The organism is Agreia sp. Leaf210, from assembly GCF_001421485.1.
In the GTDB taxonomy this organism is placed as follows: Bacteria; Actinomycetota; Actinomycetes; order Actinomycetales; family Microbacteriaceae; genus Agreia.
Map to the genome: position 1 here is coordinate 1 of NZ_LMKK01000002.1, position 113,787 is coordinate 113,787.

108 protein-coding genes, 3 tRNA genes and 2 pseudogenes (1 of these 113 only partly in view) are annotated in these 113,787 nt (G+C 65.9%); 45 read left to right on the forward strand and 68 right to left on the reverse strand.

Annotated elements, in window-relative coordinates; all coding sequences use genetic code 11:
- Window positions 1–427: 427 nt before the first annotated feature.
- Window positions 428–3,022, reverse strand: a complete 2,595-nt coding sequence (locus ASE64_RS05980) for a DEAD/DEAH box helicase (RefSeq protein ID WP_082465958.1) — start codon at window positions 3,020–3,022, stop codon at window positions 428–430.
- Window positions 3,023–3,114: 92 nt separating this feature from the next.
- Between ASE64_RS05980 and ASE64_RS05985 the strand changes: the two genes are divergently transcribed.
- Genes ASE64_RS05985 through ASE64_RS06000 form a run of 4 tightly spaced genes read left to right on the forward strand, consistent with a single transcriptional unit; the run spans window position 3,115 to window position 9,633 of the window.
- On the forward strand, window positions 3,115–3,753 hold the full coding sequence (locus ASE64_RS05985; RefSeq protein WP_055777580.1) for a hypothetical protein: 639 nt from the start codon (window positions 3,115–3,117) through the stop codon (window positions 3,751–3,753).
- On the forward strand, window positions 3,750–5,294 hold the full coding sequence (locus ASE64_RS05990) for a DNA polymerase Y family protein (RefSeq protein WP_055777583.1): 1,545 nt from the start codon (window positions 3,750–3,752) through the stop codon (window positions 5,292–5,294). The genes ASE64_RS05985 and ASE64_RS05990 overlap by 4 nt, the downstream gene beginning before the upstream one ends.
- A gap of 12 nt (window positions 5,295–5,306) precedes the next feature.
- The gene (locus ASE64_RS05995) at window positions 5,307–8,714 is read left to right on the forward strand and encodes an error-prone DNA polymerase (RefSeq protein ID WP_055777585.1); all 3,408 of its coding nucleotides are present in this window, start codon (window positions 5,307–5,309) and stop codon (window positions 8,712–8,714) included.
- Between the two features lie 58 nt (window positions 8,715–8,772).
- A complete protein-coding gene (locus ASE64_RS06000) occupies window positions 8,773–9,633 on the forward strand; it encodes an Fpg/Nei family DNA glycosylase (protein WP_055777589.1) in 861 nt (286 codons plus the stop codon).
- A 7-nt stretch (window positions 9,634–9,640) separates the two neighbouring features.
- On the opposite strand, the gene ASE64_RS06005 is transcribed toward ASE64_RS06000, so the two are convergent.
- The 3 genes from ASE64_RS06005 to ASE64_RS06015 all read right to left on the reverse strand — a co-directional run bounded on the left by ASE64_RS06005 (window position 9,641) and on the right by ASE64_RS06015 (window position 13,862).
- A complete protein-coding gene (locus ASE64_RS06005; protein WP_055777593.1) occupies window positions 9,641–10,399 on the reverse strand; it encodes an SGNH/GDSL hydrolase family protein in 759 nt (252 codons plus the stop codon).
- A gap of 90 nt (window positions 10,400–10,489) precedes the next feature.
- The gene (locus ASE64_RS06010; RefSeq protein WP_055777596.1) at window positions 10,490–12,484 is read right to left on the reverse strand and encodes a vWA domain-containing protein; all 1,995 of its coding nucleotides are present in this window, start codon (window positions 12,482–12,484) and stop codon (window positions 10,490–10,492) included.
- The gene (locus ASE64_RS06015; RefSeq protein WP_055777599.1) at window positions 12,477–13,862 is read right to left on the reverse strand and encodes a hypothetical protein; all 1,386 of its coding nucleotides are present in this window, start codon (window positions 13,860–13,862) and stop codon (window positions 12,477–12,479) included. The genes ASE64_RS06010 and ASE64_RS06015 overlap by 8 nt, the downstream gene beginning before the upstream one ends.
- A gap of 122 nt (window positions 13,863–13,984) precedes the next feature.
- On the opposite strand from ASE64_RS06015, the gene ASE64_RS06020 reads away from it, so the two are divergent.
- Window positions 13,985–15,160 (forward strand): baeRF2 domain-containing protein, encoded by a 1,176-nt coding sequence (locus tag ASE64_RS06020; protein ID WP_055777602.1) that lies wholly within the window; start codon window positions 13,985–13,987, stop codon window positions 15,158–15,160.
- 19 nt (window positions 15,161–15,179) lie between these two features.
- On the forward strand, window positions 15,180–15,410 hold the full coding sequence (locus ASE64_RS06025) for a hypothetical protein (protein WP_055777604.1): 231 nt from the start codon (window positions 15,180–15,182) through the stop codon (window positions 15,408–15,410).
- Between the two features lie 76 nt (window positions 15,411–15,486).
- Here ASE64_RS06025 and ASE64_RS06030 read toward each other — a convergent pair.
- From ASE64_RS06030 to galU, 4 genes are all read right to left on the reverse strand, one after another.
- Window positions 15,487–15,562: transfer RNA gene (locus tag ASE64_RS06030), tRNA-Ala, on the reverse strand.
- Between the two features lie 58 nt (window positions 15,563–15,620).
- Window positions 15,621–16,514 (reverse strand): hypothetical protein, encoded by an 894-nt coding sequence (locus tag ASE64_RS06035; RefSeq protein WP_055777606.1) that lies wholly within the window; start codon window positions 16,512–16,514, stop codon window positions 15,621–15,623.
- Window positions 16,515–16,595: 81 nt separating this feature from the next.
- Entirely contained in the window at window positions 16,596–17,249 is a 654-nt protein-coding gene (locus ASE64_RS06040; protein WP_055777611.1) for a GNAT family N-acetyltransferase, read from the reverse strand.
- A 47-nt stretch (window positions 17,250–17,296) separates the two neighbouring features.
- Window positions 17,297–18,187 carry a UTP--glucose-1-phosphate uridylyltransferase GalU gene (gene galU / locus ASE64_RS06045; protein WP_055777612.1) on the reverse strand — a complete coding sequence of 297 codons (891 nt, stop codon included), beginning with the start codon at window positions 18,185–18,187 and terminating at the stop codon, window positions 17,297–17,299.
- Window positions 18,188–18,272: 85 nt separating this feature from the next.
- Here galU and ASE64_RS06050 point away from each other — a divergent pair, with 85 nt between their 5' ends.
- Genes ASE64_RS06050 through mscL form a run of 3 tightly spaced genes read left to right on the forward strand, consistent with a single transcriptional unit; the run spans window position 18,273 to window position 19,697 of the window.
- A complete protein-coding gene (locus ASE64_RS06050; RefSeq protein ID WP_055777613.1) occupies window positions 18,273–18,851 on the forward strand; it encodes a 5-formyltetrahydrofolate cyclo-ligase in 579 nt (192 codons plus the stop codon).
- 47 nt (window positions 18,852–18,898) lie between these two features.
- Entirely contained in the window at window positions 18,899–19,240 is a 342-nt protein-coding gene (locus ASE64_RS06055; protein ID WP_055777616.1) for an FmdB family zinc ribbon protein, read from the forward strand.
- A 19-nt stretch (window positions 19,241–19,259) separates the two neighbouring features.
- Window positions 19,260–19,697, forward strand: a complete 438-nt coding sequence (gene mscL / locus ASE64_RS06060; protein WP_055777617.1) for a large conductance mechanosensitive channel protein MscL — start codon at window positions 19,260–19,262, stop codon at window positions 19,695–19,697.
- Window positions 19,698–19,719: 22 nt separating this feature from the next.
- On the opposite strand, the gene ASE64_RS06065 is transcribed toward mscL, so the two are convergent.
- Both ASE64_RS06065 and ASE64_RS06070 read right to left on the reverse strand, forming a co-directional pair.
- A complete protein-coding gene (locus ASE64_RS06065; RefSeq protein ID WP_055777620.1) occupies window positions 19,720–19,959 on the reverse strand; it encodes a hypothetical protein in 240 nt (79 codons plus the stop codon).
- Window positions 19,960–19,968: 9 nt separating this feature from the next.
- The gene (locus tag ASE64_RS06070) at window positions 19,969–23,757 is read right to left on the reverse strand and encodes an AAA family ATPase (RefSeq protein ID WP_235480520.1); all 3,789 of its coding nucleotides are present in this window, start codon (window positions 23,755–23,757) and stop codon (window positions 19,969–19,971) included.
- Window positions 23,758–23,887: 130 nt separating this feature from the next.
- Here ASE64_RS06070 and ASE64_RS06075 point away from each other — a divergent pair, with 130 nt between their 5' ends.
- Window positions 23,888–24,970 carry an LLM class flavin-dependent oxidoreductase gene (locus tag ASE64_RS06075; protein ID WP_200920146.1) on the forward strand — a complete coding sequence of 361 codons (1,083 nt, stop codon included), beginning with the start codon at window positions 23,888–23,890 and terminating at the stop codon, window positions 24,968–24,970.
- A gap of 28 nt (window positions 24,971–24,998) precedes the next feature.
- Here the strand turns inward: ASE64_RS06075 and ASE64_RS06080 are convergent, their stop codons facing one another.
- The 6 genes from ASE64_RS06080 to ASE64_RS06105 all read right to left on the reverse strand — a co-directional run bounded on the left by ASE64_RS06080 (window position 24,999) and on the right by ASE64_RS06105 (window position 29,230).
- Window positions 24,999–25,703 (reverse strand): glycosyltransferase, encoded by a 705-nt coding sequence (locus ASE64_RS06080; protein ID WP_055777623.1) that lies wholly within the window; start codon window positions 25,701–25,703, stop codon window positions 24,999–25,001.
- Window positions 25,700–27,073 (reverse strand): bifunctional PIG-L family deacetylase/class I SAM-dependent methyltransferase, encoded by a 1,374-nt coding sequence (locus tag ASE64_RS06085; protein WP_055777626.1) that lies wholly within the window; start codon window positions 27,071–27,073, stop codon window positions 25,700–25,702. Before ASE64_RS06085 ends, ASE64_RS06080 begins: the two co-directional genes overlap by 4 nt.
- Window positions 27,070–28,071 (reverse strand): acyl-CoA dehydrogenase family protein, encoded by a 1,002-nt coding sequence (locus tag ASE64_RS06090; RefSeq protein WP_055777631.1) that lies wholly within the window; start codon window positions 28,069–28,071, stop codon window positions 27,070–27,072. The genes ASE64_RS06085 and ASE64_RS06090 overlap by 4 nt, the downstream gene beginning before the upstream one ends.
- A gap of 111 nt (window positions 28,072–28,182) precedes the next feature.
- Window positions 28,183–28,356, reverse strand: a complete 174-nt coding sequence (locus ASE64_RS06095; RefSeq protein WP_082466104.1) for a CsbD family protein — start codon at window positions 28,354–28,356, stop codon at window positions 28,183–28,185.
- A gap of 123 nt (window positions 28,357–28,479) precedes the next feature.
- On the reverse strand, window positions 28,480–28,701 hold the full coding sequence (locus tag ASE64_RS06100; protein ID WP_055777636.1) for a hypothetical protein: 222 nt from the start codon (window positions 28,699–28,701) through the stop codon (window positions 28,480–28,482).
- A gap of 82 nt (window positions 28,702–28,783) precedes the next feature.
- A complete protein-coding gene (locus ASE64_RS06105) occupies window positions 28,784–29,230 on the reverse strand; it encodes a hypothetical protein (protein ID WP_055777639.1) in 447 nt (148 codons plus the stop codon).
- A 73-nt stretch (window positions 29,231–29,303) separates the two neighbouring features.
- On the opposite strand from ASE64_RS06105, the gene ASE64_RS06110 reads away from it, so the two are divergent.
- Complete coding sequence (locus ASE64_RS06110; protein ID WP_055777642.1) at window positions 29,304–30,089, forward strand: DUF817 domain-containing protein; 786 nt, start codon at window positions 29,304–29,306, stop codon at window positions 30,087–30,089.
- Here the strand turns inward: ASE64_RS06110 and ASE64_RS06115 are convergent, their stop codons facing one another.
- From ASE64_RS06115 to ASE64_RS06125, 3 genes are read right to left on the reverse strand one after another with little or no spacing between them, the layout of a single operon-like run.
- Entirely contained in the window at window positions 30,090–30,890 is an 801-nt protein-coding gene (locus ASE64_RS06115) for an amino acid ABC transporter ATP-binding protein (protein ID WP_055777646.1), read from the reverse strand. It abuts the gene before it with no gap.
- Complete coding sequence (locus tag ASE64_RS06120) at window positions 30,877–31,545, reverse strand: amino acid ABC transporter permease (protein WP_055777649.1); 669 nt, start codon at window positions 31,543–31,545, stop codon at window positions 30,877–30,879. The genes ASE64_RS06115 and ASE64_RS06120 overlap by 14 nt, the downstream gene beginning before the upstream one ends.
- A gap of 53 nt (window positions 31,546–31,598) precedes the next feature.
- The gene (locus ASE64_RS06125; RefSeq protein WP_055777652.1) at window positions 31,599–32,429 is read right to left on the reverse strand and encodes an amino acid ABC transporter substrate-binding protein; all 831 of its coding nucleotides are present in this window, start codon (window positions 32,427–32,429) and stop codon (window positions 31,599–31,601) included.
- A 211-nt stretch (window positions 32,430–32,640) separates the two neighbouring features.
- Here ASE64_RS06125 and cofG point away from each other — a divergent pair, with 211 nt between their 5' ends.
- Window positions 32,641–35,100 (forward strand): 7,8-didemethyl-8-hydroxy-5-deazariboflavin synthase CofG, encoded by a 2,460-nt coding sequence (cofG, locus tag ASE64_RS06130; protein ID WP_082465959.1) that lies wholly within the window; start codon window positions 32,641–32,643, stop codon window positions 35,098–35,100.
- Window positions 35,097–37,109 (forward strand): flavin-containing monooxygenase, encoded by a 2,013-nt coding sequence (locus ASE64_RS06135; RefSeq protein ID WP_235480521.1) that lies wholly within the window; start codon window positions 35,097–35,099, stop codon window positions 37,107–37,109. Before cofG ends, ASE64_RS06135 begins: the two co-directional genes overlap by 4 nt.
- On the opposite strand, the gene ASE64_RS06140 is transcribed toward ASE64_RS06135, so the two are convergent.
- A complete protein-coding gene (locus ASE64_RS06140; protein WP_055777655.1) occupies window positions 37,106–37,735 on the reverse strand; it encodes a DUF6630 family protein in 630 nt (209 codons plus the stop codon). The two genes, ASE64_RS06135 and ASE64_RS06140, sit on opposite strands and share 4 nt — an antisense overlap.
- 94 nt (window positions 37,736–37,829) lie before the next feature.
- On the opposite strand from ASE64_RS06140, the gene ASE64_RS06145 reads away from it, so the two are divergent.
- A complete protein-coding gene (locus tag ASE64_RS06145) occupies window positions 37,830–38,606 on the forward strand; it encodes an AraC family transcriptional regulator (protein ID WP_055777657.1) in 777 nt (258 codons plus the stop codon).
- Between the two features lie 143 nt (window positions 38,607–38,749).
- On the opposite strand, the gene ASE64_RS17845 is transcribed toward ASE64_RS06145, so the two are convergent.
- On the reverse strand, window positions 38,750–38,878 hold the full coding sequence (locus ASE64_RS17845) for a hypothetical protein (protein ID WP_268750566.1): 129 nt from the start codon (window positions 38,876–38,878) through the stop codon (window positions 38,750–38,752).
- On the opposite strand from ASE64_RS17845, the gene ASE64_RS06150 reads away from it, so the two are divergent.
- From ASE64_RS06150 to ASE64_RS06165, 4 genes are read left to right on the forward strand one after another with little or no spacing between them, the layout of a single operon-like run.
- Window positions 38,877–39,899 carry an iron-siderophore ABC transporter substrate-binding protein gene (locus ASE64_RS06150; RefSeq protein ID WP_055777660.1) on the forward strand — a complete coding sequence of 341 codons (1,023 nt, stop codon included), beginning with the start codon at window positions 38,877–38,879 and terminating at the stop codon, window positions 39,897–39,899. The genes ASE64_RS17845 and ASE64_RS06150 overlap by 2 nt on opposite strands.
- Complete coding sequence (locus ASE64_RS06155; RefSeq protein WP_055777663.1) at window positions 39,896–40,939, forward strand: FecCD family ABC transporter permease; 1,044 nt, start codon at window positions 39,896–39,898, stop codon at window positions 40,937–40,939. The genes ASE64_RS06150 and ASE64_RS06155 overlap by 4 nt, the downstream gene beginning before the upstream one ends.
- Window positions 40,940–40,947: 8 nt before the next feature.
- Window positions 40,948–42,030, forward strand: a complete 1,083-nt coding sequence (locus ASE64_RS06160; RefSeq protein ID WP_055779674.1) for a FecCD family ABC transporter permease — start codon at window positions 40,948–40,950, stop codon at window positions 42,028–42,030.
- Window positions 42,027–42,842 carry an ABC transporter ATP-binding protein gene (locus ASE64_RS06165; protein WP_055777667.1) on the forward strand — a complete coding sequence of 272 codons (816 nt, stop codon included), beginning with the start codon at window positions 42,027–42,029 and terminating at the stop codon, window positions 42,840–42,842. The genes ASE64_RS06160 and ASE64_RS06165 overlap by 4 nt, the downstream gene beginning before the upstream one ends.
- 83 nt (window positions 42,843–42,925) lie before the next feature.
- Here ASE64_RS06165 and ASE64_RS06170 read toward each other — a convergent pair whose 3' ends face one another.
- The 10 genes from ASE64_RS06170 to ASE64_RS06215 all read right to left on the reverse strand — a co-directional run bounded on the left by ASE64_RS06170 (window position 42,926) and on the right by ASE64_RS06215 (window position 53,086).
- Window positions 42,926–43,216 (reverse strand): DUF4190 domain-containing protein, encoded by a 291-nt coding sequence (locus ASE64_RS06170; protein ID WP_162234548.1) that lies wholly within the window; start codon window positions 43,214–43,216, stop codon window positions 42,926–42,928.
- Window positions 43,217–43,281: 65 nt separating this feature from the next.
- Window positions 43,282–44,346 carry an acyltransferase family protein gene (locus tag ASE64_RS06175; protein ID WP_055777673.1) on the reverse strand — a complete coding sequence of 355 codons (1,065 nt, stop codon included), beginning with the start codon at window positions 44,344–44,346 and terminating at the stop codon, window positions 43,282–43,284.
- Between the two features lie 7 nt (window positions 44,347–44,353).
- Window positions 44,354–45,640, reverse strand: coding sequence for a glycosyltransferase (locus ASE64_RS06180; RefSeq protein WP_055777676.1), 1,287 nt, complete (start codon window positions 45,638–45,640; stop codon window positions 44,354–44,356).
- Window positions 45,637–47,874 carry a glycoside hydrolase domain-containing protein gene (locus ASE64_RS06185; protein WP_156351676.1) on the reverse strand — a complete coding sequence of 746 codons (2,238 nt, stop codon included), beginning with the start codon at window positions 47,872–47,874 and terminating at the stop codon, window positions 45,637–45,639. The genes ASE64_RS06180 and ASE64_RS06185 overlap by 4 nt, the downstream gene beginning before the upstream one ends.
- 135 nt (window positions 47,875–48,009) lie before the next feature.
- Window positions 48,010–48,876 (reverse strand): MurR/RpiR family transcriptional regulator, encoded by an 867-nt coding sequence (locus ASE64_RS06190; RefSeq protein WP_055777679.1) that lies wholly within the window; start codon window positions 48,874–48,876, stop codon window positions 48,010–48,012.
- Complete coding sequence (gene phnE, locus ASE64_RS06195) at window positions 48,860–49,669, reverse strand: phosphonate ABC transporter, permease protein PhnE (protein WP_055777682.1); 810 nt, start codon at window positions 49,667–49,669, stop codon at window positions 48,860–48,862. Before phnE (ASE64_RS06195) ends, ASE64_RS06190 begins: the two co-directional genes overlap by 17 nt.
- A complete protein-coding gene (phnE, locus tag ASE64_RS06200) occupies window positions 49,666–50,511 on the reverse strand; it encodes a phosphonate ABC transporter, permease protein PhnE (RefSeq protein ID WP_055777685.1) in 846 nt (281 codons plus the stop codon). Before phnE (ASE64_RS06200) ends, phnE (ASE64_RS06195) begins: the two co-directional genes overlap by 4 nt.
- Window positions 50,508–51,263 carry a phosphonate ABC transporter ATP-binding protein gene (phnC, locus tag ASE64_RS06205; RefSeq protein WP_055779681.1) on the reverse strand — a complete coding sequence of 252 codons (756 nt, stop codon included), beginning with the start codon at window positions 51,261–51,263 and terminating at the stop codon, window positions 50,508–50,510. The genes phnE (ASE64_RS06200) and phnC overlap by 4 nt, the downstream gene beginning before the upstream one ends.
- A gap of 64 nt (window positions 51,264–51,327) precedes the next feature.
- Window positions 51,328–52,314: a phosphate/phosphite/phosphonate ABC transporter substrate-binding protein gene (phnD, locus tag ASE64_RS06210; protein ID WP_055777688.1), complete on the reverse strand. Its 987-nt coding sequence runs from the start codon at window positions 52,312–52,314 to the stop codon at window positions 51,328–51,330.
- Window positions 52,315–52,318: 4 nt separating this feature from the next.
- On the reverse strand, window positions 52,319–53,086 hold the full coding sequence (locus ASE64_RS06215) for an HAD family hydrolase (protein WP_055777691.1): 768 nt from the start codon (window positions 53,084–53,086) through the stop codon (window positions 52,319–52,321).
- Between the two features lie 62 nt (window positions 53,087–53,148).
- Here ASE64_RS06215 and ASE64_RS06220 point away from each other — a divergent pair, with 62 nt between their 5' ends.
- The 3 genes from ASE64_RS06220 to ASE64_RS17765 all read left to right on the forward strand — a co-directional run bounded on the left by ASE64_RS06220 (window position 53,149) and on the right by ASE64_RS17765 (window position 55,015).
- Complete coding sequence (locus ASE64_RS06220; protein WP_055777694.1) at window positions 53,149–53,901, forward strand: hypothetical protein; 753 nt, start codon at window positions 53,149–53,151, stop codon at window positions 53,899–53,901.
- A gap of 60 nt (window positions 53,902–53,961) precedes the next feature.
- Window positions 53,962–54,396 carry an iron chaperone gene (locus tag ASE64_RS06225; RefSeq protein WP_055777697.1) on the forward strand — a complete coding sequence of 145 codons (435 nt, stop codon included), beginning with the start codon at window positions 53,962–53,964 and terminating at the stop codon, window positions 54,394–54,396.
- 343 nt (window positions 54,397–54,739) lie between these two features.
- Window positions 54,740–55,015 carry a carboxymuconolactone decarboxylase family protein gene (locus ASE64_RS17765; RefSeq protein ID WP_235480523.1) on the forward strand — a complete coding sequence of 92 codons (276 nt, stop codon included), beginning with the start codon at window positions 54,740–54,742 and terminating at the stop codon, window positions 55,013–55,015.
- Window positions 55,016–55,394: 379 nt separating this feature from the next.
- Here the strand turns inward: ASE64_RS17765 and ASE64_RS17350 are convergent, their stop codons facing one another.
- The 9 genes from ASE64_RS17350 to ASE64_RS06260 all read right to left on the reverse strand — a co-directional run bounded on the left by ASE64_RS17350 (window position 55,395) and on the right by ASE64_RS06260 (window position 65,358).
- A complete protein-coding gene (locus tag ASE64_RS17350) occupies window positions 55,395–56,381 on the reverse strand; it encodes a hypothetical protein (RefSeq protein ID WP_156351677.1) in 987 nt (328 codons plus the stop codon).
- Window positions 56,375–58,273, reverse strand: a complete 1,899-nt coding sequence (locus ASE64_RS17355; protein ID WP_156351678.1) for an ORC-CDC6 family AAA ATPase — start codon at window positions 58,271–58,273, stop codon at window positions 56,375–56,377. The genes ASE64_RS17350 and ASE64_RS17355 overlap by 7 nt, the downstream gene beginning before the upstream one ends.
- A complete protein-coding gene (locus tag ASE64_RS17105; RefSeq protein WP_082465961.1) occupies window positions 58,273–59,478 on the reverse strand; it encodes a metallophosphoesterase family protein in 1,206 nt (401 codons plus the stop codon). Before ASE64_RS17105 ends, ASE64_RS17355 begins: the two co-directional genes overlap by 1 nt.
- Window positions 59,475–60,317: a Dam family site-specific DNA-(adenine-N6)-methyltransferase gene (locus ASE64_RS17930; protein WP_156351679.1), complete on the reverse strand. Its 843-nt coding sequence runs from the start codon at window positions 60,315–60,317 to the stop codon at window positions 59,475–59,477. Before ASE64_RS17930 ends, ASE64_RS17105 begins: the two co-directional genes overlap by 4 nt.
- 173 nt (window positions 60,318–60,490) lie before the next feature.
- A tRNA-Arg gene (locus tag ASE64_RS06240) sits at window positions 60,491–60,562 on the reverse strand.
- A 205-nt stretch (window positions 60,563–60,767) separates the two neighbouring features.
- Window positions 60,768–61,265 (reverse strand): HNH endonuclease, encoded by a 498-nt coding sequence (locus tag ASE64_RS06245; protein ID WP_055777703.1) that lies wholly within the window; start codon window positions 61,263–61,265, stop codon window positions 60,768–60,770.
- Between the two features lie 349 nt (window positions 61,266–61,614).
- Window positions 61,615–62,496, reverse strand: a complete 882-nt coding sequence (locus ASE64_RS06250; protein WP_055777707.1) for a C40 family peptidase — start codon at window positions 62,494–62,496, stop codon at window positions 61,615–61,617.
- A 236-nt stretch (window positions 62,497–62,732) separates the two neighbouring features.
- Entirely contained in the window at window positions 62,733–64,433 is a 1,701-nt protein-coding gene (locus ASE64_RS06255) for a hypothetical protein (RefSeq protein ID WP_055777710.1), read from the reverse strand.
- Between the two features lie 232 nt (window positions 64,434–64,665).
- Window positions 64,666–65,358 carry a metal-dependent transcriptional regulator gene (locus ASE64_RS06260; RefSeq protein WP_055777714.1) on the reverse strand — a complete coding sequence of 231 codons (693 nt, stop codon included), beginning with the start codon at window positions 65,356–65,358 and terminating at the stop codon, window positions 64,666–64,668.
- A gap of 88 nt (window positions 65,359–65,446) precedes the next feature.
- Here ASE64_RS06260 and serC point away from each other — a divergent pair, with 88 nt between their 5' ends.
- Entirely contained in the window at window positions 65,447–66,559 is a 1,113-nt protein-coding gene (gene serC, locus ASE64_RS06265; RefSeq protein WP_055777718.1) for a phosphoserine transaminase, read from the forward strand.
- Window positions 66,560–66,660: 101 nt separating this feature from the next.
- Here the strand turns inward: serC and ASE64_RS06270 are convergent, their stop codons facing one another.
- A complete protein-coding gene (locus ASE64_RS06270; RefSeq protein ID WP_055777721.1) occupies window positions 66,661–67,380 on the reverse strand; it encodes a DUF3027 domain-containing protein in 720 nt (239 codons plus the stop codon).
- Between the two features lie 6 nt (window positions 67,381–67,386).
- Window positions 67,387–67,767 carry a cold-shock protein gene (locus tag ASE64_RS06275; protein WP_055777724.1) on the reverse strand — a complete coding sequence of 127 codons (381 nt, stop codon included), beginning with the start codon at window positions 67,765–67,767 and terminating at the stop codon, window positions 67,387–67,389.
- A gap of 93 nt (window positions 67,768–67,860) precedes the next feature.
- Between ASE64_RS06275 and ASE64_RS06280 the strand changes: the two genes are divergently transcribed.
- Genes ASE64_RS06280 through ASE64_RS06290 form a run of 3 tightly spaced genes read left to right on the forward strand, consistent with a single transcriptional unit; the run spans window position 67,861 to window position 71,623 of the window.
- The gene (locus ASE64_RS06280) at window positions 67,861–68,130 is read left to right on the forward strand and encodes a hypothetical protein (protein ID WP_055777727.1); all 270 of its coding nucleotides are present in this window, start codon (window positions 67,861–67,863) and stop codon (window positions 68,128–68,130) included.
- Window positions 68,127–69,911, forward strand: coding sequence for a helicase-associated domain-containing protein (locus ASE64_RS06285; protein ID WP_055777730.1), 1,785 nt, complete (start codon window positions 68,127–68,129; stop codon window positions 69,909–69,911). The genes ASE64_RS06280 and ASE64_RS06285 overlap by 4 nt, the downstream gene beginning before the upstream one ends.
- 59 nt (window positions 69,912–69,970) lie before the next feature.
- Entirely contained in the window at window positions 69,971–71,623 is a 1,653-nt protein-coding gene (locus tag ASE64_RS06290; RefSeq protein ID WP_055777733.1) for a DNA repair helicase XPB, read from the forward strand.
- A gap of 10 nt (window positions 71,624–71,633) precedes the next feature.
- Here the strand turns inward: ASE64_RS06290 and ASE64_RS06295 are convergent, their stop codons facing one another.
- On the reverse strand, window positions 71,634–72,173 hold the full coding sequence (locus tag ASE64_RS06295) for a GNAT family N-acetyltransferase (protein WP_055777736.1): 540 nt from the start codon (window positions 72,171–72,173) through the stop codon (window positions 71,634–71,636).
- A 119-nt stretch (window positions 72,174–72,292) separates the two neighbouring features.
- Here ASE64_RS06295 and ASE64_RS06300 point away from each other — a divergent pair, with 119 nt between their 5' ends.
- From ASE64_RS06300 to ASE64_RS06310, 3 genes are all read left to right on the forward strand, one after another.
- The gene (locus ASE64_RS06300; protein WP_055777739.1) at window positions 72,293–72,982 is read left to right on the forward strand and encodes a response regulator transcription factor; all 690 of its coding nucleotides are present in this window, start codon (window positions 72,293–72,295) and stop codon (window positions 72,980–72,982) included.
- A 40-nt stretch (window positions 72,983–73,022) separates the two neighbouring features.
- A complete protein-coding gene (locus ASE64_RS06305; RefSeq protein ID WP_055777742.1) occupies window positions 73,023–74,768 on the forward strand; it encodes a sensor histidine kinase in 1,746 nt (581 codons plus the stop codon).
- Window positions 74,769–74,852: 84 nt separating this feature from the next.
- The gene (locus tag ASE64_RS06310; protein WP_055777745.1) at window positions 74,853–75,143 is read left to right on the forward strand and encodes a WXG100 family type VII secretion target; all 291 of its coding nucleotides are present in this window, start codon (window positions 74,853–74,855) and stop codon (window positions 75,141–75,143) included.
- 129 nt (window positions 75,144–75,272) lie between these two features.
- Here the strand turns inward: ASE64_RS06310 and groL are convergent, their stop codons facing one another.
- The 5 genes from groL to ASE64_RS06335 form a co-directional block, all read right to left on the reverse strand.
- Window positions 75,273–76,892: a chaperonin GroEL gene (gene groL, locus ASE64_RS06315; protein ID WP_055777748.1), complete on the reverse strand. Its 1,620-nt coding sequence runs from the start codon at window positions 76,890–76,892 to the stop codon at window positions 75,273–75,275.
- Window positions 76,893–77,077: 185 nt separating this feature from the next.
- Window positions 77,078–77,281 (reverse strand): cold-shock protein, encoded by a 204-nt coding sequence (locus ASE64_RS06320; RefSeq protein ID WP_044440195.1) that lies wholly within the window; start codon window positions 77,279–77,281, stop codon window positions 77,078–77,080.
- A gap of 186 nt (window positions 77,282–77,467) precedes the next feature.
- The gene (locus ASE64_RS06325) at window positions 77,468–78,103 is read right to left on the reverse strand and encodes a LytR C-terminal domain-containing protein (RefSeq protein ID WP_055777751.1); all 636 of its coding nucleotides are present in this window, start codon (window positions 78,101–78,103) and stop codon (window positions 77,468–77,470) included.
- A gap of 16 nt (window positions 78,104–78,119) precedes the next feature.
- Window positions 78,120–78,422, reverse strand: coding sequence for a DUF3263 domain-containing protein (locus ASE64_RS06330; RefSeq protein WP_055777754.1), 303 nt, complete (start codon window positions 78,420–78,422; stop codon window positions 78,120–78,122).
- Window positions 78,423–78,523: 101 nt separating this feature from the next.
- Entirely contained in the window at window positions 78,524–78,994 is a 471-nt protein-coding gene (locus ASE64_RS06335; RefSeq protein WP_235480524.1) for a GNAT family N-acetyltransferase, read from the reverse strand.
- 83 nt (window positions 78,995–79,077) lie between these two features.
- Between ASE64_RS06335 and msrB the strand changes: the two genes are divergently transcribed.
- The 3 genes from msrB (at window position 79,078) to ASE64_RS06350 (ending at window position 81,387) form a co-directional block, all read left to right on the forward strand.
- The gene (gene msrB, locus ASE64_RS06340) at window positions 79,078–79,479 is read left to right on the forward strand and encodes a peptide-methionine (R)-S-oxide reductase MsrB (RefSeq protein WP_055777757.1); all 402 of its coding nucleotides are present in this window, start codon (window positions 79,078–79,080) and stop codon (window positions 79,477–79,479) included.
- Between the two features lie 4 nt (window positions 79,480–79,483).
- Window positions 79,484–80,032 carry a nitroreductase family protein gene (locus ASE64_RS06345; protein WP_055777760.1) on the forward strand — a complete coding sequence of 183 codons (549 nt, stop codon included), beginning with the start codon at window positions 79,484–79,486 and terminating at the stop codon, window positions 80,030–80,032.
- 149 nt (window positions 80,033–80,181) lie between these two features.
- A complete protein-coding gene (locus ASE64_RS06350) occupies window positions 80,182–81,387 on the forward strand; it encodes an MFS transporter (protein ID WP_055779688.1) in 1,206 nt (401 codons plus the stop codon).
- 297 nt (window positions 81,388–81,684) lie between these two features.
- Here ASE64_RS06350 and ASE64_RS06355 read toward each other — a convergent pair.
- Together ASE64_RS06355 and ASE64_RS06360 are read right to left on the reverse strand one after the other, a co-directional pair.
- Window positions 81,685–81,760: transfer RNA gene (locus ASE64_RS06355), tRNA-Thr, on the reverse strand.
- A 59-nt stretch (window positions 81,761–81,819) separates the two neighbouring features.
- A complete protein-coding gene (locus ASE64_RS06360; RefSeq protein ID WP_055777764.1) occupies window positions 81,820–82,737 on the reverse strand; it encodes a DsbA family protein in 918 nt (305 codons plus the stop codon).
- Window positions 82,738–82,970: 233 nt separating this feature from the next.
- Between ASE64_RS06360 and ASE64_RS06365 the strand changes: the two genes are divergently transcribed.
- Window positions 82,971–84,074 carry an ABC transporter ATP-binding protein gene (locus ASE64_RS06365; RefSeq protein ID WP_055777767.1) on the forward strand — a complete coding sequence of 368 codons (1,104 nt, stop codon included), beginning with the start codon at window positions 82,971–82,973 and terminating at the stop codon, window positions 84,072–84,074.
- Window positions 84,075–84,238: 164 nt separating this feature from the next.
- Complete coding sequence (locus ASE64_RS06370) at window positions 84,239–85,546, forward strand: DUF4032 domain-containing protein (RefSeq protein ID WP_055777770.1); 1,308 nt, start codon at window positions 84,239–84,241, stop codon at window positions 85,544–85,546.
- An 84-nt stretch (window positions 85,547–85,630) separates the two neighbouring features.
- On the opposite strand, the gene rlmB is transcribed toward ASE64_RS06370, so the two are convergent.
- The 4 genes from rlmB to ASE64_RS06390 are packed head-to-tail and all read right to left on the reverse strand — an operon-like array spanning window position 85,631 to window position 89,819.
- Window positions 85,631–86,662, reverse strand: coding sequence for a 23S rRNA (guanosine(2251)-2'-O)-methyltransferase RlmB (gene rlmB / locus ASE64_RS06375; RefSeq protein WP_055777773.1), 1,032 nt, complete (start codon window positions 86,660–86,662; stop codon window positions 85,631–85,633).
- Complete coding sequence (gene cysS, locus ASE64_RS06380; RefSeq protein ID WP_055777776.1) at window positions 86,655–88,073, reverse strand: cysteine--tRNA ligase; 1,419 nt, start codon at window positions 88,071–88,073, stop codon at window positions 86,655–86,657. Before cysS ends, rlmB begins: the two co-directional genes overlap by 8 nt.
- A 30-nt stretch (window positions 88,074–88,103) precedes the next feature.
- Window positions 88,104–89,330 carry a 2-C-methyl-D-erythritol 4-phosphate cytidylyltransferase gene (gene ispD / locus ASE64_RS06385; RefSeq protein WP_055779690.1) on the reverse strand — a complete coding sequence of 409 codons (1,227 nt, stop codon included), beginning with the start codon at window positions 89,328–89,330 and terminating at the stop codon, window positions 88,104–88,106.
- A 6-nt stretch (window positions 89,331–89,336) separates the two neighbouring features.
- Window positions 89,337–89,819 carry a CarD family transcriptional regulator gene (locus ASE64_RS06390; RefSeq protein WP_055777778.1) on the reverse strand — a complete coding sequence of 161 codons (483 nt, stop codon included), beginning with the start codon at window positions 89,817–89,819 and terminating at the stop codon, window positions 89,337–89,339.
- Between the two features lie 185 nt (window positions 89,820–90,004).
- Between ASE64_RS06390 and ASE64_RS06395 the strand changes: the two genes are divergently transcribed.
- Entirely contained in the window at window positions 90,005–90,571 is a 567-nt protein-coding gene (locus ASE64_RS06395; RefSeq protein WP_156351681.1) for a hypothetical protein, read from the forward strand.
- A gap of 37 nt (window positions 90,572–90,608) precedes the next feature.
- On the opposite strand, the gene ASE64_RS06400 is transcribed toward ASE64_RS06395, so the two are convergent.
- On the reverse strand, window positions 90,609–91,289 hold the full coding sequence (locus ASE64_RS06400) for a response regulator transcription factor (RefSeq protein ID WP_055777785.1): 681 nt from the start codon (window positions 91,287–91,289) through the stop codon (window positions 90,609–90,611).
- Window positions 91,286–92,440 carry a sensor histidine kinase gene (locus ASE64_RS06405; protein ID WP_055777788.1) on the reverse strand — a complete coding sequence of 385 codons (1,155 nt, stop codon included), beginning with the start codon at window positions 92,438–92,440 and terminating at the stop codon, window positions 91,286–91,288. The genes ASE64_RS06400 and ASE64_RS06405 overlap by 4 nt, the downstream gene beginning before the upstream one ends.
- Before the next feature lie 208 nt (window positions 92,441–92,648).
- Here ASE64_RS06405 and phoU point away from each other — a divergent pair, with 208 nt between their 5' ends.
- Window positions 92,649–93,302, forward strand: coding sequence for a phosphate signaling complex protein PhoU (phoU, locus tag ASE64_RS06410; RefSeq protein ID WP_055777791.1), 654 nt, complete (start codon window positions 92,649–92,651; stop codon window positions 93,300–93,302).
- Window positions 93,303–93,424: 122 nt separating this feature from the next.
- A complete protein-coding gene (locus tag ASE64_RS06415; RefSeq protein ID WP_055777794.1) occupies window positions 93,425–94,132 on the forward strand; it encodes a hypothetical protein in 708 nt (235 codons plus the stop codon).
- A gap of 16 nt (window positions 94,133–94,148) precedes the next feature.
- On the opposite strand, the gene ASE64_RS06420 is transcribed toward ASE64_RS06415, so the two are convergent.
- The gene (locus ASE64_RS06420) at window positions 94,149–94,898 is read right to left on the reverse strand and encodes a phosphoglyceromutase (RefSeq protein ID WP_055777798.1); all 750 of its coding nucleotides are present in this window, start codon (window positions 94,896–94,898) and stop codon (window positions 94,149–94,151) included.
- Window positions 94,899–94,949: 51 nt separating this feature from the next.
- On the opposite strand from ASE64_RS06420, the gene ASE64_RS06425 reads away from it, so the two are divergent.
- Window positions 94,950–95,759, forward strand: coding sequence for a class I SAM-dependent methyltransferase (locus ASE64_RS06425; RefSeq protein ID WP_055777802.1), 810 nt, complete (start codon window positions 94,950–94,952; stop codon window positions 95,757–95,759).
- A 9-nt stretch (window positions 95,760–95,768) separates the two neighbouring features.
- On the opposite strand, the gene ASE64_RS06430 is transcribed toward ASE64_RS06425, so the two are convergent.
- The 4 genes from ASE64_RS06430 to ASE64_RS06445 form a co-directional block, all read right to left on the reverse strand.
- Window positions 95,769–96,911, reverse strand: a complete 1,143-nt coding sequence (locus ASE64_RS06430) for an FUSC family protein (RefSeq protein ID WP_235480525.1) — start codon at window positions 96,909–96,911, stop codon at window positions 95,769–95,771.
- 6 nt (window positions 96,912–96,917) lie between these two features.
- A complete protein-coding gene (gene ygfZ / locus ASE64_RS06435; protein WP_055777806.1) occupies window positions 96,918–98,072 on the reverse strand; it encodes a CAF17-like 4Fe-4S cluster assembly/insertion protein YgfZ in 1,155 nt (384 codons plus the stop codon).
- 5 nt (window positions 98,073–98,077) lie between these two features.
- Window positions 98,078–98,683, reverse strand: coding sequence for an FABP family protein (locus ASE64_RS06440; protein WP_055777810.1), 606 nt, complete (start codon window positions 98,681–98,683; stop codon window positions 98,078–98,080).
- 161 nt (window positions 98,684–98,844) lie between these two features.
- Complete coding sequence (locus tag ASE64_RS06445; protein ID WP_156351682.1) at window positions 98,845–99,111, reverse strand: hypothetical protein; 267 nt, start codon at window positions 99,109–99,111, stop codon at window positions 98,845–98,847.
- Between the two features lie 51 nt (window positions 99,112–99,162).
- On the opposite strand from ASE64_RS06445, the gene ASE64_RS06450 reads away from it, so the two are divergent.
- The 4 genes and pseudogenes from ASE64_RS06450 to ASE64_RS06465 form a co-directional block, all read left to right on the forward strand.
- Window positions 99,163–99,855, forward strand: coding sequence for a response regulator transcription factor (locus tag ASE64_RS06450; RefSeq protein WP_055777818.1), 693 nt, complete (start codon window positions 99,163–99,165; stop codon window positions 99,853–99,855).
- Entirely contained in the window at window positions 99,824–100,717 is an 894-nt protein-coding gene (gene mshD, locus ASE64_RS06455) for a mycothiol synthase (protein WP_055777821.1), read from the forward strand. Before ASE64_RS06450 ends, mshD begins: the two co-directional genes overlap by 32 nt.
- Window positions 100,718–100,729: 12 nt before the next feature.
- Window positions 100,730–102,910, forward strand: coding sequence for an RNA degradosome polyphosphate kinase (locus ASE64_RS06460; RefSeq protein WP_055777823.1), 2,181 nt, complete (start codon window positions 100,730–100,732; stop codon window positions 102,908–102,910).
- Window positions 102,911–102,932: 22 nt separating this feature from the next.
- Window positions 102,933–103,577: pseudogene (locus ASE64_RS06465) on the forward strand (NUDIX hydrolase); the annotation flags it as partial.
- 206 nt (window positions 103,578–103,783) lie between these two features.
- On the opposite strand, the pseudogene ASE64_RS17935 reads toward ASE64_RS06465, so the two are convergent.
- Window positions 103,784–103,861, reverse strand: a pseudogene (locus tag ASE64_RS17935) (hypothetical protein); the annotation flags it as partial.
- A gap of 188 nt (window positions 103,862–104,049) precedes the next feature.
- Between ASE64_RS17935 and ASE64_RS06470 the strand changes: the two are divergent.
- From ASE64_RS06470 to pstB, 4 genes are all read left to right on the forward strand, one after another.
- The gene (locus ASE64_RS06470) at window positions 104,050–105,165 is read left to right on the forward strand and encodes a phosphate ABC transporter substrate-binding protein PstS (RefSeq protein WP_055777829.1); all 1,116 of its coding nucleotides are present in this window, start codon (window positions 104,050–104,052) and stop codon (window positions 105,163–105,165) included.
- 233 nt (window positions 105,166–105,398) lie between these two features.
- Entirely contained in the window at window positions 105,399–106,385 is a 987-nt protein-coding gene (pstC, locus tag ASE64_RS06475; RefSeq protein WP_442853828.1) for a phosphate ABC transporter permease subunit PstC, read from the forward strand.
- A complete protein-coding gene (pstA, locus tag ASE64_RS06480) occupies window positions 106,382–107,482 on the forward strand; it encodes a phosphate ABC transporter permease PstA (protein WP_055777832.1) in 1,101 nt (366 codons plus the stop codon). Before pstC ends, pstA begins: the two co-directional genes overlap by 4 nt.
- 54 nt (window positions 107,483–107,536) lie before the next feature.
- Window positions 107,537–108,316, forward strand: coding sequence for a phosphate ABC transporter ATP-binding protein PstB (gene pstB / locus ASE64_RS06485; protein ID WP_055777836.1), 780 nt, complete (start codon window positions 107,537–107,539; stop codon window positions 108,314–108,316).
- Between the two features lie 72 nt (window positions 108,317–108,388).
- Here the strand turns inward: pstB and ASE64_RS06490 are convergent, their stop codons facing one another.
- From ASE64_RS06490 to ASE64_RS06515, 6 genes are all read right to left on the reverse strand, one after another.
- Window positions 108,389–109,219 carry an anti-sigma factor domain-containing protein gene (locus tag ASE64_RS06490; protein ID WP_055777838.1) on the reverse strand — a complete coding sequence of 277 codons (831 nt, stop codon included), beginning with the start codon at window positions 109,217–109,219 and terminating at the stop codon, window positions 108,389–108,391.
- Complete coding sequence (locus ASE64_RS06495; RefSeq protein ID WP_055777840.1) at window positions 109,219–109,815, reverse strand: sigma-70 family RNA polymerase sigma factor; 597 nt, start codon at window positions 109,813–109,815, stop codon at window positions 109,219–109,221. Before ASE64_RS06495 ends, ASE64_RS06490 begins: the two co-directional genes overlap by 1 nt.
- Window positions 109,816–109,899: 84 nt before the next feature.
- On the reverse strand, window positions 109,900–110,721 hold the full coding sequence (locus tag ASE64_RS06500) for a glycosyltransferase family 2 protein (RefSeq protein WP_055777842.1): 822 nt from the start codon (window positions 110,719–110,721) through the stop codon (window positions 109,900–109,902).
- Window positions 110,718–111,743 (reverse strand): glycosyltransferase, encoded by a 1,026-nt coding sequence (locus ASE64_RS06505; protein WP_055777845.1) that lies wholly within the window; start codon window positions 111,741–111,743, stop codon window positions 110,718–110,720. The genes ASE64_RS06500 and ASE64_RS06505 overlap by 4 nt, the downstream gene beginning before the upstream one ends.
- A complete protein-coding gene (locus tag ASE64_RS06510) occupies window positions 111,740–112,816 on the reverse strand; it encodes a glycosyltransferase (RefSeq protein WP_055777848.1) in 1,077 nt (358 codons plus the stop codon). The genes ASE64_RS06505 and ASE64_RS06510 overlap by 4 nt, the downstream gene beginning before the upstream one ends.
- Window positions 112,813–113,787, reverse strand: partial view of a glycosyltransferase family 1 protein gene (locus tag ASE64_RS06515; protein ID WP_235480526.1) — the 3' portion only. Its footprint extends 246 nt past the window's final position; only the last 975 of its 1,221 coding nucleotides appear in the window; the start codon falls outside the window, past its right edge; the stop codon is at window positions 112,813–112,815. Before ASE64_RS06515 ends, ASE64_RS06510 begins: the two co-directional genes overlap by 4 nt.

Here is a 113,787-nt window from a genome sequence, read left to right on the forward strand (position 1 = left end):
TAGTGCACGCTGTTGAGTTCTCAAAGATCGGACGCACCCGAACATCCACCACACCAACCGGCGCAGCCTCAACTCGGGGCAACTTCTCAAACCTAGACCCTGTTGAAGTTCTTGTCAAATCGAGCAATTCGAGCGACCCGATCGGAATCAGGCGCACCGAATCGAACTAAACGACTTTCGACAGGGTGAGGTTTACATCCTAGAAGAAGATGCGGAGTCGTTTATAGACTCTGATCTGAAACTATGGGATGGTCCCGCTTGAGGCCGGAAGCTCTTCGGCTTTCCGAACCTGTGGGGTGACAAGAGGAAACATTACGGAAACACTCGGCGCTCGTCAAAACCGGCGTGCAGCCCGGGCGTGTCGTCACCCGCATCCCCGGAATCCCGCGGAAGTGGCTCCCTTCGACACGCTCGACGAGCGACGGGCTCAGGGAACGCGGGGGCTGTTGTCGATCGAGACGACGCGAACAACGGCCACACCCTGCTCGTTGGACTCGGCGAGATCGACGGTCGCCGAGATACCGAAGTCGTGATCACCCGCCGGGTCATCGAAGATCTGACGCACCGACCACTCCCCCGGCCGCTCGTCGATGATGAGCATCGCGGCGCTCCGCGCATCCGCACCCGTGAGCAGTTCGTCGTGCTCGTCGAAGTAGCCGTCCATGGCATTCGCCCAGGCATTCGCGTCGAAACCTGACGTCGCATCCAATTCGCCGAGCGCTTCGTAGTTCTCGAGGGCCGCGAGCTGAACCCGGCGGAACATCTCGTTGCGCACGAGGATTCGGAAGGCGCGCGCGTTCGAGGTGAGCAGTCGCGGTGCCGGAGGCACGATGCCCGGATTCTCGACGTTGACCCCATCGTCACTTGGATTGATCAGCTCTTCCCACTCGTCGAGCAGGCTCGAGTCGACCTGGCGCACGAGTTCTCCAAGCCACTCGATGAGATCGTGCAGTTCTTCGGTCTTCGCCTCGTCGGGGATCGTCTGCCGTGCCGCGCGGAAGGCGTCGGACAGGTACCGCAAGACGAGACCCTCCGAGCGGGAGAGCTTGTAGAAGTTGATGAAGTCGCCGAAGGTCATCGCTCTCTCGTAGAGATCGCGCACCACCGACTTCGGCTTCAGTTCGAAGTCTCCGATCCACGGCTGCGAGGCACTGTAGACCTCGAACGCCTCGCCGAGAAGCTGCTCGAGCGGCATCGGCCAGGTCACCTGCTCGAGTAGTTCCATGCGCTGCTCGTACTCGATGCCCTCGGCCTTCATCGAGGCCACGGCCTCGCCCCTCGCCAAGAACTTCTGCGCGGACAGGACCGGGCGAGGATTCTCGAGCGTCGATTCGACCACGGAGATCATGTCGAGCACATACGTCTCGCTGTCTTCGTCGAGCAGGTCGAAGACCGCGAGCGCGAAAGGCGACAGCGGCTGGTTCAGCGCGAAATTGGGCTGCAGGTCGACGGTGAGCCGGATGCGATCGGGCCCGCCGCCCGGTTGCGGCACCTGGGTGACGACCTCGGCCGTCCGAAGCGTGCGATAGATGGCGAGCGCCTGGCGCAGGTGCGCGAGTTGTTTCGCCCGGGGCTCGTGGCTCGTCTCGATGAGCTGCCTGAACTCGGTGAAGGCGTCGCCCTCGCGGGCGATGACGTTGAGAACCATCGAGTGACTCACCTGCATGCTCGACGACAGGGTCTCGGGCTCTGCGTCGACCAGTCTCAGGAAACTGGGTTCTCCCCACGAGACGAAGCCCTCGGGGGCTCGCTTCTTGACGATCTTGCGCTTCTTCTTGGGGTCGTCGCCGGCTTTCGCGATCGCCTTGAGATTCTCGGTCTCATGCTCGGGGGCCTGCACCACGACGGTGCCGGCGGTGTCGTATCCGGCTCGGCCGGCGCGACCCGCTATCTGGTGGAATTCCCGTGCGTTGAGCTGGCGCATCCGTACACCGTCGAATTTGGTGAGTGCCGTGAGCAGCACGGTACGGATAGGCACGTTGATTCCGACGCCGAGCGTGTCCGTACCGCAGATGACGCGCAGCAGACCCTGCTGAGCGAGCTGCTCGACGAGGCGACGATATTTCGGCAGCATGCCAGCGTGATGCACACCGATGCCCGAGCGGATCAGCCTGTTCAGCGTCTTACCGAAGGCCGTGGTGAAGCGGAATCCCCCGATGACCTCGGCAATCTCGTCTCGTTGTTCTCTGGTCGCAACGCGGATGCTCGTGAGCGCCTGAGCGCGCTCGAGCGCGGCGAGCTGCGAGAAGTGCACGATGTAGACCGGCGCCTGGTGAGTCTCGAGCAACTCCTCGACGGTTTCTTGAACGGGCGTCGTGGCGTAGTAGTAGTGCAGAGGAACCGGCCGCTCGACACCCGTGACGACGGCGGTCTCGCGATCGGTTCGAGCGGTCAGGTCCTTGGCGAGCCAGGTGACGTCGCCGAGCGTGGCCGACATCAGAACGAACTGCACGTCGGGAAGGGTGAGCAGCGGGACCTGCCAGGCCCAGCCGCGTTCGGGGTCGGAGTAGAAGTGGAACTCGTCCATGACGACCTGCCCGACGTCGGTGTCGGCACCATGGCGCAAGGCCAGATTCGCCAGGATCTCGGCCGTGCAGCAGATGATCGGCGCATCCGGATTCACCGACGAGTCACCCGTGACCATGCCCACGTTGGCCGCCCCGAACACCTCGACCAGCGCGAAGAACTTCTCGCTGACCAGCGCCTTGATCGGAGCGGTGTAGTAGCTGCGCTGACCCCGCACGATGGCCGCGGCATGCGCCCCGATGGCGACGAGGGATTTACCGGTGCCCGTGGGCGTCGAGAGGATGACGTTCGCCCCGGAGACGATCTCGATGACCGCCTCTTCTTGGGCGGGATACAGCGTGATGCCTCGTGAGCTCGCCCACGTCTCGAAAGCACTGAAGATCGTGTCTTCGTCGAACTGCTCGGGAAGGAGCGACAGCAGGGAGGCGCTTTCGCCCCCGTCGCCCGAGGCGGTGGCGTCGTCGTTGTCGGCGGCCTCGGGAAGAGTCACGGTCATGATGTATCGATCCTGCCCTCTGCCGGGCCGAGCGCCTAACCGACACTCGCGACCCGATTGACATATTCGAACATATATTCGAACATTGCAGAATGAGTTCGGTCGCGGCATTCGAGTCTCCTGCCTCGGTGAGGCAGGCTCTGCAGGCGCGCATCAGCTCGATGCAGTCCACGCGGCTCGACGAAGACGCCTTCCCCGTGCTGCCGATGATGCGGGCGGTTCTCGGTCGCGGTCTCCGCCGCGGAACGGTCTATTCGATCACCGGGTCGACCTCGCTCGCCCTGGCCCTCGTCGCCGCCGCGTCGCAGAGCGGCGAATGGTGCGGGGTGCTCGACGTTCCCGATCTCGGGCTCGAGGCCGCGGCCGGTTGGGGAATCGACCTGGATCGGCTCGTCTGGGTCGCCGATCCGGGCGATCGGTGGATGTCGACGGTCGGCTCGATGGCGGATGTGCTCGGTCTGCTCATCGTCAGGGCTCCCGCGCGGGTCACCTCCGCTGAAGCGTCCCGGCTCCTCGCCCGACTGCGGCAGACCCGATCGACGATGCTCGTGCTCGGCGAATGGCCGCAGTCGGAGTCGCAGATCCGCGTCGTCTCGTCGTCGTGGACGGGCCTGGGCGCCGGTCACGGCCACCTGGCCGATCGACACCTCGAACTCGAGGTGCGTCAGGGGCAGAACGCGGGCGCGCCCCGACGGTCGCGGCTTCGAGTGCCGGCGGCGATTTCTCCATGACATCGTCAGACGCCCGTGTTCTCGTGGTCTGGCTGCCCGACTGGCCCGTCATCGCCGCCCGACGAAGTCTCGAGCTGACCTCCGATCAGCCGCTCGCGCTCATTCACAAGGGCGTCGTCTTCGCCTGCTCGAGTGACGCTCGAACGTCGGGGGTGCAGCGCGGCCTCGCTGTTCGCGAGGCGCAGCTCAGGTGCCCCCAGCTTCTGGTCGTCGCCTACGACCCACAGGTCGATGCCCGGGCCTTCGAACCCGTCGTGGCGTCGCTCGAAGATCTGGTTCCCGGCGTGCGCATTCTTCGACCCGGGCTGTGCGCCATTCGCGCCAGGGGGCCCGCCCGGTTCTATGGCGGCGAAGAGCGCGCGGCGTCGACGATTCTCGAAGCCCTGGCGAGGGCCGACATTCCCGCACGTCTGGGCATCGCCGACAGTGTCTTCGGCGCCGAACGTGCAGCCCTGAAGACGAACGACGTCACGCCCCTCTCGATTGTCGACGTCGGCACAACCCGGCAGTTTCTGTCCGCTCAACCCATCTCGACGCTCGACGACACCGCTTTGGTTCCCGTCCTGCGTCGTCTGGGCCTTCATCGCCTCGGCGACTTCGCCGCACTCGACCGAACGGCGGTCGGGGCGAGGTTCGGAGAGGCAGGACTCCGAGCTCACGCCCGTGCATCCGCGACGGACAGGCTGTCTGGAGCCGAACACACGCCCGAGGTCGACTTCGGCGTCGATGTCATCTTCGAGCCCGCGCTCGATCGTGTCGATCAGATCGCTTTCGGCGTCAGAACAGCATCCGAGTCGATGGTCGACCGGCTGGCCGAGAACGGTCTGGTCTGCACGGCCTTGCGCATCACCGTCACGAGCGAGTCCGGCGAGCGGCGAGAGCGATCCTGGTCGCATCCCCACCATTTCTCGGCGGCCGACGTGGTCGACCGCGTGCGCTGGCAGCTTCAGGGGTCTGGCGGCGGCAATGCCGGGCTGACGTCTCCGATCGAGCGGGTCGAGATGTCTCCCGCCCGAGTCGACGCGAGCGCCAACCACGAATCCGGCCTCTGGGGCACCTCGCTCGACGAGCGCGTGCACCATGCCCTCGCCAGACTGCACAGCATCCTCGGCCACGGGGCGGTCGCCACTCCGTCACTCGGCGGAGGTCGCTTTCTGAACGAGAGGCAGGTTCTCGTCGCCTGGGGAGACGAGACCCCGACGTCGAAACGCGCTCTCCCCTGGCCTGGCAGCATCCCGCCACCGGCTCCTGCCACTGTCTTCGCCCACCCGAGACCGGCAGACGTGCGTGGCCCCAGCGGCGAGCCGGTCGAGGTCGACGCCCGAGGCATGACCACGGCGACTCCAGCATGGCTCGCGCTCGACCGCTCCCCCGCCCTGAAGGTCTCGTCGTGGGCCGGTCCTTGGCCGGTCACGCAGAGATGGTGGGACGCCGACGCTCACAGAAGCGCGCAGCGATTCCAGATGATCGATTCCGAAGGCATGGCCTGGCTGATGATCCTCGAAGACCACGAGTGGGCGGCCGAGGCACGCTATGACTGAACACGAGACGCCATGAACTGGGCGAACCCGCCGATCCCCTGGTCTGACTTCGAACGCCTCGCATCGGGCACGACTCGGCACGATGATCGCCCGCACGGAGCCGACGGGGGCGACAGCCCTGCCTGGTCGCGCAAACGCGCGCCCTACGAACCGCGCGCCCGTGTCGAAAGACCCTCCGGAACCGTCGTCCCCTACGCCGAACTGCATGCGCACTCGCACTACAGCTTTCTCGACGGCGCCTCGTCACCAGAACGCCTCGTCGAGGAAGCCGTGCGACTCGGGCTCACCGGCCTCGGCCTAACAGATCATGACGGCCTGTATGGAATCGTTCGTATGGCCGAAGCCGCCGAGCGCATCGATCTGACGACCGTGTTCGGCGCCGAGCTCTCATTGGGTCTCGGGGCCCCCCAGAACGGCGTCGCCGATCCCGAGGGCGAGCACCTCGTGGTTCTCGCGCGACGAGAAGCCGGGTATCACCGCTTGGCCGGCGCCATCACGAGCGCCCAGCTCGCGCCTGGCGCCGAAAAGGGACACCCCGTCTACTCGCTCGACGACCTCGCGCGAGCGGCCCAGAACTCGTGGCTCGTTTTGACCGGATGCCGCAAGGGTGCCGTCAGAAGAGCTCTCGAGAGCGACGGAGCGCCGGGGGCCGCTCGAGAACTCGACCGTCTCATCGACCTCTTCGGTCGAGACAATGTGGTGGTCGAACTGTTCGACCACGGGGATCCTCGTGCATCGAGCATCAACGATGCCCTTGCTGATCTGGCGGCGCGGGCTCATCTGCCGGTGATCGCGACGAACAACGTGCACTTCGCGAGTCCCGAGACGTATCCGCTCGCATCGGCCCTGGCGGCGATTCGCGCGCGCCGCAGCCTCGACGAGATGGACGGCTGGCTGCCGGCCTCCACCGGCGCCCATCTGCGCAGCGGGGCCGAGATGGCCGCCCGATTCTCTCGTTACCCGGGGGCCGTCGAACGAACGGTCGAGATCGCCGCAGATCTGTCGTTCTCCCTGCGATCGGCGCGGCCGAATTTGCCGAAACTCGACGTGCCGGCGGGTCACACACCGATCAGCTGGTTGCGCGAGCTCGTGCGAAGGGGTGCGCAGAAGCGCTATCCGAATGCGACACCGGAGACTCGCGACAGGCTCGAACGCGAGCTCGGTGTCATCGAAGACAAGGACTTCCCCGGTTACTTCCTCATCGTCGAAGACATCGTGGGTTTCGCCAGAGGCAGGGGAATCCTGTGCCAGGGGCGTGGATCTGCGGCGAACTCAGCCGTCTGCTACGTCCTGGGAATCACCGCGGTCGACTCCATCGCGCGTGGGCTCCCCTTCGAACGCTTCCTGTCGGCACTCCGAGAAGAAGAACCCGACATCGACGTGGACTTCGACTCCGACCGCCGCGAGGAAGTGATCCAGTACGTCTACGAGCGTTACGGCCGACGAAACGCAGCGCAGGTGGCCAACGTCATCAGCTACCGCCCCAAGAACGCCGTCCGCGACGTGGCGAAAGCGCTCGGCTACAGCCAGGGCCAGCAAGACGCCTGGTCACGGCAGATCGAGCGATGGGGAAGCCTGACCGAGACGCACGATCACGACATTCCGCCCGCGGTGACCGATCTGGCCCAGCAGCTTCTCAAGGCCCCTCGGCACCTGGGCATCCACTCCGGCGGCATGGTGCTGACCGAGAACCCGGTCGGCGAGGTGGTGCCCATCGAGCACGCGCGCAAAGAGAACCGCACCGTTCTGCAGTGGGACAAGGACGACTGCGCGTGGATGGGCCTCGTGAAGTTCGACCTGCTCGGCCTCGGAATCCTGGCGGCCCTGCAGTACACCTTCGACCTCGTCGCGGAGCACACCGGTGAGCAATGGGATCTCGACAGCATTCCCAAAGAAGAGGCCGGGGTGTACGACATGCTGTGCCGCGCCGACGCCATCGGAGTGTTCCAAGTCGAGAGCCGGGCCCAGATGGGCACGCTTCCGAGGCTGCTGCCCCGGCGCTACTACGACCTCGTCATCGAGATCGCCCTCATTCGGCCCGGCCCCATCCAGGGTGGCGCGGTGCACCCGTACATCCGGCGCAAGACGGGAGAGGAGAAGGTCACCTATCCTCATCCCCTGCTCGAGCCCGTCCTCGAACGCACGCTCGGAGTGCCGCTCTTCCAGGAGCAGCTGATGCAGATGGCGGTGGCGGTCGGAGGATGCTCTGCCGCCGACGCCGATCTGCTTCGCCGGGCCATGGGCTCCAAACGCGGCGTCGAGCGCATCGAGTCGTTGAAAGCGACCCTGTTCGAGGGCATGGCCCGAAATGGACTCGACCTCGAGACCAGCGAGGACATCTACTCTCGTATCCAGGCGTTCGCCAATTTCGGCTTCGCAGAGAGCCACGCCCTCAGCTTCGCCCTTCTGGTCTACGCCAGCGCCTGGCTCAAGCTGCACTACCCCGCGGCGTTTCTGGCCGCGCTCCTTCGAGCCCAGCCCATGGGTTTCTATTCACCCCTCACCCTCACCGCGGATGCCCGCCGGCACGGCGTCGAGGTACGCCGGCCGAGCATCCAACGATCTCTGGCCGACGCCACGCTCGAAGAACTCGACACCGTCGGCCCCGCCGACACGCAGAACCGCGCGGAGTGCTGCGATCCGAACCAACCTCCCGTCGGCGCGTTCGATCGTGCGGCGCCCGACCTCTCGGCTTCCCACCGTCGAGACGGTCGCTTCGCCGTGCGACTCGGCCTGGCCGCGGTCACCGGCATCGGGGCCGACCTCGCTCAGCGCATCGTCGTCGAGCGACAGCAATCGGGCGACTTCACCGACCTCGCCGACCTCGCACGCCGGGTGGGGCTGTCGACGGAGCAACTCGAGGCGCTGGCCGCCGCCGGAGCCTTCGATTCGTTGGGCATCAGCCAGCGCGAGGCTTTCTGGCAGGCCGGCGAGGCGTCGGCGGAACGCCCGGATCAGCTCGCGGGCTCCTCCGTCAGCGTTCAGCCGCCCCTGCTTCCCGTGTTGACGTCGACCGAGCGATTGGCCTACGACATCTGGTCGACCGGCATCTCTCCCGACGACCATCCGATCAGCCAGGCGCGCGAAGCGCTCACCGCTCGCGGTGCGTCTCCCATAGCCAGCTTGACCACGGCCGAGACGGGCAGACGCGTTCTCGCGGGCGGGGCGGTCACCCACCGACAGCGACCGCAGACCGCCGGCGGCATCATATTCATGAACCTCGAAGACGAGACCGGCCTGCTCAACGTGATCGTCAGCACCGGTGTCTGGAATCGGTACCGGCGTCTAGCGAGGGAAGCGCCCGCACTCGTCGTGCGGGGCATCCTCGAGCGCTCGCCGGAGGGAATCATCAACCTCGTCGCAGACAGATTCGAGGATCTGCCCCTGCAGACCCGGAGCCGCTCCCGCGACTTTCGCTAGCCCCTCCCCGCGCGGCTCGGGGTAGACCGCTGTCGGCGGTCGGGTCGAGACTGGAGACATGCCCGAACTCCCCGAGGTCCACGCGCTCGTCGCAGATCTGAGCGCACGGCTGGTCGGCCGAACCATGGCGCGCCTCGATCTGGTGTCGTTCTCCGCACTCAAGACCTTCGATCCTCCGGCCTCCGCCCTGAGCGGCCGTGTCATCACGGCCATAGATCGGCATGGCAAATTCCTCGACTTCTCGGTAGGCGATCTGCATCTCGTGATGCACCTGGCTCGCGCTGGCTGGATCCGGTGGCGCGACAGCGAACCTGCGCCGCGCACCCGGCCGACATCCGGTCCCCTCACGGCTCGACTCGTTCTCGACGACGGATCCGGGTTCGACGTCACCGAAGCGGGAACGAAGAAGAGCGTCGCCATCTGGATCGTTCGGAGTGTCGACGAGATCCCGCAGATCGAGCGCCTCGGGCCCGACCCGCTCGACCCCGCGTTCACCCTCGAGGTCTTCACCCAGATCCTCGCCTCCGCCGGTCGAACGCAGATCAAGGGCGTGCTGCGCGATCAATCGCGGATCGCCGGCATCGGCAACGCCTACTCCGACGAGATCCTTCACGTGGCACGCATGTCGCCCTACAAGCCGGCCTCTATGACGCCAGACGAGGCGGCCCGACTCTACGACGCGACCCGCGAGACTCTGCTGGGTGCCATCGAGCGGTCTGAGGGCGTCGGCGCGGCGAACCTCAAGCGAGAGAAGAAGACCGCCATGCGCGTGCACGGCAGGGCCGGGCAGGAGTGTCTGGTCTGCGGCGACACCGTGCGACAGGTGATCTTCGCCGACCGCACTCTGGAGTACTGCCCCAGTTGCCAGACGGGCGGAAAGCCGCTGGCCGACCGTGTGCTCTCGAGACTGCTGAAATGATCGGCCGTCAGCCCGCCTCACGAATCGCCGCGGCCACGGCTGCCGCAATCACGGTGAGCCCCTTCGACACGGGGTGGATGTCATCGAACTGCATAAGCTCGGGCTGGCCGGCGAGAGGCTGCCCGATATCGAGGTAGTCGGCGTCGACAGCCTGTGATGCCGCGAGGATGTCGGCGTCGAGCTCGCCGAGCTCGTCGGGCGGGGTGGTGTCTCCCCAGAAGGCATTCAGAGCGAAGATGCGCGCCTCGGGCAGTTCGTCGCGCAGATAGCTCATGGTCTTCATGGTCTGGCTGGCTACCTCGTCTGGGTCTTCGTCGAGATCGTTGCTGCTCGCGGCGATGATGACGATGGAGGGGTTCAAGTCGACGGCTTCCACGGCCTGATCCTGAAACGTGCCGCCATCGTCACCGACGGCCACGAAGCCGCTGCCGTCGGCCGCCAAGTCGGTGAGCTGCCAATTCGTGGCCGCGCCGATGAGCTGCGGCCAGGCATGGCTCGACTTCACATTGTGGCCGTCCATGATCGAGTCGCCGATGGCCACGACCACAGGTCCGGGCTCTGAGGCGGCCTCCACCGTGCCCGGGCCCGGGGCCGTGGTCGGCGGGGTCGTCGCCGACAGAGCTGCCGATCGGGAGTCGATGTGGATGTGCTCGTCGGACCCGTGGGTGACGCTCTGCACGACGACCGAGACGACGCCGGCCGAGACGAGCATCGAGCCCGCAATCATCACCGCGACAGCGCGTTTGCTACGACGCTCAGGGCTCATCTCTCGACCTCACTCACCACTTCGACAGTAGTCGGCAGCCTCGCTCGGCGGTCGTAAGGACCCTGGACGCGGGCTATGAATTCACCCGGGTCAGAACCCCGACCCGTCGCGCGAGCCGAGATAGGAATCGACGACGGCAGCACCGAGATCGTCGAGCTCAGGTGAGACCACGCTGCCACCGACCCGCTTCGCCATCGAGTCGATGAACCGGGCAAGCCCGGGGTCGTCACCCAGACGGAAGAACGTGGTCGACGCTCCGAGACGCATGGAGTTCTCGAGTTCCCGAACGGCGACCGCGATCGTCAACGGATGTGGCGGGTAGTCGAAGAACACCTCGCCGCTCGATTCGAGGTGGGAGGTCGGCTCGCCGTCGGTGACGATGAGCAGAACGGGCTGGGCATTGGGGTGCCGACGGAACTGCCTGTTCGCGAGCAGAAGAGCGTGATGAAGATTGGTGCCCTTTTCATACTCGGCTTCGAGACCCGTGAGCTGCTCGATCTCCATCACCCGAGCCTCTCGGCCGAACGCGATCAGCTGAAGGTCGTCCCCGCGAAAGCGGCTGCTGATGAGCGTGTGAAGAGCCAGAGCCGTGCGCTTCATAGGAACCCAGCGGCCGTCCATGGCCATCGAGAACGATGTGTCGACCAGCAGTGCGACGCAGGCTTGGGTTCTCGCCTCCGTCTCCTGCACCTCGACGTCGCCGATCTCGATCCGGATGCCCTCCCCCGCCGCGCCGCCGTCGCGCGCGGTTCGCGAGAGGGCGTTGGTGATCGTGCGGGTCACGTCCCACGGCTCCGTGTCGCCGAACGACCACTCCCGAGTGGCACCCGACAGCTCGCCGGCGGAACCGGCCTGCCTGATGTCTCGGTTGCCCTGGCGCCCCGACAGTCTCTGCGCGACGTCGCGCAGCAGAGAGCGACCGAGAAGCCGCATCGCTTTCGGGGTCAGTTTGAGAGTTCCGTCAGAGGCGCGCTTCATCGTTCCCGAATCACGCAGCGCCTTCTCGAGCTGAGCGAGGGTGCGCGCATCCGCCGAGGCCTCGTCGCCGAGTTGGCGCGAGAGCGCGTCGAGGTCGAGGTCGTCGAGACGCGAGCCGCCGTAGCCCTGCGAAAGCTGCTCAGACAACTCGTCGAGCTCCGCGATGTCTTGGAACACGCCCGTTCCGTCGCCGAGACCGAGACCGTCGGGCCCTGACATGCGTTCGGACCCGCTCCAGTCGGCATCCGGGCGCAGAGCCTGCAGCTGATCGTCGAGTTGAGAGAGCGACGACATCAGCTCGGGCGAGCCGAAGGCACTGGATGCGAGCGCGTCGAGTTCGTCGCGCTGCTCCTGGGTCATCGAGTTGCGCATTCGAGCGGCCGCCGCGGCTCTCGCGGCCAGAGTGTCGATCAGTTCGTCGATGGTGCTCGGGTTCTCGGGAAAGAACTCGCCGTGAGTCTGCATGAACTGGTCGAACTGCTGCTGGCTGGACTCACCGCGTGCATGGTCGTCGAGCAGAGCCGTGAGGTCGGCGAGCATGGCGGCGATGGCCGCCCTGTCGTCGTCATTCGCATTCTCGAGTGCGCTCTTGAGCCCGGCGAAACGTTGATCGAGCATCTCTCGTCCGAGCAGATCCTTGATGCGCTCGAAATCCTGTCGAGCATCCGTGCTGCGCCAGGAATAGTCACCGAGTTCTTTGACGGCCGCCGCGGTCGACGGCGATAGTGCTCCGAGTTGCATCTCGGCGAGGGCACGCGAATCATCGTCGAGTTGCACATCTCGAGCCAGCTGCTTGCGTTCCTCGAGCACCGCCTTGTCGAGCAGTCGCCTCACCTCGTTCAACGTGCCGTCGAGGTTGTGCTTCGCGGTGAGCTCACGCCGGCGCTCCGCAACACGGCGGGCAAGGTCGTCGAGTCCCGCACGATCACGGGTGCCTCGGCGCAGCAACTCCCGCAACGAGGCCTCGGGAGAGTAGCCCTCCATCACATCGTTGCCGATGGCGTCGAGCGCCTCGCGCAGGTCGATGGGAGGGGCGAGGGGGTCAGGTCCGCCCGCGTACTTGCCGTAGCGGGAAGCGCGGGTCAGGCGACGATTCGCCCTAGCCATAGATGGTCTCGCCTCCGCCTGAGGCCTTGCTGATGCGTCGGTCGAGGAAGAGTCCCTCGAGGGCGAGCTCGATCGCTCCCGCGCGCTGACCGTCGCTCTTCGCACCGAGCCGGTCGGCGATCTGGTCGTAGAGCTCGGATTCGCCGAGCGTCGGGAGCCCCGCGAGGAACTCGCGAGCCGGAACCTGTTCGCCCGTCGTGACCACAGCACCCTCCTCGACGGCGGTGACAAGCGCCCTGAAATCGAGACCGCGGAAGTATCCGTGCACCGTTTCTGCGGTGGCGCGACGCAGCAGGTGGTCGAGAATCTCATCCTCTCGACCCTCCTCGCCCGACTCGAATTCGATCTTGCCGCCGAGCACGTCGACGGCCGTTTCGAGATCGACGGGCCGGGCCACGGCATCCGGTTCGCCCTGCCGCGTGGCGCGATGGATGGCCGCCGCGGCGATGGTCTCCGCTCCGGCGATGGCGAAGCGGGCGCTCACACCGCTGCGCTGATCGACCGACGGAGACTCCCGCAGCGCGCGTGTGAAGCGGGCGAGGATCTCGACGAGATAGTCGGGCACCTCGGCCACGAGATCGGCCTCCTGCCGGATGATCGACACCTCATCGGCCAACTCGAGCGGATAGTGGGTTCGGATCTCGGCGCCGAAGCGGTCTTTGAGCGGTGTGATGATGCGGCCGCGGTTCGTATAGTCCTCGGGGTTGGCGCTGGCTACGACAAGCACGTCGAGGGGAAGGCGCAGCACGTAGCCGCGAATCTGGATGTCGCGTTCCTCCATCACGTTCAGCATGGCCACCTGGATGCGCTCCGCGAGGTCGGGAAGCTCGTTGATGGCCACGATGCCGCGGTGGCTGCGCGGGATGAGTCCGAAGTGGATCGTCTCCGGGTCTCCGAGGCTGCGACCCTCTGCCACCTTCATGGGATCGACGTCGCCGATGAGATCGGCGACGGAGGTGTCGGGCGTCGCGAGCTTCTCCGCGTAGCGTTCCTCGCGCGAGCGCCACGATACGGGCAGGTCGTCTCCGAGCTCGAGGGCACGACGCACGCTCTGGCTGGTGATGGGGTCGAAGGGATGCTCGCCCAGCTCCGATCCCTCGATCACGGGCGACCACTCGTCGAGCAGTCCGACCATCGTGCGCAAGAGCCTGGTCTTGCCCTGTCCGCGTTCGCCGAGCAGCACGATGTCGTGACCGGCGATCAGGGCTCGCTCGAGCTGAGGGATGACCGTGGCCTCGAACCCGTGCAGGCCCGGCCAGGGATCGCGGCCCTCTCGAAGCGCGGCGAGGAGATTGTCGCGGATCTCGACTCGAAGGGACTTCTGCTCGTGGCCCGAAGCCTTGAGCTGACCGACTGTGGCGATGAGTGGACGCGTCATTCAGTCCACGCTACCCCCGGGTAGGGGGCGTTAACCCGCGTCATCGAAACCAGTCAATCCCCGCGAGAGATTCTCCCCGAAAAGATCAGGATGAAGAGACGGAAGATCCACTGGAGGTTCATATGTCTGACACGGGCACGATGACGAGTTCTGCACTCGCCGGCATCTATCGCGACCATGCCGAGTACACGCAGGTCTACCTCGACATGTCGGTCGACACGGCCGATCCGCCCGGAGTGCAAGACGAGCGCCGCACCTCGGTACTCGATCGGCTCGCTCTCGCAGGATCGCCACAGAGAGACCTGGACTGTGTCGCCGACGTGCTCGCGACGGCGACGACGGGCCCGAGTCCGTTCTGCCTCTTCGTCTTGGTGCGCGACGGTGTCGTCGTCGTCGAAGAGGTTCTGCCCGGATTGGCCGTCGAACCGGAGATCACCTCATACGGGCCGCTGCCCGACCTCGTGCCGCTTCTGAAGGCCCAGCCTCTGGAGTTCACCTATCTGACCGTCGAGACAGCGAGGGATGGCGGAGAGGTACAGCTGTTTCGCGCGGGTTCGCGCGTGGCGGAGTCGGAGGACCACGTTCAAGGCCGCACGGACACCCTCCACAAGATCAAGGGCGGCGGGTGGAGACACGACCACATGCAGAACCACGCCGAGGAGATCTGGAGACAGACTCAATCGGAGCTGGCGAGCACGGTCGACGACATCGTTCGCACCCGTAGACCGCGGCTCCTCGTCGTGGCTGGAGACATTCGCGCACGTCAGCTTCTCGAACAGGAGCTGTCGGAAGCCAGTCGGGCGATCCTCTCCATCGAGCCGACGAACACGCGCGCCGACGGCTCGACGGATTCCGCTCTACCCGACCGCGTCGATGAGGAGATCGAGCGCATCCTCAATGACGACAAACAAGCCGTGCTCGATCTTCTGGCACTTCACGACGGTCGGGGCGACAACCTCGTCGAGCTGAACTTCGGCGGCGTCATTCTTGCCTTGGCAGCCGGCCAGGTCGACACTCTCATCGTCGACTCCGACCGGCTTCGTGAGAAGCAAGCGCTGGCTCTCGATGCGGAGCCGTGGGTTGCATCTGCCCCGGAAGACGCGCTCGGAGCGAGGATCCTCGGTCCGGTTCCCGCTCAGCTGGCTCTGTGCCGCGCGGCTCTACTGACCGACGCCCGCGTCCTTTTCACCGACTCGTTCCGTGTGCCCGACGGACAGGACGCGGTGGCGCTGCCCAACGAAGCCAGTGCCGCCGCAATCCTGCGCTGGCGCACCGGCCCGCCGGTCCCCGGAACCTGACACCAAACGACACCCACAGGTGCAACAGCTGATCGACTATGAGACCGAACACGGAAACCGGCTACCTGTTCAGGTGGTGCTCGAACAGCGTCTCGATGCCTTGAAGAACGGGGCGACACCGAGCGGCCAGATCGACACCGAGCACCCCGAGATTCCGGCAGCGTCGACATCCCCCGGCGTGAGCCCTGCCACCACGACAGCACCGGCCATCAACCCCACCTCGCACGGCGACCCCACGAACCCCTCCTGATTCATGGGTACTGCCGGCGACCTGCCGCCACAAGCAAAAAGGTCCCGGCTATAGCCGGGACCTTTTCGTGCTGTTCTGGTGGAGCATAGGAGATTCGAACTCCTGACCTCTTCGATGCGAACGAAGCGCGCTACCAACTGCGCCAATGCCCCGGAACTGCCTTGGAAGACTATCACGACCAAGGCGGCGACTCCGAACCGAACGGGGTGCTCAGCCCGCCCTGCGACGTGCCAGAACCTCGTCGAGGTCGAGGCGCGAACCGTCGGTCGTGTCGACGATGCCCATGGATGCGAAACGGCTGGGTGCACGGGGCGCTACGGGTTCGGCCACGGGGGCCAGCGGGAGCTCGATGGGTGCGACCGCGGGGCCGGCGGAGGCCGCCGCGCGCAGGGCGTTCTCGGCATCCGCTGCGGCCCGACGGAGGTCTGCCTCGATCTCGAGCGACACCTCGCGGGCCACCGACGGCAATGCCGTCGCCAGACCGGGGGCCGAGACGCGCGCCGCGTACAGGGGCTTGGGAAGCGGGATGGGGGTCCACTCGCTCGGAACAACGGCCTCGACGACCGGCACGGGCTCCGCCTCGAGGAACGATCCCCCATGGTCGACGAGCGTCTGGTCGTGAACGGTGAGGCGAGGAGCGGGGAGACGAAGGCTGCGGCACGCACGGGCGAGCTTGCCCAGCATCACGACGCAGAGAGAGGCGACGGAGGCTCCGATGAAGACGACCACCCAGGCACCGGCGAGCGTGATCTGGAAACCTGCGAGAACCGCCACCGAGACGGAGAGGAGGAAGATCGCACTGGTCACGGCGCGAGAACGCTTGATGCGAGCGGCGATGAGAACGGCGACCGGTGTGGCGTCTTGTGAGACCTGGCGCAGGTAGCGCTGCTGCTCGGCAACGCTGCGAGCCGTCGTGGCCACGCGGATCTCGTCGGGCACCTCGCTCGTCTCGGCGAGGATGCGCAGCGTCTGCTGCAGTCGCACCGCGTTGCGCTCGGTCGCGAGAAACTCTCGGCGCCGAGACCAAGTCGGCATGAAGTAGATCAGCCACAGCCCCGCTGCGACGGCGATGATGAGGCCTCCGCCCAGCCAGTCCGTTGTCATGGCTCTACGGTATGAGAGCGAGAGCCGGTTGGAGCCCTCTGGCAGCGTGTGTCGCGAACACCCGTGCACCAATTCGTCGGGTCAGCGAGGAATCGTCTCGATGGCCCGCTGCGCGGCCTCCCGGTCGACGAGCGGAACAGAGCCGCCGCCCGCTGGAACCTGGCCGTCCTTCCACCGCCGCAGCACCCCGACGGGGAGCTCTTCGGCGACCAGGGCGAAGCAGAAGTGATCGCGCCAGTCTCCATTGATGTGGATGAACCGCCGACGCAGACCCTCGTAGCGGTAACCGAGTTTCTCGACGACCCGCAGACTCGGGGCATTCTCGGGCCGGATGCAGATCTCGATGCGATGCAGGCCGAGCTGGAAGAACGCGTAGTCCGAGGCCAAGGCGACCGCGGTCGGCGTGATGTTCTTGCCGGCGAACCGCTCGGAGACCCAGTATCCGATGCTCGCCGACGACACCGAGCCGTAGCTGATCGACGACACGTTGAGCTGGCCCGCCAGTTCGCCGTTGTACTCGATCAGGAACGGCAGCCCGTAACCGGCTCGGGCATTGCTCTGCAGGGACCGGATGCTGGCCCGCGTGTCGAACGACATCGGCCCGTGGGGGTTGGTCGCCTCCCATTTGCGCAGCCAGCCGCGGTTCTCCATGAGCTCACGCTCGAGCGCTCGCGCATCCCGCACTCGGATGGGTCGGATGACGATCGGTCCGTCGGACAGGGTGGGAACAAACATCGGCGGTGACAGTCATGCCTTCTGGGTGGTGGTCGATCGACGGGGACCTAAAGGCCCTTGACGTACTCCTTGAGCCACGGTCGCAGGTCGCCGCCCAGATCTTCGCGATCGCTTGCCAGCTGGATGATGGCCTTGATGTAGTCGAGCTTGTCACCCGTGTCGTAGCGGCGGCCACGGAAGACGACGCCGTAGACGCCACCGGCGATGGAGGTGTCGGCCGCGAGGGTCTCGAGCGCGTCGGTGAGCTGGATCTCGTTGCCCTTGCCCGGCTCGGTCTTCTCGAGAACATCGAACACCTCGGGCTGCAGAACGTAGCGGCCGATGACGGCGTAGTTCGACGGAGCGTCTTCTGCAGACGGCTTCTCGACCAGGCCGGTGATACGAACGACGTCATCGTCGTCGGTCTCTTCGATGGAGGCCACACCGTACATGTGCACGACGGACGGGTCGACTTCGAGCAGGGCGACGACGGTGGTCGTGCGGCTTTCCGCCACCTCGATCATGCGGGTGAGCAGCTCGTCGCGCGCGTCGATCAGGTCGTCTCCGAGCAGAACCGCGAAGGGCTGGTGCCCGACGTGCATACGTGCGCGCAAGACGGCGTGGCCCAGGCCTCGGGGGTCGCCCTGCCTCACGTAGTGCATCTCGGCGAGCGCCGTGGCCTCGTTGACCATACGCAGTTTGTTGCCGTCGCCCTTCGACTCGAGGGTCGCCTCGAGCTCGGTGACGCGGTCGAAGTGATTGGCCAGCGCGTGCTTGTTGCGACCTGTGACCACCAGGATGTCGTCGAGTCCGGCGTTGACTGCCTCTTCGACGACGTACTGGATGGCCGGCTTGTCGACAACCGGAAGCATCTCTTTAGGAAGCGCCTTCGTGGCGGGCAGGAAGCGAGTTCCCAGTCCGGCTGCAGGAATGACGGCTTTTGTGATCTTTGTCCCCATAACCGCAAGGGTATCCAATGCCGAACGGTCGATGCGCCGGATTGCGAAACACCGCCGATACATCCATGCATCTAAAATCGGTTAGATGATCACCGACCCGATCAATATCAAGCGTGCACTGCGAGCCGAGCTCCGTGAACGACGTCGAACTCGAACCTCTGTCGAGCGGGCGTCCGCTACCGAGGGCTTCACCCGGAACCTGCAGAAGCTGGTCACCGACACGGGCGCGCAATTCATCTCGTGCTACCTGTCCGCCACCCACGAACCGAACACCCGGGAGTTTCTCAACTGGGCGCAGGCGAAGGGAATCCGCACCCTGTTCCCCATCGCGAGGGAGGACGGGCTGCTCGACTGGACCCATGGTGATGGCGAATCCGAGGCCGAAGGCCTGTTCGGAATGCCCGAACCCGTCGGCGAGATCCTCGGACCGATGATCATCAACGACGTCGATCTCATCATCATCCCCGCCGCCGCGGTCGACGCCTCCGGGGTCAGACTGGGCTGGGGTCGGGGATACTTTGACAAGACGTTGGGAAGCATGCAGAAGTGCCCTCCCGTCTACGCCGTGATCTTCGACGACGAGCTCCTCGAGAGCGTGCCCCGCGAGATTCACGATCAGCCCGTAGACGGCGTCGTCACCCCCACGCAGATCCACACGTTCTAACCCGCGCCGTTCGGCACGCCGTTCCACCGTTTTCAAGGAGTCTCCTCGTGCCCACCTATTCCTACCGCTGCACCGAGTGCACCAACGCCTTCGACATCCACCAGGCGTTCACCGACGACTCGCTGAGCGTGTGCCCTGTCTGCGGCGGCAAGCTCCGCAAGGTGTTCAGCGCGGTGGGCGTGACCTTCAACGGTTCGGGCTTCTACCGCACGGACTCCCGCGCGAGCGACACCTCGAAGGGCTCGACCAGCTCAGGCAGCACGAGCAAGGCGAGTGGATCGGGCGAATCGTCGTCATCCTCGAAGCCGGCAACGCCGTCGACGTCGTCGGGCTCCGGCACCTCCAGCGGATCGTCGACACCGGCCGCATCCGGCAGTTCAGCCAAATAGAGAAGCGAAGGGACACACCATGCTCAAGGGATTCAAGGAGTTCGTTCTCCGCGGTAACGTCATCGACCTGGCGGTCGCCGTGGTCATCGGAGCGGCGTTCACCGCCGTCGTCACAGCGATCGTCACGAACGTCTTCACTCCGCTCATCGGGGCGTTGTTCGACGCAAAAGACCTTGAGAGCGCCTTCGTCATCGACCTGGGTGGGGAAAGCAAGATCATGCTCGGAGCCGTTCTTGCGGCCGTCATTCAATTCCTGATCGTCGCCGTGGTCGTCTACTTCGCCTTCGTGCTGCCGATCAACCACCTCAAGAAGGTGGCCTTCATCAAGAAGCAGCAGCCCACACCCGCGGAGACGGTCAAGACTCCCCCGACCGAGGCCGAACTGCTCACCGAGATCCGCGACCTGCTCGCCAAACAGCAGGCCTCGTCATCGGGCCCGACGCACCCGACCGCCTGATCGCTCTAGAGGCCTGACTCGCTCACCAGTGAGGCGGCTTCTCGAGCTTCAGCCTGTCGTCGTTCTTGTCGCTGCCCCGCGGAGAAGGATCGCCCCACGACACGTCCGTGTCTTCGTCGGCCTTCTCTACGGGTGAGCCATCGGCTCGCTGGGGCGTCGGGTCTGAGCCGGCCACGGCATCCGTCGTCACGCGGCGACGCCCCGTGCGGCGAACAGGCGGTACCGGTGTCGCGGAATCGGGGTCGTTGGTCTCTTTCGGCACCTCGGGAGCCTACCTGGAGAACGGGAGCGGCGCCGTCTCGTCGGTGCTGGGCGACGTCGGCTGCCTGTCGACGGCCTTGAGCTCGCGCACCCCGATGACCTGGGCGATGCGCGACGCGACGGCCTCGGGGTCGCTGAACAGCTCGAAGCTGTGCACTCTGAGGTAGTGCCACCCGAGTCGGCGCAGCATGTCGGGGCGCAGGCGCAGAGACTCGCGCAAGCTCGTGGAATGCACCACCGAATCGGTCTCGATGGCGATGGCTCGGCCGTCGTGCGACGCGACAAGGGTGAGCTTGCCGCGGTGTTCGAACGCCACGTCGAGACCACGAGATCCGAGTCGTCGCGCCAGGTCGATCAGCAGCGCGTCGCCGGGGCTCGAGAACGTGTCTGGCGTGGGCCCGGACTCGACCTCGGTGAGGATCTGTCGCAGCGCCACGATGCCGTGGGCCATGCGCTCCTCGTCGATGTCGTGAGGGTGGAAACAGCTGATGATGTCCATGGAACGGCGTGCACGGGTCATACCCACAGCGAGGAGTCTCTCGCCGCCGGGGCGTCCGAGAGCTCCGAAGTTCGTGAGCACGCGGCCGTGGGTGGTCTTGCCATATCCCACCGAGAAGATCACGCGGTCACGACTCTGGGCGACCGACTGGTCGAGAGTGGCGACCATGAACGGCTCGGCCCGGTCTTTGAGAATGAAGTCGCTCAGATCGCTGCGCTTGGCGAAGGCAGAGAGAACGGCCTGCTGCACGCGCACCGCGTGACGGGGGCTCGCTGTGATGACCATCAGCGATTCACCCGGGTAGTTGATCGCGTGGTCGAGCACGAGCGCGACGACCCGATCGACCTCGTCGTCGACGCTCTCGACCGCTCCGGTCTCAGCGTCGGGCATGCCTCCGCGGCCCTCCACGTAGTGCAGCGCGAGACTGCCGTGACCGAGGAAGGTTCCGGCCCAGGGCAGGGAGTCGATCTTTCCGCCGTAGAAGCGGTGATTGACGAGCTCTGCCAGGTCTTCGCCGCCCGCGCGGTAGCTGCGCGTGAGGGGAAGCGTGGGAACCAGTTCTGCCAGACGTGCGAGTGCGGACTCGGCGTGCAGCTCTTCGACCGACTGCTCGGCTTGAGCGCGGCTCGACGACTCGGGCGTCGCCGAGATGGCGATGTCGAAGCGCGAGGGGGTCTGCGTCACCGGGTCGCCGAACGCCACGACCTGGCGGCCACGTCGGATCGCACCGACGTTCTCGGCCAGGGTCGTCGCTCCCGCGTCGACCAGAATAACCGTGTCGAAGTGCAGCGAGTCGGAGATCTCGGCGATCTCGTAGGGAGAGGCGAGCCAGACGGGAGCGAGAACGCGTCCGAGGTGGGGAGCCGCCTCGTGCAGAGCCTGAGCATCGACGCCATCGGTGCGCAGGATGTTCTTGAGAGCCGTCGCCTCGTCTGGATGATCGACGAGTCCGACGCTCCACGTCTCGGCGAGCTGCCACGCCAGAAGGGCGCCGCTGGCCGAGGCGTGCGCCTCGTCGACGAGCCTGAAGTCTGCCTCGAGGCGATCAAGCACCGAGGTGTTCGCACCCAGCAGAGCCCTGTCGTTCGCGAGCATCAGCTCGAGAACCGACTGCCACCAGGCGAGTTCGAGTTCGTCGGCCACGGCGCTCTCGGGCACGTGCCGCTGCGAGAGGTCGGTCAGCAGCGGGTCGAGCGAGTGCTCGCGAAGAGTGTCGAGAAGCGCGGTGCGCTCCTGCAGGTTGGCGAGCACCTCGGAATCGGCTGCGAGCCCGTCGACCATCGACACGAGCTCGTCGATGGGCAGGCTGGTCAGTTGCCGGGCCGTGCCGACGGTGCCCAGCGGCACATCGAGCTGCGCGAGGTCTTCTGTGACGCGCTGGTACGCGACCTGCACATCGGCGATACCGATGGGGATTTCCGGCGGAATGCCGGCGGCAGCGAAGCGGTACCACAGGGTGCGCTGCTGCTGGATGTGCTTGAGGGCCTCGTTGAGGTCGCCGATGTGCACACCCGGACGCACGTATTCGCGCGCCAGGCTGCGCAGGCGACGGCGGCTCGTCGACGAGAGCTGCGGTGAGTCGCGGCGGTTGGAGGTGGCCGCGATCAGCTCGGTCAGCGAACGGTCGAACACGACGGGAAGGAACTTGTCGAGCGTCTCGCGCAGATCGAGCAGCAGGCGCAGGTAGACGCCGAGCTCGGTGAGCGTGGCGAAGGGTCGCATGCGGGTCTGGCCGATGAGCTCCCAGGCGCCCGAGAGCAACGTCGGAAGGTCGGACCGGTGCAGCTTCTTTGCCAGCTGGTGGGCGCTGTGCGCGTCGTCGGACGAGGCGAAAGCGGCGCCGTACCAGGGCGAGTCGTCGGGCCCGTAGCGGAACTCGCCCAGGGCCGCGGCCTTGCTCAGTGTCTTCGCGGCCTGGACCCGACCGGATGCGAGCCCCTCGAGAGCGTGACGGTCGAGGCGCGCCTTTGTGGAGGGCGGCGTCTGGAGCAGTTCGAGGCGCGCGAGTTCGCGCAGCGCATCCAGAACCGAGACCTTGAGCACGGGATCGACCCGGCCGAGCGAGCTGCGGTAGTCGAGCAGCACGCCGCGCAGGCGCACGAGGGCCTCGTCGACGTCGGCGACATGGGGCTGTCGGGCCTTCTCGTTGCGACCGATCGACTGGATGAGGTCGCGGCGGAGCGTGCGCGGCGATACGGCGACGCCGGGCAGACCGACGTCGGTGAGTCGACGGGCGATGCCGCGCAGGCTCAGGCGGCGGGGGCTCACGACGAGAACACGCTTGTTCTGTGCGATGAGGGCGCCCACGGCGTTCACGATGGTCTGGGTGCCACCCGTGCCCGGCAGAGTCTTGACGACGAGCGAGTTGCCGGCGCCGATCTGGGCGATGACGTTCTCTTGCTCGGGGTCGGCGTCGAGCAGGAGCGTGTCGGTGGACGGCGGGCGCTGGTCCTGCGGCGTGGCGTCGACGGGGTGGTAGCCGTCCTGCACTCCACGTCGAGCGGTGACGTTGCCCGCGAGCGCGTCGAGAACCGGATGCGCGAGGTCGACGGCATCCTCGACCAGCGCATGGCTGACATCGGCGAACGTAGAGACAGCGAGTCGGGGGCTGACGCTGAACCACGCCAGCTGCGAAGTGAGGCCGCGCAGCTGGTCGATCACCGGCTGGGGCTTGAAGACGCCGTTGTTGACCGCGAGCGCGACCAGGGCGTCGGCGTCGAGTTCGATCTGGAACTGCTCGGACAGGGCGCGAACGAGTTCGGGGTTGACCGTGGGCCCGCCCCGCAGCTTGAGTTCGAAGTCTCGCCCGTAGCGACGCACCGACACAGGGCGCAGCAGAACCGGAGCACTGAAGGACTCCTGCTCGAGTCTCCACTCGGCGAATCCGATGCCCAGGTTGACGGCGTCGATGCCTCGAACGCTGCGCAATTCGACACCCTTGTCGGTGATCGCCGCGGCGGCGAGCCGCGCGGTGCGCAGAGCCAGCTCGTCGCGAATGAGACTCGAGAGCAGCGTGGCGTTGCCCGTGATGAACTGTGCCAGCCCACCGGGGTGGGTGGCCGACAGGTCGATGCGGTTTCGGGGCGAGTCGTCGAAGTGGATGAGCGGAGATACTCCGCCTACCCTGCTGAGCTCGTCTCGCCAGCGTTCTCGACTGGGCTCGACCCGGCTTTCGCTGGAGAGGTTGGTGAGAGGTCGACCGCCCTTTTCAGGCGCGGCCTGGCGACCCCAGGTCGACGAGTCGTCGTCGGCCGCAGTCGGGATTCCGTCTGCATCTAGTTTCTTATCGGCGCGCCACACACGGTTACCTTAAGCTCGCCACGCCCGAAAACCTGGCATCTGCAAGGGGTTTCGCCGCATTTGCCCGGTTTCGACCGCGAGGTTCGCGAGCGCGGAATACCGGTGGACATCCGAAGCGTTGACCCGAACGATGCTGAAACTCTCTGTTCTCGACCTCCTGCCCGTACGCACCGATCAGACGACCGGCGACTCCGTCGCCTCGGCGGTGTCTCTCGCGCGACGGGCCGACGAGCTCGGCTTCACCCGATTCTGGGTCGCCGAGCACCACAACATGGAAGCCGTCGCCGCGACCTCCCCGGCCGTGTTGATCGCCCATCTGGCGGCGAACACGAGCCGAATCCGGGTCGGCTCGGGCGGCGTGATGCTGCCCAATCACGCACCACTCACGGTGGCCGAGCAGTTCTCTCTGCTCGAGGCGATGCATCCCGGTCGTATCGACCTGGGCATCGGGCGCGCGCCCGGCTCCGACCCCGTGACGGCGTACATGCTGCGCGGTGGGCGGGCCGAGGAGTCGGGGGTGGATTCGTTCCCGGGCGACGTCGAGCTGGTCGCCGGACTTCTCGGTTCCGGCGACACGCCGATCACCGACGCTTTCGACACCGCTGCGCAACCCGGGGTCGTCATTCCGCTTCGCGGCCGCGACTACGCATTACGCTCGACCCCGCGCACCGCGTCGTCACCCATGCTCTGGCTGCTGGGCTCCAGCACCTACAGCGCCCAGCTGGCCGCCCGGCTCGGGGTCGCGTTCGTCTACGCCCACCATTTCGGGCAGTCGGGTATCGACAGCGCCCTCGACCTGTACCGACGAGAGTTCCAGCCGTCGCCCGCGCTCGCCGAGCCGACCACCTTCCTCACGGTCAACGCCGTGGTCGCCGACACGCGGGAAGAAGCCGAGGCGCTCGCACTCCCGCAGCTCATCACGATGGCGAGACTCCGCTCGGGCGGCGTGCTCGGCCCTCGGATGACGGTCGAGCAGGCCCAGGCCGAGGCCCTGAACCCGATGGAGGAAGATCTCGTGGCCGATCAGGCCGCGCGGTGGATCATCGGAACGCCCGACGCGGCGTGGTCGCACCTGACGACGCTGGCCGCGAAGTACGGCGTCGACGAGGTCATGGTGTCGCCGGTCGCCTCCGACCACGACGGTCAGGACGCTCGAGTCGGCGCTGGCGCAGAACGCACTCTCGAGCTACTCGCCGCGCAACAGAACCGGTAGCTCGGCGTCTGCGTCGAGAACGCTGCGGTTAGCCCGCCACGGCTCGCAGCACCTCTGCGTACCCGTCGGGCGCACGGCCCAATAGTCGCGATGACGTGAGCACGGCGGCGCGCGCGGTGCTCACGACCTCGAGACCGAGGTTCTCGAGCGCCGTGACGAACGTCGCGTCTTCCCCCGTCGCTACGGCGGCGAATCCTCCGGCCGCCAGGTAGTGATCGGCTCGCATCCCGAGATTCGCCCCGTGCACATTCCGGTGCGTTTCGCGCAGCGGATGCCGCCGAAGGTAGTGCGCGAGCCGCTCCGCGTCGAGTCCCTCTTCGTCGGGCCGAACGGCACCGAGCAGGGCGGCGTGCCCCGCCTCAGCCGCCTCCAGCTGCACGCACAACCAGTCGGCCGGCACCGCAGAGTCCGCGTCGGTGTTCGCGATCCAGATGTTCTCGGGCGCTGCCGCCGCAGCCGTGAGCGCACGCTCGATGCCGCGCGCTCGTGCCACGCCCACCTTTCCTGCAGAGATCGCCACGGCATCGATGCCCGGACGGCGGGCGACGATGCTCGCGGTACCGTCTGTGCACCGGTCGAGCACAACGACGATGCTCACCTCGGGGCTGTCCAGCGGACGGGTCTCGTGGAGTCGCACCAGCGCCGCCTCGAGCGCGTCGAGGCAGCGATCCATCGTCTTCTCTTCGTCTCGGGCGGGCACGACGACGACGAGCTGCGCGATGCGCACGTTCACGCGAGTCCCTCGGCAGCGGCCACCGACACCGTTCCCGGAGAGCCGAACACGTCGAGGAGAAAGTCGTCATCGGCATAGCCCCCGATGCGCACGAGACCGGCCGAGCGACGGAAGGCCTCGTGCACGTCGTCGCCCCGCATGGGATAGTCGCTGACCGGGTGCCTCCAGTGACACGCGAGCACAATGCCTCCGTCTTTCAGGCTGTCAGCGGCGCGGTGCACGAGGTCGTCCAGACGATCCGGAGAGAGGTAGTACCCCACCTCGGACACGACGATCAGGTCGTAGCTCCCGTCGGGCCACTCCTGGGGAAGTGCGCGGCGCTCGAAGCGCACCTCCGAGCGGCCCGCCAGGCGTTCTCTCGCGGCATCGACCGGTGCCTGGGCGATGTCGGTGGCCAGCATGTCATCGACGCGACCGGCGAGTTCAGCGGTGAGCACACCGATGGAGCAGCCGATCTCGAGCGCCGTGCCGAAGCGCCGACGCGGGAGGGCAGCCAGCGTGAGAGCGCGTTTGCGCTCCTCGTACCATCGCGTCTCGAAGCCCCACGGATCGGTGCGGCCCTCGTAGAAGGTGTCGAAATACCCCTGGGCCAGCGACTCGGCCGACTGCGTCGGTGCGGACTCGCGGGTGACGACGAAGGTCTCGAAGTCACGACGAAAGTGCTCGACGAACGACGAAGAGACGATCGCTTCGTCTCCCGGCGCATCGGAGAGCGGTTCAGTCTGACTGCGGTGGAACTCGAGCGCCGAGACCTTGGCCGCAACGGCGTCGCTGCTCAGGGCGAGGGTGCGGATCCTGTCCCACGGCCACTCGGGCGAATCCGGCGCGCGCCAGTGCCAGCCCCAGATCGGGTACTCGGCGAGTGTCGCCCCGACGGCGTTCGCCGCCGCACGCGCCGCGTCGCCTGCGGCAGTGTGATCCGGATGCCCGTCGCCGCGCCAGGGCGACGCGATCAGCACTGTGGAATGGTCGCCGATGCAGGCCGTGACTGCGGCTGTGAGAGCGGGAACGTGCTTGCGGAGCTCTCCGTCAGGAAGACCCAGGAGCTGGACCGCGGCCCCTGGCGCCAGAGCATCGATCGCCGCCACGACCTCGGCGCGGCGAATGACGGTGAGGCGCTCCGGGGTGAAGGTCTTCGAGTCGGGATGCGAGCGCTCGCCGGCAGTCGCGACGATCACGACCACGGGAATACCTTCCGCGTGCGCCGTCGCCATGAGTCCTCCCGCTCCGAGCGTCTCGTCGTCGGGATGGGCGGCGACGACGACGAGCAGTTCGACGGCGCGAAGGTCCATCGGCTCGATACCCGCCCAGCCGTCCGCGGAGAGCCAGGCCGAGTTGGGGGTGCCCGCGTCTCGATGGTCGAAGGTCACTTCGCCGACTCCTCTGCGAGGATGCGTCGCCCCAGCGACGCTTCATCACGCTCGGCGTGATGCTGGCGTACATACAGTTCGAGATCCGCAACCCGTCGAGCGTGTTCGACCTCGAGAGCGAGCGGCGCCGGTCCGAGCGAGTGGGCTACGCGGCGGAGTACGTCTTCGACGACAGTTGCGACCACGATACGCACGCGGGCGGCGAGCATCCGGCCCTCGCTGCCCTCGGCCCTGCCGTCGTCGATGCGGCGACCGGCATCCTCCAACGCGGTCCGCGCGGCGAACAGTCCGGCGTCGACGGCGCCGAGGTGCATCAGCGCGATCTGATCGGGCTCCCGGTTCGCAGAGTGCGCACCCGTCAGCAGCCGACGCGCGAGGCCTTCGGCGCCTCCGAGCCAGCACGCCGCCACGCCGATCCCACCCCAGGCGAATCCAGGCCGATCGAGGTACCAGTCGTCGGCCCCGACGGGCGACGCGACGACATCGTCGAAGTCGACCGAGCCGCTCGGCACTCCCTGCAGGCCCAGCGCGACCCATTCACCGCTGCGCACCGTCACGCCGGCGGCACGGAGGTCTACCTCGAACAACCGCCGATGCCCACCAGCGGTGTGCGCGGTCACCAGAGCACGATCGAGCAGCTGGGCCATCGAGCACCACGGCTTCGTTCCCGACAGACGGAAGCCGCCCCCGACTTCCTCGCCATCGAGACGCACTCCCGGACCCTCGGCGGCGAATACTCCCCAGCCGCCGGCCTGCGGTTCGTGACCCGCCTCGGCGAGGATCGCACGAGCATCCAGATGAGCCTCGACGACCCGCGCCGCGGTGAGATCCGCGCGACCAAGCGCACGGAACAGTTCGAACAGAGCCGGCGTCTCGCCGGATGCCGGGCTGGGCGTGGCGTCGCCGATCATCAGAGCGAGATCTACGGCCCGCTGTGCGTCGCCGGCGACATCCGCGGCCCTGCCTGCCCAGGATTCGAGGGATTCAGCGACGGTCACCCGGTACTCCTTGCGTCAAGAAAAACTCCCCATTCCAGACGAATGCCGGGGCACCCGTGGTACCCCGGCATTCCGGTCGTTGTGCGTCAGCCTCTGGCTGCGCGAAGACCGTCAGTGCTTGAAAGCGTCTTTGACGTTCTCTCCGGCCTTGCGGGCATCGGCGCCCACCTGGTCGGCTTTGCCTTCGGCTTCGAGTCGCTCGTTGTCTGTGACCTTGCCCGTGGCTTCCTTCGCCTTACCGGCTACGTCGGTTGCGGCGTTCTTGACTTTGTCGTCGAGTCCCATGGCATCCACCTTTCGTCATGCCGGAATCTTTGTGAATTCCGACGTGACTTTTACGCTACGCCTCGAGCCACCCGGGCGGGTGGGGCTTGTGATGCCTCCGGTGATCCGTTAGACACCGACTGGTCAGTTGGGGATCTCGCCGGGAGCGTCACCGACCAGTTCGTACGAGACCGGTTCGGGCGTCACCGGGACCACCAGCTTCCAGACCCTCTCCTGAGCCTCGCCCTCGACGTCGAAGACCTCGACGATCGTCTCGCGCGGCTTGCCGTCGACGAAGTTCTCGACGGTTTCCTTGCCTTCTGAAAGCCCGCCTGATTGAAGCAGTGCACGATACGTGTCAGCCATGGAATCCAACCCCTTCGTCGATTCCGGAAAGAGTTCCGGTTGCTCTCAGTGTCACGGATCGAGCGGTCCCGCGTCCAGCCCCTCAGATCGCCGCGCTGGATGCTGTCACCAGCGTGAGCACGGCCCGACCGTATGCTTCGGCCGGGTCGGCAGCCAGGTGACTCGACGGCACACCCCGAAAGACGATGTCGACGCGATACTCCGGCGCCGCGTCCTCCGAGGTCTCCAGGCGCACGAGCGAACGGAACGCGCCGCGAAGCATGTCGCGAAGCTGGTCTTCGCGGGGCAGCCACAGCGCCTCGTGCAGCTCGACCGAGTCGAGAGCCCACTCGGTCGTGCCGTTGAAGCCGAGGATCGTGCCCGTGGGGTAGTGCTGCGCTTCAATGGTCATGTCGCTCACGGTGAAGACCTCGGCGTCGAGAGCCTCTGGATCGAAGGCCGGAGTATCGATCGAGAATCGGTCCCCCGACGACGGCTTCCACACGAGGCCGGCGTCGCGCAGCGATCGGGCGAGTTCGACGGTGATCATGCAGCCATTATCGCTGGGCCGCCTGAACCGGAGGCTCAGAGAGACCGGCCCCCACCCGCGCTATGCTCCGGCGATGACCACAACGACAGCGAGGGCGGGCTCTCTGCTGCTCGATCTGCTGGACTTCGGCGTCAAGCAGGCCCTGTCGTGCCTCTTCGCCGTCTCGATCGTCGCTGGCCTGGCGATCACCCACTTCGTCGACTTCGGGCTGGCCCGCTACGACACGATGCTCGTCTGGTGCATCATCGTGCAGATCGTGCTTGTCGCGACCAGGATCGAGACGCGCGACGAACTGCTCGTCATCTGCGTGTTCCACCTGCTCGGCCTCGCTCTCGAGGTCTTCAAGGTCGCGGTCGGCTCGTGGAGCTACCCCGACGAGGGGGTGCTTCGCATCGGCGACGTTCCCATCTACAGCGGGTTCATGTACGCGGCGATCGCGAGCTACATCTGCCAGGCGTGGCGCAGATTCGATCTCGACATCGACGCGGTGCCGATGATTCCCACGATGCTCACGGCCATCCTCTTCTACGTGAACTTCTTCACCAATCACTGGCTGCCCGACGCGCGCTGGCCACTCCTCATCGTGGTCGCGGTGCTGATGCGCAGAACGTGGGTGCGCTTCACGGTGCGCCATACGGTCTACCGGATGCCGCTGCTCGTGTCGTTCCTGCTCATCGGCTTCTTCATCTGGTTCGTCGAAAACGTCGCGACGATGCTCGGGGCCTGGAGTTATCCGGGCCAGGAGGCCGGATGGACCCTCGTGCACGCGAGCAAGATCGGGTCGTGGATGGTGCTGGTGATCTTCAGCTTCATGCTCGTGCTCTGGTTCAAGCAGCGCAAGAAGTCTCTCGTCGACTGACTACCGGTCGAGAAGGCGGTGCAGGAACTGCTTCGTGCGCGCCTCGCGGGGATTCTGCAGCACCTCCGAAGGCGGGCCCGACTCGACCACGACGCCGCCGTCCATGAACACGATCGTGTCGGCCACATGCGAGGCGAAGGTCAGCTCGTGCGTCACGAGCACCATCGTCCAGCCTTCCGTCGCGAGCTCTCGGATGACGTCGAGAACGTCTCCGACGAGCTCTGGATCCAGCGCCGAGGTGGGCTCGTCGAAGAGCAGCAGCTGCGGCTTGAGCGCCAGAGCGCGAACGATCCCCACCCGCTGCTGTTGGCCGCCCGACAGCTCGAACGGATACGCGTCGGCCTTCGCGCCGAGACCCACGCGCTCGAGCAGCGCACGAGCATCCGCCGTCGCCTCGGCCTTCGGCCGTTTCTGCACCTGTACCGGGCCCTCGATGACGTTCTCGAGAACCGTGCGGTGCGGAAAGAGGTTGAACTGCTGGAACACCATGGCGGAGCGGTCTCGCAGCGACGCGAGCTGTCTCTTCGAGGGACTCTGCGAGAAGTCGACGACGTCGCCACCCGAGAATTCGACCGTGCCCGCCTCGGGCACTTCGAGGCCGTTCAGCGATCTCAGCACGGTGGTCTTGCCAGACCCGGACGGGCCGATCAGGGCCACGACATCGCCGCGCGGCACGGTGAGATCGATCGATTTGAGCACCTCGACGTCACCGAAGCTCTTGCGGATGCCGCGGGCCGTGAGGAGGGGCGGGGCGTTGGCCGCGTCGGCGGGCTCCGGCATCAGGGGGTCAGTGGGCGACATAGCGATCCAACCTCTTCTCGAGCACGGACTGGGCGCTCGAGAGCACGAGACAGATCACCCAGTAGACGACGGCGGCCTCGATGTAGAGCGCCATGAACTCCTGGCTGAACGCCGCGATCTGCTGCGCTTGCCTGAAGAGCTCGGTCACCAGGATCAGCGACGCGAGCGAGGTGTCTTTGACGAGGCTGATGAAGGTGTTCGACAGCGGGGGGACGGAGACTCGAGCGGCCTGCGGCAGGATGACCCGCACGAGTGTCTGCGCCCTCGACATGCCGATCGTGTATCCGGCCTCCCACTGTCCCTTCGGAACAGAGAGGATGGCCGCCCTGATCACCTCGGCCGCGTAGCCGCCCACGTTCAGAGAGAAGGCGATGATGGCGCTCGGCCACGGGTCGACGAGGATGCCGATCGACGGCAGGCCGTAGAAGATCACGAACAGCTGCACCAGCAGCGGCGTGCCTCTGATGATCGAGATGTACCCGCGGGCGAGGCCCGACACGATGAGGATGCGCGAGAGCCGCATCAGCGCGATACCGAGGGCGATGATCAGCCCCAGCACGAAGGACATCAGCGCGAGCGGGATGGTGCCGGTGAGCGCCCCTCCCACGATGGGGAGGAGCGATCGCAGCAGCAGATCCCACAGCGATTCGGTCATTCGTCAATCCTCCCGCACCGGGGCGTCATCGATCGACCCTTTTCGCTACAGCCTTACTGCGTGACGTCGCTTCCGAAGTACTTGTCGGAGATCTTCGCCAGCGTTCCGTCGGCACGGAGGTCGTCGAGCGCCTTGTCGACGGCCTGCTGCAGCTCGGTGTTTCCCTTGGCGAAGACGAAGGCGTTGAGCGAGGGGTCATCTGTCTCGGCCGCGATCTTGAGGCCGGTGTCGCCCTTCTGCTTCTGGTAGTCGAGGAAGGTGAGGTTGTCGTTCACGGTCGCGTCGACGCGACCCTGCTCGAGCAGCGCCACGGCCTGGGCCCATCCCTCGACGGCCTCGACGTTCGCGCCGCTCTTCTGGGCCAGTTCGTACCAGTTGCTGGTCAGCGACTGCGCCGTGGTCTTGCCCGACAGGTCGGCGAACGACGAGATGTCGGAGTTGTCGTTCTTCACGACGATGACGCCGGGGCTCACGGTGTAGGGCTCGGAGAAGTCGTACTTCGCGGTGCGCTCGTCGTTGATCGAGACCTGGTTGGCGATCACGTCGAAGCGTCCGGCCTCGAGGCCCGCGAAGATCGCGTCCCACTGGGTCTCCTCGAACTTCACCTTCACACCGAGCTTGTCGGCGACGGCGCTGATGATCTCGACGTCGTAGCCGGTGATGTCTCCCGTGCCGTCTTCGTGGTAGCTGAACGGCCGGTACGTGCCCTCGGTGCCGACCGTGAGGACTCCGGCCTCCTGGATCGCGGCCAGCGAGTTGGCCTTCAGCTTGCCCTCGCTCGTTGCGCCATCGGATGTCGACGACGGGCTCGCGCATGCGCCCAGAGCAAGAGTTGCGGCTGCGGCGAGCGAGACGAGCGCGACGAGGGAGGAGGAGCGTTTCACGGGTGATCCTTTGCTGTGTGACTGAGGTGTTCAGGGTAGCCAGCGCTCGAGGCCCCTCGAAAATTCCGTGACGCCGCATGACGGTGAAGGCGAGGATCCGGGCTCGGACCCGCGCGTATAGTTGAAGGCAATCAGCGCGCGGGCCTGGATTTGGGCTCAGCGGCACTCTGTCGAGTGCCGGTTCCACCCCTCCTCCCGCAGAAAGACGCTGATGACAGACGCTTCACCCGCCCCCGCGATCTCCGAGATTCAGGATGCGCTGGGTCGCGTCGAGCGCGACGCCCGCGTGTCGCAGGCCGATGCGGAACTTCTCTTCTCCGCTCGTGGCGACGAGCTCGATCGACTGCTCGCCGTATCGACGCGGCTGCGCGACGAGGGGCTCGACAGCTCGGGTCGGCGCGGCATCATCACCTACTCCAAAAAAGTCTTCATCCCGGTCACGCACCTGTGCCAGGATCGCTGCCACTACTGCATCTTCGTCGAGACCCCCAACAAGCTGGCCACCAAGGGCAAGCCCATCTACATGTCGCCCGATGAGATCCTCGAAGTGGCCAGAGCCGGCGCGGCCCTCGGCTGCAAAGAGGCGTTGTTCACGCTCGGCGACCGCCCGGAGAACCGCTGGCCGGTGGCGCGCGAGTGGCTCGATGCCCACGGCTACGCCTCGACCATCGACTACATCAGGGCGATGGCGATTCTCGTGCTCGAGGAGACGGGTCTGCTTCCGCACCTGAACCCGGGGGTCATGTCGTGGAGCGAGCTGCAAGCGCTCCGGCCGGTCGCGCCGTCGATGGGAATGATGCTCGAGACCACCGCCACGAGGCTGTGGTCTGAGAAGGGCGGCGTGCACTACGGCTCACCCGACAAGGATCCGGCTCTCAGGCTCCGCGTTCTCGACGACGCAGGCCGGTCGAAGGTTCCGTTCACCACGGGAGTGCTGCTGGGCATCGGCGAGAACAACGCCGAACGCGCAGAGGCGCTCTTCGAGATCCGCGCCTCGCACGAACGCCACGGGCACATTCAAGAGACCATCGTTCAGAACTTCCGCGCGAAGCCGCGGACCGCCATGCAGAACGAGGTCGACCTCGCGCTGCAGGAGTACGTCGCCGCCGTCGCGGTCGCCCGCGTCGTGATGGGCCCCGACGCGACGATCCAGGCCCCACCGAACCTCACCGATGCGCACGAGTTGGGACTGCTGCTGCGCGCAGGAATCGACGATTGGGGCGGAGTGAGTCCGCTCACGGCCGACCACGTCAACCCCGAGCGGCCCTGGCCGGAGCTCGACACCCTCGCGGCGCTGACGTCAGACGCCGGATTCGAACTGCGCGAACGGCTGACCGCGCATCCGCAGTTCGTGCTCGAGCCCGAAGAGTGGATCGATGCGCGCATCAGGCTGCATGTCGATGCGCTGTCCGCGCCGTCGGGCCTCGCCGAAGAAGACGCGCCCGTCATCGGTCGCCCCTGGGGCCGCGCGCTCGAGATGTCGAAGGCCCGCTCCCTGAGCCTGTCGAAGGGAACGCCCGCGACCGCTGCCATCCTCGCCGCTTCGAGCGCCCCCGCCGCCCTCTCGGACGCTCACTACCTCGAGCTCCTCGGGGCATCGGGCGCAGAACTCGACGCGCTCACATTGCTGGCCGACGACATCCGTCGCGACGCCGTGGACGACGACGTCACCTTTGTGATCAACCGCAACATCGACTCCTCGCTCTACGGCATCGACCCCGAGAGGGGTGGACTGAGCGTCGAGACGATCGGCGAGCTCGCCGACGAGGCGGCTGCGCTGGGGGCGACCGAGCTGTGCGTGCAGGGCGCGGTCGCCGCCCACATGCCCGCCACGGCATATCTCGATATCGTCCGCGCGATCAGAGCCCGGCAGCCCGGACTGCACGTGCACGCCTACCGCCCGACCGAGATCGCCGACGGGGCACGCCGCCTCGGCCTGCCCCTGGGCGAGTACCTGCTGGCACTGCGCGAGGCGGGTGTCGACAGCGTGCCGGGAACCGGAGCCCGCATCCTCGACGACGACGTGCGTCGCGTGCTCAGCGAGGGCGGGGACCCGCCCGCCTCCGAGTGGATCGCCTCGATGACGGCCGCGCATCGAGCGGGTCTCCGCTCGACCTCGACCATGATCTACGGCCATATGGAGACCCCGATTCAGCAGCTGGCGCATCTGCGCGCACTCGCACGCCTTCACGACGAGACGGGCGGTTTCACCGAGTTCATCCCCATGCCCTACGTGCGACTGGATGCGCCGGCGGGTGTCGCCAGGATCGCCGGACCAGGCCCGGATGCCCGGCAGACCCGTGCTCTGCACGCCGTCGCACGACTGCTGCTGCACGGACGCATCGACCACGTACAAGCGGCTTGGACGAAGCTCGGACTGGCCGAGAGCCAGGCGGTGCTGACCGGCGGCGCCGACGACCTGGGCGGCCTTCTTCTCGACGGAACGGCCAAGCCGGAGGCCGGAGCCGAAGCGCATCGCTCGCTCACCATCGCCGACCTCGAGCGCACGGCCAGTGAGATCGGGCGCGGCGTGCGGCAGCGCACAACGAGCTACGGTTCTCCGACGGCCGAGCAGCTGGCGTTCGCGCGGCGAGCGGACGCGCCTCCCGCGACGCGGCTTCAGCTGCCGATCTCCGAGCGCCGCGGCGCGCTCCTCGCCGTTCGCTCATGACACAGCCCTCGGGGCGCCCGACGATCGTTCTGCTCGGCGCGCCCGGAAGCGACGAGGACATGGCCTTCCTCGGCCCCATGTTGGCGCGCACCCGCCACGTGATCGCGCTCGATCCGATCGCACTCTCGGGCGGGTGCTCCGAAGACGGTGCACCCGCACTGACCAGGGCAGGTGACGAATGCTGCCTGATCGCGACCGGGGCGCACGCCGACGCCGCGATCCAGGCGGCGCGCCGCGCGCCCGGTCGCATCACTCGAATTGTGCTCATCGATCCCGAGTACGCCGATGCTGCACCCGAGACCGACGTGCTCGGCGGGCCCGATGTGCTGATTCTCGCCTCGGGAGAGCGGGGCCTCGACGACGTTCGCCGCGCATTGCGGGAACGACCGGCACGCATCCTGAGCCTGATCGAGGAGTTCCTCGACGACGCTCCCCCGCGGCCCGTCGGCCGGAGCACGACCACCGGCGCGCAGACATCGTTCGCGCCGCCCGGCGTGACCGAGATCGACACCGTCTCCGAAATCGACACCGTGGCCGAGATCGACACCGTGATCGTCGGTGCCGGGTTCGCGGGGCTCGGCGCGGGCATCCGGCTGAAGCGTCGGGGCGACGCGTCGTTTGTGATCCTCGAGCGCGCACACGACGTGGGCGGAACGTGGCGCGACAACACCTACCCCGGTGTCGCCTGCGACATTCCCTCGCACCTGTACTCGTTCTCGTTTCTGCCGAACCCCGGCTGGTCGAGCTTCTTCGCCAGCGGCAGCGAGATCCACGACTACCTGCGCGACGCCGTGCGCTCGGAAGGCCTCGAACCGCATCTGCGACTGGGGTCGGAGGTGCTCGAGATGCGCTGGCTCGCCGGCGAACTGCGCTGGCGGGTGACGACGAGCTCGGGTGAGTTCGTGTGCCGAACGCTCATCGTGGCCGCCGGGCGACTCTCGGATGCCCGCATGCCCGACGTCACCGGGCTCGACTCCTTCACCGGCCCCGTCATGCACTCGTCGGCATGGGACGACTCCGTCGAGCTGGGCGACCGACGCATCGGGGTCGTGGGGACGGGAGCGTCAGCAGCCCAGTTGATTCCCCGGCTCGCGCGCCTCTCCTCGAGTGTCGTCGTCTTCCAGCGCAGCGCGCCCTATGTCGTTCCTCGTCCCGATCACGACTACACCCCCGAAGAGCAACGAGACTTCGCCGACCCGGTCGCTCACGCGGCGATGCGCGACGACCTCTTCTGGGGTGCAGAGACGGCTTTCGCCGAACGGATGCGTGTGCCCAGTTTCATCGATCGGCTGCGCGATCGTGCACTCGGTCACCTCGAGAGCCAGGTCGCCGACCCTGCCGTGCGAGCCGCCGCCACACCCGACTACGAGATCGGTTGCAAGCGCGTGATCATCTCGAACGACTACTACCCGGCGCTCTCCTCCACCTCGGTCACCCTCGAGCCGTCGGCGTTGCGCTCGGTCTCCGGTAGCGTCGCGACATCGGCCGATGGCGCACGATTCGAACTCGATGTGCTGGTGTTCGCCACCGGATTCGAGTCGACCCGGCCGCCTTTCGCGAGACGTACCTTCGGGGCCGACGGAGTGCGCCTCTCCGAGGTGTGGTCAGCCGGCATGCGCGCGCACGCGTCCACTGCCGTGCACGGCTTTCCGAACATGTTCGTGCTCGACGGACCCAATGCGAGCCTCGGCCACAACAGCGCCGTCGTGATGATCGAGGCGCAGATCGACTATCTGCTGGCGGCACTCGATCACCGCGACGCCGAGGGTATCGACGCTCTCGATGCCTCGCTCGAGGCACAGGATGCCTACACTCGCGAGATCGACGCAAAGGCCGCGTCGACCGTGTGGCTGACCGGTGGATGCGAGAGCTGGTACGTCGATGAGCACAGCAGACGACTGACCCTGCTCTGGCCCGATTTCGCGTACGCCTTCCAACGACGCCTGTCGCGTTTCGATGCCGAGAACTACGACGTCGTCGCTGCGCGTCGACACGTCGGCGCCCTCTAGAGCTCGATGCCGCCGTCGTAGTCTCGACCACCGGAATGCCGCGCGTGCTCCGTGGTCATCACGTCGACGCGATGCCCCAGCTCTGCCGCGAGCGCCACGACGCGATCTCGCTTGGCGCTCTCGACGAGAACGATCGTGTACGAATCGGAGTCGATGCCGAAGACGAGCAGTTCGAGGCCGGCCGGGGCGAGCAGCGCGTTCGCCCGCAGCATGCCGAACGTGAGGTGCGCATCCGCGTCGTCGACAGACTGCAGGTCGACGCCGCTCGAGAGCACCGCGCTCATGCGGCTCAGGGCCCACGCCAGCTCCGCGGCATTGTCCTTCCAGTCGAGCTCATGTGCCAGCTCGTTCTCGATCAGCCAGTCGACGAGGGCGAACCACGGGTCGACATCGTCGTCTTCGAGGCCTCGGTTCTCGGCCTCGGCGGCGTGCAGCTCGAGGTACGCGGATGGAGCCGAGTAGGCCTGCAGCACCACCTCCGCCAGCCCCGCGTCCGGCGAGAGCAGCTGCGAGAGCTCGCGCCAGCGTGCGGCACCGTCGTCGTCGGAGGAATGTCCTTGAGGCGCCGCGTCGTGCTGCCGAGTCTCGTCCGAACCCGATGCGCGGCGGAACGGATTCCATGCCATGACCGGCCTCCTCCCCTCGCACACGGTTGCACTCTCAGCCTGACAGCCCGAGACCGTACGCGCATCCCCCCTTGCGTTCACCTACGCTGAAGGCGTGACCCGACCCGAGAGCCGCCGATTGCCTCTCTACGAGGCCGGCGAGATCGAGGTGCCCTTCGTCATCGCGGGTCATAGCGAGTTGATCGATCGCGACACGCACTGGGAAGAGCATTCGCATCCCACCCACGAGCTCCTGTGGAACGAGGTGGGAACGTCGAGGGCGATGATCGGATCGCGCATCTACACGATCACCCCGTCGATCGGTCTGTGGATCCCGGCCGGTATCGCGCATTCGGGCTGGTCGCCCGGCGGTACGCGTCAGCGCGCAGCGCACTTCGGCATTCGGCGCGTGCCGTCGATCTCACCCGATCCTGTGGCGGTCGACATCTCACCCCTGCTCCGGCTGCTCCTCGACCGCGTCGACAGCACTGAGCTCGATGATCGCTCCCGAGAAACGGCTGAGGCCATGGTGATCGATGTGCTCCAGCCGGCAGCACACGAACTCCTCCTGCGCATCCCCGAATCCGCGATGCTGCAGCCGGTCGTCGACGCGGTGCGCACCGACCCGGCAGATGCGACGACCCTGGTGGAGTGGTCGACCCGGCTCGGCGTGAGCACCCGAACCATCACCCGCCAGTTCACGTCGGAGACCGGAATGGGGTTCACACGGTGGAGTGCCGCCGCGCGGGCGCAGCATGCGATCGTCCTCCTCGGCGAGGGCCGCGAGATCGACGACGTCGCTGCGGCGGTGGGCTATCGATCGGCCAGCTCCTTCGGAACGGCATTTCGCCGGGTCACGGGCATGACCCCCGGTCGTTTCCGTCCGCAGTAGCCGCGAGCCGGAGTCGATACGTATGTCCGTTTCGCGCTATTCACTGTCTCAAACACTGGATTGCGTCATCGCCGTTGGGCGGCTAACTTTGGTTAGGCAATCCTAAATACGCCGCACCTCTGCCGCGGACGGGTCGCACTCCATCACACGCTCGACTGTCGCCGGTCGCGCCGGCCACCGCCCGCGCTCGGCGCATCCGGTGCGCCCGCGATCGGGTGCCCCGTGACGACGTCGACAGAGCACGCACCGCACCACAACAGAAAGGCATCCATGCCCCGCGCGTCCCGATTCCTCGCTCTCTCCGCCGCAGGCCTGCTCGCCGTGGGACTCGCGGCGTGCTCTTCCACGCTCTCCGCCGACACATCGGCGGCCGACGGATTCTCGCCGATCACCATCAAGCACGCCCTGGGCACCACGACGATCGATACCAAGCCCGAACGCGTCGCCACGGTCAACTGGGCCAACCACGAAGTACCTCTCGCTCTCGGCGTCGTTCCCGTCGGCATGGCCGCGGCGAACTTCGGCGACGACAACGGCGACGGCATCCTGCCCTGGGTCGAGGAGAAGCTCACCGAGCTCGACGCCGAGACGCCCGTGCTCTTCGATGAGACAGACGGAATCGACTTCGAGGCCGTCGCGGACACCCAGCCCGATGTCATCCTCGCCGCGTATTCCGGTCTGACCCAAGAGGACTACGACACCCTGAGTGAGATCGCACCCGTCGTCGCGTACCCCGAGACGGCGTGGGGAACGTCATGGCGCGACATGATCGAGCTCAACAGCGAGGCCATGGGCATGGCCGAGGAGGGCAAGGCCCTGGTCGCCGAGCTCGAGACCGAGATCAGCGACGCCGCCGCGAAGTACCCGCAGCTCGAGGGCGTGTCGGCTGCCTTCCTGACCCACGTCGATACCTCCGACCTGAGCGAGGTCAGCTTCTACACGACACACGACACCAGGGCGATGTTCTTCGACGACCTCGGACTGGCCACGCCGGAGAGCATCGGTTCGGCCTCCGCCACGACCGACAAGTTCTCGCTGACCCAGAGCGCCGAGCAGGCCGACGCGTTCAATGACGTCGACATCATCGTCACCTATGGAGGAGACGAGATGCTCACGGCTCTCAGCGGAGACCCGCTGCTGTCGCAGATGCCCGCGGTCGCGAACGGCGCCATCGTGAATCTGCCCGGCACCAGCCCGCTCGGCACGGCCGCGAACCCCACCCCGCTGTCGATCTCGTGGGTGCTCGACGACTACCTGCAGCTGCTGGCGGCAGCGGCCGACAAGGCCGAGTGACCGCGACAGTCGCACCCCGCGTCTCGGGCGCCGTTCTCATACGGCGCTCGAGGCGCATTCGCGCGCTCGGACTCCTCGGCGCGCTCGTCGTTGTCGCGGCCGCGATGGTGGCGTCGGTCATGATCGGCTCGCGCGATGTCGGGCTCGGGGATGTCATCGCCGCGTTCGGCGGATCGGCCGACGGCTTCGAACAGGCCGCTGTCGTCAAGCGCATTCCCCGCACTCTGCTCGCGGTGCTCGCCGGGGCGGCTCTGGGCGTCTCGGGAGCGGTCATGCAGGGTGTGACACGCAATCCGCTGGCCGACCCCGGCATCCTGGGCGTGAACATGGGTGCGTCGCTCGCGGTGGTCGCGGGGTTGGCCTTCTTCGGCCTCGCGTCGCCCAGCCTGCAGATCTGGGTCGCTATAGCCGGCGCCGCGGTGACGGCCGTCTTCGTCTACACGGTCGGCTCGCTCGGTCGTGGCGGCGCCACTCCGTTGAAGCTCGCACTGGCCGGTGCTGCGACGTCGGCCGCTCTCGTCTCGTTCATCAGCGCCGTCGTTCTCGGCCGCAACGACATCGCGGGAACCGTGCGCTCGTGGCAGATCGGCGGAGTCGGCGGTTCGACGTTCGCGAGCATCGAACAGGTCCTCCCGTTCCTCGCGATCGGGTTCGTCGTGTGCCTCCTCTCGGCCCGCGGCCTCAATTCGCTGGCGCTGGGCGACGATCTCGCGGCCGGCCTCGGAGAGCGCGTCGCCGTGGCTCGCGGATCGGCTGCACTCGGCGCCGTCGTGCTGTGCGGAGCCGCCACCGCGGTGACCGGGCCCATCGCCTTCGTCGGCCTCGTCGTGCCGCACGCGTGCCGCCTCATCGTCGGCGTCGATCATCGCTGGCTGATTCCCTTCTCTGCTCTCGCGGGTGCGATCCTGTTGACCATCGCCGATGTTCTCGGCCGCATCGCCTCGCGGCCGGGAGAGGTCGATGTCGGCATCGTGACCGCACTCATCGGAGCCCCGTTCTTCATCGCCATCGTGCGCCGACAGAAGATCCGCGCACTGTGAGCGCCGACATGAAGCAGGCACGGCCCGCGCGAACGGCGTCGACGCCGCCGCCCACCCAGCCGAGCCCGACGACGCAGACCGTGCTGCGCGGTCGCATAGCCCGAGTCGCGCGCCGCCGCACCGTCGTTGTCGTGCTGGCCGCGCTCATCGTGATCATGTTCGGCGTAACGCTCGTGGTTGGTCAGACGATCTACTCCCCCGGCGAGGTCTTCCGCGTGATCCTCGGCGAGAACGTTCCTGGAGCGACCTTCACCGTCGGCCGGCTCCGGCTGCCCCGCGCCTCGCTCGCGCTGCTTGCCGGGCTCTGCTTCGGCCTCGGCGGCGTCACGTTCCAGACGATGCTGCGCAACCCGCTCGCGAGCCCCGACATCATCGGCATCAGCTCCGGCGCCAGCGCCGCCGCCGCGTTCGCCATCGTGACGCTGGGACTCGGCGGAACCCAGGTATCCATCTTCGCGATCGTCGTCGGGCTGGCCGTGGCTCTGCTGATCTACGCACTGTCGTTCAAGAGTGGCGTCGCCGGCACCCGCCTTATTCTGATCGGCATCGGCATCGCCGCGATGCTCGACAGCGTCACGGCGTACATCCTGTCTCATGCCGCCGACTGGGATCTGCAGGCCGCTCAGCGTTGGCTCACGGGCAGCCTGAACGGCGCCGGATGGGCACAGGTCGTTCCCGTTCTCATCGCGGTCGTGGCGCTCAGCCCCGTGCTTCTCGGGCAGTCGCGCAATCTCGCCGTGACCCAACTCGGTGACGACGCCGCCTCTGCCCTGGGCGTGCGCGTCGATCGCACCCGACTCATCGTCATCGTCACCGCCGTGCTGCTGATCGCGTTCGCCACCGCGGCCGCCGGCCCTATCGCCTTCGTCGCGTTCCTCTCGGGCCCTATCGCGGCGCGCATCGTCGGGCCCGGGGCCTCGCTGCTCGTGCCCGCCGCACTCGTGGGTGCCCTTCTCGTACTCGTGGCCGACTTCATCGGACAGTTCGCCCTGGGCACCCGTCTGCCCGTCGGCGTGGTCACCGGAGTGCTCGGCGCCCCGTACCTCATCTACTTGATCGTTCGAAGCAACCGCTCGGGAGGCTCGCTGTGACGACAGCCCATTCGCTCACCATCGACACGCTCACGCTGGGCTATGGCGATCGCGCCGTGATCGAGAACCTCGACCTGCTCATACCGCCGGGCCAGGTCACGGCCATCGTGGGAGCGAACGCGTGCGGAAAGTCGACTCTCCTGCGATCGATGTCGCGCCTTCTCGCGCCCCGCACCGGTCACGTGCTCCTCGACGGACACGACGTGCAGCGCATTCCAGCCAAGCAGCTCGCGCGCACTCTGGGCCTGCTTCCGCAGTCGCCCATCGCGCCGGAGGGCATCACGGTATCCGACCTGGTCGGCCGGGGACGCCACCCCCACCAGGGCATGTTCTCGCGCTGGAGCCACGCCGACGACATCGCCGTCGCCGACGCGCTCGACGCCACCGACACGGCAGCGCTGTCTGACCGACCGGTCGACGAGCTCTCGGGCGGTCAACGCCAGCGGGTGTGGATCGCGATGGCGCTCGCGCAGCAGACGGATCTGCTGCTGCTCGACGAGCCCACCACCTTCCTCGATGTGAGCCATCAGGTCGAGGTGCTCGATCTGCTGACCGATCTCAACCGCACGCGGGGCACCACGATCGTGATGGTGCTGCACGACCTCAACCTGGCGGCACGCTATGCCGACCACCTGATCGCCCTGGCGAACGGCAGTGTGCACGCGTCGGGGCCACCTGGCGACGTGCTGACCGAGGATACGGTGCGTGCGGTCTTCGGGCTCGACAGCCGGGTGATCATCGATCCCACTTCGGGGCAGCCCCTGATGCTGCCGATCGGACGTCATCACATGAGGCACTCGTCGCCGGCCTGACCGCTGCCGAACCATGAAACACAGAACGGGCCGCGCTCCCACCGATAGTCGGCGGAGCGCGGCCCGTTCGTGATGCCGGTGCGTCAGCTCTGCATCATCGAGGTTGCGACGATGGCCCCGAGGATCATCGACACGATGTTCGCCGCGATTCCCACGAAGCTCAGGATGATGCCGACGAGGGCCAGTGTGCGTGCCTGCGGCTCGCGCTTGCGCGACATGAAGCCGAGGATCACACCGGCGATGGCCAGCAGGATCCACAGGATCGGCAGGAACAGGCTGAAGACGATGCTCACGGCGCCGAAGACGAGCGACAGAATCGCCATGGTCTTCTTGCTCGAGGCGGTCGGTGCGGGGCTGTACGAGGGTGTGGTCATCAGGCTGCTCTCCATAAGTAAAGGGACATGTTCCTCACAGGGAACGCGCACACATTACCGTGAGTTCACCGCCCGAGAACACCCCTCGCCGCTCCGTGCAGAATTCGAGTTCTCCACGCCTCGGGCAGCGCGAAGAGAACCCGTGCCGGTCCCCGCACGATCAAGCGATGGATGCCGAGGGCCGCCAGTACGATCAGTGCGGTTCCGAGCACGGGAGCGAGATACCGCACGGGAGCGAATTCGAGTGACCACTCGACCGGAGGAAGCAGGAAGAGCGTCCAGATGAGGGGAAGCTGCAGCACGAAGATCGGCAGGGTGCGCCGGCCGACAGCGGAGGCGACCCTGTCGAACGGCCGCCAGCGCACCAGCAGCGAGATCAGCACGATCGACACCGCCACGGCGGCCCCGTCGCGCAGCAGCCGCAGCCCCGTCTCGAGTACAGTCCCCTCGACGCTCTGCTGCCACATCAGTTCGAAAGCGACGAACGAGGCCACGCCGAGCGCGAGCGCGAACGCGCTGCGCACGCCCGCGAGATACGTCAACACCGACGAGCCGTAGACGCCCACGGCGAAGAACACCGCGTAGTACACGACGTGCAGCCAGAGCGCCTCGTCGCGCGTCACCGGCAGGGCACCGGATGCGATGGCCAGCACCGCGAGCACACCCAGTATCGCGGCGGGCGGCACCCGGTTCAGGCTGCTGAGAACCACGACGTAGGCGGCGAGCGCGAAGATGAACCAGAGCATCGAGTCGGGAACGAACAGCTGCTCGAGGTAGTGCAGCGGCGTCATGACCCGAAACGGCACGCCCGGGTCGATGACCACGATCGAGAGCACCGCGTACACCGTGAGCCAGACGACGTAGAGCCACGACAGCGAGACGGCTCGAAGCACGGTTCGACGGTCGCTCCATCCCGCACGCACCCGGCGCGACGCCACAAACCCCGACACCGCGAAAAGCAGCGGCAGCCTGAACGCCCCGAAGAACTCCGTCAGCTGCGTCCAGACCGCGACCCCGTTGCTCGGCGGCGCGAGGGGCTCGTAGACGAAGATGCGCACGTGCAGCAGAACGACCAGCAGCACGCAGATGCCGCGCGCGGCATCCACCCACGCGAGCCGGGTCGCGCTCACCGCACGCCTATCGAACGACAACCGCCCGACGCTCGACCGGCTCGAACATGCGGTCGAACACCACCCGACGGTCGAACTGCAGGGCGTACTCGCGGGCGCGTGCGGCCCACTCGTTGCGCTCGTCGGCCGTGGTCTCGACGATGGCGCGCACGAGAGCCCGGGCGATCGCATCCGGGTCTTCGACGGGAACGACGATCGCGTGATCGCCGATCGCCTCGCCGATGCCGCCCGTGAGCGTCGTGATGATCGGGCCGCCTCCGGCGAGCATCTTCTCCGCGAGAGCGATGCCGAAGGTCTCCACGAATTCGGGCCGAGGCTTGCTGGGCAGAACGAACGCGGCGCACCCCTTCATCAGATACGGCTTCTCGGCGTCGCCCACGTCGTCGAGAAAGCGGATGCGCGACGCGACCCCGGATGCCGCCGCGGCGGCACGGAACGCGTCGGCCTGCGGTCCGCGGCCGGCGATCACGAGGGTCTTGTCGCGGTGCACGCCGCTGCGCTCGAAGCCCTCGATGAGTTCTTCGACGCCCTTGGCGTGGGTGAGGCGAGAGAGGAACAGCACGTAGTCGTCGCGCTCAAGCCCGCGCGCCGCCAGCACCTCGCCCAGCACCCCGTCGTCGAGATCGACGTAGGCATCGGCGTCGATCGCCGGGTACGACACCGTGATCTTGGCGCGGCACTGCTCGGCGAAGCGCGTTCCGTGCTGTTCGTCGACCCGTTCGGCCTCGCTGATGATGAGCTGGCGAGTGTAGTCCGAGACGGCGACGCAGTAGTCCTGACTGAGGTAGCTCGTGAGAATGTGCGCGGCGGCGCCGAGACGGCCTTCCTCCACGGCGGTGCGCACGACGTTGGTCACGTCGGAGCCGACTGCCTCTGCGATGGTGGTCACGTTCACGGGCAGTCCGGTGCCGAGGGCAGCTCGAACCGCGTCGGCGGCGGCGATGGTGTGCGGGCTCAGGTAGAGCGAGAGACACACCGTCGGCACTCCGTCGGTGAAGAGTTCGACCAGGCGGCCCGTGATGCCGGCGAGGTGGCGCCCGTCCGGCACCTTGTAGTCGCCGACCGGGGCGGGCCGCTCGACGATGATGCCGTCGCTGTACGGGAGTACCGAGTCGAGCGGTTTGAGCGGAAGCCCGGCACGCTCGAGCACATCGACGGGCCAGGTCACGATGCGCACCTCGTCGAAGCCGCGCTCGAGCGCGGTCTCGGCCAGGTTGCGCGCCTCGACCGAGTGGCCGCAGATCACCGGATCTGCTCGCACGATGATCACAAGACGGTTCTCGATGGTGGTCATGGCTGTGCTCCCGGTTGTGTGGGGGTGAGGGGTTCACGAACCGGGCCGGAACGCGAGGGGGGAAGATTCGTGGTGGCCCAGGCGCTGGGCTCGGGGCCGAGTTCGACGAGCAGCTCGCCTCCGCGGTGCAGCTCCGCTCCGCCGATCCAGCTGCGCTCCAGCGGCTCGCCGTTCAGCAGCATCGACTGCACGTACTGCACGGGGCCGCCGTGCTCGGGCTCGACGAAGTTCTTGGTGCGCACCCTGAAGCTCTCGTCGCCGACAGCGATGGTCGCAGACGAGAACAGAGGAGCACTCACGAGGAAGATGTTCTGGCCGGCGACGGGAAACAGGCCGAGCGAAGCCCACACGTTCCACGAGCTGAGCCCGCCCGAGTCGTCGTTTCCCGGCAGCCCGCCGCGGCCGGATCCGAACTGCTGCAGCAGAACGTTGTGCACGACCTCGGCCGTTCGATCGGGGCGGCCGGCGTAGTGATACGCCCAGGGCGCCTCCATGTCGGGCTCGTTGTTGAGCCCCTCGAAGCGGCCGAGCGCGTAGCCGGCCAGCATCTCCGCGACGGCAGGCCTGTTGCCGGGCTGGGTCACGGCTGGGGCTCCAAAGCCGAAGAACTCGTCGAGCTGCGCCACGAACGCGTCGGCGCCACCGCTCAGCTCGATGCGCGAGGCCATGTCGTGCAGCAGCCGGAACGAGTAGTTGTAGCGGGTGCCCTCGTAGTAGGTGGAGTCCTTCAACAGCCCGCTCTCCGGATCGAAGGCGTTGACCCACCGTTCTGCGAGCGCCTCGAATTGCTCGGCGAGCGCCGTGTCTCCCACCCGCCGAGCCACCTTCGCCGTCGCCCAGTAGCCGAACGCCAGGTCGAGGGTGTGACTGATCGGATGCGTCTCGCCGTGCAGCAGGAATTCCTCGCCGTAGGTGCGGCGCAGGTCGTCCGACATGTGCACCAGCGCCCACTCCCAGTCGATGCCGGGCAGTCCCAGCTGGCACAGATCGGCCAGGAAGGTGTGCGCGAGAGCGCTGCCCTGGCGCGAGAAGCGGTCGCTCCCCCGGGCCATGCGGTAGCCGATCGGAAAGTTGCCCTCCTCCTCGCAGATGGTGAGGAGCGCGTTGGCGAGCTCGACGGCACGCTCCGGCAGCAGAGCGGTGAGCAGTGGCAGCTGGGTGCGATAGATGTCCCACATCGTGCTGATGTCGAAGGCGAACGGTCCGTCGCTCGGCCAGAACGGGCTCTCCGAGGGAGCCAGGCAGGGCTTAATTAGCGAGTGATACAGCGCGGTCGAGAAGACGGTCTGCCGCTCGGTCGAGGTCGTCTTTACGCTCACCGACTTCAGCTGCTTGCGCCAGTGCCGCTTGGTCTTCTCGCGTCGGTGATCGAAGCGACCCGGCCCGTCGCCGCAGTCTTCGCGCAGATTGCGCCGGGCCTGCTCGACACCGCGCAGCGAGAAACCGATGCGCAGTTCGATGGTCTCGCCCGCCCGACTCGGCCCCGCCCACATGAGCCCGAAGGGGCGCAGGGTCGTGGGCCTGATGTGGTCGAAGTCGAGCCTCTTGCCACCCGGCATCAGACGGCGGTCGTAGAACAGCATCTGCCGCCACTGCGGGGTGTCGCACTCGATGTACACGGCGATCGGCGTGCCCTCGACCACGATCTCGCCCTGCGCGACTCCGGGCTCCAGCGTCTCGAGGTGAGCACGCAGCGGAATGGTCGCGCCGTAGGGAATCGACAGCCCGCCCAGCGAGAAGTCGATCACCACGCGTGCCCTCGGGTCTTCGGGGAACGTGTACCGGTGAACGGCGCTCTTCGGCCCCACCGTCAGTTCTGCTCGCACGCCGGAGTCCAGCGTGGCGGAGTAGAAGCCGGGCTCTGCGGTCTCGTCCGTCAGATCCCAATGCCGGCCCAACGCATCCAGCGGCTCGACCATGGGCGTGACGCGAAAGTAGTTGTAGTACTTGCGAATCGCGCCGGTGCCCGATTGCTGAAAGTGGGTGAAACCGGATGCCGTGGGCCGGTCGTGCAGGGTCGAGGGCACGCCCTCGAGACTCAGATCGAAGCGGCCGTAGCCGGTCGGATAGGCGCCGGAATAGGCGCAGGCCGAGACCATGCCGAGCGGGTAGGTGGCTCCCGGATGCGTGTTGCCGATCTGCGGTTTGGGCCACCACCAGCTCGCGGCGAGCCCGGTCTGAGCGGGGAGGTTCGTGGGCTCCGACCCGAGGAACGGGTCGACGTGGCCGATCACGCGAGGGCCCGTCGTCGATTCATGATGTGACGCTAAGAGCCGGCGGCATCCACGACATGAACAAGCCCGAGCGCCGAGGTGAACGGCCCACCAACGGTGGCCTGCAGCGGCGCCCTCATCAGGCGCGCTACTCGGTCAGTCGCTGAGGTTGTCGCTGAGGATCGACAGCACGGTCGACCGCGACTGCCTCGCCACGTCGCCGAGCCTCGCGGCCACCACCTCGACAAGCGACTCCAGCAGCACCACGTGCGGGATGCGCGAGGTGTGCTCAAGCTCGTGTCTGAACGACCCGCTGGCCGGAGCCACCACGAGGGCAGCGTCGGCGAGCGTCACCAGCGGCGATCTCGCGAACGAGGTGACCACCACGAGTCGGGCACCCGCCGCCCGCACGGCGCGGGCCGAACGCAGGCTGGACTCGTTCGCGCCGCTTCCGCTGATCACGATGCACGTGTCGGCGGGGCTCAGTTGACGCGCGGCGATCTGCTGACCGATCGGGTCTGCGACGAACTCGGTGGGTCGGCCCACGGCGGTGAGCCGCATCGCCAGGTCGAGCGCGAGCGGCGACGACAGGCCGTTGGCGATGGCGAGAAGACGTGAGGCGCCCACGATGAGCTCGAGCGACTTCTCGACCGACTCGTCGGTGAGCACGCTGGCGATCTGCGGCAGCGAGGCGGCGAGCGCATCGATGTCGGCGCGGATACTGCCGAGGGCTCCCGAGCCGTAGTCGCGCTCGCGCTCGCGGCCCTCGCCCTGAGCGAGTTCGCGGGTCAGCGCCACACGCAGCTGCGGATACCCGCGGTAGCCGAGGCTCTGGCAGGTGCGGATGACCGTCGACCTGGCGACTCCGGCTCGGTCGGCCAGGTCTTGAGCCGTGGTCTCGACGATGCCCTCGAGATCGGCGAGGATCAGCTCGACCACGCGGCGTTCGCTGGGCAGCAACGAGTTGATCACCGTGGCGATACGCGTCGTGGGGGTGACGTCTTCGCTACCGCTCCAGGTCATGTACGGGTGCTCCCTCGGTTATCCGTCGGCGGATGGCCCCCGAGATCGCGTCGAGGGCGATCGTCACGACCACGACGACGATCAGCAGCATTCCGACAACGCCCCACTGCCGATACTGAGTGTAGGAGGTGAGCATGTCTCCGATGCCACCCACACCGATCAGACCGAGCACGGCAGACGCGCGCACGTTGATCTCGAAGCGGTAGAGCCAGAACGACAGGAACTCGGGGCTGGCCGACGGCCAGACTCCCCAGCGCAGCACCTGCGACGTCGAGCCACCGGCGGCGCGCACGGCCTCGATCGGGCCGCGGGGAACTCCGTCGATCGATTCGAAGCCCCACTTGCCGAGCGTTCCGATGCCCCCGACCGCGAGCGCGAGCGCACCTGTCAGAGGCGTGAGACCGGTGACCGACAGAATGATGATGGCGATGATGATCTCGGGCACGGCCCTGATCACGGCGAAGACTCCGCGCAGCGCGGCCTGCACCGGCGGCGGGCCGAATCCCTTCGCGGCAAGGAAGCTCAGCGGCGTCGCCACGATGATGCCGAACACCGTTCCCACCCATGCCATCTCGACCGAGCGCCAGGTCTGGTAGAGCGCCTCGCCGAGCTTCGACCAGTCGGGGGCCGAGAACATGAGCCAGAGGTAACGAACGATCTCGGAGGGCAGATTGCCGAGCCTGGCCCAGTTGATGTCGACAGACCAGAAGGCGACGACCACGATGACGCAGACGATGGATGCGACGACCCGGCTGCGTGTGCGGGAGGGGCGGGGTGGGGCGATGGCACTCATACGAGCCTCTTCCGGATGGCGCTGGAGACGAGCTCGAGCAGGATGACGACGACGAGGACCTCGAGGATGATGACCGACAGCTGGTCGTAGCGGAAGTAGGTGCGCACGGCGTCGATGAGCAAGCCGATGCCGCCGGCGCCCACGAGACCGAGAACGGTGCCGGAGCGAACGTTGAGTTCGAGAACGTAGAGCACCTGGTTCACGAAGCTGGGCCACACGTCGGGCAGGGCGGCGGCGCGGTTGATCTGCGCCTGGGTGCCACCGGCGGCGCGACCCGCCTCGAGCGGGCCGGCGTCGTTCGACTCGATGGCCTCGGAGACGAGCTTCACGATGATGCCCACGTTGAACAGCACCAGCGCCAGGATTCCGGGCAGCGCCCCGACGCCGACCATGGCGACGAGGATCGCGGCGTAGAGCAGCTCCGGCACGGCGCGCACGATGTTGAGGATCACGCGTACGACTCCGCGCCCGACCCAGTTGGGGTTGGTCAGACGGGCTGCCCAGAGGCTGAGCGGAAGCGCGATGAGAGTGCTCACCGCGGTGGCGATGACCGCCATCTCGAGCGTCTCGAGCATGGGCGGGATGGTGCGGGGAAAGAACGACCAGTCGGGCTGCAGAAGCTGAACGATCTTCGCGGCGCCGTTCTGCCAGTTGCGCGCGATGGCGTCGAGCGAGAACGCGATCCCGAGCTGCGGGCTCAATGTGACGGCGGTGATCAGGGCGATCACACCGAACGCGAGCCACGGCTTCCATCGGCCGGCGGGCCGCGGCGGCGGGGTGGCGGTAGACGACGCCGCCCTCGCCGTCGCGGCCGGGGCGGGCACGGATGCGGGTGCGGTCATCGGTCGAGCACGTCCTCGGCCCGGATCGAGCGGCCGTAGATCTCTTCGAAGACGGCGTCGCTCGCGTCGTCGACAGAGCCGTCGTAGACGACCTCGCCGGCGCGCAGGCCGATGAGGCGGGTGCCGTACTCACGTGCCAGGTCGACGAGGTGCAGATTGGTCAGCACCGTGATGCCGAGCTCGGTGTTGATTCGACGCAGGTCACGCATCACGGCGTGCGCGGTGGGCGGGTCGAGGCTGGCCACGGGTTCGTCGGCGAGCACGAGGTGGGGCTCCTGCGACAGGGCCCGCGCGATCGCGACCCGCTGTTGCTGGCCGCCCGAGAGCGACGAGGCGCGATCCCATGCTTTGGCCAGAATGCCGACCCGCTCGAGGGCGTCGAACGCGATCTGCTTGTCGGCCGCCGTGTGCACTCCGAGCAGCGTGCGCCAGGTCGGAGTGTGTGCGAGACGACCGACGAGCACGTTGTTCAGAACGCTCGTGCGGCCGGCCAGGTTGAACCCCTGGAAGATCATGCCGATCTCGCCGCGCAGACGACGCAGCTCGCGACCCTTCGCCTCGCCGAGATTGTGCCCGCCCACGGTCAGCTGACCCGAGGTGATGGGAACGAGCCCGTTGATCGCGCGGATGAGACTGGATTTGCCGGAGCCGGACAGGCCGACGACCGAGACCATTTCGCCCGGCTCGATGTCCATCGAGATGCTCTTGAGCGCGACGACGCCGTTGGGGTAGCGCACGCTGACATCGCGCATGCGGATGGCCCACGGCGCGGAGGCCGAGGCGACTGCCCCGACCTCCGCAGTGTGCTGAGTCACGCTACTTCAGTCCGAGCTTGTCGGCCGCGCGGGCGACGACGTCGAGCGAGCCCGGGTCGGCCGGAGCCAGCTTGGTGATCGAGTAGATCGCGGTGAGTTCCTTCGACCCCTCGGGGGTGTTCGAGTAGTCCTCGAGCGCCTTGGTGATCTTGTCCTGCATGTCCTTCGGCAGGTCCTTCGTGAGCGCCACTCCGTCGTTGGGGATCTCGTCGGAGAGGGCGAAGACAACGACCTTCTGTCCCACGTCGGGCTTGTCGCTCTTCACAATGTCGCGGGCGTCCCAGAAGCTGAATCCCACCTCGGCGTCGCCGTTGTAGACGGCCAGAACGCTGGCGTCGTTGGCCGTGACGGGCAGCTGTTCGATGTCGTTGTCTGTGTCGATGCCGGCCTCCTGCAGGGCGAGCACCGGGTAGATGTAACCGGCGGGCGATCCGGGGCCGAGCATGGCCACCTTGACGCCGTCTTTGATCTTCGAGATCGAGTCGAGCCCGGCCGGGCCCTTCAGAGCGTCGGCGCCGTTGCAGAAGAGCTTGCCGTCGCGCTCGACGGGGGTGTCGTCGCAGTACTTGTCGGGGTTGTTCGTCATGAACTGGGCCGGGTAGGTGATGTTGCCGTTGCGCTCGGTCTGCAGTACGACGGATGCGCCGTACATGTCGCTCGCCTGCCACAGCTGGAGCGACGGCAGGAAGCCGATCTGCGCCTGGCCTGCACCCATGGCCTCGACGGCGGCCTGGTAGTCCTTCGACACCACGCCGGTGACGGGGATGCCGAGGGCCTTCGTGAGCATGTCGGTGAGCGGCTTAGCGGTGTCGACGAGTGCGCCCTGGTCTTGCGAGGGAACGAGGGCGAGCGTGAGCGAGGTCGGGTCGGCCTGGGCCGCGTCCGTCGAGCCGTCGGTCGAGCCGGAGGCCGAGCATCCGGTGAGGGCGACGGTCGCGAGGGCGACGGTGGCCGCCCCGGCGAAGGTGAGGCGCTTGCGAGAGATCATGGAACTACCTTTCGGAGGGTGTGATGAGAGGAGCGGGTGAGGAGGATGAAGAAGAGGAGTCGCGGAGCCACTCGGTGATGGCCGGGTAGAGGTCGTGCAGGTGGTGCGCCGAAAACGTGGGCGTCACATCCGGCGTCTCGTCTGAGGTCGAGCCGACGAGAGCTGTCAGCGCCCCGCGAGCGTGCGCGGGGGCGAGATCGTTGACCCAGACGTCGCCGATGCTCAGAACCTGGCCGCGGGGCAGCCACTCGTCGAGCACGGCGCCCATGCCGTTCGGCTTGCCGAGTGAGGTGTAGGTGGCATCGAACAGGCCAGCGAGGCCGAGCATCTCGAGGGCTGCGTCGATGCGGATGTCGGGTGCGTTGGTGGCGACGATGAGGTTGGCGTGCTGGCGCGCCTCGCTCAGAAATTCGGCGAGGCCGTCGGGGGCCACGACGGGGGCGAGCGGCGAGCCGAGGTGTGCACGGCTGGCCAGATAGGCCTTGCCGAGCGTGTCGGGCCGGATGCCGTGGTCGGCCGACATGAGCCGCACCAGGTCGTATCCGTCGATGGCGCTCGTGCCGGGAGCGCGGCCGGAGGGATGCTGCTCGAGCGTCGCGACGATGGTTTCGACGAAGGCGTCGGCTTGGTCGGCGGCCAGCTGCTGAGCCGCAGCGCGGGCATAGGCGACGACCGGTCCCACCCCGAGGGAGAGCGTCCCATCGAAATCGAACAGCAGGGTCTTGTCGCGGTACGGCACGCTTTTCCTTTCACTTGTGGACACAGCGTCCATGATAGGTAGAGCGTATAGACGCAATGACCACGCTGGGTGAACAGCATGTAAACGATTTTTTGATGGACGTCGCCGCCTACGATGGCGACGTGACGATCGACGACCTGCTGACTGCCTCCGCCCTCATAGAGGCCGGTGAATCACCGCGGGCCGTGCTCGAGGGTTCGCTTCTCGCGCGGCAGATCGGGCAGGATGCGTCGGCCCGGCGGTTCTCGCAGTGGGGCCTGTCGACCGTCGTCGATGAAAACACGGGCACGCCGGTCATCTCGCCCGAGCTCTTCGCCGAGTTGCACCGACTGGCCGGCCTCGACGCGACCTGGCCCGTCGGCAATGCCGGGCTCATCCACGTCTACGGCTATCTGCTGTCGACCGTCTCGACACCCTACGGGCTGAAGCGCGACCGCTGGGTGAACGGCGATGTGGCGCGTGCTTTCGGCCTCGAGCCGTCTGTATTCACTCCGTGGTTCGGTCCCGCGTCGGCGACCACTCCCCTGCACCGGCTCGCGGTTGCGCTGTCGCCCCTCTTCAACGCTCCCGGCCAGGCGCACGGCGTCGAGTTCGTGATGCACGAGAGCTCGGATCGCATCGTGGCCACGACGGTTCTGGTGCGGCATCCGGGAAGTGGGCATTCGGCGCTCCTCTACGCCGTCGACGCCAAGCTGCTCACCGCGTTCCCCTTCGAGATCACGGCGGCGAGCATCGCGTCTCTGCAGACGGAGTCACCGCGCCTGCGCTACAACGCCGTGGTCGACGCGCCGAGGCAGCCGCTCGACAGCCGCCGCGTGCTGCTAGACGCAACATCCGACCCCGAATAAAGCAGCGCCGACTCCCCCGCTTTCCCTAGTGTTAGAGCCACACGAGCAAAGGAGCACGGCATGGCCGAGTCGAGCGCAGGACTGTCGAAAGAGGAACGCGACGCCGTCAAGGAGCGGGCGAAGGAGCTGCGCGAGGAGGCCAAGGCGGGCAAGAACCGCGAGGCAGGCGAGAAAGCCGTAGCGAAGGCGATCGCAGAGATGCCCGAATCGGATGCCGCTATCGCGGGCCGCATCCACGAACTCGTCGCCGAGCACGCGCCCCAGCTGATGCCGAAGACCTGGTACAGCCAGCCCGCCTACGCGAACACCGACGGCAAGGTCATCTTGTTCGTGCAGAGCGCGGCAAAGTTCAAGACGCGGTACTGCACGCTGGGCTTCAGCGAAGACGCCGCGCTCGACGACGGGCAGATGTGGCCGACGTCGTTCGCTGTCACCGAGATCACGCCCGCGGTGGAGAAGCGGATCGCGGATCTCATCCTGAGCGCGGCCGGCTGACAGGCCTTTGCTGTAGATGTCGGGCCGCGTCGGTGGCACGATGGCGGCATGAGCATCATCGTGACGCCCGAACCGGGCGAGGCGACCGGTGAGGTCGCGGAGATCTATGCGGAGGACATCGCCGATCAGGGCTACGTGCCTGCGCACACGCGGGTGATGGCCGTGAATCCCGAGGCGTACCGCGCCTGGGAGAACCTCATCGGGGCAATCGCTCGCCCTATGGACAAGCGGCGCTACGAGCTGATCACCCTCGCGGCCGCCGAGGCGCTGCGCTCGAAGGCCTGCCGTCTGGCGCACGGAAAGAAGTCGCTCCAGTACATCTCGGAAGACGAACTCGTTCGCATTGCCCGCGATTATCACGATGCGGGGCCTGTCGGCCGCAGAGGTCGCGATGATGGAGTTCGCCGAGAAGCTCAGCACCGAGTCGGCCGCGATGACGGATGCCGACAGCAGGTCCCTGCGCGACCACGGCTTCACCGACCGCGAGATCGTCGACATCGCCCTCGCGGCTGCTGCCCGTAACTACTACAGCCGCGCGCTACACGCGCTCGGCGTAGAGGTGGATGTCCCTCCCGGCCTCAGCGAGCCGCTTCGCTCGGCGTTGGTCGACACGCTGTAGCGCCAATTAGGAGTACCAAGAATGAGCTAAGTGCTGTCGCGAGTCCCAGAGCGGCTTTAGCCCTGCTCCTCAGAGGACAACGGTTGAGCGTTTGGAAGTCCTCAGCGGAGCCTCTTCGGTGATGCTTCATCGGAACCTGGGGTGCAACGACGTTCCAGACATCTACCGCTTCAGAGCGCTCCCGTGATCAGAACAAGCCCCCTTATTACGCGGAAGCCGGGCGTGAATCCACCTCAAGTCGGGCCGTCGTGCTGCGTTCATAAGCGGAACGCGGCGGCTGAGATCCGCTGACGCGATGGGATGTAGCCCTGCCAATGTTCTTCAAAGTCGAACACCTTCTAAACCGGGCTTCACCTGGATAAATAAGTCTAGACGTTCGTCAGTGAGTGCCTGAGAATATGGCTGAGATATAGGCCACAGGACCAGCGGCAAGTTGCTCCCTGGGCTCCCTGAGCCCTCCAGGCGATACGCGCCAAACGCCCACATTGCGATGAATGCTTGAGACGAGGAGGCATGCAACTACTAGTAATTTCGGACCGAGGGGCACCAAAACCACATTGTGCGTGCGTTGTAGACCGTGGCTAATCATCTCGAGTTCGACAAATGTCGAATATGGGTCGTCCACCGGAAATGACCATACGTTGCGCTCGTCGACGATATTAATCAGCAAGTCATTGGCTTTTCGGACGGCATCATCGAAGCGAACATCAAGACTCTGGGGGACGGCGAGCCACGTCAGAGCTGGGTCCATTACCTGTTGAGCAGCAAGCGCGAGTTCCGATTCATAACCTAGCCCGATCAGGGTCGCGAGTCCGAAGTCTGCTTCGCCAATTCCTGAGAACTCAGGACTGACCGCACCAAATTCCGTTATAGGGCCATGATCGATGGGAGGTTCAGTGAACTGGGCAAAAGAGTACAGAAAGGAAACCGAGATCGGTCGGCTAGCACGCGCCGAAGCCCATATGGCCGAATATATTGCAACAAGACTCGTACGTGGGAAGCTCGAAACATCGACTGCAATGTGTAAATGGTCTTTCTCAATCGACCACAATGCCTCCAAATAGGAAAGGACGTGCTGAGACGCCTCGAGAGCGTTCGCAGCGGACTTCACCTGAACCGCGGCCTGTTTTTCTGCCCACGCCAGATTTGCCGCGAAGGAATGTTCCTCTTGAACTCCGAACCGAATCCCCATGGCCGTTTCATATCTGGCCGACAAGGAGGAAGCAACGTGTATCGAGCGTCCCTCATAACCGATCGCGAAAATAAGACCGTCGTAAGCCGTCTCATCTACATCGGCATCGCCACCGCCGACAACTCGAACCTCGGGTTGGACTCTCTCGGAGCGCCATCTTAGTTCTTTTACCAAAGCCCGGCCTGCCTGTCCAACAGAGATGTCAAGGCCCGCTTGTCGGGACCGCTGTTCTCATCCCGCGCCCGCTCCAGCAAAGCGTTGAGAGACACTGCTCGGCCCACTCGTTGCGTCAACCCATACCCGGGTGAAAGTAGGTAGGAAAGGCGAAAGCGCTTGCCTCGGGACGACGAGATCGGATCCGACGAGGCCGAGCCCCGATGCACGCCTCTTGAGTCACCAGTTGAAAGTTGGATAAGCGCACCGGAATTAAGACCTCGGGATACCAGTTCCTCCGTGGCGTCGTCAGAATGCGAATCTACGATGAAGGAAGATATCGGATCCTCTGGGAAGGTTTCTGACATGAGTTCATTGTGAAAAGCGCGCCCCAATATATCAATGAAGGAAAGCAAACCCCTCGGAAGCGCTCGACCTAAATCTTCGCTGATTGGCAGTCCCCGCAGGAAGCTGCGGAAAGCAGACGCCGTCCGCGTCACAGCATCGACTTGAACCGCCCGAGGCACAAAAGATTTTGAATCGAGTCCGTTGAGCAACATCGGGGTGATGAACGCCAGTCGTCGCGGATTACCTTCGCACAGGTTCATTATTCCTGCTGCTCCAACATAGAGGCGCCCGGTCGAAACCTGGCTCTGGATTCGTCTTCCCGAAAGCCTCGAATCCCTCAGATACGCCTCCCGAACCAACGCGGTCTGACGGACCTTCCTAATTGGCGCTCGAATATCGGATGAGCTCTCGCTAAGAAGGTCTTGGGATGACAGGTTCTTCTTAACAAGATACTCTTCGAAGCTCGGATCCTTCCGCGCTAGCGATCGAAATGTACGAGCCTGGGACGAGTCCGGTCCGTAAGAATTCTTTGCGCTTTTGCTCGTCGATCCGGACAGCAGACTCGGCCCAAGGGTTGTGTAAATATTCAGGTCGAGTCCGGTGTGATGGCTTGCGGACTTCGCGAAAAACGCTGCTGAAAAGTCCTCAATGTCCCGTTCGCTGGCCGCCTGTAGATCGACGACCGAATAATCGTTCATAGCGGAAGCTCGAGATCGTGCGGGGAGGCCTCGATAAGCCTGCATATATGGCGCAATAGCTACTTTGAACAGAATGTCTGTATCGCTGTGCCGAAGGTAGGAGAGGAGGTGTTGTTGCATCGATTCTGGCGCCACCTCCACCTCGTCGAACAGAACAGCCCAACGTGTACCAGACGACCAATTACTAGCAGCCGCGATAATTTCGACTGCACCCTTGAGGCCCGTATCTAGATCGACGATATCTACCTCATCGATGGAAAAGGACTGGCCCATCTGCTTGCGGAGCAACTGCCTGTTCCAGGCCGTGACTGCCACCATCTGTCTAGCGCGTAATGCCTGCTGCAATGCGCCGATAGTCGGAAGCGATACGTCTAGTTGCCATAGCGCAGATAACTGCTCTACCGCTGCCGCCTCCTCGGCCGAGGTGAGGAGAGTAAGTGCTGAGTGGCTGCGTGAACTTGTGCAGTGCCAAGAAAAACTCTTTGCTATGCACCTAAAAGCGTGAAAGGCGTAGAGAGTTTGAATGCCCAAGTTGGCCAAATCGTTAGGAAGTCCAGATGTTGCCAACGTTTCAAGCTGATCGGAAAGCTGAATGTCTATAGGGATAAACAGCCCGCTGAACAATGGTGCGTTAATTGCGTGACCCTGCGCTGCTCGAGTACGTCTCTCAACACCTTCCGGCGTCAACATCTTCAACAACGTAGTCTTCCCGCTTCCACGAGGACCCATGATCAACGTATTGGAGGAGACCGTTAGAGCTTCGTAAGCCTGTGGCTGCACAAAGTTGTCGGCAACCTCTGAGGCCGTCAGATCCCGTGCATTGAATCGATCAAGCCGGTCTAACGGTGACTCCATAATGTCGTCCATTACATCGATCCTAGGAAGATTTCCGATGGGTGAAGCGAATAATGCTGGGATTGGCTTATTTGAATCGTCCCTGATGCGGATAGGGAATCTAACATTCCTCTGCGGTCAGCCGGAAGCATGTAACGCAACTCTGGGTGCGTTGTAAAGATATCTTCCAAGGGCAAGAACCGTTCAGGAGAGCCTTTCACGTAGGCCTCGACGAGCGAGGACGCTTTAGCTATGTCGTCTCTATAGCCGAACCCAGCCTGATCAGGGATTCCCTCATCAGATTTCGGCTGACTCCACCCCGCGCTGATGCTGTATTCCCACGATCGAATGATGCCGGCCTGTCCTGAGGTTCCCGGAACCGAATCAAAATCCTTCAAGTCCACTAGATGAAATTGATTTCTGACACGAGTAGCGAGTTCTGGGTAGAGTCTCGCAGAGAAACTACCGGCCGCCATGATTACCGGAGCTTGTGCACCCCCCGCCGCGTATACAAGATTTGGGTAATGCCGATGTCCGTGGATGACCATCCAGCATCCATCATCCTGAAGAATTTTGAGCACCTCGGGTCCAGCATCAAGAGCGCTGTAATCACCGATGTCGATTGCATCGTGTCGATACGGGTGATGATGCGCGAGAAGCACTTTTCGCGGATTGTTTGCGCGACTAACAAGCTCCTTGAGCTTTTCCAGAGTGTCAGGGCTAACGAGACCCCGCTTCGCCAATTTCTCATCGTCATGGCCTGCGGCCGTATTGAGAATGACAATGTCCAACTCCGGCGTTGAGTGGAGTGCGACGTTATCCTTCCAATAATCACGACGAACATCAGGATCGTCCATCGGAAAGGGAGGCTGAAGCGTCCTCGTAGACAGCGTAGGGTCAGACCACTTGTTCAAATTTCTTGAGTCAACGTCGTGATTTCCGGTTGTACCAATCAGCCACTTTGCAGTCAGGCGATTTCGAATATTTTGCAACCAACTCCACGCAAAAACGATGCCCTGGTGATCAGCACCATTCCCCATGTCTCCAGCACAAAGCACATAGTCAGCCTGCAATTGCTCCTCGCGAATAAGTACTTCCAGACTCTGAAATGGACCCCTCGACTCTTCCGCTCGTCCGGGAAGGGTTCTTGTCCAAGACGGGTCACGATCGCCGAACGGGATGGCACCCGCATCCGGATGGAAGGCGTGAATGTCCGAAATGATCGCGAGCTTAGTCATGCGCCCACTGACATCCGATTCGACGATTCACACATCGAAATAAGTAGTTCGGTTTTCACGGCACGAGCGGAGCGTCGCGATCCAACGTTGTAATGAACCTGGAAGTCCTTACTTCCCCATCCCACAAACGTCTTACTCATTTCTCTTGGCAATGAGAGATAAACGTGCACGCCTCTGGAACGGAGGCGAGAGGCCTCCTCAAATATCCGTTCTGCCGTCACTTCCGAGTGCTGAGAATACCCGTACTCGCCATAGTTGGCTCGATCAGACCTCCAAGGAGGATCTAAATACACGATGTCTCCTACGACTGCATCCTTTAAAGTGTCGGCAAAGTCTCCCGTGACAAGAGCAGCCGAAGCGAGTGCTGTGGCACATAGCTTGAAGGACTCTTCGTCGGGAAGCGAGCCCGTCTTTCGCCCAAATGGGACATTAAATTGATTCAGCCTGTTCGTGCGATATACGCCGTTAAAGCAATATCGGTTCAGGTACACAAACTGCACGGCGCTCTCAAACGTTGTCGAATCATATTTCTGGGCGCGAATCTCGTAATACGAAGTTTCTGTCGCGCTTAGAGATGCGACAGTCGCTCGCAAGCTCACTGGATCCTCACGTATCCAGCGCCACGCGTTCATCAGTAGCGGGTTAGCGTCACCAAGAACGGCCTTTTGTGGGTGATAAGCGAAGTAGACCGATCCTCCACCCATGAATGGTTCGAAGTAAGTCCCAGCAGACTGGACCTCTCGAAGGTGCTCGACAATAGCCGAAGAAGATCGTTTCTTACTGCCCATCCAACGAAGCACTGAGCTCGCGAGATCTGTCGCCGCCGCGTTCCTCGTCATCAAGTTGTCCGCCACACCGTCCCGCCCGCCTATACGAATAATGACTAAACATAGCGTTCTATGTCGATCAACCAAGCAAACCAACGGGACGCAAAGTGCCAACTGGTTAAGGCAAGGACTGGGAACGATACCCAATAGACAGCTGCCGGTGACACCTTTGCCGACTGTCGAAGTGCCCCTGGAGGGACTCGAACCCCCAACCTGTTCCTTAGGACGGAATTGCTCTTCCATTGAGCTACAGAGGCTGGCCTTTAGGAGTTTAGCTTAGAGGCTGGGGCAAGTGGTCTAGATACAGACGCAGCGCGACTTAGTCGGCCGACGCATCCGGTGCGGTGGTCTCGATACGCGTCGGCCGCGGGCGGCCTTCGGCTACTCGACCAGCGCAAGAGCCGAAGGCGCGGCGGAGCCGCCTATGAGTAGGGCACGGCGAAGCCGTTCAATCGCGACCGGCTACGCCGCGCTCTCGATGTAGCCCTCCCACGCCGGCTCCGCGCGCTCCGCTCCGCGGACAGTCCAGCCCGCCTGGTGCGGCATCTTCGGAGTGGCCCGCAGAGTCCAACCCATCTCGGCCGGGGTGCGGTCGCTCTTGATGTTGTTGCAGCGCAGACAGCAGGCCACGAGGTTCTCCCACGTGTCCTTGCCTCCGCGCGACTTGGGCATCACATGGTCGATGGTGGTGGCCGATCCCCCGCAGTAGAGGCAGCGCATACCGTCACGGCGCAGCACTCCGCGGCGCGACACGGGCATGAGTCTGGTCGAGGGAATGCGCACGTAGCGCGTGAGGATGATGACACTCGGTCGGTCGAACAGCCCCGAGGTCGCCCAAACCGGATGCTCGACGTCGCTCTCGATGATCGTCGCCTTCTCGTTCATCACGAGAACGATGGCGCGCTTGAACGAGACCACTCCGAGTGGCTCGTATCCCGCGTTCAAAACAAGTGTTCGCATTGTTGCCCTTTCGAATTGCCCTGCACGGCTTGCAGGGACCCGATGTGTCACCCATCGATTTTCTTCACGATCAGAGAAGCAAATGGACACAAAAAAAGGGCACCGTCAAAATGACAGCACCCTAGCTCAGCCGAACCCGGCTCAGACAACGTCCACTCGTGTGACTCCTGACGGCAAGCAGGCGGCAACCCGTGGTGCGGATGCTCCTGCCAGCTATCACGAGGTCTCCTCTAAAGGCTCGAATAATTGCAGTAAGAGTAACCCACGAACGACGTACCACAAACCATGTGGCACGCCGTTCGGGTGAGCTGTAACCGATTGTTCACAAATCGGCCAGCGACGATTCTGTCTAGACGATACGCACGAAGTAGTAGCTGCCCCACAGCGCACGGTGCTCGACCATACGGCCCCAGTCGGGCGAATCGATCACTCCGCCGGCACCGTCATAGATGCCGATGTGGTACATCGGCCACACCACGAGGTCGCCGGGCTGGGCGTCTTCCGGCGAGACGCGAATACCCATGGCGGCCTGGTTGCCGACGATGCGGGGCAGGTACACGCCGAACTGGCCGAACACGTACTGGGTCAGCCCATCGCATCCGAAACCGGCCTCGGGAGTGGCGCCGGCGCTATACGGAACGACGCCGACGAACTGCTCGGCGTAGTCGACGACGGCCTGGCCGCTGTACGCGCCGGAGGGCGGGTTCACCGCGAAGGTTCCGGCGGTGGGCGTGGTCGAAGCGGATGCCGTGCTGGCCTCGGTTGCGGCGACCGCGGCTGCGGCCGCATCGCGGGCGGCCTGCAGCTGCTCGCTCGTGGGAGCGGTGTAGGCGTCGCGGCTCACGGCGAGTGCGGCGGCGGTGTCGTCGACGGTGAGGGTCTGCGCTCCCCCGGCCAGATCGGTCGAGTTCTTCGCGTCGAAACCAGCGTTGCCATTGCCGAAGGCGTAGGCGGGAAGCGCCATCGTGGCGATGAGCCCCACGGCGAACGCCATGACGACGCCGCCCGCGACGTTGCGCTTGGTCGGCATCTTGAAACGGCGCGGCGGTGCGGTCTGAGCACTCCTGGCGACGGCGGCGGATGCGCGGGGAGCCGCGATCACCGACGTAGCAGAGCGGGTCACCGGGGTGAGGGGTCGGGGAACGGCCGGAACGATGGCGTTCTCGTCGATCGAGGTGTTCGGGTTCGGCTGGTCGTTCGGGGCGTCCAGCGACTCACGAAATTCGGTCAAGTCTGTACCTCCGGCACCTCGCGCGGCCTCTAGGGTGCCGTCCCGTCCCACTGAATTGTCTGCGGGGTATACATGCCAAGAGACGGGGAAAGAGGTGTCTTGGAATGGTCCATTCGCCATGCTCCGGCTGTCTGGACTCGTCCGATGCTACGTGACCGTTACCTGTTTGTCACCTAAATGACACCGAATTTAACGGATTGGTAACGGCGGGAATGAAAAAAGCTCAGCGCGAAGGGCTACTTGAAGTCTCTGTCGAGGTTCACGTTCAGGGCACCTGTCGTGCTGCCCACGTCGATGTGCATGTGGGTGCACGAGTCGGGGAACTCCTTGAAATTCAGGAGGTTGAGGGAGACCCCGGCAGACGCGCGGCACTCGCTCTGACCCAGGTTCGAACCGGAGGGCATGATCGGGTCGAGCACCTCGGCGAACTTCACCGTGTTCTGGTCTGCGCCGGGCAACGAGGCACCGTTGATCAGATAGAAGTCCACGGCATGGCCACCGCCGTTGATGTAGTGCGACGACCCGGTTCCCGCGCCCTCGATCTGGCCGGTGCACTTGCGGTTGATATCGCTCACGGCGACGGTGTCGAAGGTGCGCACGGCGATCACCATCACCTGCAGAATGCGCAGATCGATACCGCAGTCCGGCTTCACGACGCCGTCGGCCAGGGCCTGGATCTCGGGGATGTGATCGGGCACCGACCCCTTGAGCTTGCCCGCGGCCACAGCGGCCATCAGCTCCTGGGCGAGCTTCTGCGACTCTTTCGAGACGTAGCTGTTCGTGGTCGAGTAGAGCGAGCCGGGGGCGCCTTCGGCGTAGAAGTCATCGCGCACAGCGTTCAGCGCCGGGCCTTCGCCGACAGAGAGGTTCTGGCTGTCGGTGACGTCACCGGGCGTCTGCTTGGCCGCGAAGTCGGACGGGCTCGCGAAGCCCAGCGAGGGAATCGAGATCGAGACGACGAACAGCGCGGCGATCATCATGACGAAGCCCGCAAGAATGCGTCGCTTGATCGGCTGCGACCGCGCGTGCGACACGAAGGTGCCACTCGACGACGACAGCAGCTCGGCAACGGGAAGCGAGCGCCTGATGCGCGGAGAGGCGATCGGCACGGAGCGCACGGGGGCGTCGTCGCCCGCTGTCGCGAGGGCGGACATCACCTCGGGAGCCGAATGCGGCGCGACGATGTCGATCTCGGTGCTCACCGTGCTCGGCTCGATCACGACGTGATGTTCGGCGAAGTCGACCTCGGCGCTCATCACGGTCTCGGCGGCGATGTGCTCGGCCGTCTCGATCTCGAGCATCGGATGCTGCGCCACCAGTTCGATCTCGAGCGGCACCGTCTCGAGGTTGGCGACCGCGAGCATCCGCTCGTCGATCGCATGCTCTGCGGATGGCTCCGCCTCGAGCTCCTCGGCGATGACGGGAGCCTCCTCGGCCTCCGCTAGCGGCGTCTTCTCTACCTCGACGACAGGAGTCTTCTCGGCCTCGACGACAGGCTTCTCTGTGTGTGCACGGCGCGCGCGCCGCGACGTCGGAGCCGCGGGAGCAGGGGTTGGCTCCGGCTCCGGCTCCGGCTTTGACTTCTCAACGAGGACAGCCGCGATCGTGGGCTCGGCCTCGACGACAGGCTCTGGTTCGGTCACACGCTCGGCTGGTACGTCCGAGTCGGGGGCGACCACGGCATCCGGAGCAACCGCCGGCGCATCGCGCCTGGTTGCGTAGCGCTCTTCGTACTCGCGCTCGCGCCGCTCTCGACGACTCAGGCCGGCGGCCGCCTGTGCGGCAGCAGCTCGGTGCTGAGCCTCGGCTTCGGCCTCTGCCTGCTCCCGATCACGCAGCTGGCGGCGGCTCAGTGCGGCCGCGGGCTGCGTCGACCGTGAATCGCGGCGGCGGCGAGTGTTCTCGGCGTCTTTCTGCGATTCGGCGGGTTCGACCACGGGGCTGAGTATCCTTCGATGCCATGACTGGCAGACGTGTCCGACCGTCTTGGCGCAAAACGGGGCCGGGTAGTGCAGGAGACAGTCGGAGGGCGCATCCTGATCCGGAGCTCCGCCGCTCTGACGAGCAGCAGGAACTGTTCGAGGGTATGCGAATCCGACCCCCGTGTCACACTGACCCGGTCACCTGACAGCGCGCCTCCAGCGCACAAACAGGATCGGAGCAGGCGAATCAGATGCCGACGAAGATGTGACCCGCGACCTCGTTGGGAAGCTCGAGCCCCTCGGCGAATCCCTCGACCTCGACCAGAATGTACGAACCGACCTGCGAGAACGCGGCCGTGTTTCCGGGAACGACGCCGAACTGCTTGAGCTGCAGCAGCAGCTCCGGGTCGACCTGCGCGGGCTCGCCGAGACGGCGGATGGTCTTGGTCTGCGGCCCGACGGCCCCGTGCACGAGGGTGAGCAGGTTCACGACACCGCGGGTGAAGGGAACCGAGGGAGCGTCGCCGAATTCGTCGAGACCGGGGATCGGGTTGCCGTACGGCGACTCGGTGGGGTGGTCGAGCATCTCGATGATGCGCCGCTCGACCTGCTCGCTCATGACATGCTCCCACCGGCATGCCTCTTCGTGTACGTACTCCCAGTCGAGACCGATCACGTCGCTAAGCAGGCGCTCGGCCAGGCGGTGCTTGCGCATCACGTGAACGGCCTTGGTGCGACCGGTGCCGGTGAGTTCGAGGTGGCGGTCTCCCGAGACGACGACGAGGCCGTCGCGCTCCATGCGGCCGACGGTCTGCGAGACGGTGGGGCCGGAGTGTCCGAGGCGCTCAGAGATGCGTGCGCGCAGCGGAATGATGTTCTCCTCCTCCAGTTCGAGGATCGTGCGGAGGTACATCTCCGTTGTGTCAATGAGATCGGCCAACGATCACTCCTTAGGAAGTTGCGCACGTACGCCTCCACCATAACGTTTGGACGCGTTGGGTAAGGCTCGGCTCACTAGACTCAACATCATGCCTGAACTGACAATTCCCAGCGCCCTCTTGCCCGTCGACGGTCGTTTCGGTTGCGGCCCATCGAAGGTTCGCCCCGAGCAGCTCGTCGACCTCACCACGCGCGGGGCCTCTCTACTGGGAACGTCGCACCGTCAGGCGCCGGTCAAGAACCTCGTCGGATCGGTGCGGGAGGGACTCTCGGCGCTGTTCTCGCTGCCCGAGGGCTACGAGGTCGTTCTCGGCAACGGCGGATCGACCGCCTTTTGGGACGCGGCGGCATTCGGTCTCATCGAGAAGCGCAGCGAGCACCTCACTTTCGGCGAGTTCGGCTCGAAGTTCGCCGCCGCGGCCAAGGCCCCGTGGCTCGAGGCACCCCACGTGATCAACGCGCCGGGCGGCTCGCGAAGCGAGATCGAGATCGTCGAGGGCGTGGATGTCTACGCCTGGCCGCACAACGAGACCAGCACCGGTGTGATGGCACCGATCAAGCGCGTTCACGGCGACGCGGGCGCTCTCACGGTGGTCGACGCGACCAGCGCAGCCGGCGGCATCCAGTTCGACGCGGGCGAGACCGACGTCTACTACTTCGCGCCGCAGAAGAACTTCGCGTCTGATGGCGGCCTGTGGTTCGGCCTCTTCTCCCCCGCCGCCCTCGAGCGCGTCGAGCGCATCGCGGCGTCCGACCGTTACATTCCCGAGTTCCTCAGCATCAAGAACGCGGTCGACAACTCGCGCCTCAACCAGACCCTCAACACCCCCGCCATCGCGACTCTCGTGATGCTCGACAACCAGATCGAGTGGATCAACGGCAACGGCGGCCTCGAGTGGGCGTCTGCTCGCACCGCGGAGTCGTCGAGCGCGCTCTACGACTGGGCCGGCTCTGTCGACTACGCGAGCCCCTTCGTCGAGAACCCCGAGCACCGCTCGCAGGTGGTCGTCACCATCGACTTCGACGACGCGATCGATGCCGCCGCCATCGCCAAGGTGCTTCGCGCCAACGGCATCGTCGACACCGAGCCCTACCGCAAGCTGGGCCGCAACCAGCTGCGCGTAGCCACTTTCGTGGCCATCGAGCCGTCCGACGTGCGCGCACTCATCTCGTCGATCGAATACGTGGTCGAGAACCTCTAGCGCTCAGAACGCAGAGAACGGGCGGAGATTCGGGGTGTCCGAAGCGCATAGAGCGTCGGACCCGCGGAATCTCCGCCCGTTTGCGTGTGCGGTGGCGCTGCTCAGCGCAGGTCTTCGGGGGCGTCTTCGTCGTAGTAGACGCTCGAGCGGGGCTTGGAGTCGTCGAGCTCGACCACGGTGAGGCCCTCTTTGTCGACATCGACCGTCTGCTCCGCCTTGGCCGGGGCCGGGGCGTCGTCGCCGCGAACGAGAACAGACGCGTCGAGAACGGCCGCCTCAGCCTGCTCGTGAACGGCGTCGTCGAGCACGTCGTCGTCGAGAATGTGGTCGTCGAGATCGAGTTCGTCGTCGTCGAGGTCTTCATCGTCTGAGTCGTCGTCGACATCGTCTTCATCGTCGTCGTCTTCGTCCGCCGCGAGCGCCGCGGCGTGCTCCTGCGCGAGCTTGTAGTCCTCGAGGCGATCCGACCATGGGGTCCACTCGGGCGCCAGAACAGAGGTCTCACCCGGAAGCAGCTCGGTCTCGAGAACGGCGGGTTCACTGTCGGCGTCGATCCGTGAGAGCGTCGCGGTCCAGTGCCAGTCGGGGTAGCCGGGCATCAGCGACGCGAAGTGCAGGCTCAGCACGTGCTCGTCGTGAGCGGTGTGCCCGACGACCGCGCCGATCGTCGAGGCCGGAGTGATCTCGAGAAGCGCAGCGCGCGCCTGATCGACGGCCGCCAGAAGAACAGGATCCGCCTCGAAAACGGGCGCTGTATCGACGGTCTCGCCCTCGACCTGGTCGTCAGACGACTCGTCGGGGGTGGGGTCGGAGTGCTGCACCGGTGTCTACGCGTCCAATTCGTCGGCGACCTTGCGCAGCAGCGCAGCGATCTTGCGGCTGTGCGCCGTGTCGGGGTAGCGGCCCCGCTTGAGGTTCGTACCGATGCCGTCGAGAACCTTGACCAGGTCTTCGACGATGATCGCCATGTCGTCGGCCGGCTTGCGGCTGAGCTTCACAAGGCTGGGCGGGGCTTCGAGAACGCGCACCGAGAGCGCCTGGGCGCCCCGCTTGCCGTCGGCGATGCCGAATTCGAGCTTGGTGCCCGCCTTGACCGTCGTACCTGCGGGCAGGGCTGACGCGTGCAGGAACACCTCTGAGCCGTCATCGGAACTGATGAAGCCGAAGCCCTTCTCGTCGTCGTAGAACTTGACCTTGCCGGTAGGCATTCGCGGATCTCCTCGTGTGAATACTGGCCGCCACGTGGCTGGCGGGCACACGATAGCCTAACCGGCCTGCGCGGAGACCGTATCCTTAGGGGTGTGACAGACAATCAGACACAGCCGGTTCGCTCGAGCGAGCGCATCCTGGCCTTCATGATCGCCGGCATCATCGGGGCGTCGCTGCTCTGCTTCGCGTCGTTCCTCATTGCGTCGCTGGTGGGAGTGCGCGGCGAGGCGCTGTCGCAGGGCGTCTGGCCCGTCGTCGTGATCTTTCCGTTGATCGGCCTCCCGATCGGACTGGTGCTCATCATCGTGCTGCTGTTCATGAATCTCCGCCGCCGCGCCAAGGAGGCACCGAAGCCTCGATGAGCGACACTCTCGCTCTCGCCGGTCGACTCCAGCTTTTGGATGACGACGCGCTCGTCGCGCTCGTCTCCACACGTCTGTCCGATGCCCGCGGCATCAAGGACTTCTTCGATCTCGCCGACCGGCTCCTCGACCCAGCCGCCGTCGACGCCGCACTCGCCACCCTCCCCCGCCGGACTCTCGCGGCCCTCGCGCATCCGTCGCCCGACACCGACCCGGCCGACCTCGAGCCGGCAGACCGACTGTTTCTGACCGACGGTGAGACGCCGGGCGGGCCCCTGGATGCCGTCGCCCGCGTTCTCGAGTCGTGGCCGGCCCGAGGCCTGCCGTCGGCCGAGCAACTCGCGAACGAGCCGGCACCGGAGGACACCGACCGCGCACCGCAGCGCGACAGCAGTGACCGGATGGCCGCCGAACGCGCGTTCACCGCCACCGCCGGCATCGCCGAACTCCTGCACGAGCTGCGTGCGACTCCCGTGAGGGAACTCGCCAAGGGTGGCGTCGCAGCCCCCGACGCGAAGAGGCTGCTCGCCTCTCTGTCGATCGAGCCCAACGACCTCGACGCTCTGCTGCGCATCGCACGCCGAGCCGGTCTCGTGACTCTCGACGATCTTCTGTGGACCGCGACCGACAAGGCGCTGCCCTGGCTGCTCAAGGGTTCGGCAGATCGCTGGATCGCCTTGGCGACCTCGTGGCTCGACGCCCTGGCGACCGACATCGGAGAGGTACTGCGCTCGCGCAGCCGCCGCCCGTGGGGCGCCGACGCCCAGCGCACCATCGCCTACCTCTACCCTGCGGGCGGAGACGCGCTGCGGGGACGAGTCGCCTTCGTGCTCGACAGCGCCGAGTATCTCGGCATCACGGCAAACGGATATCCGGGAGCAGCCGCTCGGGCACTTCTCGACAACACCACCGAGCCGCTCTCCGAGGTGGCAGCAGCGCTTCTGCCGTCGGAGGTGTCGAACGTGTACCTTCAGCACGACCTCACCGTCATCGCTCCGGGACCGCTGACTCCCGACGTCGATGTGCGGCTGCGAACGCTGGCCGACATCGAGGGCCGCGGCCTCGCATCCACCTATCGCATCTCTGCGGCGAGCGTCACCCGAGCGTTGGCCGAGGGCGAGACTGCCGAGGGCATCCTGTCGTTCTTCCGCTCTGTCTCGCTGACCGGCGTTCCTCAGCCCGTCGAGTATCTGGTCACCGAGGCCAGCTCGCGCTACGGCAGGCTGCGGGCGGGAGCGGCGAGCCCCGAGGACGAGTTGCGCGGCATCGGCAGCTACGTGCGAAGCGACGACGACGCGCTCCTGAGCACGCTCGCGGTCGACCACGGCCTCGCCTCGCTGGGCCTCGAACTCGACGGCGGCGACAGGCTCACGAGCCGGTTCCCGTTCGAGACGCTGTTCTGGATGATCTCCGACGCGAGGTATCCGATCGTCGCCGAACGAGCATCCGGGGCCACCTTCGCGCCGGTGCGCGCCCGCGTTTCGCAGAAGACGCCCGCGCCGAAGCCGCGCCCCTTCGTCGACCTCGTCGCACGCCTGCGTGAATCCGCTCACGCGGTCAGCGACGCCCCCGAGGCGTGGATCGCTCGGCAGCTCGACGTCGCCATCAAGGCGAAGAGCCCGCTCGCGGTCAGCGTCGGCATGCCCGACGACAAGACGGTGGTCTTCCTGGTGACTCCGCTCTCACTGGCGGCGGGCCGCCTCAGGGCGATCGACGAGAAGGCCGGAGTGGAACGCACGCTTCCCTTGCGCAACATCACCGCCGTAGCGCCCGCCCCGTAACGCGCAAGCCCCATGCGGGCAGGGCAGGGTGCGCCCGGCAGCCGGTAGGCTCGTACGTTATGCCGTCTGGCCCATTGATCGTCCAAAGCGACCGCACCGTCCTCCTCGAGGTCGCGCATCCCGATGCCGAGAGCGCGCGCCACGAGCTCGCGGTGTTCGCCGAGCTCGAGCGCGCTCCCGAGCACATCCACACCTATCGCATCACGCGACTCGGGTTGTGGAACGCGCGAGCGGCAGGCCACGAGGCCGCCGAGATCCTCGGCACGCTCGAGCGCTACTCGAAGTTCCCGATTCCCCAGGCCGTCTCGATCGACATCGAGGAGACCGTGGCCCGCTACGGCCGCCTCGTCATCGAGCGCGACGAGGAGGGCGGGCTTCTGTTGCGCGCCACCGACTCCGCCGTGCTCAGCCAGATCGCGTCGGGCAAGAAGATCGCTCCGCTCCTGGTCGAGCGACGCGCGCCCGACACGTATGCGGTCGCCCCCTGGGCGCGAGGCCAGCTCAAGCAGGAACTGACCAAGCTCGGGTGGCCCGCAGACGATCGCGCCGGATACACGCCGGGAACCCCGCATGAGATCGCGCTCCAAGAAGACGGCTGGGCGCTGCGCGACTACCAGAAGCTCGCCGTCAGCAACTTCTTCGAGCGGGGCTCGGGCGTCGTCGTCCTCCCCTGCGGCGCGGGCAAGACTCTCGTCGGTGCGGGAGCGATGGCGACCGCGAAGACGAACACCCTCATCCTCGTGACGAACACGGTCTCGGCTCGGCAGTGGCGCAGCGAGCTCCTGAAGCGGACGACGCTGACCGAAGACGAGATCGGCGAGTACTCGGGCCAGCTCAAAGAGGTCAAGCCCGTGACCATCGCGACGTACCAGATCCTCACCGCCAAGCGGAAGGGCGCCTACGCTCACCTCGAGTTGCTCGACGCCCTCGACTGGGGACTCGTCGTCTACGACGAGGTGCATCTGCTTCCCGCGCCCGTGTTCAAGCTCACCGCCGAGCTGCAGGCCCGTCGCCGCCTCGGCCTGACGGCCACGCTGGTTCGCGAAGACGGCCGCGAGGGCGACGTGTTCAGCCTCATCGGACCCAAGAGGTTCGACGCCCCTTGGAAGGAGATCGAGGCCCAGGGCTTCATCTCACCCGCGGAGTGCTTCGAGGTGCGCATCGATCTGCCTCAGAACGAGCGGCTCGAATACGCGGCGTCGGCCGACGACGAACGGTATCGCCTCGCCGCGACGGCTCCCGCGAAACTGGATGTCGTCAAGCGGCTCATCGAGAAACACTCCGGCGAGCGCATCCTGGTGATCGGCCAATACCTCGACCAGCTTCAGCAGCTCGAGGCGGAACTCGGAGTGCCGTCTCTCACGGGTGCCACCCCGGTGGCCGAACGCGAGCGGCTCTACGAAGCCTTCCGCGACGGAACCGAGCCCATCCTCGTGGTGAGCAAGGTCGCGAACTTCTCGGTCGACCTGCCCGAGGCGAGCGTCGCCATCCAGGTATCGGGGTCGTTCGGCTCGCGCCAGGAGGAGGCCCAGCGGCTCGGCCGCCTGCTGCGACCGAAGGAGTCCGGCCTGTCGGCCAACTTCTACACGCTCGTGGCCCGCGACACCGTCGACCAGGACTTCGCGCAGAACCGGCAACGCTTCCTCGCCGAGCAGGGCTACAGCTACACCATCCTCGACGCCGACGAACTGAGCCCGCAGCCCGCCCTCTGACGCGCGAGCCTCAGTACAGGATGCGCTGCGTGAGCAGGTGGTCCTGCCAGAGACCCGCGATGTTCAGATAGGCGGGGGCGACGCCGATGGGTTCGAACCCCGTTCGCTCGAGAACGCGCCGAGACGCGGCATTGTCGGGCAGAACACTGGCCTCGAGTCGGTGCAACCCGATCGCATCACGGCTGTGAGCGATGAGCGCCTCCAGCGCTGCCGTGGCCAGCCCGCGCCCTGTCTGCGAGGCATCGATCCAATAGCCCACGCTCGCGCTCTGAAACGGTCCTCGAACGATGTTCGAGAGGTTCAGCCGGCCGACGATACGATCCCCTGCGGCGAGAACGAGCGGCAACCCGGATCCGGCCTCGTACTGCGCGAGCTGTGCGGCCGCTGTGCCCGCCTGGTGCGCCGCCGTGAAGAACTCTTCCGTGCGCTTCGGCTCCCACCGCGCGAGATGCTGCCGATTACGGGAGTAGGCCTGCGCTATCTCGTCGGCATCCTCTTTGCGAAGGAGCCGGAGGACGATGTCGTCTGTCAGAGCCGCGGCGAAAGTCACCGGTCGATCGTAATGCTCTCTGCACGCTCGACGTGCGTTAGCACGGCTCCCAGGAAAGTTGACTTTTGTTCCCCAACTACTCCCAGACAACGCCCAGAATACCCGCAGATACTAATCTCATGACTGGACCCCGAATCCTTATCGTCGATGACGAACCCAACATCCGCGACCTGCTTACCACGAGCCTCCGTTTCGCAGGCTTCGCCGTGCGCGCTGTCTCCAATGGCGCGCAGACTATTTCCGCCGTTCTCGAGGAAGAACCCGACCTCATCATCCTCGATGTGATGCTGCCCGACATGAACGGTTTCGGCGTCACGAAGCGACTGCGGGCATCTGGTTATACCGCTCCCATCCTGTTCCTCACGGCGAAGGACGACACCGAAGACAAGATCACCGGCCTTACCGTCGGTGGCGACGACTACGTCACCAAGCCGTTCAGCCTCGACGAGATCGTCGCGCGGATCAAGGCGATCCTGCGTCGCACGATGCAGGCCGACGAAGACGCCATCATCCGCGCCGGCGAGCTGACCATGGACCAGGACACGCACGAGGTCTACGTCGGAGACGAGGCCATCGAGCTGAGCCCCACGGAGTTCAAGCTGCTGCGTTACCTGATGCTGAACCCCAACCGCGTGCTGTCGAAGGCACAGATCCTCGACCACGTCTGGGAGTACGACTTCAACGGCGACGCCGGCATCGTCGAGAGCTACATCTCGTACCTGAGGCGCAAGCTCGACGCTCATTCCGAGGAGTCACTCATCCAGACCAAGCGCGGTTTCGGATACATGCTGAAGGTCTCGAAGGCATAGGGCGGTTTACCCAGGCGCCTGGCGTAATCTGATCTGCGACATGCAGCACATAATCCTCAGGCGCTGGAACGCGATCTCCTTGCGCAACAAGATCACCGGCGTGACTGTGCTGATGCTTACCTTCGGCCTCGTCGTGTCGGGCATCGGCACCATGACAGTGCTGCGCACCTACCTGATGAATCAGGTAGATGTGCGTCTGCAGAATGCCTATGCGGAGCCCACGTCTGTTCTCGGTCCCGACGCCAACCAGCGCGGCTTCGACCTCGACGATGTGCTCTCGGCACCGAAGACGTACTTCGTCGCCCTCCTCGATGCCAACGGTCAGCCAATCGTCACCAACTGGAGCGGCACCGGACTCCCGGCGCCGATGGTCGCCGGCATCGGCATGTCTACGGCAACGACCTTGGCCGACGCGCGCTTCACGGTGCACAGCACCAAGGGATCAGCGGATTGGCTCGCCGTCGCAATGGTTCTGCCGGTCGACGACTACGGCACGAACAACACGCTCGTGATCGCCCAGTCGCTCGAAGACACCGAGAACACGACCACCACCTACCTGTCGATCTTCTTGGCCTTCGGTATCGGTGTGGTCGTGCTCGGTGCCATGCTCACCCGCTTGCTCGTGACCAGCACTTTCGCTCCCCTCAGGCAGGTCGAACGCACCGCGGCCGCCATCGCGGACGGCGGCGACTTCAGCCAGCGCATGGCTGTCGAGACGCCGAATACAGAGGTGGGTCGACTCAACAAGTCGCTCAACACCATGCTCAGCCGCATCGACAGGGCGTTCGACGACAGAGCCCGAACGATCGAGCAGATGCGCCGCTTCGTCGGCGACGCCAGCCACGAGTTGCGCACTCCCCTGGTCTCCGTGCGCGGTTATGCCGAGCTCTATCGCATGGGCGCTCTGCAGACCCCCGACGACGTGAGCCAGGCCATGGATCGCATCGAGAAGGAGGCGATCCGCATGGGGTCGCTCGTCGAGGACCTCCTCGAGCTCGCGCGACTCGACGAGACCAAGCCGCTGAAGCTCAGTCCGGTCAACCTCATCCCGATCGCCATGGATGCTGCCCTCGACGCGCGGGCCTCCAGCCCGGGCCGCGTCATCCGCGTCTCGACCTCGCGGCCGTCCGATCCCATCATCACGTTCAACCCGGCCCTGGCCGTGGCGCCCGAGAGAGCGCAGGATGCCGATGGCACGTCGTCGCAGCCCGACCAGTCCGCGACCGGCTCGATCCCGTTCTCGTCTGCGTTCGCCCGGCTTCGCCGTCGCAGCGGACGAACGGGTGCGACCGCGCCTGATTCATCGGACGATCTCGTCGTGCCCGCGACGGTGACACCCTCGTTCGAGCTCGAGCACGCCACAGATGAGAACGCGATTCAGCCCCTGGTGATGGCCGAAGAGAACAAGATCCGCCAGGTGCTCGCCAACCTCATCGGCAACGCCCTGCGCTTCACCTCCGACGACAGCCCGATCGAACTCGCCGTCAGCGTCGACGAGCGCAACCGGCTGGCCACGGTCGACGTCATCGACCATGGCGAGGGAATCCCTCCCCAGATCCGCGAGAAGATCTTCCAGCGCTTCTGGCGTGCCGACAGCTCCCGCACCCGGGAGACGGGCGGCAGCGGCCTCGGCCTCGCGATCGTGTCGTCGATCGTAGCCGCGCACGGTGGAACCGTGCGCGCTCTCGAGACAGACGGCGGAGGAGCGACCTTCCGGGTGTCGCTTCCTCTCCTCGTCGAGCAGGCCTCCGCCGAGTCATCCACAGAGGGCGCTCCGACCGTCTGACCCGGAGCCGCTCGCGTCTACCGTTGCAGCTGCCGATCGATTCATCGGCGTCAGTGCAACAGAGACGAGAGAGCAGGCACCATCATGAGCCAATACCAGGTCGACAGCGAGGCCGTCAGCGCGAGCGCCGCATCCATCCGCAATACGATCGAGCGCATTCAGGCCGACGTCACGGCCATGCACGGCCAGCTGACATCGCTCGAGGGCAGTTGGACAGGCCAGGCGGCTGTGGCGTTCCAGGCGGTCGTGCTCGACTGGCGTGGTACCCAGACCCGCGTCGAAGAGAGTCTCGCCTCGATCACCCAGGCGCTCTCGGCGGCGGCACAGACCTACGCCGACGTCGAGCTGCAGAACATGCGCATGTTCTCTGCGTAGCCGGCACCGGCCGCCTGCGGCGGCTTCGGCCTCGGCTCTGACGGGCGAAACGACGAAGCGGGCGGCTCCCGAAGGAGCCGCCCGCTTGTGTCTTGTCTACTCAGACCGGAGTCTGGTCGGACGTGGGACTTAGAAGTCCATGCCACCCGTGGGGTCGCCGGCCGGAGCCGCAACCTTCTCGGGCTTGTCTGCCACAACCACCGACGTGGTGAGGAACAGACCGGCGATCGACGCAGCGTTGACCAGCGCGGAGCGCGTGACCTTCACCGGGTCGTTGATGCCGGCGGCCAGCATGTCGACGTACTCACCGGTCGCGGCGTTGAGGCCGTGTCCGACGGGCAGGTTGCGAACCTTCTCGGCGACGACACCAGGCTCGAGGCCTGCGTTCTGAGCGATCTGCTTGAGCGGAGCATCGATGGCGACGCGAACGATGTTCGCTCCGGTCGCCTCGTCACCCGTGAGCTCGAGCTTCTCGAACGCGGTCTTGCCGGCCTGGATGAGGGCGACGCCACCACCGGCGACGATGCCCTCTTCGACGGCGGCCTTGGCGTTGCGCACGGCGTCTTCGATGCGGTGCTTGCGCTCCTTGAGCTCGACCTCGGTCGCGGCTCCGGCCTTGATGACGGCAACTCCACCGGCGAGCTTGGCGAGACGCTCCTGGAGCTTCTCACGGTCGTAGTCGCTGTCGGTGTTGTCGATCTCGTTGCGGATCTGCTGAACGCGTCCGGCGATGGCGTCGGCGTCGCCGGCTCCCTCGACGATCGTGGTCTCGTCTTTCGTGATGACGACCTTGCGAGCCTTACCCAGCAGGTCGAGGGTCACGTTCTCGAGCTTCAGGCCGACCTCTTCAGAGATGACCTGTCCGCCGGTGAGGATCGCGATGTCCTGCAGCTGAGCCTTGCGACGGTCGCCGAAGCCGGGAGCCTTGACGGCAACCGACTTGAAGATGCCACGGATCTTGTTGACCACGAGCGTGGCCAGAGCCTCGCCGTCGACGTCTTCGGCGATGATGAGAAGCTGCTTGCCGCTCTGGATGACCTTGTCGACGATCGGCAGCAGGTCCTTAATGTTCGAGACCTTGCTGTTGACGATCAGGATGTAGGGGTCTTCGAAGACGGCTTCCTGGCGGTCGGGGTCGGTGACGAAGTACTGCGACAGGTAGCCCTTGTCGAAGCGCATGCCCTCGGTGAGCTCGAGCTCGGTGCCGAACGTGTTCGACTCCTCGACCGTGACGACGCCCTCTTTGCCGACCTTGTCGATCGCCTCGGCGATCAACGCGCCGATCTCGGGGTCTCCGGCGGAGATCGATGCGGTGGCCGCGATCTCTTCCTTCGTCTCGATCTCTTTCGCGTTGGCGACGAGCTCGGCGGTCACAGCGGCGACGGCCTTCTCGATGCCGCGCTTCAGCGTGATGGGGTCGGCACCGGCCGCGACGTTGCGCAGGCCTTCGCGGACGAGCGCCTGGGCGAGCACGGTAGCCGTGGTCGTTCCGTCGCCAGCGACGTCATCGGTCTTCTTGGCGACCTCCTTGACGAGCTCTGCACCGATCTTCTCGTACGGGTCGTCGAGTTCGATCTCTTTCGCGATCGAAACACCGTCGTTCGTGATGGTGGGAGCGCCCCACTTCTTCTCGAGGACGACGTTGCGACCGCGCGGGCCGAGCGTGACCTTGACGGCGTCGGCCAGAATGTTCAGTCCACGCTCGAGGCCACGGCGGGCCTCTTCATCGAAAGCAATGATCTTTGCCATAAGTGTTTCTGTCCCTCCCGGAGACAATCAAAGAATTAGCACTCCATTGGAGAGAGTGCTAAGACAATATTGGCACTCAGGGCAGGTGAGTGCAAGCTGCGACGACGAACGCCGCCCGCTTTCGCGGACGGCGTTCAGAGTGTCGGGCGTCGCCGGTCGGCGACGCACTGTGCGGGCGAGGAGGGCTAGGCGAGCCTGACGGCTTCGGCCTGAGGTCCCTTCGCTCCGGTGCCTACTTCGAAGACAACCTGCTGGCCTTCTTCGAGCACCTTGTAACCGCCCATCTCGATCGCCGAGTAGTGCACGAAGACATCCTGTCCTCCCTCGTCGACGGTGATGAAACCGTAGCCCTTTTCAGCGTTGAACCATTTCACGGTTCCGTTCGCCATTGTTACTCCCCATTGCCGAATGTGTGTCGTCAGGACACCCGCTGGAACACGGGCGACCAAGGCCGATACTAATCAGCGAGATGCCCCGAATTCAGGCGTTGACATCGAAACGGAATATCCGTTTCCGCATCTCAACATGACGGAAACATCACCGAAATATGGGGTCGAGGCGGCAGGCTCCGATAACTACTGCACGGGCTCGTCTGTCGAGCCGTCGGCAGACGGCTCGATGAAGTCTGCGCCGAGAACCACGGTGAGCTGAGCGCCTTGGAACTGATCCGACTGCTCGACCCTGATCGCGGTGATCGACAACGTGACTCCGTTGGCCGCGGCATCGGCCGTCGCCTTGGTGAACAGTGAGTTCGCCAGCCCGAGAGCGGCCGCCTCCTGAGCGGGGTCGACGTAGTAGACCGTGGTCGTCTTGAAGTCGGTGGCACTCGCGTTGGCGGTCGAGCCGATGCCCGCCCATCCGGCCTCACGCATCGCGTCGCCGACGCTCGCGGCGAGCCCGACCGTCTCTGTGCCGTTGAGCACGGTGACCGTAGCCGCGGGGTCGACGACCGGTGTCACCTCGGGTGTGGGCGTCGGAGTCGGGGTCTGCGTGGCAGCGGTCGTGCCGCCGCCGAGCAGATCGTCGAATTTGATGCTGTCGTTGATGACGGCGAGAGTGATGACTCCACCGGCGACGATGACGCCGGTTGCGAGAGCGGCCCACGCGAACGCGATCCATCCTCGGCCCTTGCGCCGCGGCCCGCGGTGCGCTCCCGTGCGATGGAGATCTGCGGGGATGGTGTCGAAGCGATCTGTTGGAGGCTTGGCCATGGTGTGGTCTCGGGTCCTAGTCGTCGAGGGACGTGAGGCGCACGGATCGTGCCGCCGTCCTGGCATCCCGCACACGGTGCAGTCTCTTGATGAGCATCGGGTCGTGAGCGAGGGCGGAGGGCGAATCGATGAGAGCCCCCAGCAGTTGATAGTAGCGGGCCGCCGACAGCCCGAATTCGTCGCGGATGGCCTGTTCCTTGGCGCCCGCATGCTTCCACCATGTGCGCTCGAAGGCCAGGATCGCGATGTCGCGAGCGCTCAGGCGCAGCGTCGAGCCGTCGCCCTCATGCTGCTCATCGAGATTCTTCGCGACACCCACGCGGCCTCCACATCCTGCCGGGAACCGTCGGGCCCCGATCATGAACATCCTATGGTTCGCATCCTTTGCATCACCCGAATGGGCCGGGCATGCCGCGATACCTAGGTGCTGGCCCTGAACATCGTGCGATGCGGGATGCCGCCCTCGACGAATTCATCGCCCACCACGACGAAGCCGAACGCGGCGTAGAGGCTCTGGATGTAGCTCTGCGAGTGAAGCAGCATCGGCTCCGCCCCGAACAGCTCGACGACCCGGGCGAGGAGCAGCTGAGCGAGCCCGCGGCCCCGGTACGCGGCGCCGACGACCACGCGGCCAGGTAGCCGATGCGCGTCGCCGTACTCTGCTAGCTCGTCGCGGAGCACCCGGAGATAAGCGGCCACGTCCCCGTTCTCACCCGGGATCCACAGGTGGACGGTGCTCGCCTCCCTGTCGCGACGGTCGAGTTCGCTCTCGTCGACTCTCTGCTCGACGAAGAACACATCGGTGCGGAGCTTGATGATCTCGTACAGCTCGACCGTGGTCAGCTCGCTCCAGCTCTTCTGCACGATCGCGGGTACGGGTTCGAGGGGCATGGCAGAGAAGTTTACTGTGATGATGGAAGAGCCCTGACGATCGCGATGCCGTGATCAGACGGCGACACAGGAGGGTCTTTTCGATGGGTTACGACGTTCAGAAGAGCGATGAGGACTGGCGCGCGGAGCTGTCAGCCGATGAGTACGCCGTGCTGCGTCAGGCCGCGACGGAGCGTCCCTGGACGGGCGAGCTGCTCGACGAGGGCCGCGAGGGCACCTACCGGTGCAAGGCGTGCAGCGCAGAGCTCTTCCGCAGCACGACGAAGTTCGACTCACACTGCGGCTGGCCGAGCTTCTACGACCCGTCGACGACCGACGCCGTCGAGTTGATCACGGACTCCACGCTCGGAATGGTGCGCACCGAGGTGCGCTGCGCCGCGTGCGGCTCGCACCTGGGCCATGTCTTCGACGACGCACCGCAGACCCCCACGGGTGACCGCTACTGCATGAACTCGATCTCGCTCGAGTTCGATCCCGCCGAGTAACGGGGTGGCATCCGTCTTCGATGCCCTGCACGAGCGCCGCTCGAGTTCGAAGGTCTCAAACGAGGCGCCGAGTCACGACGAGATCCTCGAGCTGGTCGAAGCCGCCGGCCAGGTGGCCGACCACTCCGGCCTGACTCCGTGGCGGGTCATCGAGATCCGAGGAGAGTCCCGGCGGCTCGTCGGCGAGAGCCTCGCCGCGGCATCCGGCCTGCACGGGCACGACGCAGAGAAGAGCATCCGCAAGTCGTTCCGTGCACCGCTGCTGCTCGCGGTGGTCGTCTCGCCGCGGCCCAGTGTGAAGGTGCCCTACTGGGAACAGGAGGCCGTCGCATCCGGTGTCGCCCATGCTCTCACCCTGCTGCTGCACGAACGCGGCTACGGCGCGATGTGGCGCACGGGCATCCAGACGCGCAGCGAGGCCGTGCGCATCGCGCACCGTCTCGGACCCGACGAGCAGATGCTGGGTTGGATCTACACGGGTCGGCGGGTCGATCGCCCCCGGGAACGACGGCGCTCTCGAATCGACGTCGCCAGGCACGTCTCGACCCTCTGATCGAACCTGGGTCGAATCGATTCGAACCGCGGTCCTCCGAGGGATAGGATCGAGTTCTCGTGACTGAATCCGACGCACCCACCCAGACCATCCGATCGACGACCCCCTCGAACGACGGGGCCGCTGTCGATGCGCCGCGCGTCGGACACCTGCAGTACTCACCCCGGCGTCGGTGGTTCGCGCTGCTCGCACTCGCCCTGGGCGGTTTCGGCATCGGCGTCACCGAATTCGTGTCGATGGGATTGCTGCCGAACATCGCGCAGGATCTCCTCCCGACGCTGTACGCCTCGAATTCGGCGGATGCCAACGCGACGGCTGGACACCTGATATCGGCGTACGCGCTCGGAGTCGTCGTTGGAGCGCCGACCATCGCGGCCGCCGCGGCTCGATGGCCCCGCAAACGCCTGCTCACCGTGCTCGTGGCGTGCTTCGTGATCGGCAATCTCGCCACCGCGGTCCTTCCCTCGTTCGGCTGGGTTCTCGCTGCGCGCTTCGTCTCGGGGCTTCCCCACGGCGCGTACTTCGGCATCGCCTCGCTGGTCGCGGCCACCCTCATGGGCCCGGGCATGCGCGCACGCGGTGTGGCGTTCGTGCTCTCCGGCCTCACCATCGCGAACGTCATCGGCGTTCCGATCGGCACCTACCTGGGCCAGAACTTCGGCTGGCGAAGCGCGTTCTGGCTCGTGACGGTGATCTTCGCGGCGACGCTCGTGGCGATCCTCGCGACGGTGCCGTTCCAGGCGGGCAATCCCGAGAGCACGATCCGCAACGAGCTCAGGGCGTTCTCCCGTCCGCAGATCTGGCTGACGCTGGCCATGGCCTCGATCGGCTTCGGCGGAATGTTCGCGGTCTACAGCTACGTCGCCCCCGTGGTCACCGACGTCACCGGCCTCGGGGCGGGAGTCGTGCCGCTCGTTCTGGTGACTTTCGGCGTGGGCATGACCATCGGCAACTTCATCGGAGGCTGGGCCGCGGACAAGTCCGTGACCCGCTCTCTTCTCCTCTTCATGCCGGGCATCGGCCTCGCCTGCCTGGCCTTCGGGCTCACCGCGGCGAGCGTGCCCGGGCTGTTCATCTCGATCTTCTTCATCGGCGCGTTCGTCTCGGCCGCGTCGCCCACGATTCAGGCTCGACTCATGGATGTCGCCCACGACTCGCAGTCGATCGCCGCGGCCCTCAACCACTCGGCTCTCAACCTCGGCAACTCGATGGGCGCGTTCCTCGGCGGCATCGTGATCGCCGCCGGCTTCGGATACATCGCGCCCGCCTGGGTCGGCATCGGCCTCTCGATCGCCGGCGTGAGCATCCTTCTCGTCTCGCTGGGACTCGATCGTCGAGCTGCCCGCCGCAGCTGACCAGTCGCGATTGACCCGTCGCAGCTGACCCGTCGCGATTGACCTGTCGCATCGAGTGCGGCGCGAGATGTCGCAAATGGCGTGATCGGACCTCGGTCGTGCCGCCATGTGCGCCATCTCAGCGGCTGATTCTCCGCTGGCGCACCGCACGCGTCGACGACATCAAAATGCCCCCGCATGCCGAAGCATGCGGGGGCATTTCGAGGTCTGTGGGGCCGGCGGCGGGACTTGAACCCCACAACGCGCCAGCGTTGTGCGTCACTCACACCAACCATCTCGGTTGGTTAGGTCGGTCTATGGGGCCGGCGGCGGGACTTGAACCCGCAACCCCCGCTTTACAAGAGCGGTGCGCTACCAATTGCGCCACGCCGGCAGATGGAACACCTCATTCTAGCCATGACCTGCGGCCGAATGAGGCGCTCCGGTGACGCGCTACTGCGCGACGGTGGGCTCGGGCGTCGGTGCGGGCGTCGTCGTCGAGTACGCCTCGCTCGCGACCTGCAGCACGAACGCGGAGAACGCGTCGGCGTCGGTCAAGGAACCCGAGTACTGCTGTCCGTTGACGAGAACGGTGGGGGTGCCCTGCACCTTCTCGACCTCGGTGTTCGGCAGCGGGCCCTTGAGGGCGCGGGCCGTCGAGGCGCTCACCCAGTCTTTGAACTCGGTGTCGTCGATGCACTTCTCGATCTGCGAGACCTTCTCGGCCTTGGCATCGGTGACGTAGCCCTTGAGGGCGGCGTTGTCGAGACCCTCGGTATTCTCGGCGGGCTGGTTCTTGAAGAGCAGAGCGCTGAACGCGTAGAAGCTGTCGGGCGAGTAGTTGGCGACACACGCTGCGGCGTTGGCCGAGCGGGTCGAGTACTTCGTTCCGAGCGAGCCGCGATCGAGGATGGCGAGCGGGTGGGTGGTGAGCGTCGCCGCGCCGGAATCGAGCCACTGGCCGATCTGCTCGGAGTTGGTCGCCTCGAACTGGCCGCAGAACGGGCAGAGGTAGTCGACGTAGACCTGGATGTCGACGACTCCCTTGGAGTAGTCGGGCGTCGGTGCGACGGGTGCCGCGTCGGCCGGCTGCGACGGGCTCGTCGTCGCGACGAACCCCTTGCTGACGGTGACGCCGTCGCTGGCCATGTTCATCGGCCCCGGTCCGGCGGGCTTGATGGCGCTGACGATGATCAGCGTGACCGCGACGCCGATGGCGATCACGACGACTCCGAGGCCTCCGAAGAGGAAGATCCTGTTGCGGATGTCTTTCTTACGCTGCTGTTCGCGAAGCACCTTCGCCTTTTCGCGGGCGGCTTCGCGTCGTTCGTTCTTAGAGAGACGACCATCTCCGGCTGAGCCATAAGACATACGTGTAGAACTCCGGGTGAGAGAAGAGAAAAATCGATCGGGCCGAAAGCGGCCGGAACCCCCAGCGTAGAGGGCCTAACTGGGAAATATCCAAACAGCCCAGCAGGGGTGCCTCATTCGGGGGCCGCGAACCGTGACATAATGAGCGATGGACCGACGCTGTCGTCTGTCCAGTTCAATCCATCACAACGGATCGTCCGGCACGTACCTGCCGGTGAAGGAGATTAACACCCATGGCATCTGTCACTTTTGACAAAGCTACCCGCATCTACCCCGGTGCAACCCGCGCCTCGGTCGACAAGATCGACCTCGAGGTCGCTGACGGCGAGTTCCTCGTTCTCGTCGGCCCCTCCGGCTGCGGAAAGTCGACCACGCTGCGTATGCTCGCCGGCCTCGAAGAGGTCAACGAGGGACGCATCCTCATCGGTGACCGCGACGTCACCGACGTTCCCCCGAAAGACCGCGACATCGCCATGGTCTTCCAGAACTACGCCCTCTACCCCCACATGACCGTGGCCGAGAACATGGGCTTCGCGCTCAAGATCGCCGGCGTCGGCAAAGAAGACCGCGCAACCCGCGTCCTCGAAGCAGCCAAGCTCCTCGACCTCGAGCCGTACCTCAGCCGCAAGCCGAAGGCCCTCTCCGGTGGTCAGCGTCAGCGCGTCGCCATGGGCCGCGCCATCGTGCGCCAACCCCAGGTGTTCCTCATGGACGAGCCGCTGTCGAATCTCGACGCCAAGCTCCGCGTCCAGACCCGCACCCAGATCGCGTCGCTCCAGCGCCGACTCGGCGTCACCACCGTCTACGTCACCCACGACCAGACCGAGGCGCTCACCATGGGTGACCGCATCGCCGTTCTCAAAGACGGACTGCTGCAGCAGGTCGGCACCCCCCGCGACCTCTACGAGAAGCCGAACAACGTCTTCGTCGCCGGCTTCATCGGAAGCCCCGCGATGAACCTCTTCAACGCCGACGTCGTCGATGGCGGCATCGCGTTCGGATCCTCCGTCGTTCCCGTCGACCGCGAAACCCTGTCGCAGGCCACCGCCAAGAGCGTCACCGTCGGTGTGCGCCCCGAGGACATCATCGTCTCGACTACCCAGGGCCAGGGCCTCGCGGTCGAGGTCGACCTCGTCGAAGAACTCGGCGCCGACGGCTACCTCTACGGCCACTCCGAAATCGACGGCAAGCGCACCGACATCGTCACCCGCGTCGACGGCCGCTCACACCCCTCGCTCGGCGACACCGTGTACCTCACGGCCACGCCGAACCACGTGCACGTCTTCGACACGGAGTCGGGCGAGCGCCTCGGCAACAAGGCAGTCGTCTCGAGCTAGTCTCCGCAGACACCGTCTGACGAACATCACAGTCGAGCTCGTCGCTTGATGCACCAGCCCTGCGGCTCGGTGCACAGGCGGCGGGCTCGTCGTGTTTCTCCCCGCAGCATCCGCGTCGGTCCCCTCCGACAGCGTTCTATCTCGCACATCAGCAAGGAGCAGCTATGAGGGGTTCCCTCACCATCACCTCGGCCATCACCGACCCCGCCCTGCTCGACCTGCCGTGGGACGTCCCCCTCGGCGAATGGGATGACCAGTACATCGCAGCTCTGCCCAAGGGCCTCTCGCGGCACCTCGTTCGCTTCGCCCATCTCAGCGGCCACGTCATCGCGATCAAGGAGACCACCGACGACATGGCCGGAGGCGAGTACAAGATGCTCCGCCTGCTGCAGAGCCTCGAGATCCCGTGCGTCGATCCGCTCGCCGTGATCACCGACCGCACCAACGACGACGGCGAGCCGCTGCCGAGCGTTCTGGTCACCCGGCACCTCAAGTTCTCTCTTCCCTACCGCGCCCTGTTCTCGCAGCAGCTGCGACCCGACACCGCCACGCGGCTCGTCGACGCTCTCGCACTGCTGCTCGTGCGCCTGCACGTCATCGGATTCTTCTGGGGCGACGTCTCGCTTTCGAACACGCTCTTCCGCCGCGACGCCGGCGCCTTCGCCGCCTACCTGGTCGATGCCGAGACGGGCAAGCTCTTCTCGGGCGGGCTCTCGAACGGCCAGCGCGAGAACGACCTCGAGATCGCGCGCGTCAACATCGCGGGCGAGCTCATGGATCTCGAGGCCGGTGGGCGCGTCGATGACGAACTCGACCCGATCAAGGTGAGCAACGGCATCCTCGCCGCCTATCGCACGCTGTGGTCTGAGCTCACGGGCAAGGAGTCGTTCTCGTCGAGCGAGCGCTGGCGTATCAATCAGCGCGTCGACCGGCTCAACGAGCTCGGCTTCGACATCGAGGAGCTCGATATCAAGACCGACGACGAGGGCACGACGGTGCGCATCCAGCCGAAGGTCGTGGATGCGGGCCACCACCAGCGCAGGCTGCTGCGTCTCACCGGGGTCGACGCTCAGGAGAATCAGGCCCGTCGCCTGCTCAACGACCTCGACGACTTCAGCGCGCGGTACAGCAAAGACGACTACGACGAAGAGATGATGGCACACGACTGGGTGGCCAAAGTGTTCGAGCCCGTCGTGCGCAGTGTTCCGCGCGATCTCAAGCGCAAGCTCGAGCCCGCCGAGTTGTTCCACCAACTGCTCGAGCACCGCTGGTTCATGAGCGAGCAGCAGGGGCGCGACATCCCGCTGGCCGAGGCTCTCAACGCCTATATCAACGACGTGCTCCGCCACCGGCGCGACGAGGCCACGGTCATCGACCCGCCCACGGGAACGATCACCCTGCCCGTCGACGTGCAGACGGGTTCGGTGCCCGTCGAGGCAGAAGACGACGAGGACTGGCGCCTCAAGGTCTAGGGCGGTTCTGCGCTGATCGAGTAGCCGCTCCGACTTCGGAGCGGCCTACTCGACCGGCGCAGAGTGGTCGATCGGCGGAGGCCCCTACTTCTTGGCTGCGCGCAGACGGGAGATCTCGTAGAGCGTGACGCTCGCCGCGATTCCCGCGTTCAGCGACTCCGTGGCCGCGGTGATCGGAATCGACACGACGGCGTCGCAGGTCTCGGTGACGAGACGCGACAGGCCCTTGCCCTCGCTGCCGACGACGATGACGACCGGACCGTCGGCGAACGAGAGGCCGGGAAGCGACACGTCTCCCCCGCCGTCGAGGCCGATCACGAACACGCCCTTCTGCTTGAAGGCCTTGAGCGTGGCGGTGAGGTTCGAGGCCATCGCGACGGGAGTACGAGCGGCCGCTCCGGCCGACGTCTTCCATGCAGATGCCGTGACACCCACCGAGCGGCGCTGGGGAACAATGACGCCCTGGCCACCGAAGGCCGAGGTCGACCGGATGATGGCGCCGAGGTTGCGGGGATCGGTGATGCCGTCGAGCGCGACGAAGAGAGGGGTGTCGCCCCGCGAGATCACCTCGTCGAGCAGGTCGACCGGGTGAGCGTATTCATACGCCGGCACCTTGAGAGCGAGTCCCTGGTGCACGGAGTCGAAGCTCGTGAGCCGATCGAGCTCGGGGCGCATGACCTCGAGAATCGGGATGCCGCGGTTGGTTGCAAGAGCCAGCGCCTCTTTGACACGCTCGTCCATCTCGATACGGGTCGCGAGGTACAGCGCCGTCGCGGGGATCTTGGCACGGAGCGCCTCGACGACCGAGTTGCGGCCGGTCACGACCTCGAACTCCTCGTTCTTGGCGCTGCGACGCGGGGCCGGTTTGCGGTTCGGGTCTTGCGATGCGCCCCGGCTGCTGCCGCCCCGACCACCCTTGCCGCCGGCGGCGATGAAGCGCTCTTTGGCAGCCTTCGCCTTCCCGGCGGGGTGGTACGGGCGATCCTCTGCCTTCGGCGTGGGCTTCTTGCCCTCCAAGGCCTGCCGACCCTGGCCGCCCGATCCGACGGCCTTTCCACGACTCGCCTTGCGTACTGCGCCTGCCCTTGTGGGCTTGCTCGCTCCTGATTTAGCCATCGAGACTCCAATGCGATCCCGAAGGACCGTCTTCAATAGTGATGCCGGCTGCGTTCAGTTCATCACGAACTCGGTCGGCCGTGACGAAGTCGCGACCTTCCCGGGCAGCCTGGCGGTCTTCGAGCAGTCGTTCGACGAGCGCGGCGAGGGCGACATCGGTCGCTCCGCTCGAGCTCGTCGACCACTCGCTGGATAGGGGGTTGATGCCGAGCACGCTCGTCATCGCGATGACGGCGCCCAACGCGTGCGCAGCCTCGACCAGGTCTTCGTTGTCGAGGGCAGCATTGCCCGCACGAACGGTGTCGTGCACGACGCCGAGCGCCTGGGGAACGCCGAGGTCGTCATCCATGGCCGCGACGAACTCGTCGGGCATGACCTGCACGGCGTCGGAGGCGAAGCGGGTGTCCTCGAGTCGACGTTCCGCGCGCTCGAGGAATCCCTCGATGCGTCCGAGTGCCGCCTCCGCTTCGGCCAGAGCTCCATCGTGAAACTCGAGAGTCGAACGGTAGTGGGCCGCGCCGAGGTAGTACCGCAGCACGAGCGGGCGCGCCGAGGCGATGAGCTCCGCGGCGAAGATCGAGTTGCCGAGAGACTTCGACATCTTCTGCCCCGAGACCGAGACGAGTCCGTTGTGCAACCAGTAGTTCGCGAAGGGGTCACCGGCCGCCGTGGACTGCGCCAGTTCGTTCTCGTGATGGGGAAAGCGCAGATCGATGCCGCCGCCGTGGATGTCGAACTGGGCACCGAGGTACTTCGTCGACATCGCGGAGCACTCGATGTGCCAGCCGGGGCGTCCGGCACCCCAAGGGCTCTGCCACGACGCCGACTCCGGCTCTTCGGGCTTGCGTCCCTTCCAAAGCGCGAAGTCGCGCACGTCGCGCTTGCCCCGCGGGTCGGAGTCGGTGGAAGGAGCCATGTCGTCGAGGCTCTGGTGGGTGAGTTCGCCGTACTGGGGCCAGGCGCGCGCATCGAAGTACACGTCGCCCGACTCGTCGTCGGCCGGATAGGCGAAGCCCTTGTCGATGAGGCGGCCGATGATCGCGTGCATCTCGGGGATGCTCGCGGTGGCGCGAGGCTCATAGGTGGGCGGGAGCACGCCGATGGCGTTGTAGGCGGCCGTGAACTCGAGTTCGACGCGGTACGCCAGAGCCCACCACGGCTCATCGCTGCCGGCCGCGTTCACGAGCACCTTGTCGTCGATGTCGGTGACATTGCGCACGAAGGTGACGTGGTGTCCCGAGTGGGCCAGCCAGCGGCGCAGCTGGTCATAGACGAGAGCGCTGCGAAGGTGTCCGATGTGCGGCGATGACTGCACCGTGGGTCCGCAGACGTAGATTCCCACCTGGTCAGGAACGAGGGGAACGAAGTCGGACAGGGTCCGGCTTCTCGAGTCATACAGTCGAAGCGCCACCCAGTTAGTTTAGGCGGCGCGGAGCACGTGTTACGTGACCGCGCCCGCAGCGGGCTGGGTCGCCGACGCGATGAGGGCGGTCGCGATGGCGGCGACGCCCTCGCCCCTGCCCGTGAAGCCGAGAGAATCGGTCGTCGTCGCCGACACCGAGACGGGGCAGCCGACCAACGCCGAGAGGAACTCCTCCGCCTCTTTCTTGCGCGGCGCGAAACGGGGACGGTTGCCCACCAGCTGCACCGAGACGTTCGACGGCGCGAAGCCGGCGACAGCCAGCAGCCGTACGGTCTCGAGCACGAAGACGTCGGCGTGCGCTCCGTCGAGCCGTGGGTCGTCGACGCCGAAGATGCCGCCGATGTCTCCGAGACCCGCAGCAGAGAGCAGTGCGTCGCACAGAGCGTGCGCGACGGCGTCTCCGTCGCTGTGGCCCGCGAGCCCTGCCTCGCCGGGCCAGAAGAGACCGGCGAGCCAGAGAGGCTGGTCTGCATCGAGAGCGTGCGCGTCGACACCGACACCCGTTCGAACGGCCAATGCGGATGCCGATGGCCGGCTCGCCGACGACGTCTCGGCCAGCAACTGCTGGGCACGGCGCAGATCCCACGGCGTCGTGATCTTGAACGCGAGCGGATCTCCGGCGACGATGGCGACCGACCCGCCGGCGTGCTGGATCAGCGCCGCGTCGTCGGTGAATTCGCGGTCTGCGGCGGCGTAGGCCGCCACGAGTTCGGCGCGGGGAAAGGCCTGCGGGGTCTGCACGGCCGACAGCTGCGCGCGGTCGACGGTCTCGAGCACCGTCGCGGATGCGTCGACCCTCTTGATGGTGTCGCTGACGGCCAGGCCCGGGATCACACCGCGGCCCGCGGACTCGACCTCGGCGACCACCCTCTCGAAGAGGGAGCCGGGAGCGAGTGCACGTGCCGCATCGTGCACGAGCACGATCTCGATCGAGGGAAGGAGGGCGGCGAGGCCCGACGCCACCGACGACTGTCGGGAGTCGCCTCCGACGACGACGCCGCAGGCATCCGATGCCGCACCCGCACTCTGCCCGACGATGTCTCGAGCCTGCTGGAGATGGCTCGACGGAGCCACCACCACGACCTGCACGGGGTCGGCAAGACCGAAGATCGGATCGAGGGATCTCGACAGGATGCTGCGCCCCTCGAGGTCGACGAAGGCCTTCGGCACAGGCTCGCCGAGGCGCGTTCCGCTTCCAGCGGCCACGACGATGATCGCGACGCGAGGCGCCGTTGTAGGAGCGATCACGACCTAGGAGGCCAGAACCTCGTCGAGAACCAGGGATGCCTTCTCTTCGTCGGTCTTCTCGGCCAGCGCCAATTCGGAGATGAGGATCTGACGGGCCTTGGCGAGCATGCGCTTTTCTCCGGCAGAGAGGCCGCGGTCTTGGTCGCGGCGCCAGAGATCGCGCACGACCTCGCTGACCTTGATGACGTCACCCGAAGCCAGCTTCTCGAGGTTGGCCTTGTATCGGCGCGACCAGTTGGTGGGCTCTTCGGTGAACGGAGCCCGCAGCACGTCGAACACGCGGTCGACGCCCTCTCGACCGATGACGTCGCGCACGCCGACGAGCTCGACGTTCTCGGCGGGCACCTCGATGGTCAGATCGCCCTGGGCGACCCGGAGCTTGAGATAGGTCTTCTCTTCACCCTTGATGATGCGGGTCTTGACCTCGGAAATCGTAGCCGCACCGTGGTGGGGGTAGACGACTGTCTCGCCGACTTCGAAAATCATCGATGGAATCCCTTCAACGACCTCCAGGATACCACGACGCGTCTTTTCACCCCGGCCGCGAAGGGCGCTCGAGCCCCTTCCGTTCGCGCGCGACGACCGAATGCACGGCCCGCCATTCGGTAGGCTAGGGGAGTCCGCGTCCGGTCTCTTGAAGAGACCGCGCCGAACCACTTCTGGAGGAACTTGTGAGAGCACGACTCGGGGCCGCACTGGCCATGGCCGCCCTTCTCGGGCTCGGCACGGCCGGCTGCGCATTCATCACCCCGCAGGCGACCACAAAAATCGTCGAGGCGGCCAATGGCGTCAACGGAAAAGTAGGAACCGTCGACATCCGCAACGCGACGCTCATCAGCGATGATGGCGAGAACGCGAGCCTGCTCGTCACCTTCAGCAACAGCGCCCGAGAGAGCCGTGCCCTCACCCTTCAGTACGAGGCCGACGGTACGAAGTCGGAGATGACCATTCCGGTCGCCGGCAACGGCAACACGAGCTTCGGTGCAGACGCCGAATCGCAGGTCGTGCTGCGCGGTATCGATGCGAAGGCAGGCTCGCTCTTCCCGATCTACTTCCAGTACGGCGACGCCGAAGGCAAGCAGCTGCTGGTGCCCATCCTGACGACCGAGTTCGAGGAGTACACGGGCCTCGCCCCTACTCCTCTGCCCACCGTCACGCCGACGCCCGTTCCGTCGACGACACCGATGCCCGCCGACGGCGAAGCGACGCCCACGCCCGAGGCGACGCCCGCGCCGTAACGGCACCGTTCGACCTCAGGGCGGAGGCGCCCCTCGGTCACGCCTCGAAGCGGTAGCCGAGACCTCTCACGGTGACCAGCAGAGTGGGCTCCGACGGAACCTGCTCGATCTTCGAGCGGATGCGCTTGATGTGCACGTCGAGGGTCTTGGTGTCTCCGAAGTAGTCGGAACCCCAGACCCGGTCGATGAGCTGACCGCGCGTGAGCACGCGACCGGCGTTGCGCAGCAACAGCTCCAGGAGCTCGAACTCCTTGAGCGGCATCGCCGTGTCGACGCCGTTGACCCGCACGGTGTGCCGCTCGATGTCCATCTGCACGGGCCCGCTCTCGAGCACCGGCTCGGCGAGGTCGCTCGGCTCGGTCTGTCGGCGCATGATGGCCCGGATGCGTGCCAGCAGTTCGCGTGTCGAGTACGGCTTCGTCACGTAGTCGTCGGCGCCCAGCTCGAGCCCGACCACGATGTCGATCTCGGAGTCCTTGGCCGTGAGCATGATGATCGGCACCGAGCTGCGGGTGCGGATCTCCCGACACACCTCGGTACCCGGGATGCCGGGGATCATGAGATCGAGCAGCACGAGCTCGACGCCGCCGCGGTCGAACTCGGCGATCGCGGCCGGGCCGTCTGCCGCCACGGTCACCGTGTAGCCCTCGCGACGGAGAAGGTAGGCGAGGGGCTCGCTCAGGGCGTCTTCGTCTTCGACGAGAAGAATGTGGGTCATCGTGAATCTCCTTGTGGTGCAATGGCGACGGTTGACGCCTCGGGAAGCCGGATCGTGAAAGTAGAACCTCGGCCGAGCTGCGACCAGACCCTCACATCGCCGCCGTGGTTCTCGACCACGTGCTTGACGATACTGAGTCCGAGCCCGGTGCCCCCGGTGTTACGGGAGCGCGCCTGGTCGACGCGGAAGAAGCGCTCGAACACCCGGTCGAGATCTTCGCTGGCGATCCCGAGACCTTGATCGGTGACGGCGATCTCGACGACGCCGTCCTCGACCCGCACACCGATGCCGACGCGCGAGTTGTCGAGCGAGTACTGGATGGCGTTACCCACGAGGTTGTGCAGCGCCATGATCAGCAGCGCCTCGTCGCCGAACACGTGGACGTGTTTGGCGCCGCCCTTGACCAGGGTCGTTCCTCGAAGCTCGGCCTGCACGTGGTTCTGGTCGATGGCCGAGGCGATGAGATGGTCGACGTCGAGCAGCTCTGCCGAGAGCAGTGTATCTGCGGCTTGAAGTCGAGAGAGTTCGATGATCTCCTGGGTGATTCGCGTAAGCCTGGCCGCCTCGGTGTGCAGTCGCTTCGCGAACCGACGAACCTGCTCGGGGTCGTCGGCAGCGGGATCGAGCGCTTCGGAGAGCAGGGCGATGGCACCGATCGGGGTCTTGAGCTCGTGACTGATATTCGCGATGAAGTCGCGACGCACCTCGTCGAGGCGGAAGGTCTCGGAGTGGTCTTCGGCGAGAAGCAGGATGTACCTCGACCCCAGCCGCGCGACGCGCACGAGGAAGTGCATGCTCGCATCACCGAACGGTCCGCGGGCGAGTTGAACAGGCTGAACGATCGGTTCGCCGGTCGAACGCACGGTATTGACCAGGTCGATGAGCTCGGAGTGCACCAGCACCTGCTGCGAGACGAGTCCTGTCGCCAGAGCACCGGGCGATGCCTTGACGACGTTGTTCGACGGATCGAGAACGACGCCCGCAGACTCCAGTGCGTCGATGACCTGACTGACGCCGTCCGGCACGGCCGGATTGACGACGTCGACGGCCGAGTTTCCCCGTCGTTCAGCTACGTGGAAGAGCGCCATGAATCCGCCCCCAACGACCAGGCCGAATGCCACGGAAAGCAGCACCAGCCAGCCTGAATCCATAGTCCCCACACTAACGACTCGGCTCATGGGACAATTCACGAGGGAAGATGATCGGGGGCCATTTTCCCGATTGTTCAGGTCTTCGGCACCATCCGTTAACCTGTTCTCGCCAGAATGATCCGGGCGTCAGTCGACGCCTCTCCCCTCGACGCTGCACAAAACTCGCTCAGATCGAGTGTCGAGACGAATCCGTGAAAGGACCTTACGCATGCGCGAAGTATTCCAACAGGAGCTGCGGGAGGTACAGGACCGCCTGGTCGAGATCTCGTCTCTCGTCACCGTGGCGATCACCAACGCCACGACCGCGTTCAATGAGTCGAATGTCTCGCTCGCCGAGTCCGTGATCGCCGAAGACCACAAGATCGACGCACTGGCGGTGAGCCTCGACGAGCTCGCGATCAACATCCTCGCCCTTCAGCAGCCGGTCGCCCGCGACCTGCGCATCGTCGTGAGCGCGCTGCGCATCTCTGCATCGCTCGAGCGCATGGGCGACCTCGCCGAGCACATCGCCCAGCTGGCTCGCTACCGCTACCCCGACAAGGTCGTGAAGAAGAGCCTGCGTGGAACCTTCACCGAGATGGGCCGCCTCGACGTGGCAATGGCCAAGAACCTTACGGTTCTGCTCACCAACGAAGACCTCGCGCTCGTCGAGGTCATCCGCGAAGACGACGACTCGCTCGACGAGCTGCACGTGAGCGTCTTCGACGCTGTGCTCGGAGAGACGTGGAAGGGCGGAGCGGTCGACACCGTCGACGTGACGCTCGCCAGCCGATACCACGAGCGCTTCGGCGACCACGCGGTCGCCATCGCCAAGAAGGTGCAGTACCTCGCGACCGGCGACTGGGCCGGAGCAGCCGAGTAGCACGACGACCGAGTTCTGAAGAGACCGACCGCCTCCTGGCGGCCGGTCTTTTCTTTGCCCCGCACAGGTCGTCAGAGAACGGAAGCTTGCCTCTGAGAAGCACGCTCCCCCATGCTGGGCGTATGAGCTATGCCCCGCGTCCCCAGACATCCCCGCCGTCGCAGACGCTCGCGACCCGGTGGCTTCTCGCACTCGTCACGGTCTCGCTCGGCGGCTACCTCGTCGTGCAGAGCCTCAGCGGGCAGTTCATCCAGCTCTTCCTCAACACGCGGTTAGACGCGTCGGTCGGGGCCCTGCTTGTTCTGCAGCTGCTCTTCGCCGTCGCGGTGACGGTGCTCGGTTTCTTCTTCGCTCCGGCGACGGTGGCGCGGCGGTCTATCGCCGCTGGAATCGCCGTCGCCGCCGTGCTGCTCGTCGCCCTCTTTCAGGCGGTTCGCCTGACGGCCCGCCTCGGCAGGGGCGGTTTCCTCCTCAGCTTCACCGTCGCCGACGTCTTCGTGATGATGACTCTCGGCTTGGGGCTGGCCTGGCTCATCGTGCGTTCACGCCCCGGGCTGTCGCTCGTCTCTCTCGCGCTCGTCGTCGTCTTGTCGCTCGCGCACTGGGGGCTCCTCATGGGCGGAATCGAGTCGGCCACGACGCAGATCATGATGCTCATTCTGAGTGCCGTCGTCGTAGCAGCGATCGGCTGGGGCGGGGTGCTCGCATCACGGATGTCAGGCCGCGGTGCTGCTCCGTCCCTGTACTCCGCCGCGGCGCAACCGCCTCACCAGCAGCCGCCCCACACACAGCAGAATGACCGGCCCGCAGAGCGCGGACCGGTCATCTGACCATCTCGAAAAGAGGTTACTTCTTGCCCTGGTTGGCGACAGCCGCAGCACCCGCCGCAGCCGCCTCGGGGTCGAGGTAGGCCGCGGGCTCGATCGGAACGAAGTTCTCGTCGAGCTTGTAGACCAGCGGAATGCCGGTAGGAACGTTCAGCTCGGCGATGTCGTCGTCTGAGATGCCGTCGAGGTGCTTGATGAGGGCGCGCAGAGAGTTGCCGTGCGCCGTGACCAGCACGACCTTGCCGGCCACGAGGTCTTGCGTGATGTCGGAGTGCCAGTAGGGCAGCATGCGGTCGATCACGTCTTTGAGGCACTCCGTGCGGGGCACCTCACCGTCGATGTTCGCGTAACGGGGGTCGCCCACCTGCGAGTACTCGGCGTCGTCGTCGATGGGGGGCGGCGGCACGTCGAACGAACGACGCCAGGTCTGGAACTTCTCGGGGCCGTACTCCTCGAGGGTCTGCGCCTTGTCCTTGCCCTGCAGAGCACCGTAGTGGCGCTCGTTGAGGCGCCAGCTGCGCTTGACGTCGATCCACTGCCGGTCGGCCTCGGCGAGCGCCAGGTTGGCGGTCTCGATGGCACGCGACAGCACCGACGTGTACAGGATGTCGGGCAGAACGCCCGACGACGCGAGCAGCTCGCCGGCGCGCTTCGCTTCGGCGATTCCCTGCTCGCTGAGGTGCACATCGACCCAGCCCGTGAACAGGTTCTTCTGGTTCCAGTCGCTGTTGCCGTGGCGCAGCAATATCAAGGTATAAGGCGTAGACATGCTCACAAGTCTAGGGGCGGCGGCCTCTCGCTTTCGTGGTGAACTTGATGCATGCCGATCGGTGAAATCACTCGGGGGACGACGAACACGAATCGTCTTCGCCGGGTCGACCGTTTCATCAGCACGGTGCCCGCGCTGCGACTCTCTGCCGACCCGCTCGTCGTCGATCTGGGATACGGGGCCAGTGGCGTGACCGCTTTCGAGCTGCAGCAGAGGCTCGCGCGGTTCCGCTCCGACGTCGAGGTCGTCGGATTCGAGATCTCGCCCGACAGGGTGCGCACCGCCACCGAGCAGCTCGAGGCTGTGCGTGCCGGCTCCACCTCGTTCGCTCCCGACGCTCGTGTCTCGTTCGCCCTCGGGGGTTTCGAGACCCCGCTCCCCCACGGCCGACGAGCCGCCGTCATCCGTGCCTTCAACGTGCTGCGCCAGTACGACGAATCAGAGGTCGCCGACGCCTGGACCCGCATGGTCGCGAGGCTGCAGCCCGGCGGCGTGCTCGTCGAGGGAACCTGCAACGAGATCGGGCGGGTTGCGAGTTGGGTGTCCGTCACGTCTGCTGGGCCACAGACCTTCACGATCTCCCTGAGGCTGTCTGAGATCGAGAAACCGTCGATCGTCGCCGAGCGACTACCGAAGGCCCTCATCCATCACAACGTGCCCGGTCAGCCGATCCATGCGCTGCTCAGCGATCTCGACAGGGCGTGGCAGCACAACGCCGGCGTCGGCGTGTATGGCGCGACCCAGAGGTGGCTCGCCTCGGTCGAGGCGCTGGATGCCGGCGGCTGGTCGATCCTCGGCGCCCGCTCGCGTAGACGGCTCGGCGAATTGACCGTTCCGTGGGCGCAGGTCGCACCCGTCTGAGAAAGGCTGTCAGCTCGACATGTCGGGCATGGCCGCCCGCGCCTCGTCGACGGTGAGCCCCGAGGCCATCAGCAGGTCCATCACGAGTGGTCTCATGGCGAACACGACCGACGTCTCGGCGAGGGGCTGCCCAGGAAGAAGTTGTGCGGGGTGCAGCCTGACCGCGATGAGGATGAGGTTCTGCCGGACCAACGGCACGAGCTCGGGTTCGGTGAGGCTCTGCGACAGCAGGTTGACGCTGCTCACCACGCCTGACAGGATCTCGGCGATCTCGGGCCGGGGCCGCCCGTCTCGGTCGAGCACCGAGAGCCGCCGGGTGACCACGCGCAGGTTGCGCATGGCGAGATCCATGTTCTGCTGCATCACGTGCTGTCGTTGCAGCTCGGCGAGGTGTCTGCGAAGGAAAGGCGAGATGCGCGCGACGGCCACAGCCGAGTCGAGCGAGGCACGCCAGGAGTCGACGAGGGGCTGCGTTCGTCGGGCCTGCTCGAGCACCCGGTCGGTCTCGGTCTCGCTGCCGACGCGCAGCACGGCCACCAACGACGCGACGACGTCGGTGAAGGCAGAGAGAAAACGTCTCGCATCGCGAAGGGCGCCGCGTCGCGGATCGCGGGGGATCAGCGCGGTGCACAGAAGCGCGATCGTTCCGCCGATCACGCCGTCGATCGTGCGTGTGAACGGCCCGCCGGCCTGCACCGGGAGAACGGCGACGAGCACCGACTGCACGCCGGCCACGATCGCGAACGATGCGGCGGGTGACAAGAGCCGCGCGATGGTGAGCGTCACGCCGAGGGCGAGAGCGAGCTGCCACACCCCCTGACCGAAACCGAGAACGATCGCCTCGCTCAGCGCGATACCCAGCGTCACGCCCAACGCCGTCTCGACCACGCGGAGCGGACGGGCATCCCGCATGAAGCCGAGGCTCGAGATGGTGACCGTCACCGCGGTGACGGGCGCCGGATGCCCCAGCAGATAGCGGGAGATCGAGAACGAGATGACGACCGCGATGACGATCTGCACGATCGCGGGGATGCTTGTCGTGAGCCTGTCGATCGACGCTCCGGGCGCGTAGACGGTTCCGGGCAGGCCGGTCGACGCGACGGCTCGCCGCAGACTGCGTACTGCCGCGCCCGGCCTCACTCGTCTCGGCACGGCGCGTTAGCGCCGCATCACGCCGAGTCGAGGCATGCGCCTGATGCGACCGACGACACTTCCAGCCTCGGGCGGCACGATGACCTCCTGGCCCGCTGCGACGACGATGCCGTCACTCAGAACACCGAGGTCTGGATCGACCGGCGTCGAGCGCCGCACCACGGCGAGCGCGATAGGCCCGAGCTCGTAGTGGATCGCGCTCGACGTGATCTGACCGACCACGTCGGGGTCGTGGTCGCGGTCATCGTTCTGAACCGGAAGGACCACGTCGTCGCCGGGCTTCGGAAGGACGTTGTCAGTTCCATCGAGATGCAGGAAGACCAGGCGGCGCGGCGGGTGGCCGAGGTTGTGCACCTTCGCCACCGTCTCTTGACCCCGGTAGCACCCCTTGGAGAGATGCACGGCGGACCGCATCCAGTCGAGTTCGTGCGGGATCGTCTTCTCGTCGCCCTCCGTGGCGCGACGCGGCCGCCACGCGACGATACGCAGGGCCTCGGCGGCCAGAACGCCCGCTGCGGAGATCTCGCCGGCGCGGACACGCTCGGCAAGGGCCCCCAGGTCATCGCGGCTGACGAGCGTCTCGCGCCACAGCCACTCGGCCCCCGGGTGATCGGCGACCTGAGCGTACTGGTGCCCACCCGCCGACACCGCGGACCAGGGGTCGTGCCAGATCAGCGCGACGCCGTTGGGCGACGCAGCCGCCGCATCCAGGATCTCGTTGGAGACGCCGATCGAGCCGACGGTCGCGAACTCCTCGGTTCGGTCGGCGATGACGACGCGCAGCGTGAAGCGCATCTTGAGCAGCCAGGCGAGCAGGGCCGGCAGTTCATCGGAGTCGACGAGCAGCCAGGCCGTCTCGCCGTCGTCGACGACCCGCATGTCGAATTCGACACGGCCGGAGACTCCGAGCAGCAGGGACTCCGCCGACTCCCCCGGCGCCAGGCCGGTGAGGCTCTGGCTCGTGAGCGAGTTGAGCCAGGAGAGCCGATCGGCGCCGCTGACGGAGATGACGCCGCGGTGCGAGAGGTCGACGACCGCCCCCGCCAGCAGCGCACGCTGCTCGGCGACGGGATTGCCGTAGTGAGCGGGCACGCCCTGGTCGGCCGCCGCCGAATCGACTGCTCCGGGGAGGGCGAGGAACGGGGAGCCTGCGGAGGTCATCGAGGTCAATCTGTTTTGGCGAGTCGAGCGGATGCGTGGGTGCGGAGGTTCTGACCGAGGGCTGCGATGTCCCAGGCCCAGAGGAGATGGGAGTCGACGAGTCCGTAGATGCGTGTGGCGGCCGTGTACTCCTTGGCGCCGTGCGAGCGCACCACCGCATCGGTCGAGAGATCGATGCGGGCGCCCGCGACCTGGCCGATGTAGAGCTCCATCACCCCGCCGGGGTGCACGAGGGCGACCTCGACGTCGAAGCCGTTGGTGGCGTTGCGCAGAGTCTCGACCTCATCGGCTGTGGTGAAGGGCTTCTGCTCGGCACCGGGCAGCATCCCCGGGCCAGGGTCGGCCTCGACCAGGGGACGGCTGAGCCGCCAGTATCCGGTCTCCGTCGCGAGGGGCGTGGGTTCGTCGTCGCCCTCGCCGATCAGCCACGCATAGGAGTTGTAGTTCAGGTGAGGCAGGCCGTCTTGGCTGAAGCTCACCCGCTGGCCGAACTCGCGCGTGATCTTCTCGTCACCGACCGTGTAGTCGATGACGCCCGTGCCTTCCCAGACACCGATGAGCCACGAGAGAGGAACCAGTTCGGCATTGAGCCCGATAGGCAGCTCGATCACGGTCAGCGCTGGCCGCGGAAGAGCTTGAAGATGACCATGCCCGAGATCCAGGCGATGGCCAGGCTCGCGAGACCGAGCAGTCCCACGAAGAACAGTTCGAGCGCGACATACGATTCCATGCATCGATCCTAACCCGACTCCCTCGCCGGGGAGCTCTGAAATCAGGCGGCGAACGAGAGGGGGGCGAGCACGATGGTGGCCAGGACCAGGATGACGACCGCGCCCGTGACGCTGGCCGTCACTCGATTGACGTAGCCCTCTTTTCGCCGGATGCCCAGTTGGATGCCGAATGTCAGGAGGGTAGTCACCCCCAGCACCACGGGAAGAAAGACGAGATAGTTCTCGGGCTCGGCGAGCACTGCGACCGAGACGGCGCCGAGCACGGCCACCAGCCAGACCGGCGCTACGCTCTTCATCAGGAGACTCACCCTCCTATTCTGCCCGATAGTATGACGGCAGGCTTTCTTGGAGGACCATACGTGGCGCAGCTGTTGATACTGACCTCTGCGGTCGACCGCGAGGTTCTGCCCGCGTTGTCTCTCCTGAGTCACCGCGCTCGGCAGATTCCCGCCGAACCCGCCCAGCTGGTGAACACTCCCAATTGCGACCTCATCTTCGTCGATGCCCGAACGGATCTCGCGTCTGCGCGTTCGCTCTGCAAGATCCTCACGACCACGGGTATCGGGGTTCCGATCCTCTTGATCATCACCGAGGGCGGCCTCACCGCGGTCAGCGCTGACTGGGGTGCGGCAGACGTCGTGCTCGAGACGGCCGGTCCTGCAGAGGTCGACACCCGCATCCGTCTTGCCATCGGTCGACAGGTGCAAGACCAGTCGACGTCGAAGATCCAGGCGTCGGGTGTCGTCATCGACGAGGCCAGCTACTCGGCCAGGGTGCACGGCCGGCCCCTCGACCTCACTTTCAAAGAGTTCGAGCTGCTGAGGTTCTTCGCGATGCATCCATCGCGGGTGTTCACCCGGGAGCAGCTCCTCTCCGAGGTATGGGGCTACGACTACTTCGGCGGCACGCGCACGGTCGACGTGCACGTCAGGCGCCTGCGTGCGAAGCTCGGCGACCTCGAGTCGCTCATCGGCACCGTGCGCAACGTGGGCTACCGATTCAACTTCTTCGAAGACGACAATGAGCGCATCGCTGCAACTCAGAGCAAGTAATCCCTCCGATCTCGGGGCGGCCTTCACCCGGCTGATCTCGCGGTCGTCGATGGTCGACGGCCAGCCGCCGTTCAACGACCAGGCACTCGTCGACGCGGCATCCGGCGCGCGAAGCCTGATCGTCGCCGAGCACGGCGATGTGATCGCGGGCGCGGTGCTCATCGGCCAAGGCGAGTTCGAGTTCGTCGTCGATCCCGAGTTCCGCCGCAACGGCCTCGGCGGCATTCTGCTCGAGCGCATCCTCGACGGAGCCGAGCCAGGGATCGCCGGCTGGGCGCACGGCGATCACCCGGCCAGTCGCATCCTGGCTGAGCGAACCGGCTTCGAGCCGGTACGCACCCTCTACCAGCTTCGGATGCCCGTGCCCGCCGCCCCGTCGACGGACTCGGGGAACGAGGGGGCAGGTTCGGCGAACGAGGGGATCGTCGTCGAGGCGTTCCGCCCGGGCGTCGACGACGACGCGTGGGTCGAGCTCAACGCCCGCGTCTTCGCCGACCACCCGGAACAGGGCTCCATCACCGTCGACGATCTGCACGCGCGCATGGCCGACGCCTGGTTCGACGCGGGCGACTTTCTGATCGCGCGAGACGGAGACAGGCTCGTCGCCTACAACTGGCTCAAGATCGAGGGGCCTGACGAACCGGGCGAGATCTACGTGGTCGGCGTCGACGAACGCTATGCGGGACAGGGCCTCGGGCGCATGCTCATGCAGCGCGCGTTCGATCGCTTGCGCGAGCGTGGCGTCTCGACCGCGGCGCTCTACGTCGATGCCGACAACGTCGGAGCGGTGCACCTGTACCGATCACTGGGATTCACAGACCATACGGTCGATGTTCAGTATCGGCGCCCTCTCGCCGGGTGACATGATGTTTCCATGAGTGGCGACAACATCCTTCTTGATTCGAACTTCGGCTCCGACTTCGATGACGACGACGAGATCATCGAGATCCTCGACGACCCGTCTCTGCCCGAAGGCCGCTACCTCGACCGTGAGCTGAGCTGGCTGGCGTTCAACACGCGCGTGCTCGAGCTCGCCGAAGACCCGACGCTGCCCGTGCTCGAGCGCACGAACTTCTTGGCGATCTTCTCGTCGAACCTCGACGAGTTCTTCATGGTGCGCGTCGCCGGCCTGAAGCGTCGCATCGCGACGGGCCTCGCGGTTCCGACCAACATCGGCCGCAAGCCGGTCGACGTTCTCGGCGACATCTCGCGCGCCGCCCACGAGCTGCAGCTGCGACACGCTCGCGCCTACCAAGACCTGGTGAAGCCGGCGCTCGACGAGGCCGGCGTGCACATCGTCACGTGGGACAGCCTCGATGAAGACGACCGCTCGCGTCTCAGCGACTACTTCTCGACGCAGATCTTCCCCGTGCTCATGCCGCTCGCCGTCGACCCCGCCCACCCCTTCCCGTACATCTCCGGCCTCTCACTCAACCTCTCGATCCGCGTGCGCAACACCAAGATCGACAAAGAGGAGTTCGCCCGCCTCAAGGTTCCGCAGGTCATTCCACGCTTCATTCGCGTCGACGAGACCGAAGACGAGACGAACGTTCGACTCATCGCGCTCGAAGACCTCATCGCGAACCACCTCGGCCACCTGTTCCCCGGCATGGAGGTGCTCGATCACCACGTGTTCCGAGTCACCCGCAACGAAGACGTCGAGGTCGACGAAGACGAGACCGAGAACCTCATCCAGGCACTCGAGAAGGAGCTTCTGCGTCGGCGCTTCGGTCCGCCCATCCGTCTCGAGGTCACGGAGGACATGGACGACCGCACGCTCGAGCTGATCGTGCGCGAACTCGACGTCACCGAGCAAGAGGTCTACCGACTTCCCGCGCCCCTCGACCTCTCCGGCCTGTTCGATCTCGCCAAGATCGACCGCCCCGAGCTGCACTACCCGAAGCGCGTTCCCACGACCTCGGTCGCACTGCAGCCGTCGGAGCCCAACGCGAAGCCCGACATCTTCAAGGCGATCGCCCGTCAGGACGTGCTGCTGCACCACCCCTACGAGTCCTTCGCCACGAGTGTGCAGGCCTTCCTCGAGCAGGCCGCGGCCGACCCGCACGTGCTCGCCATCAAGCAGACGCTATACCGCACGTCGGGCGACAGCCCCATCGTCGAGGCACTCATCGACGCAGCCGAAGCGGGCAAGCAGGTTCTCGCCCTCGTCGAGATCAAGGCCCGATTCGACGAGCAGGCCAACATCTCGTGGGCGCGCAAGCTCGAGAAGGCCGGCGTGCACGTCGTGTACGGTCTCGTCGGGCTCAAGACCCACTGCAAGCTCGCCCTGGTGATCCGCCGCGAGAAGGGCGTGCTGCGTCACTACAGCCACATCGGAACGGGTAACTACAACCCGAAGACCAGCCGCATCTACGAGGACTTCGGGCTTCTGACCGCAGACGACCAGGTCGGCAAAGACCTGACCCGGCTCTTCAACGAGCTCTCGGGGTATGCGATCGAGAAGAAGTTCAAGCGCCTGCTCGTCGCACCCCTGCACCTGCGCAAGGGACTGCTCAAGCGCATCGCCCAGGAGGCGAGCAATGTCGAGCAGGGGCTGCCCGCGGGCATCCGCATCAAGGTCAACTCGATCGTCGACGAAGCCATCATCGATGCGCTCTACCGCGCCAGCCAGGCGGGCGTTCCCGTGGAGATCTGGGTGCGTGGAATCTGTGCGATCAAGCCAGGAGTGCCGGGTCTCAGCGAGAACATCACGGTGCGCTCGATCGTGGGCCGCTACCTCGAGCACTCGCGCATCTTCTCGTTCGTGAACGCGGGCGAGCCGGAGACCTGGATCGGCAGTGCCGACATGATGCACCGCAACCTCGACCGCCGCGTCGAGGCGCTGGTGCGGCTCACGAGCACCGATCACCTGCGGGAGATCAGCGAGCTGTTCGACCTCGCCATGGACGAGAACACCATGTCGTGGACGCTCGGCCCTGACGGCGACTGGGTCCGGCGCAGTGTCGACGCCGAGGGCAACCCACTCGTCGATCTGCAAGACGTCGTGATGAAGCAGATCACCAAGCGCCGCAAGCGAACGGGCATCAGCCGATGATCCGGGCGGGGGAACGGTCGCTGTGACCGTCTTCGCCGCAGGAGCGGTCTGCTGGCGCGTCGTCGACGGCAAGATCCTTGTGCTCCTGATCCATCGGACGCGCCATAAAGACGTCTCGCTTCCCAAGGGAAAAGTCGACCCCGGCGAGGTTCTGCCTCAGACCGCCGTCCGCGAGATCGCCGAGGAGACGGGGCTCAAGGTCAATCTCGGCCTTCCGCTCGGCGTCACGAACTACGTCATGCCGAATCATCGCGAGAAGGTCGTGCACTACTGGGCGGCCGAGGTCACCGAAGAGGCAGTGCTCGCCTCGACCTTCGTTCCGAACAGCGAAGTGGCCGCACTCGAATGGATGCCGGTGAGCCGGGCGCTCACGTCGATCAGCTACAAACGCGACGCCGAGATCCTGAAGCGCTTCCAGGCCTTCGTCGACGACGGGCTCGTCAGCACCTTCGCGATCATCGCCCTGCGGCATGCGAAAGCGATCCCCGCCTTCGACTTCGACGGCAGAGACTCGGCACGCCCGCTCACCCAGCGCGGTCTGCTCGAGGCGCAGTCCATCGTCGCGGGCCTCAGCGCCTTCGGCCCCACCGTGCTCCGCTCCTCGACGGCTCTGCGTTGTCAGCAGACGATCGCGCCGACCGCCGCCGTATTGGGACTCGACGTCAAGAAGACCGACTCGATCAGCCAGGACGCTTTCGAGAACGGCACCAGCGACATCCGGAGCATCGTCGGAAAGCGCGTGCGTCGCCGCGCGACGGCGATCCTCTGCAGCCACGGGCCCGTGCTGCCCGAGATCATGCGAGAGGTCGCGCTCGCCACCGGCACCACGAAGCCCGCGTCGATCGCGCGTGCAGGCGACCTTCCGGTGGCCGGCTACACGGTCATCCATCTCTCGAGAGAGCGCCCGGGTTCCGGCATCATCGCCGTGGAGACGCACGTCCCGCACTGAGGACTCCTCGCTGTTCACCTCCCGTTTACCGAAATGCGCCACTCTGGCCACGATGCACGGCTACGTTTTCTGAGGGCCAGCACCGGCCCGCCAGCGTGCATCTCTGATATCCAGCTACAGTCAACGATCTTGATCGGCGTGTGGTCTCAGACGTCACCTGGCACTACCCATTTCGAAGGGACCACACACAGTGAAGTTCAAGAATGTTGCTACGGCGGGGGCCATCCTGGTCGCGTCGGCTATCGCACTTTCTGGCTGCGCCAGCAGCACCCCCGAGTCCACCACCTCGGCCACGCCTTCGGCCGCTGCGGTCGACTACAGCGCTCTCTCGGGCACGATCACCGCCGGTGGCTCCAGCGCCCAGGCGAACGCCCAGGCCGCATGGACCACCGCATTCACCGCCCAGGCCAAGGGCGTCACCATCAACTACGACAAGTCGCAGGGCTCCGGCGGCGGCGTCACCAACTGGACCGCTGGCAGCTACGACTTCGCCGGCAGCGACTCGCCCCTGAGCGAAGAGCAGCAGACCGCCGCCACCCTGTGTGGCCCCAACGGCGCGATCAACCTGCCGATCTACCTCGATGGCGTTGCCATCGTCTACAACCTCGCCGGCGTCGACAAGCTGAACCTTTCGGCCGAGACCCTCGCGAAGATCTTCTCGCTGTCGATCACCACCTGGAACGACCCGGCCATCGCGGCGGAGAACCCCGACGCCAAGCTGCCCGCAACGGCCATCACGACCGTCACGCGTTCAGACGGATCGGGAACCACCAAGACGTTCACGAACTTCCTGAGCCAGACGGCCAAGGATGTCTGGACCTACCCGGCCGACAGCGCGTGGCCGATCGCCGGCACCAGCGCCCAGAAGGGCACCTCCGGCATCGTGCAGGCCGTCGGAGCCGGTGACGGAACCATCGGCTACGCCGACCACAGCGCCATCGGTGAGCTCAAGGCCGCCTCCGTCAGCGTCAAGGGCGAGGACTTCGTGGCGTTCAGCCCCGAGGCCGTCACCGCGGCGTTCGACGCAGCCGCGTCGACCACCGACACCGGCATCGAGGGCGACCTGGCCCAGACGGTCGACTTCACCGCCATCTCCGGCGCCGAGGCCTACCCGATCCCGCTGGTCTCCTACGGAATCCTCTGCACCACGTTCAAGGACGCCAAGCAGAAGGAACTGGCCACCGCCTACCTCGGCTGGATCGGTAGCGACATCGGCCAGCAGGTCGCCGCGAAGAACGCCGGCGCGGCTCAGATCCCGGAGAAGCTCCTCACCGAGATCGCTGCCAGCCTGGCCCTCGTCAAGTAACACAGCCAGACCAGACCGTTCTCCCGACCTTCTCGAGAAAGACCGCCATGAGCGACCGAACCTCAGTTGAATCTGTTTCCTCGACGCAGCCTCGGCAGAACACGACGTCTGACAGCACCACCCCGCGTGGGGGGAAGGAGCCTTCGCAGGCTCCCTCCCCCGCGCGCAGCAGTCGGGTTCGGCCCGCGGATGCAATCTTCCGCGGGCTGAGCACCGGCAGCGCGATCTTCATCATGGTCATCCTCGCCGGCGTCGCCCTGTTCCTCATCGTTCAGGGCATGCCGGCCATCGTGGCCAACTGGCAGAGCAACCCCGAACTGAACGACGGCTTCACCTCGGCGTTCGACAGCTTCTGGGCCTACGTGGGCCCGCTGCTCTTCGGAACGCTCTGGTCCGCTGCCATCGCCCTCGTTCTGGGCGCGCCGATCGGTATCGGTATCGCCCTCTTCATCTCGCACTACGCGCCCCGCCGTCTGGCCGGCCTTCTCGGCTACGTCGTCGACCTGCTGGCCGCCGTTCCGTCGGTCGTCTTCGGCCTCTGGGGCATCATCGTCATCCGCCCCTTCCTCCTGCCGCTGTCGGACTGGCTCAACACCTACCTCGGCTGGATCCCCATCTTCGGCGGCCAGGTCACCACGACCGGCTCGACCATCCTCGCGGGAGCAGTGGTGCTCGCCGTCATGATCCTGCCAATCATCACCTCCATCTCGCGAGAGATCTTCCTGCAGACGCCCCGCCTGCACGAAGAGGCCGCGCTGGCCCTCGGCGCCACACGCTGGGAGATGGTGCGCCTCGCAGTCTTCCCCTACGCCAAGTCGGGAATCGTCAGCGCGACGCTGCTCGGCCTCGGTCGTGCACTCGGAGAGACGATGGCCATCGCCATGATCATCTCCCCCGCCGTCATCGTCTCGTTCCTCGTGGTCACAGAGGGCCAGAACTCGCAGACCATCGCGGCCAACATCGCGCTGAACTTCCCCATCGCCTCCACACTGCAGCGCCAGGCCCTCATCGGCACCGGCCTGCTGCTGTTCGTCGTCTCGCTCGCGGTCAACATGATCGCTCGCTACATCGTGACCCGCGGCTCGTCGAAGACGGGCAGCAAGAAGAAGCGGCGACCGAGGCCGCTCGTGGTTCCCACCGGTGACGCCACCTCCACCCTCACCCGCGACCTCGTCGCCGACAAGAACACCGCCGCCGGCCCTGAAGGAGCATCCGCATGACCGCGCTGAGTCCTCGAACCGTCGAAAAGGGTCCCGTCCCCAATTCGCTGACAACGGGGCAGCTTCCCCGCTTCGCCGAGCTCTACATCTTCGGAGCATCCGCCGTCGTCTCCGGCGTGCTGCTGATGCTCATCGGCTTCGACGTCATCGGCTGGCTCGTTCTGAGCGCCGTCGTCTACCTCGTGCTCCTCGGCATCCTCTCGAGCCTCGTCGAGAACCGACGCAAGGCCATCGACCGCCTCGTGCGCGGACTGGTCACCGTCGCCTTCCTCCTGGCGATCATCCCGCTCGTATCGACCCTCTTCACGGTCGTCTCCAAGGGCATCGGTGCCCTGTCTTACCAGTTCATCACGCAGACCGGCGGCTCCTCGTTCAACCCCGACACGCTCGAGGTCACGAACACGCCCGGCGCCCTCCAGGCCATCGTCGGCACGCTGATCATCACCGGCATCGCCGCACTGATCTCGGTTCCCATCGGCCTGTTCACCTCGATCTACCTCGTGGAGTACGGCCGCCCCGGCCAGTGGCTGTCGCGCACAGTGACGTTTCTCGTCGATGTGATGACGGGCATCCCGTCGATCGTCGCGGGTCTGTTCGCCTTCTCACTGTTCACCATCATTCTCGGCCCGAAGGCGTTCAGCGGATTCTCCGCCTCGGTCGCCCTCTCCGTCCTCATGATTCCCACGGTCGTCCGGGCGTGCGAGGAGATGCTGCGTCTCGTGCCGCACGACCTGCGCGAGGCCTCGTACGCGCTGGGCGTGTCGAAGTTCGCGACCATCGTGCGCATCGTGCTGCCCACGGCCATCGCGGGCATCGTCACGGGCATCATGCTGGCCATCGCCCGCGTCATCGGCGAGACGGCCCCGATCTTCATGGCCGCGAGCTTCACCGACAACTTCAACTCGAACCCCTTCGAAGGGCCGATGCAGACGCTGCCCGTCATGGCGTACACGGGCTTCGCGTTCCCCGGCACCGACATCGCCGCGTCGAACAACTCCGCCTGGGGTGCCGCGTTGCTGCTGGTGATCCTGGTGGTCATCCTCAACCTCATCGCACGCGTCGTCGCGAAGGTGTTCGCCCCCAAGGGCTCCCGCTAGCCCTCCACCCCAGACCTCTCCCCCTTTCGCACCACAGAATCCGAAGGAATCGAATTGTCCAAGCGCATCGAGGTCAAAGACCTCAACGTCTACTACAGCGACTTTCTTGCCGTCGAGGGCGTGTCGATCACCATCGAACCCCGCACCGTCACCGCCTTCATCGGCCCCAGCGGCTGCGGCAAGTCGACCTTCCTGCGCACCCTGAACCGCATGCACGAGGTCATCCCGGGCGCCCATGTGAAGGGCGAGGTCATCATCGATGGCAACGACCTCTACGCCCCCGGCGTCGACCCCGTCATGGTCCGTCGCCAGGTCGGCATGGTCTTCCAGCGGGCGAACCCGTTCCCCACGATGTCGATCCGCGACAACGTGCTCGCCGGGCTCAAGCTCAACAACAAGCGCCTGTCGAAGAGCGAGGGCGACGACATGGTCGAGAAGGGCCTGCGCGGCGCCAACCTCTGGAACGAGGTCAAGGACCGTCTGAACCTCCCGGGCGGCGGACTCTCCGGTGGCCAGCAGCAGCGCCTGTGCATCGCGCGCGCGATCACGGTCTCCCCTGACGTTCTCCTCATGGACGAGCCCTGCTCGGCCCTCGACCCGATCTCGACGCTCGCCATCGAGGACCTCATCAAAGAGTTGAAAGAGGAGTACACGGTCGTCATCGTCACGCACAACATGCAGCAGGCCAGCCGCGTGTCCGACCGCACGGCCTTCTTCAACATCGCCGGTACGGGCAAGCCCGGCAAGCTGATCGAGTACGACGACACCACGACCATCTTCTCGAACCCGACCGTCAAGGACACCGAAGACTACGTCTCGGGTCGCTTCGGATAGCGAGAGATTTGCAGCACGAACGACGAAGGCCCCCTCGATCTCGAGGGGGCCTTCATCGTTCGTGCTGAGCGGCTAAGCGCTGGCGATCGCCACGATCGGCGTCGTCGTCGGCGTCTTGGATCCGCCGGCAGGCTCGACCGTGACGCCGACCGTGTCTCCGGCCGACATGGTTCCGTCGAGCAGGTGCCACGACGTCTTGTGTGCGCCCGTGGCATCGAAGGTTCCTGCGGGAGCAGCGCCCGCGTCGTTGATGTACCAGGCCTCGTACACGCTGCCGTTGGGCAACGGTGCGAGACCGTCGACGACCACCGCGGAGCGTCCGAGCTCACCTGACCAGACGAGCGTCGCGACACCGCCGCCGTCGACCTCGCTGCGCACCGACTGCACGTCGGATGCAGCATAGATCTGAGCGAGGCCCGCAGCCTGCTGATCGACGACCACGGGCGTATCGCCCGTCACCGCCGACCCCACGAAGCCTCCGCCGACGAACAGGCCGATGGCGGCTGCGGCCGAAACGAGGATGGTGGCGGGGCGTGCGAACCAGCGTGTACGAGCCTTCTGCTCGGCCGCGCCTGCCTCGGCCGGCTGGGATCGAGCATCCTCGATCGTGCTGGATGCCGACGGCGCGGCGATATCCGCGTCGACCGTCGGGCCGGCTGTATCGCGGGGCAACTGCGGAGTCGAGGCGATGGCAGCCATCAGGTCGACTTTGAGCTTCGCGGAGGGCTCGACTGGAGTGGATGCCAGACCGAGGAGCACCGCAGTGGCGCTGAGGCCGTCTGCCTCGGCGGCAAGCTCGGGGTCGGACTCGGCCGCCACGAGAAAACGCTCGAGCTCTTCGGGGCTCAATGCACCGAGGGCGAACGCTCCGGTGTTCATTCGAGAGTCGTCATTTATGGCCATCAGGCGACTCCCATTTCGTCTCGAAGGCGGATCATGCCGTCTCGGAGCCGCGTCTTGACGGTACCGATCGGTATCGCCAGGATCTTCGCGACCTCGCTATGGCTGTATCCCCCGTAGTACGCCAGAGAGATGGCTTCGCGCTGCAGTTCAGTCAGCTGAGTCATTGCTCTCTTCACCCTTTCATGTTCGATTCTGATCTCGACCGATTCGGCCACTTGATCGTATTCACGGTCCACATCCCGGATACCGATCTTGATATCCCGGTCGTGAGAGGACTGCGACGCGCGCACGCGGTCGACTGCCCTGCGGTGAGCCATCGTGAGAACCCAGGAAAGAGCCGCGCCGCGTTGCGGATCGAAGCGCGTGGCCGTGCGCCAGATCTCGAGAAACACTTCTTGGGCGACTTCCTCGGACTGCGCATGGTCGATGAGCAGTCTTTTGATGAGGCCGAGAACCCTCGGCGCGACCCGGTCATACAGTTCGGCGAATGATCTCTGATCGCCATCGGCGACCCGCAAAAGCAGGCTCTCGACCGAGTCGAGCGCCTCCACAGGAGTGCCGTTATGGTCGCTATCAGAGGTCACGAGCTTAAGCATGACAGGTTTCCCGCCTGAGGCATGTTGTTCGTGGTCCGTTCACACCAATGATTCGGCGCGGAGGCCGTGCCGGTTTGGTGGGTATCAGACCTTCTCGTACCCGTTGCGATTCTCACGGCGAGCAATGAGCCCGGCTTCTTCGAACGCCTCGAGCCAGCCGATCATCGGCCACCTGCCCCACCGGCGGTGGAACAGGGCAGCGTTGCGCAGGATGTCGTCGAGATGCGACACGGGAGGCGACTCGACGGCATGGTGCTGGTGATAGGCGCGGGCCGAACCGATCCACGCGAGCTCGATGTTCTTCTCGGCGGCACAGGCGGAGAAGTCCGTGTCCTCGCCTCCGTACCCGATGTAGGCCTCATCGAAGCCACCCATCGTCCTCCACGTCGCCGCCGTGACGGCGAACGACAGAGACCAGAAGAGGTCGTGGTCTCCCCCACGAATGACCGCGCCGGGTTCGGGGGCAGGGCGAGCCGCGTGCGGCGCGGCGAGCGTGTCGATGTCTGCGAGGTCGTAGCCGCCCTCGGGCGCCGGCGGGAGATAGGCCACGGGTCCGCACAGGATGTCTCCGCTCAGCTCGATGGAGCCGGCGGCGGCCTCGTAGGCGCCGATCAGCTCGGGACCGGGAACGCAGTCGACGTCGAGGAAGACGATCACATCGGCGCCACTGGTCAACGCGGCCTCCGCGCCGGCATTCCTCGCCGCAGCGATAGGCAGACCGAGCGGGTGCGCCGCGATCTGTATAACGCGCGCGCGGCTTTCAGCAGCCTGGGCGACAAGTTCATCGTCGACAGCAACGACCACGTAGTCGTCGGGCGGTCGGACGCTGCGGGCCACAGCCTGCATCTGCAGCGCCAGGTGGGCATGACGACCGTGTACGACGGTGACGACGGCCACGCGGCTCATGCGACCTCGGAGTCGACGGCAGGAGTGAGCTCGGACTCGATGACGGCCGCGGCCGTCCTGGCTCCACGCCCGTCGTTCCAGGTGGACCACCGATCACCATCGAGCGCAGCCGCCTCGTCGAGAAGCGCCTGCCACCCCGTCTCGGGAAAGTCCCACCGCACGATCGCGGGCCATCTGCTGCTGCCGGCCAGAACCGAGGCAGTGGTGACCTGCTCCTCGTGCGGTCGCGCCTCCGGAATCACGATCGCGGGACGACGGGCGGCGGCGACGTCCGCGAGCGCGTTCTGGCCCGCGTGAGTGACCACGACATCGGCCGAGCAGATCTCGGGCCACGGATCGTCGACCCATCGACCACCGCGGCTCCCCAGGACCGTCCAGTGCCAGTCGGGGGTCGACGTGCGCGCCGCGGAGATCGTCGACGCGTCGAGGGTGCTGCCTCCGGCACCGCCGAGAAGGAGGACGCGGCGCTGCCCCTCTGCTCCGAGCGCCGGACGACCCTCGTCGCCTCGCGAACCGAAGCGCGAGATCGCGCCCACACAGTGCAGACGACGTCGGGCGGGCGCGCTGAGACCGGAGATCATGCCCTCCGCCTCCTGCGGCCAGGCGGCGATGATCGCCGCCGAGACGTCGTAGCCGAGCTGATGCGCGTCATCTGCCCGAATCCCCGGAAGTGCCACCGAGATGACCGGCACCCCGAGAAGCCTGGCGAGAAGGGCGACCTCCACCGAGACATCCACGACGATGAGCTGCGGGTTCGTCTCCGCGATCCACTGCGAGAGCACGGCCATCCGACCCCTAAGCCCGGAATCGTGCAGGGGAACCCAGTGCAGCCGGCCTTGCGCGTCGACGTCTCGAGGCTCGATCGACTCGTCGTCGCGAGGCAGGTCGAGCCAGTCACCTCTCCACCCCTCCGGGCGCCGCTGCGACGACAGACCCACAACTGTCTCACGGAGCTCGGCGGCGATCGCGAGCGCCCGGTTGAGGTGGCCGCGGCCCTGATGGTGGATGTAGTAGCCGATCATGCGGCGATGTCCACATCGATCATGGAGTCGTAAAGACGCTCGTAGTCGTCGACCATGCGCTCGAGCGAACACGACGTGACCGCTCGATGCCGGGCATCGCTGCGTGAGAGTTGCGAGGCCCCCACCATCGCCTCGCCGAGTGCAACCACGTCTCCGGGCGGGGCCAGACGTCCGGAGAGCTCGTCGAGGATCTCAGGCACCCCGCCGCGTGCAAATGCGGCGACGGGGGTTCCGCAGGCCAACGATTCCGCCGCGACGAGGCCGTATGGCTCATCCCAGTTCGGCGTCACCACCGAGACACGAGCCCTGCCGACGGCTCGCATCAGCTCGTCATGTCGCAGATGCCCCAGGTAGCGGGTCCGGTCGTCGAGCAGAGGGGCGATCTCTGCGTCGAAGTAGCTCTGGTCGAGACTCGGGCCCGCGAGATCGATACTCATCCCCGCCTCCCGCGCGGCGTGGATCGCCAGGTGCGGCGCCTTCTCGGGAACGAGACGCCCGAACCAGATCGCCGCGTCGCCGCCGGGCCCGGGCATCCACCGCGCGGTGTCGACACCGTTGCGGATGACCGTGCTCTCGACCACGTGACGCCACGCTGTCGACGTGTGCATGCTCACGGAGGCATAGGCGAGGCTCGGAGCCGCCAACTTGGCCGCCGATTCGAGCCATGGCACAGGAGGAGTGTGCAGAGTCGTCACGAAAGGGAGCCCTGTCGCCTCCGCCATGGCGACGGGCAGGTGGTGGAGGCTGTTGTTGTGCACGATGTCGTAACGGCCCGGGTCTCGGTTCAGATCCAGCATCAGCTTGAGGTACGCGTGATGTTCGCGCATCCACTGCTCGGGTCGGGCGCCCACGTCGGCGCGGGCGGCGGGACTGCTACTGAATGGCTCGACGCCGAGTTCGGTGACTCCGAGAGCCGGATCGGAACCCGGAGCCGCGAAGAGGGTCACCTCGTGGCCGCGCCTGATCAGCTCGCTCGCCAAGCTGTGCGTGTGTGCTTCGAGCCCGCCCGCGAAGGGTTCCGCTACAGGGAACCGGCTCGAGGCGATCAGGCAGATGCGGAGAGGCCCCGTCATCGAAGCAGATCGCGGTAGAGCGCAGCGTGCGCGTCTGATACCGCCTCACGCTGGCGTCGACGCTCGTCGACCGTGATGGAGAAGGACGGTCGATCGTAGTAGGCCCGGCCGACCGCGCACCCGAGCGAGTCGGCGTCGAGGCCGTCGTCGTCGTGCAGGTAGAGCATCACCGGGGCCTGATCGCGGTAATAGCCGCATGTGGGCGCGAGCACGGCAGTACCCAGGTCACGGCAGGCCTCCAACCAGCCCGAATGGGTGCCGAAGCGGTAAGGCAACACCGAGAGATCGAGTGACGCGAGGTACTGCCACAGGTGCGCGTCATCGAAATAGTCGTGGATGCGCAGATCGATGCGGCCCGCCGCCGCCTCCTCGCGGAGAAGGTCGGCAAGGCCGGCGTCGTAACGCGGACCGGTGGGCTCGAGAAGATCGCGATGACCGTCGATCTGCAGGACAGCGTTCGGAAGACCGTTGATCGCGTCGAGCAGCGCACCGATGACCGGAATCGGATTCATGTTGGCGCGCAGGCTCTTGAGGTGCAGTCCGATGCGATATTCGGCGTGGTCTCGGTCGTGCTGGATGTCGATTCGAGCGCGCTGTATGTGGTGCATCGTCTCGAAGTCGACGACGTGCGGATGCGGCAGCACGATCGCGCGACGAGCCCAGCGGCGCTTGATCTCGTACGCGGCCCCGTCGGTCAGCGTGATGACCGCATCGGCCGCAGGAACGAGGACGTCGAGCTGAGCATCGTGCTCGGCTCGGTTTTCGTGATGCGGGTTGCGCAGGTCGTGCACCGTGTAGACGAGGGGCTTGCCGGCACGCCGCAGCTCGTCGACGAGGTCGCGCAGCTGCTCGGGCGTACGCGCATCGAAGCCGAACTGCAGATGGAAGACATCGAACTCGTCGGCGTGAGCACGTACCCACTCGGCGTCGAGCATGACGGGCGGCCACCATCGCTGCAGAGCCGACCGGGA

Bases quoted from the DNA above. Each gene is read 5' to 3' on its own strand.
- ASE64_RS05980 (WP_082465958.1), bottom strand. From the start codon at position 3,022: ATGACCGTGACTCTTCCCGAGGCCGCCGACAACGACGACGCCACCGCC.
- ASE64_RS05985 (WP_055777580.1), top strand. From the start codon at position 3,115: ATGAGTTCGGTCGCGGCATTCGAGTCTCCTGCCTCGGTGAGGCAGGCT.
- ASE64_RS05990 (WP_055777583.1), top strand. From the start codon at position 3,750: ATGACATCGTCAGACGCCCGTGTTCTCGTGGTCTGGCTGCCCGACTGG.
- ASE64_RS05995 (WP_055777585.1), top strand. From the start codon at position 5,307: ATGAACTGGGCGAACCCGCCGATCCCCTGGTCTGACTTCGAACGCCTC.
- ASE64_RS06000 (WP_055777589.1), top strand. From the start codon at position 8,773: ATGCCCGAACTCCCCGAGGTCCACGCGCTCGTCGCAGATCTGAGCGCA.
- ASE64_RS06005 (WP_055777593.1), bottom strand. From the start codon at position 10,399: ATGAGCCCTGAGCGTCGTAGCAAACGCGCTGTCGCGGTGATGATTGCG.
- ASE64_RS06010 (WP_055777596.1), bottom strand. From the start codon at position 12,484: ATGGCTAGGGCGAATCGTCGCCTGACCCGCGCTTCCCGCTACGGCAAG.
- ASE64_RS06015 (WP_055777599.1), bottom strand. From the start codon at position 13,862: ATGACGCGTCCACTCATCGCCACAGTCGGTCAGCTCAAGGCTTCGGGC.
- ASE64_RS06020 (WP_055777602.1), top strand. From the start codon at position 13,985: ATGTCTGACACGGGCACGATGACGAGTTCTGCACTCGCCGGCATCTAT.
- ASE64_RS06035 (WP_055777606.1), bottom strand. From the start codon at position 16,514: ATGACAACGGACTGGCTGGGCGGAGGCCTCATCATCGCCGTCGCAGCG.
- ASE64_RS06040 (WP_055777611.1), bottom strand. From the start codon at position 17,249: ATGTTTGTTCCCACCCTGTCCGACGGACCGATCGTCATCCGACCCATC.
- galU (WP_055777612.1), bottom strand. From the start codon at position 18,187: ATGGGGACAAAGATCACAAAAGCCGTCATTCCTGCAGCCGGACTGGGA.
- ASE64_RS06050 (WP_055777613.1), top strand. From the start codon at position 18,273: ATGATCACCGACCCGATCAATATCAAGCGTGCACTGCGAGCCGAGCTC.
- mscL (WP_055777617.1), top strand. From the start codon at position 19,260: ATGCTCAAGGGATTCAAGGAGTTCGTTCTCCGCGGTAACGTCATCGAC.
- ASE64_RS06075 (WP_200920146.1), top strand. From the start codon at position 23,888: ATGCTGAAACTCTCTGTTCTCGACCTCCTGCCCGTACGCACCGATCAG.
- ASE64_RS06095 (WP_082466104.1), bottom strand. From the start codon at position 28,356: ATGGGACTCGACGACAAAGTCAAGAACGCCGCAACCGACGTAGCCGGT.
- ASE64_RS06100 (WP_055777636.1), bottom strand. From the start codon at position 28,701: ATGGCTGACACGTATCGTGCACTGCTTCAATCAGGCGGGCTTTCAGAA.
- ASE64_RS06105 (WP_055777639.1), bottom strand. From the start codon at position 29,230: ATGATCACCGTCGAACTCGCCCGATCGCTGCGCGACGCCGGCCTCGTG.
- ASE64_RS06110 (WP_055777642.1), top strand. From the start codon at position 29,304: ATGACCACAACGACAGCGAGGGCGGGCTCTCTGCTGCTCGATCTGCTG.
- ASE64_RS06115 (WP_055777646.1), bottom strand. From the start codon at position 30,890: ATGTCGCCCACTGACCCCCTGATGCCGGAGCCCGCCGACGCGGCCAAC.
- ASE64_RS06120 (WP_055777649.1), bottom strand. From the start codon at position 31,545: ATGACCGAATCGCTGTGGGATCTGCTGCTGCGATCGCTCCTCCCCATC.
- cofG (WP_082465959.1), top strand. From the start codon at position 32,641: ATGACAGACGCTTCACCCGCCCCCGCGATCTCCGAGATTCAGGATGCG.
- ASE64_RS06135 (WP_235480521.1), top strand. From the start codon at position 35,097: ATGACACAGCCCTCGGGGCGCCCGACGATCGTTCTGCTCGGCGCGCCC.
- ASE64_RS06140 (WP_055777655.1), bottom strand. From the start codon at position 37,735: ATGGCATGGAATCCGTTCCGCCGCGCATCGGGTTCGGACGAGACTCGG.
- ASE64_RS06150 (WP_055777660.1), top strand. From the start codon at position 38,877: ATGCCCCGCGCGTCCCGATTCCTCGCTCTCTCCGCCGCAGGCCTGCTC.
- ASE64_RS17845 (WP_268750566.1), bottom strand. From the start codon at position 38,878: ATGGATGCCTTTCTGTTGTGGTGCGGTGCGTGCTCTGTCGACGTCGTC.
- ASE64_RS06160 (WP_055779674.1), top strand. From the start codon at position 40,948: ATGAAGCAGGCACGGCCCGCGCGAACGGCGTCGACGCCGCCGCCCACC.
- ASE64_RS06170 (WP_162234548.1), bottom strand. From the start codon at position 43,216: ATGACCACACCCTCGTACAGCCCCGCACCGACCGCCTCGAGCAAGAAG.
- ASE64_RS06180 (WP_055777676.1), bottom strand. From the start codon at position 45,640: ATGACCACCATCGAGAACCGTCTTGTGATCATCGTGCGAGCAGATCCG.
- ASE64_RS06190 (WP_055777679.1), bottom strand. From the start codon at position 48,876: ATGACCTGGAGCGGTAGCGAAGACGTCACCCCCACGACGCGTATCGCC.
- phnE (WP_055777682.1), bottom strand. From the start codon at position 49,669: ATGAGTGCCATCGCCCCACCCCGCCCCTCCCGCACACGCAGCCGGGTC.
- phnE (WP_055777685.1), bottom strand. From the start codon at position 50,511: ATGACCGCACCCGCATCCGTGCCCGCCCCGGCCGCGACGGCGAGGGCG.
- phnC (WP_055779681.1), bottom strand. From the start codon at position 51,263: ATGCGCGATGTCAGCGTGCGCTACCCCAACGGCGTCGTCGCGCTCAAG.
- phnD (WP_055777688.1), bottom strand. From the start codon at position 52,314: ATGATCTCTCGCAAGCGCCTCACCTTCGCCGGGGCGGCCACCGTCGCC.
- ASE64_RS06215 (WP_055777691.1), bottom strand. From the start codon at position 53,086: ATGGACGCTGTGTCCACAAGTGAAAGGAAAAGCGTGCCGTACCGCGAC.
- ASE64_RS06220 (WP_055777694.1), top strand. From the start codon at position 53,149: ATGGACGTCGCCGCCTACGATGGCGACGTGACGATCGACGACCTGCTG.
- ASE64_RS06225 (WP_055777697.1), top strand. From the start codon at position 53,962: ATGGCCGAGTCGAGCGCAGGACTGTCGAAAGAGGAACGCGACGCCGTC.
- ASE64_RS17355 (WP_156351678.1), bottom strand. From the start codon at position 58,273: ATGGACGACATTATGGAGTCACCGTTAGACCGGCTTGATCGATTCAAT.
- ASE64_RS17105 (WP_082465961.1), bottom strand. From the start codon at position 59,478: ATGACTAAGCTCGCGATCATTTCGGACATTCACGCCTTCCATCCGGAT.
- ASE64_RS17930 (WP_156351679.1), bottom strand. From the start codon at position 60,317: ATGACGAGGAACGCGGCGGCGACAGATCTCGCGAGCTCAGTGCTTCGT.
- ASE64_RS06245 (WP_055777703.1), bottom strand. From the start codon at position 61,265: ATGCGAACACTTGTTTTGAACGCGGGATACGAGCCACTCGGAGTGGTC.
- serC (WP_055777718.1), top strand. From the start codon at position 65,447: ATGCCTGAACTGACAATTCCCAGCGCCCTCTTGCCCGTCGACGGTCGT.
- ASE64_RS06275 (WP_055777724.1), bottom strand. From the start codon at position 67,767: ATGCCTACCGGCAAGGTCAAGTTCTACGACGACGAGAAGGGCTTCGGC.
- ASE64_RS06285 (WP_055777730.1), top strand. From the start codon at position 68,127: ATGAGCGACACTCTCGCTCTCGCCGGTCGACTCCAGCTTTTGGATGAC.
- ASE64_RS06290 (WP_055777733.1), top strand. From the start codon at position 69,971: ATGCCGTCTGGCCCATTGATCGTCCAAAGCGACCGCACCGTCCTCCTC.
- ASE64_RS06300 (WP_055777739.1), top strand. From the start codon at position 72,293: ATGACTGGACCCCGAATCCTTATCGTCGATGACGAACCCAACATCCGC.
- ASE64_RS06305 (WP_055777742.1), top strand. From the start codon at position 73,023: ATGCAGCACATAATCCTCAGGCGCTGGAACGCGATCTCCTTGCGCAAC.
- ASE64_RS06310 (WP_055777745.1), top strand. From the start codon at position 74,853: ATGAGCCAATACCAGGTCGACAGCGAGGCCGTCAGCGCGAGCGCCGCA.
- groL (WP_055777748.1), bottom strand. From the start codon at position 76,892: ATGGCAAAGATCATTGCTTTCGATGAAGAGGCCCGCCGTGGCCTCGAG.
- ASE64_RS06320 (WP_044440195.1), bottom strand. From the start codon at position 77,281: ATGGCGAACGGAACCGTGAAATGGTTCAACGCTGAAAAGGGCTACGGT.
- ASE64_RS06325 (WP_055777751.1), bottom strand. From the start codon at position 78,103: ATGGCCAAGCCTCCAACAGATCGCTTCGACACCATCCCCGCAGATCTC.
- ASE64_RS06335 (WP_235480524.1), bottom strand. From the start codon at position 78,994: ATGCCCCTCGAACCCGTACCCGCGATCGTGCAGAAGAGCTGGAGCGAG.
- msrB (WP_055777757.1), top strand. From the start codon at position 79,078: ATGGGTTACGACGTTCAGAAGAGCGATGAGGACTGGCGCGCGGAGCTG.
- ASE64_RS06360 (WP_055777764.1), bottom strand. From the start codon at position 82,737: ATGTCTTATGGCTCAGCCGGAGATGGTCGTCTCTCTAAGAACGAACGA.
- ASE64_RS06365 (WP_055777767.1), top strand. From the start codon at position 82,971: ATGGCATCTGTCACTTTTGACAAAGCTACCCGCATCTACCCCGGTGCA.
- ASE64_RS06370 (WP_055777770.1), top strand. From the start codon at position 84,239: ATGAGGGGTTCCCTCACCATCACCTCGGCCATCACCGACCCCGCCCTG.
- rlmB (WP_055777773.1), bottom strand. From the start codon at position 86,662: ATGGCTAAATCAGGAGCGAGCAAGCCCACAAGGGCAGGCGCAGTACGC.
- ASE64_RS06390 (WP_055777778.1), bottom strand. From the start codon at position 89,819: ATGATTTTCGAAGTCGGCGAGACAGTCGTCTACCCCCACCACGGTGCG.
- ASE64_RS06400 (WP_055777785.1), bottom strand. From the start codon at position 91,289: ATGACCCACATTCTTCTCGTCGAAGACGAAGACGCCCTGAGCGAGCCC.
- ASE64_RS06405 (WP_055777788.1), bottom strand. From the start codon at position 92,440: ATGGATTCAGGCTGGCTGGTGCTGCTTTCCGTGGCATTCGGCCTGGTC.
- phoU (WP_055777791.1), top strand. From the start codon at position 92,649: ATGCGCGAAGTATTCCAACAGGAGCTGCGGGAGGTACAGGACCGCCTG.
- ASE64_RS06415 (WP_055777794.1), top strand. From the start codon at position 93,425: ATGAGCTATGCCCCGCGTCCCCAGACATCCCCGCCGTCGCAGACGCTC.
- ASE64_RS06420 (WP_055777798.1), bottom strand. From the start codon at position 94,898: ATGTCTACGCCTTATACCTTGATATTGCTGCGCCACGGCAACAGCGAC.
- ASE64_RS06425 (WP_055777802.1), top strand. From the start codon at position 94,950: ATGCCGATCGGTGAAATCACTCGGGGGACGACGAACACGAATCGTCTT.
- ygfZ (WP_055777806.1), bottom strand. From the start codon at position 98,072: ATGACCTCCGCAGGCTCCCCGTTCCTCGCCCTCCCCGGAGCAGTCGAT.
- mshD (WP_055777821.1), top strand. From the start codon at position 99,824: ATGAGCGCATCGCTGCAACTCAGAGCAAGTAATCCCTCCGATCTCGGG.
- ASE64_RS06460 (WP_055777823.1), top strand. From the start codon at position 100,730: ATGAGTGGCGACAACATCCTTCTTGATTCGAACTTCGGCTCCGACTTC.
- pstC (WP_442853828.1), top strand. From the start codon at position 105,399: ATGGTCATCCTCGCCGGCGTCGCCCTGTTCCTCATCGTTCAGGGCATG.
- pstA (WP_055777832.1), top strand. From the start codon at position 106,382: ATGACCGCGCTGAGTCCTCGAACCGTCGAAAAGGGTCCCGTCCCCAAT.
- ASE64_RS06490 (WP_055777838.1), bottom strand. From the start codon at position 109,219: ATGGCCATAAATGACGACTCTCGAATGAACACCGGAGCGTTCGCCCTC.
- ASE64_RS06495 (WP_055777840.1), bottom strand. From the start codon at position 109,815: ATGCTTAAGCTCGTGACCTCTGATAGCGACCATAACGGCACTCCTGTG.
- ASE64_RS06500 (WP_055777842.1), bottom strand. From the start codon at position 110,721: ATGAGCCGCGTGGCCGTCGTCACCGTCGTACACGGTCGTCATGCCCAC.
- ASE64_RS06505 (WP_055777845.1), bottom strand. From the start codon at position 111,743: ATGATCGGCTACTACATCCACCATCAGGGCCGCGGCCACCTCAACCGG.
- ASE64_RS06510 (WP_055777848.1), bottom strand. From the start codon at position 112,816: ATGACGGGGCCTCTCCGCATCTGCCTGATCGCCTCGAGCCGGTTCCCT.